General features: G+C 71.2%; 110 protein-coding genes and 4 tRNA genes (2 of these 114 only partly in view). 34 read left to right on the top strand and 80 right to left on the bottom strand.

The annotated features are described in order from the left end of the window. The 15 genes from tuf to ACFYYN_RS24365 form a co-directional block, all read right to left on the bottom strand. On the bottom strand, positions 1-795 hold the 5' portion of the coding sequence (gene tuf / locus ACFYYN_RS24435) for an elongation factor Tu (RefSeq protein ID WP_018558866.1). Its footprint begins 399 nt before the window's first position; only the first 795 of its 1,194 coding nucleotides appear in the window; its start codon is at positions 793-795; its stop codon lies off the left edge, out of view. Positions 796-955: 160 nt separating this feature from the next. Further along, the gene (gene fusA, locus ACFYYN_RS24430) at positions 956-3,085 is read right to left on the bottom strand and encodes an elongation factor G (protein ID WP_499513420.1); all 2,130 of its coding nucleotides are present in this window, start codon (positions 3,083-3,085) and stop codon (positions 956-958) included. 42 nt (positions 3,086-3,127) lie between these two features. Beyond that, positions 3,128-3,598: a 30S ribosomal protein S7 gene (gene rpsG / locus ACFYYN_RS24425; RefSeq protein WP_018558864.1), complete on the bottom strand. Its 471-nt coding sequence runs from the start codon at positions 3,596-3,598 to the stop codon at positions 3,128-3,130. 2 nt (positions 3,599-3,600) lie between these two features. Further along, entirely contained in the window at positions 3,601-3,972 is a 372-nt protein-coding gene (gene rpsL / locus ACFYYN_RS24420; protein ID WP_014144289.1) for a 30S ribosomal protein S12, read from the bottom strand. Between the two features lie 300 nt (positions 3,973-4,272). Beyond that, the gene (locus ACFYYN_RS24415) at positions 4,273-4,704 is read right to left on the bottom strand and encodes a DUF1707 and DUF4190 domain-containing protein (RefSeq protein ID WP_500328153.1); all 432 of its coding nucleotides are present in this window, start codon (positions 4,702-4,704) and stop codon (positions 4,273-4,275) included. A gap of 181 nt (positions 4,705-4,885) precedes the next feature. Then, a complete protein-coding gene (locus tag ACFYYN_RS24410; protein WP_499513418.1) occupies positions 4,886-8,785 on the bottom strand; it encodes a DNA-directed RNA polymerase subunit beta' in 3,900 nt (1,299 codons plus the stop codon). Positions 8,786-8,882: 97 nt separating this feature from the next. Continuing rightward, on the bottom strand, positions 8,883-12,371 hold the full coding sequence (gene rpoB, locus ACFYYN_RS24405) for a DNA-directed RNA polymerase subunit beta (protein WP_500328154.1): 3,489 nt from the start codon (positions 12,369-12,371) through the stop codon (positions 8,883-8,885). Positions 12,372-12,937: 566 nt separating this feature from the next. Then, the gene (gene rplL, locus ACFYYN_RS24400) at positions 12,938-13,321 is read right to left on the bottom strand and encodes a 50S ribosomal protein L7/L12 (protein WP_500328155.1); all 384 of its coding nucleotides are present in this window, start codon (positions 13,319-13,321) and stop codon (positions 12,938-12,940) included. 81 nt (positions 13,322-13,402) lie between these two features. Next, positions 13,403-13,957, bottom strand: coding sequence for a 50S ribosomal protein L10 (rplJ, locus tag ACFYYN_RS24395; protein WP_319135235.1), 555 nt, complete (start codon positions 13,955-13,957; stop codon positions 13,403-13,405). A gap of 271 nt (positions 13,958-14,228) precedes the next feature. Continuing rightward, positions 14,229-15,182, bottom strand: a complete 954-nt coding sequence (locus ACFYYN_RS24390; protein ID WP_500547504.1) for an SCO4651 family lipoprotein — start codon at positions 15,180-15,182, stop codon at positions 14,229-14,231. A gap of 162 nt (positions 15,183-15,344) precedes the next feature. After that, positions 15,345-16,070 carry a 50S ribosomal protein L1 gene (rplA, locus tag ACFYYN_RS24385; protein WP_499513414.1) on the bottom strand — a complete coding sequence of 242 codons (726 nt, stop codon included), beginning with the start codon at positions 16,068-16,070 and terminating at the stop codon, positions 15,345-15,347. Positions 16,071-16,144: 74 nt separating this feature from the next. Continuing rightward, a complete protein-coding gene (rplK, locus tag ACFYYN_RS24380) occupies positions 16,145-16,579 on the bottom strand; it encodes a 50S ribosomal protein L11 (protein ID WP_319135229.1) in 435 nt (144 codons plus the stop codon). Between the two features lie 258 nt (positions 16,580-16,837). Beyond that, entirely contained in the window at positions 16,838-17,662 is an 825-nt protein-coding gene (gene nusG / locus ACFYYN_RS24375; protein ID WP_500547503.1) for a transcription termination/antitermination protein NusG, read from the bottom strand. Positions 17,663-17,731: 69 nt separating this feature from the next. After that, complete coding sequence (gene secE / locus ACFYYN_RS24370; protein WP_499513412.1) at positions 17,732-18,031, bottom strand: preprotein translocase subunit SecE; 300 nt, start codon at positions 18,029-18,031, stop codon at positions 17,732-17,734. A 63-nt stretch (positions 18,032-18,094) separates the two neighbouring features. Further along, positions 18,095-18,167, bottom strand: a tRNA-Trp gene (locus tag ACFYYN_RS24365). Between the two features lie 214 nt (positions 18,168-18,381). Between ACFYYN_RS24365 and ACFYYN_RS24360 the strand changes: the two genes are divergently transcribed. Together ACFYYN_RS24360 and ACFYYN_RS24355 are read left to right on the top strand one after the other, a co-directional pair. Beyond that, entirely contained in the window at positions 18,382-19,599 is a 1,218-nt protein-coding gene (locus ACFYYN_RS24360) for a pyridoxal phosphate-dependent aminotransferase (protein WP_500328159.1), read from the top strand. Between the two features lie 129 nt (positions 19,600-19,728). Continuing rightward, positions 19,729-20,742 carry an adenosine deaminase gene (locus ACFYYN_RS24355; RefSeq protein ID WP_500328161.1) on the top strand — a complete coding sequence of 338 codons (1,014 nt, stop codon included), beginning with the start codon at positions 19,729-19,731 and terminating at the stop codon, positions 20,740-20,742. Here ACFYYN_RS24355 and ACFYYN_RS24350 read toward each other — a convergent pair. Beyond that, the gene (locus ACFYYN_RS24350; protein ID WP_500547502.1) at positions 20,732-21,340 is read right to left on the bottom strand and encodes a TetR/AcrR family transcriptional regulator; all 609 of its coding nucleotides are present in this window, start codon (positions 21,338-21,340) and stop codon (positions 20,732-20,734) included. The genes ACFYYN_RS24355 and ACFYYN_RS24350 overlap by 11 nt on opposite strands. A 48-nt stretch (positions 21,341-21,388) precedes the next feature. Between ACFYYN_RS24350 and ACFYYN_RS24345 the strand changes: the two genes are divergently transcribed. Further along, complete coding sequence (locus ACFYYN_RS24345) at positions 21,389-22,021, top strand: NAD(P)-dependent oxidoreductase (RefSeq protein ID WP_500328163.1); 633 nt, start codon at positions 21,389-21,391, stop codon at positions 22,019-22,021. A 22-nt stretch (positions 22,022-22,043) separates the two neighbouring features. Here the strand turns inward: ACFYYN_RS24345 and ACFYYN_RS24340 are convergent, their stop codons facing one another. After that, complete coding sequence (locus ACFYYN_RS24340) at positions 22,044-23,099, bottom strand: UDP-N-acetylmuramate dehydrogenase (RefSeq protein WP_500356546.1); 1,056 nt, start codon at positions 23,097-23,099, stop codon at positions 22,044-22,046. A 69-nt stretch (positions 23,100-23,168) separates the two neighbouring features. Further along, positions 23,169-24,338, bottom strand: a complete 1,170-nt coding sequence (locus ACFYYN_RS24335) for a thiolase family protein (RefSeq protein WP_500547501.1) — start codon at positions 24,336-24,338, stop codon at positions 23,169-23,171. Between the two features lie 117 nt (positions 24,339-24,455). On the opposite strand from ACFYYN_RS24335, the gene ACFYYN_RS24330 reads away from it, so the two are divergent. Then, positions 24,456-24,938: a winged helix-turn-helix transcriptional regulator gene (locus ACFYYN_RS24330; protein ID WP_500547500.1), complete on the top strand. Its 483-nt coding sequence runs from the start codon at positions 24,456-24,458 to the stop codon at positions 24,936-24,938. A gap of 56 nt (positions 24,939-24,994) precedes the next feature. Here the strand turns inward: ACFYYN_RS24330 and ACFYYN_RS24325 are convergent, their stop codons facing one another. The 7 genes from ACFYYN_RS24325 to ACFYYN_RS24295 form a co-directional block, all read right to left on the bottom strand. Then, positions 24,995-26,437 carry an MFS transporter gene (locus ACFYYN_RS24325; RefSeq protein ID WP_500547499.1) on the bottom strand — a complete coding sequence of 481 codons (1,443 nt, stop codon included), beginning with the start codon at positions 26,435-26,437 and terminating at the stop codon, positions 24,995-24,997. Positions 26,438-26,516: 79 nt separating this feature from the next. Further along, positions 26,517-27,080 (bottom strand): TetR/AcrR family transcriptional regulator, encoded by a 564-nt coding sequence (locus ACFYYN_RS24320; protein WP_500547498.1) that lies wholly within the window; start codon positions 27,078-27,080, stop codon positions 26,517-26,519. 77 nt (positions 27,081-27,157) lie between these two features. Next, on the bottom strand, positions 27,158-27,592 hold the full coding sequence (locus ACFYYN_RS24315) for a MaoC family dehydratase (protein WP_500328170.1): 435 nt from the start codon (positions 27,590-27,592) through the stop codon (positions 27,158-27,160). Between the two features lie 4 nt (positions 27,593-27,596). Further along, positions 27,597-28,049 (bottom strand): FAS1-like dehydratase domain-containing protein, encoded by a 453-nt coding sequence (locus ACFYYN_RS24310; RefSeq protein WP_500328171.1) that lies wholly within the window; start codon positions 28,047-28,049, stop codon positions 27,597-27,599. 100 nt (positions 28,050-28,149) lie between these two features. Further along, the gene (gene rpmG, locus ACFYYN_RS24305) at positions 28,150-28,314 is read right to left on the bottom strand and encodes a 50S ribosomal protein L33 (protein ID WP_004571794.1); all 165 of its coding nucleotides are present in this window, start codon (positions 28,312-28,314) and stop codon (positions 28,150-28,152) included. A gap of 88 nt (positions 28,315-28,402) precedes the next feature. Then, positions 28,403-28,475 (bottom strand) — tRNA-Met (locus tag ACFYYN_RS24300). Between the two features lie 46 nt (positions 28,476-28,521). After that, positions 28,522-28,594: transfer RNA gene (locus ACFYYN_RS24295), tRNA-Thr, on the bottom strand. A gap of 213 nt (positions 28,595-28,807) precedes the next feature. On the opposite strand from ACFYYN_RS24295, the gene ACFYYN_RS24290 reads away from it, so the two are divergent. The 3 genes from ACFYYN_RS24290 (at position 28,808) to ACFYYN_RS24280 (ending at position 31,522) form a co-directional block, all read left to right on the top strand. Beyond that, positions 28,808-30,052 carry an amidohydrolase family protein gene (locus tag ACFYYN_RS24290; RefSeq protein WP_499513400.1) on the top strand — a complete coding sequence of 415 codons (1,245 nt, stop codon included), beginning with the start codon at positions 28,808-28,810 and terminating at the stop codon, positions 30,050-30,052. Between the two features lie 28 nt (positions 30,053-30,080). Continuing rightward, complete coding sequence (locus tag ACFYYN_RS24285) at positions 30,081-30,743, top strand: NAD(P)H-binding protein (RefSeq protein ID WP_500547497.1); 663 nt, start codon at positions 30,081-30,083, stop codon at positions 30,741-30,743. A gap of 311 nt (positions 30,744-31,054) precedes the next feature. Then, positions 31,055-31,522 (top strand): nuclear transport factor 2 family protein, encoded by a 468-nt coding sequence (locus ACFYYN_RS24280; RefSeq protein ID WP_500547496.1) that lies wholly within the window; start codon positions 31,055-31,057, stop codon positions 31,520-31,522. Here the strand turns inward: ACFYYN_RS24280 and ACFYYN_RS24275 are convergent. From ACFYYN_RS24275 to ACFYYN_RS24265, 3 genes are all read right to left on the bottom strand, one after another. Further along, positions 31,492-31,737 carry a DUF8825 domain-containing protein gene (locus ACFYYN_RS24275; RefSeq protein WP_499513397.1) on the bottom strand — a complete coding sequence of 82 codons (246 nt, stop codon included), beginning with the start codon at positions 31,735-31,737 and terminating at the stop codon, positions 31,492-31,494. The two genes, ACFYYN_RS24280 and ACFYYN_RS24275, sit on opposite strands and share 31 nt — an antisense overlap. Positions 31,738-31,894: 157 nt before the next feature. Then, positions 31,895-32,446, bottom strand: coding sequence for a DoxX family protein (locus tag ACFYYN_RS24270; protein WP_500547495.1), 552 nt, complete (start codon positions 32,444-32,446; stop codon positions 31,895-31,897). A 184-nt stretch (positions 32,447-32,630) separates the two neighbouring features. Then, positions 32,631-33,179 (bottom strand): hypothetical protein, encoded by a 549-nt coding sequence (locus tag ACFYYN_RS24265; RefSeq protein ID WP_500547494.1) that lies wholly within the window; start codon positions 33,177-33,179, stop codon positions 32,631-32,633. 263 nt (positions 33,180-33,442) lie between these two features. Between ACFYYN_RS24265 and ACFYYN_RS24260 the strand changes: the two genes are divergently transcribed. From ACFYYN_RS24260 to ACFYYN_RS24240, 5 genes are all read left to right on the top strand, one after another. Further along, complete coding sequence (locus ACFYYN_RS24260; protein WP_500328179.1) at positions 33,443-34,129, top strand: hypothetical protein; 687 nt, start codon at positions 33,443-33,445, stop codon at positions 34,127-34,129. A 30-nt stretch (positions 34,130-34,159) separates the two neighbouring features. Further along, positions 34,160-34,717, top strand: a complete 558-nt coding sequence (locus tag ACFYYN_RS24255) for a SigE family RNA polymerase sigma factor (RefSeq protein ID WP_500547493.1) — start codon at positions 34,160-34,162, stop codon at positions 34,715-34,717. Beyond that, the gene (locus tag ACFYYN_RS24250; protein WP_500547492.1) at positions 34,714-35,502 is read left to right on the top strand and encodes a hypothetical protein; all 789 of its coding nucleotides are present in this window, start codon (positions 34,714-34,716) and stop codon (positions 35,500-35,502) included. Before ACFYYN_RS24255 ends, ACFYYN_RS24250 begins: the two co-directional genes overlap by 4 nt. A 108-nt stretch (positions 35,503-35,610) precedes the next feature. Then, positions 35,611-35,907 carry a hypothetical protein gene (locus ACFYYN_RS24245; RefSeq protein WP_500547491.1) on the top strand — a complete coding sequence of 99 codons (297 nt, stop codon included), beginning with the start codon at positions 35,611-35,613 and terminating at the stop codon, positions 35,905-35,907. 48 nt (positions 35,908-35,955) lie between these two features. After that, entirely contained in the window at positions 35,956-38,004 is a 2,049-nt protein-coding gene (locus tag ACFYYN_RS24240; RefSeq protein WP_500547490.1) for a PA14 domain-containing protein, read from the top strand. Positions 38,005-38,990: 986 nt separating this feature from the next. On the opposite strand, the gene ACFYYN_RS24235 is transcribed toward ACFYYN_RS24240, so the two are convergent. Next, positions 38,991-39,072: transfer RNA gene (locus ACFYYN_RS24235), tRNA-Tyr, on the bottom strand. A gap of 188 nt (positions 39,073-39,260) precedes the next feature. Here ACFYYN_RS24235 and ACFYYN_RS24230 point away from each other — a divergent pair. The 4 genes from ACFYYN_RS24230 to ACFYYN_RS24215 all read left to right on the top strand — a co-directional run bounded on the left by ACFYYN_RS24230 (position 39,261) and on the right by ACFYYN_RS24215 (position 43,175). After that, positions 39,261-39,749: a YajQ family cyclic di-GMP-binding protein gene (locus tag ACFYYN_RS24230; RefSeq protein ID WP_018558836.1), complete on the top strand. Its 489-nt coding sequence runs from the start codon at positions 39,261-39,263 to the stop codon at positions 39,747-39,749. 191 nt (positions 39,750-39,940) lie between these two features. After that, entirely contained in the window at positions 39,941-41,263 is a 1,323-nt protein-coding gene (locus ACFYYN_RS24225) for a radical SAM protein (RefSeq protein WP_499513372.1), read from the top strand. Then, positions 41,264-41,716: a flavodoxin family protein gene (locus tag ACFYYN_RS24220; protein ID WP_499513371.1), complete on the top strand. Its 453-nt coding sequence runs from the start codon at positions 41,264-41,266 to the stop codon at positions 41,714-41,716. It abuts the gene before it with no gap. Positions 41,717-41,792: 76 nt separating this feature from the next. Then, positions 41,793-43,175, top strand: coding sequence for an FAD-binding oxidoreductase (locus ACFYYN_RS24215; RefSeq protein ID WP_500547489.1), 1,383 nt, complete (start codon positions 41,793-41,795; stop codon positions 43,173-43,175). 26 nt (positions 43,176-43,201) lie between these two features. Here the strand turns inward: ACFYYN_RS24215 and ACFYYN_RS24210 are convergent, their stop codons facing one another. The 12 genes from ACFYYN_RS24210 to ACFYYN_RS24155 form a co-directional block, all read right to left on the bottom strand. Then, the gene (locus tag ACFYYN_RS24210; RefSeq protein ID WP_500328192.1) at positions 43,202-43,603 is read right to left on the bottom strand and encodes a YccF domain-containing protein; all 402 of its coding nucleotides are present in this window, start codon (positions 43,601-43,603) and stop codon (positions 43,202-43,204) included. A 117-nt stretch (positions 43,604-43,720) separates the two neighbouring features. Beyond that, the gene (htpX, locus tag ACFYYN_RS24205) at positions 43,721-44,581 is read right to left on the bottom strand and encodes a zinc metalloprotease HtpX (RefSeq protein WP_500328193.1); all 861 of its coding nucleotides are present in this window, start codon (positions 44,579-44,581) and stop codon (positions 43,721-43,723) included. Positions 44,582-44,700: 119 nt separating this feature from the next. Beyond that, positions 44,701-46,209, bottom strand: a complete 1,509-nt coding sequence (locus tag ACFYYN_RS24200; protein WP_500547488.1) for an NADH-quinone oxidoreductase subunit N — start codon at positions 46,207-46,209, stop codon at positions 44,701-44,703. Beyond that, positions 46,209-47,780, bottom strand: coding sequence for a complex I subunit 4 family protein (locus ACFYYN_RS24195; RefSeq protein ID WP_500547487.1), 1,572 nt, complete (start codon positions 47,778-47,780; stop codon positions 46,209-46,211). The genes ACFYYN_RS24200 and ACFYYN_RS24195 overlap by 1 nt, the downstream gene beginning before the upstream one ends. Positions 47,781-47,783: 3 nt before the next feature. Next, the gene (locus ACFYYN_RS24190) at positions 47,784-49,784 is read right to left on the bottom strand and encodes an NADH-quinone oxidoreductase subunit 5 family protein (RefSeq protein ID WP_500547486.1); all 2,001 of its coding nucleotides are present in this window, start codon (positions 49,782-49,784) and stop codon (positions 47,784-47,786) included. Further along, positions 49,781-50,158, bottom strand: coding sequence for an NADH-quinone oxidoreductase subunit NuoK (nuoK, locus tag ACFYYN_RS24185; RefSeq protein WP_500547485.1), 378 nt, complete (start codon positions 50,156-50,158; stop codon positions 49,781-49,783). The genes ACFYYN_RS24190 and nuoK (ACFYYN_RS24185) overlap by 4 nt, the downstream gene beginning before the upstream one ends. After that, positions 50,158-50,715: an NADH-quinone oxidoreductase subunit J family protein gene (locus ACFYYN_RS24180; RefSeq protein WP_500547484.1), complete on the bottom strand. Its 558-nt coding sequence runs from the start codon at positions 50,713-50,715 to the stop codon at positions 50,158-50,160. Before ACFYYN_RS24180 ends, nuoK (ACFYYN_RS24185) begins: the two co-directional genes overlap by 1 nt. Beyond that, positions 50,712-51,284 (bottom strand): NuoI/complex I 23 kDa subunit family protein, encoded by a 573-nt coding sequence (locus tag ACFYYN_RS24175; RefSeq protein WP_500547483.1) that lies wholly within the window; start codon positions 51,282-51,284, stop codon positions 50,712-50,714. The genes ACFYYN_RS24180 and ACFYYN_RS24175 overlap by 4 nt, the downstream gene beginning before the upstream one ends. After that, the gene (gene nuoH / locus ACFYYN_RS24170) at positions 51,284-52,246 is read right to left on the bottom strand and encodes an NADH-quinone oxidoreductase subunit NuoH (protein ID WP_500547482.1); all 963 of its coding nucleotides are present in this window, start codon (positions 52,244-52,246) and stop codon (positions 51,284-51,286) included. Before nuoH (ACFYYN_RS24170) ends, ACFYYN_RS24175 begins: the two co-directional genes overlap by 1 nt. Next, on the bottom strand, positions 52,243-53,364 hold the full coding sequence (locus ACFYYN_RS24165) for an NADH-quinone oxidoreductase subunit C (protein ID WP_500547481.1): 1,122 nt from the start codon (positions 53,362-53,364) through the stop codon (positions 52,243-52,245). Before ACFYYN_RS24165 ends, nuoH (ACFYYN_RS24170) begins: the two co-directional genes overlap by 4 nt. Then, complete coding sequence (locus ACFYYN_RS24160; RefSeq protein ID WP_499513360.1) at positions 53,361-53,978, bottom strand: NADH-quinone oxidoreductase subunit B; 618 nt, start codon at positions 53,976-53,978, stop codon at positions 53,361-53,363. Before ACFYYN_RS24160 ends, ACFYYN_RS24165 begins: the two co-directional genes overlap by 4 nt. After that, a complete protein-coding gene (locus ACFYYN_RS24155) occupies positions 53,969-54,337 on the bottom strand; it encodes an NADH-quinone oxidoreductase subunit A (RefSeq protein WP_326572910.1) in 369 nt (122 codons plus the stop codon). The genes ACFYYN_RS24160 and ACFYYN_RS24155 overlap by 10 nt, the downstream gene beginning before the upstream one ends. A 202-nt stretch (positions 54,338-54,539) precedes the next feature. Between ACFYYN_RS24155 and ACFYYN_RS24150 the strand changes: the two genes are divergently transcribed. Further along, a complete protein-coding gene (locus ACFYYN_RS24150; protein ID WP_500437204.1) occupies positions 54,540-55,703 on the top strand; it encodes a sensor histidine kinase in 1,164 nt (387 codons plus the stop codon). A gap of 57 nt (positions 55,704-55,760) precedes the next feature. Here the strand turns inward: ACFYYN_RS24150 and ACFYYN_RS24145 are convergent, their stop codons facing one another. Further along, positions 55,761-57,260, bottom strand: a complete 1,500-nt coding sequence (locus ACFYYN_RS24145) for an MFS transporter (RefSeq protein WP_500547480.1) — start codon at positions 57,258-57,260, stop codon at positions 55,761-55,763. A gap of 156 nt (positions 57,261-57,416) precedes the next feature. Here ACFYYN_RS24145 and ACFYYN_RS24140 point away from each other — a divergent pair, with 156 nt between their 5' ends. From ACFYYN_RS24140 to ACFYYN_RS24120, 5 genes are all read left to right on the top strand, one after another. Continuing rightward, on the top strand, positions 57,417-58,148 hold the full coding sequence (locus tag ACFYYN_RS24140; protein WP_500329532.1) for a TetR/AcrR family transcriptional regulator: 732 nt from the start codon (positions 57,417-57,419) through the stop codon (positions 58,146-58,148). Between the two features lie 152 nt (positions 58,149-58,300). After that, on the top strand, positions 58,301-59,614 hold the full coding sequence (locus tag ACFYYN_RS24135; protein ID WP_499516914.1) for a sensor histidine kinase: 1,314 nt from the start codon (positions 58,301-58,303) through the stop codon (positions 59,612-59,614). A 250-nt stretch (positions 59,615-59,864) separates the two neighbouring features. Further along, complete coding sequence (locus ACFYYN_RS24130; RefSeq protein WP_500329546.1) at positions 59,865-60,524, top strand: response regulator; 660 nt, start codon at positions 59,865-59,867, stop codon at positions 60,522-60,524. A gap of 258 nt (positions 60,525-60,782) precedes the next feature. Continuing rightward, positions 60,783-62,708 (top strand): 2-oxoacid:acceptor oxidoreductase subunit alpha, encoded by a 1,926-nt coding sequence (locus tag ACFYYN_RS24125; protein ID WP_500547479.1) that lies wholly within the window; start codon positions 60,783-60,785, stop codon positions 62,706-62,708. Next, positions 62,701-63,786: a 2-oxoacid:ferredoxin oxidoreductase subunit beta gene (locus ACFYYN_RS24120; RefSeq protein WP_500329528.1), complete on the top strand. Its 1,086-nt coding sequence runs from the start codon at positions 62,701-62,703 to the stop codon at positions 63,784-63,786. Before ACFYYN_RS24125 ends, ACFYYN_RS24120 begins: the two co-directional genes overlap by 8 nt. A gap of 64 nt (positions 63,787-63,850) precedes the next feature. Here ACFYYN_RS24120 and ACFYYN_RS24115 read toward each other — a convergent pair whose 3' ends face one another. Continuing rightward, positions 63,851-64,246: a winged helix-turn-helix transcriptional regulator gene (locus ACFYYN_RS24115; protein ID WP_499513353.1), complete on the bottom strand. Its 396-nt coding sequence runs from the start codon at positions 64,244-64,246 to the stop codon at positions 63,851-63,853. Between the two features lie 105 nt (positions 64,247-64,351). Here ACFYYN_RS24115 and ACFYYN_RS24110 point away from each other — a divergent pair, with 105 nt between their 5' ends. Both ACFYYN_RS24110 and rarD read left to right on the top strand, forming a co-directional pair. After that, positions 64,352-65,209 carry an SDR family oxidoreductase gene (locus ACFYYN_RS24110; RefSeq protein ID WP_500547478.1) on the top strand — a complete coding sequence of 286 codons (858 nt, stop codon included), beginning with the start codon at positions 64,352-64,354 and terminating at the stop codon, positions 65,207-65,209. A gap of 147 nt (positions 65,210-65,356) precedes the next feature. Beyond that, positions 65,357-66,352, top strand: coding sequence for an EamA family transporter RarD (gene rarD, locus ACFYYN_RS24105; protein WP_500547477.1), 996 nt, complete (start codon positions 65,357-65,359; stop codon positions 66,350-66,352). Positions 66,353-66,433: 81 nt separating this feature from the next. Here rarD and ACFYYN_RS24100 read toward each other — a convergent pair whose 3' ends face one another. Continuing rightward, on the bottom strand, positions 66,434-67,048 hold the full coding sequence (locus tag ACFYYN_RS24100; RefSeq protein ID WP_500547476.1) for a CGNR zinc finger domain-containing protein: 615 nt from the start codon (positions 67,046-67,048) through the stop codon (positions 66,434-66,436). Between the two features lie 65 nt (positions 67,049-67,113). On the opposite strand from ACFYYN_RS24100, the gene ACFYYN_RS24095 reads away from it, so the two are divergent. Next, complete coding sequence (locus ACFYYN_RS24095) at positions 67,114-67,563, top strand: VOC family protein (protein WP_500547475.1); 450 nt, start codon at positions 67,114-67,116, stop codon at positions 67,561-67,563. A 105-nt stretch (positions 67,564-67,668) separates the two neighbouring features. After that, complete coding sequence (locus ACFYYN_RS24090; RefSeq protein ID WP_500547474.1) at positions 67,669-68,226, top strand: flavodoxin family protein; 558 nt, start codon at positions 67,669-67,671, stop codon at positions 68,224-68,226. 10 nt (positions 68,227-68,236) lie between these two features. Here the strand turns inward: ACFYYN_RS24090 and ACFYYN_RS24085 are convergent, their stop codons facing one another. The 18 genes from ACFYYN_RS24085 to ACFYYN_RS24000 form a co-directional block, all read right to left on the bottom strand. Further along, the gene (locus tag ACFYYN_RS24085; RefSeq protein ID WP_500367293.1) at positions 68,237-69,109 is read right to left on the bottom strand and encodes an ABC transporter permease; all 873 of its coding nucleotides are present in this window, start codon (positions 69,107-69,109) and stop codon (positions 68,237-68,239) included. Further along, positions 69,096-70,061 (bottom strand): ABC transporter ATP-binding protein, encoded by a 966-nt coding sequence (locus ACFYYN_RS24080; RefSeq protein WP_499513346.1) that lies wholly within the window; start codon positions 70,059-70,061, stop codon positions 69,096-69,098. The genes ACFYYN_RS24085 and ACFYYN_RS24080 overlap by 14 nt, the downstream gene beginning before the upstream one ends. A gap of 40 nt (positions 70,062-70,101) precedes the next feature. Further along, positions 70,102-71,376: a LolA family protein gene (locus ACFYYN_RS24075; RefSeq protein WP_500547473.1), complete on the bottom strand. Its 1,275-nt coding sequence runs from the start codon at positions 71,374-71,376 to the stop codon at positions 70,102-70,104. Between the two features lie 264 nt (positions 71,377-71,640). Beyond that, positions 71,641-72,627: a polyprenyl synthetase family protein gene (locus tag ACFYYN_RS24070; protein WP_500547523.1), complete on the bottom strand. Its 987-nt coding sequence runs from the start codon at positions 72,625-72,627 to the stop codon at positions 71,641-71,643. Positions 72,628-73,026: 399 nt separating this feature from the next. Next, a complete protein-coding gene (gene nuoN / locus ACFYYN_RS24065; protein ID WP_500547472.1) occupies positions 73,027-74,679 on the bottom strand; it encodes an NADH-quinone oxidoreductase subunit NuoN in 1,653 nt (550 codons plus the stop codon). Then, positions 74,676-76,271, bottom strand: a complete 1,596-nt coding sequence (locus ACFYYN_RS24060; protein ID WP_500547471.1) for an NADH-quinone oxidoreductase subunit M — start codon at positions 76,269-76,271, stop codon at positions 74,676-74,678. Before ACFYYN_RS24060 ends, nuoN begins: the two co-directional genes overlap by 4 nt. Next, the gene (gene nuoL / locus ACFYYN_RS24055) at positions 76,271-78,169 is read right to left on the bottom strand and encodes an NADH-quinone oxidoreductase subunit L (protein WP_500547470.1); all 1,899 of its coding nucleotides are present in this window, start codon (positions 78,167-78,169) and stop codon (positions 76,271-76,273) included. Before nuoL ends, ACFYYN_RS24060 begins: the two co-directional genes overlap by 1 nt. 12 nt (positions 78,170-78,181) lie before the next feature. Beyond that, positions 78,182-78,481, bottom strand: coding sequence for an NADH-quinone/ubiquinone oxidoreductase subunit 4L family protein (gene nuoK, locus ACFYYN_RS24050; protein WP_499513341.1), 300 nt, complete (start codon positions 78,479-78,481; stop codon positions 78,182-78,184). Next, entirely contained in the window at positions 78,478-79,284 is an 807-nt protein-coding gene (locus tag ACFYYN_RS24045; protein WP_500357905.1) for an NADH-quinone oxidoreductase subunit J, read from the bottom strand. Before ACFYYN_RS24045 ends, nuoK (ACFYYN_RS24050) begins: the two co-directional genes overlap by 4 nt. Further along, positions 79,281-79,937 (bottom strand): NADH-quinone oxidoreductase subunit NuoI, encoded by a 657-nt coding sequence (gene nuoI, locus ACFYYN_RS24040; protein WP_500329508.1) that lies wholly within the window; start codon positions 79,935-79,937, stop codon positions 79,281-79,283. Before nuoI ends, ACFYYN_RS24045 begins: the two co-directional genes overlap by 4 nt. Further along, positions 79,930-81,228, bottom strand: a complete 1,299-nt coding sequence (gene nuoH / locus ACFYYN_RS24035) for an NADH-quinone oxidoreductase subunit NuoH (protein WP_500329544.1) — start codon at positions 81,226-81,228, stop codon at positions 79,930-79,932. The genes nuoI and nuoH (ACFYYN_RS24035) overlap by 8 nt, the downstream gene beginning before the upstream one ends. Before the next feature lie 35 nt (positions 81,229-81,263). Continuing rightward, positions 81,264-83,765: an NADH-quinone oxidoreductase subunit G gene (locus ACFYYN_RS24030; RefSeq protein WP_500547469.1), complete on the bottom strand. Its 2,502-nt coding sequence runs from the start codon at positions 83,763-83,765 to the stop codon at positions 81,264-81,266. Beyond that, positions 83,762-85,093, bottom strand: a complete 1,332-nt coding sequence (gene nuoF, locus ACFYYN_RS24025; protein ID WP_500547522.1) for an NADH-quinone oxidoreductase subunit NuoF — start codon at positions 85,091-85,093, stop codon at positions 83,762-83,764. Before nuoF ends, ACFYYN_RS24030 begins: the two co-directional genes overlap by 4 nt. A gap of 2 nt (positions 85,094-85,095) precedes the next feature. Then, positions 85,096-85,923, bottom strand: coding sequence for an NADH-quinone oxidoreductase subunit NuoE (nuoE, locus tag ACFYYN_RS24020; RefSeq protein ID WP_500547521.1), 828 nt, complete (start codon positions 85,921-85,923; stop codon positions 85,096-85,098). Positions 85,924-85,949: 26 nt separating this feature from the next. Further along, complete coding sequence (locus ACFYYN_RS24015) at positions 85,950-87,284, bottom strand: NADH-quinone oxidoreductase subunit D (protein WP_500547468.1); 1,335 nt, start codon at positions 87,282-87,284, stop codon at positions 85,950-85,952. Further along, positions 87,281-88,018 (bottom strand): NADH-quinone oxidoreductase subunit C, encoded by a 738-nt coding sequence (locus tag ACFYYN_RS24010; protein WP_499513336.1) that lies wholly within the window; start codon positions 88,016-88,018, stop codon positions 87,281-87,283. The genes ACFYYN_RS24015 and ACFYYN_RS24010 overlap by 4 nt, the downstream gene beginning before the upstream one ends. Then, complete coding sequence (locus tag ACFYYN_RS24005) at positions 88,015-88,569, bottom strand: NuoB/complex I 20 kDa subunit family protein (RefSeq protein WP_018558792.1); 555 nt, start codon at positions 88,567-88,569, stop codon at positions 88,015-88,017. The genes ACFYYN_RS24010 and ACFYYN_RS24005 overlap by 4 nt, the downstream gene beginning before the upstream one ends. A 15-nt stretch (positions 88,570-88,584) precedes the next feature. Beyond that, complete coding sequence (locus ACFYYN_RS24000) at positions 88,585-88,944, bottom strand: NADH-quinone oxidoreductase subunit A (protein WP_089226370.1); 360 nt, start codon at positions 88,942-88,944, stop codon at positions 88,585-88,587. A 555-nt stretch (positions 88,945-89,499) separates the two neighbouring features. Here ACFYYN_RS24000 and ACFYYN_RS23995 point away from each other — a divergent pair. Next, positions 89,500-90,282 carry a C40 family peptidase gene (locus tag ACFYYN_RS23995; protein WP_500329501.1) on the top strand — a complete coding sequence of 261 codons (783 nt, stop codon included), beginning with the start codon at positions 89,500-89,502 and terminating at the stop codon, positions 90,280-90,282. Positions 90,283-90,600: 318 nt separating this feature from the next. Here the strand turns inward: ACFYYN_RS23995 and ACFYYN_RS23990 are convergent, their stop codons facing one another. The 9 genes from ACFYYN_RS23990 to ACFYYN_RS23950 form a co-directional block, all read right to left on the bottom strand. After that, positions 90,601-90,969: a hypothetical protein gene (locus tag ACFYYN_RS23990; RefSeq protein ID WP_500547467.1), complete on the bottom strand. Its 369-nt coding sequence runs from the start codon at positions 90,967-90,969 to the stop codon at positions 90,601-90,603. 304 nt (positions 90,970-91,273) lie between these two features. Further along, positions 91,274-91,633 (bottom strand): DUF4180 domain-containing protein, encoded by a 360-nt coding sequence (locus ACFYYN_RS23985; RefSeq protein WP_500534021.1) that lies wholly within the window; start codon positions 91,631-91,633, stop codon positions 91,274-91,276. After that, the gene (locus ACFYYN_RS23980; protein WP_500547466.1) at positions 91,626-92,090 is read right to left on the bottom strand and encodes a helix-turn-helix domain-containing protein; all 465 of its coding nucleotides are present in this window, start codon (positions 92,088-92,090) and stop codon (positions 91,626-91,628) included. The genes ACFYYN_RS23985 and ACFYYN_RS23980 overlap by 8 nt, the downstream gene beginning before the upstream one ends. Positions 92,091-92,219: 129 nt before the next feature. Continuing rightward, complete coding sequence (locus ACFYYN_RS23975; protein WP_499513331.1) at positions 92,220-93,509, bottom strand: geranylgeranyl reductase family protein; 1,290 nt, start codon at positions 93,507-93,509, stop codon at positions 92,220-92,222. Positions 93,510-93,643: 134 nt separating this feature from the next. Next, complete coding sequence (locus tag ACFYYN_RS23970; RefSeq protein WP_499513330.1) at positions 93,644-94,333, bottom strand: class I SAM-dependent methyltransferase; 690 nt, start codon at positions 94,331-94,333, stop codon at positions 93,644-93,646. 86 nt (positions 94,334-94,419) lie between these two features. Next, positions 94,420-94,824: an imidazolonepropionase-like domain-containing protein gene (locus tag ACFYYN_RS23965; RefSeq protein WP_500329495.1), complete on the bottom strand. Its 405-nt coding sequence runs from the start codon at positions 94,822-94,824 to the stop codon at positions 94,420-94,422. Positions 94,825-94,832: 8 nt separating this feature from the next. Further along, positions 94,833-96,032: a cyclic dehypoxanthinyl futalosine synthase gene (gene mqnC / locus ACFYYN_RS23960; RefSeq protein WP_500367324.1), complete on the bottom strand. Its 1,200-nt coding sequence runs from the start codon at positions 96,030-96,032 to the stop codon at positions 94,833-94,835. Positions 96,033-96,085: 53 nt separating this feature from the next. Next, entirely contained in the window at positions 96,086-97,762 is a 1,677-nt protein-coding gene (locus ACFYYN_RS23955; protein ID WP_500547465.1) for a serine/threonine-protein kinase, read from the bottom strand. Between the two features lie 143 nt (positions 97,763-97,905). Further along, a complete protein-coding gene (locus ACFYYN_RS23950; protein WP_500547464.1) occupies positions 97,906-98,778 on the bottom strand; it encodes a menaquinone biosynthetic enzyme MqnA/MqnD family protein in 873 nt (290 codons plus the stop codon). A gap of 306 nt (positions 98,779-99,084) precedes the next feature. On the opposite strand from ACFYYN_RS23950, the gene ACFYYN_RS23945 reads away from it, so the two are divergent. Together ACFYYN_RS23945 and ACFYYN_RS23940 are read left to right on the top strand one after the other, a co-directional pair. Continuing rightward, the gene (locus tag ACFYYN_RS23945; RefSeq protein WP_354796699.1) at positions 99,085-99,288 is read left to right on the top strand and encodes a cold-shock protein; all 204 of its coding nucleotides are present in this window, start codon (positions 99,085-99,087) and stop codon (positions 99,286-99,288) included. Positions 99,289-99,819: 531 nt separating this feature from the next. Next, positions 99,820-100,674 carry a MaoC/PaaZ C-terminal domain-containing protein gene (locus ACFYYN_RS23940; protein ID WP_500547463.1) on the top strand — a complete coding sequence of 285 codons (855 nt, stop codon included), beginning with the start codon at positions 99,820-99,822 and terminating at the stop codon, positions 100,672-100,674. A gap of 145 nt (positions 100,675-100,819) precedes the next feature. Here the strand turns inward: ACFYYN_RS23940 and ACFYYN_RS23935 are convergent, their stop codons facing one another. The 5 genes from ACFYYN_RS23935 to ACFYYN_RS23915 form a co-directional block, all read right to left on the bottom strand. Then, positions 100,820-101,119, bottom strand: coding sequence for a DUF4229 domain-containing protein (locus ACFYYN_RS23935; RefSeq protein WP_500547520.1), 300 nt, complete (start codon positions 101,117-101,119; stop codon positions 100,820-100,822). 109 nt (positions 101,120-101,228) lie between these two features. Continuing rightward, positions 101,229-101,747 (bottom strand): GNAT family N-acetyltransferase, encoded by a 519-nt coding sequence (locus ACFYYN_RS23930; protein WP_500547462.1) that lies wholly within the window; start codon positions 101,745-101,747, stop codon positions 101,229-101,231. Positions 101,748-101,907: 160 nt separating this feature from the next. Next, positions 101,908-103,071, bottom strand: a complete 1,164-nt coding sequence (gene mqnE, locus ACFYYN_RS23925) for an aminofutalosine synthase MqnE (RefSeq protein WP_499516908.1) — start codon at positions 103,069-103,071, stop codon at positions 101,908-101,910. Between the two features lie 47 nt (positions 103,072-103,118). Further along, on the bottom strand, positions 103,119-103,574 hold the full coding sequence (locus ACFYYN_RS23920) for an Lrp/AsnC family transcriptional regulator (RefSeq protein ID WP_499513321.1): 456 nt from the start codon (positions 103,572-103,574) through the stop codon (positions 103,119-103,121). A gap of 81 nt (positions 103,575-103,655) precedes the next feature. After that, positions 103,656-104,345 (bottom strand): UbiX family flavin prenyltransferase, encoded by a 690-nt coding sequence (locus tag ACFYYN_RS23915; RefSeq protein WP_499513320.1) that lies wholly within the window; start codon positions 104,343-104,345, stop codon positions 103,656-103,658. A 164-nt stretch (positions 104,346-104,509) separates the two neighbouring features. On the opposite strand from ACFYYN_RS23915, the gene ACFYYN_RS23910 reads away from it, so the two are divergent. Further along, a complete protein-coding gene (locus ACFYYN_RS23910; RefSeq protein WP_500329485.1) occupies positions 104,510-105,148 on the top strand; it encodes a rhomboid family intramembrane serine protease in 639 nt (212 codons plus the stop codon). Positions 105,149-105,190: 42 nt separating this feature from the next. Beyond that, positions 105,191-105,820 carry a DUF4870 domain-containing protein gene (locus ACFYYN_RS23905; RefSeq protein ID WP_500547461.1) on the top strand — a complete coding sequence of 210 codons (630 nt, stop codon included), beginning with the start codon at positions 105,191-105,193 and terminating at the stop codon, positions 105,818-105,820. 30 nt (positions 105,821-105,850) lie between these two features. Here the strand turns inward: ACFYYN_RS23905 and mqnP are convergent, their stop codons facing one another. After that, entirely contained in the window at positions 105,851-106,774 is a 924-nt protein-coding gene (gene mqnP / locus ACFYYN_RS23900) for a menaquinone biosynthesis prenyltransferase MqnP (RefSeq protein ID WP_500329481.1), read from the bottom strand. Next, the gene (locus ACFYYN_RS23895) at positions 106,771-108,222 is read right to left on the bottom strand and encodes a menaquinone biosynthesis decarboxylase (protein ID WP_500547460.1); all 1,452 of its coding nucleotides are present in this window, start codon (positions 108,220-108,222) and stop codon (positions 106,771-106,773) included. The genes mqnP and ACFYYN_RS23895 overlap by 4 nt, the downstream gene beginning before the upstream one ends. A gap of 88 nt (positions 108,223-108,310) precedes the next feature. Here ACFYYN_RS23895 and ACFYYN_RS23890 point away from each other — a divergent pair, with 88 nt between their 5' ends. Genes ACFYYN_RS23890 through ACFYYN_RS23880 form a run of 3 tightly spaced genes read left to right on the top strand, consistent with a single transcriptional unit; the run spans position 108,311 to position 110,139 of the window. Further along, the gene (locus ACFYYN_RS23890; protein WP_500329477.1) at positions 108,311-108,721 is read left to right on the top strand and encodes a PLD nuclease N-terminal domain-containing protein; all 411 of its coding nucleotides are present in this window, start codon (positions 108,311-108,313) and stop codon (positions 108,719-108,721) included. Positions 108,722-108,742: 21 nt separating this feature from the next. Then, entirely contained in the window at positions 108,743-109,189 is a 447-nt protein-coding gene (locus ACFYYN_RS23885) for a nucleoside deaminase (RefSeq protein ID WP_500547459.1), read from the top strand. Beyond that, complete coding sequence (locus tag ACFYYN_RS23880) at positions 109,186-110,139, top strand: isopenicillin N synthase family dioxygenase (protein WP_500547458.1); 954 nt, start codon at positions 109,186-109,188, stop codon at positions 110,137-110,139. Before ACFYYN_RS23885 ends, ACFYYN_RS23880 begins: the two co-directional genes overlap by 4 nt. A gap of 27 nt (positions 110,140-110,166) precedes the next feature. Here the strand turns inward: ACFYYN_RS23880 and ccsB are convergent, their stop codons facing one another. Together ccsB and resB are read right to left on the bottom strand one after the other, a co-directional pair. Next, positions 110,167-111,249 (bottom strand): c-type cytochrome biogenesis protein CcsB, encoded by a 1,083-nt coding sequence (ccsB, locus tag ACFYYN_RS23875; RefSeq protein ID WP_500547457.1) that lies wholly within the window; start codon positions 111,247-111,249, stop codon positions 110,167-110,169. After that, positions 111,246-112,343: the 3' portion of a cytochrome c biogenesis protein ResB gene (gene resB, locus ACFYYN_RS23870; protein ID WP_500547456.1), read on the bottom strand. It continues 675 nt past the right edge of the window; 1,098 of the gene's 1,773 nt are visible here — the last part of the coding sequence; the start codon falls outside the window, past its right edge; its stop codon occupies positions 111,246-111,248. Before resB ends, ccsB begins: the two co-directional genes overlap by 4 nt.

Below are 112,343 nucleotides of genomic sequence, written 5' to 3'. Positions count from 1 at the left end.
GAACATCTCGATGCCGGTGACCGTGGTGGTGGTCTTCTCGGTCTTGATGCCGATGATGTCGACGGTCTCGTTGACCTTGAGGATGCCGCGCTCGATACGACCGGTGACGACGGTGCCACGACCGGTGATCGTGAAGACGTCCTCGATCGGCATCAGGAACGGCTTGTCGACGTCGCGCTCGGGGGTGGGGACGGACTCGTCCACGGCCTTCATCAGGCCGAGGAGCTTCTCGCCCCACTCCTTGTCGCCCTCCAGCGCCTTCAGCGCGGAGACGCGGACGACCGGCAGGTCGTCGCCCGGGAACTCGTACTCGGAGAGCAGCTCACGGACCTCGAGCTCGACGAGCTCCAGGATCTCCTCGTCGTCCACCATGTCGGCCTTGTTCAGGGCGACGACGATGTAGGGAACGCCGACCTGGCGGGCCAGGAGCACGTGCTCCTTGGTCTGCGGCATCGGACCGTCGGTGGCGGCGACCACGAGGATGGCGCCGTCCATCTGCGCGGCACCGGTGATCATGTTCTTGATGTAGTCCGCGTGACCCGGGCAGTCGACGTGCGCGTAGTGACGCGCGTCCGTCTGGTACTCGACGTGCGCGATGGAGATGGTGATACCGCGCTGCCGCTCCTCCGGCGCCTTGTCGATCTGGTCGAACGGCGTGAAGGGGTTCAGGTCCGGGTACGCGTCGTGCAGCACCTTGGTGATCGCAGCGGTAAGAGTGGTCTTACCGTGGTCGATGTGACCGATGGTGCCGATGTTGACGTGCGGCTTAGTCCGCTCGAACTTCGCCTTCGCCACTGGGGTCCTCCTGTGGAGTTGCTGTACGCCTTACTTCATCGGCGCCAGGGTGATCTTTGCTGGGTTACGGGCGGCCGGGGCATCCGACGCGCCCCTTGCGGTTCGCGGCGGAATGCCCCCAAGCCTCCCGGTCAAGCCTAGTGCGGGAACAACTGCTGGGTTACTCGCCCTTGGCCTTCGCGATGATCTCCTCGGCGACGTTCTTGGGAACCTCGGCGTAGGAGTCGAACTGCATCGAGTAGCTCGCGCGACCCGACGTCTTGCTGCGGAGGTCGCCGACGTAGCCGAACATCTCCGACAGCGGTACCAGGCCCTTGACGACCCGGGCACCACTGCGCTCCTCCATGGCCTGGATCTGGCCACGGCGGGAGTTGAGGTCGCCGATGACGTCGCCCATGGACTCCTCGGGCGTGGTGACCTCGACGGCCATCATCGGCTCGAGGAGGACGGGGCTCGCCTTGCGGGCGCCCTCCTTGAAGGCCTGCGAACCGGCGATCTTGAACGCCAGCTCGGAGGAGTCGACCTCGTGGTAGCCACCGTCGAGAAGGGTGACGCGGACGCCGACCATCTCGTAGCCGGCCAGGATGCCGAACTTCATGGCCTCCTGGGCACCGGAGTCCACCGACGGGATGTACTCGCGGGGGATGCGGCCACCGGTGACCTTGTTGACGAACTCGTAGGAGGCGTCTCCGCCCTCCAGCGGCTCCAGCGAGATCTGCACCTTCGCGAACTGGCCGGTACCGCCGGTCTGCTTCTTGTGCGTGTAGTCGATCCGCTCGACCGCCTTGCGGATGGTCTCGCGGTAGGCGACCTGGGGCTTGCCCACGTTCGCCTCGACCTTGAACTCGCGCTTCATGCGGTCGACCAGCACCTCGAGGTGCAGTTCGCCCATGCCGCCGATGATCGTCTGGCCGGTCTCCTCGTCCGAGTGGACCTGGAAGGAGGGGTCCTCCTCCGAGAGGCGCTGGATGGCGACACCCAGCTTCTCCTGGTCGCCCTTGGACTTGGGCTCGATCGCGACCTGGATGACCGGAGCCGGGAAGTCCATGGACTCCAGGATCACCGGGTTCTTGTCGTCGGACAGCGTCTCACCGGTGGTGGTCTGCTTCAGGCCCATGACGGCGACGATGTCGCCGGCGCCCACCGAGTCGATCTCCTCACGCTTGTTCGCGTGCATGCGGTAGATCTTGCCGATGCGCTCCTTCTTGCCCTTGACGGAGTTCAGCACGGAGCTGCCGGACTCCAGGCGGCCCGAGTACACCCGGACGAAGGTGAGCTTGCCGAGGTGCGGGTCGCTCATGATCTTGAACGCGAGGCCGGAGAAGGGCTCGTCGTCCGAGGGCTTGCGCTTGATGATCTGCTCGGCGTCGCCGACGGCGTGGCCCTCGATGGCCTCGACGTCCAGCGGCGACGGCAGGTACCGCACGACCGCGTCGAGCAGGGGCTGGACGCCCTTGTTCTTGAACGCGGTTCCGCAGAACACCGGGGTGACGGTGACGGAGCCCGCGCCGCCCTTGGAGGCGAGGGTGATGCGGCGGATGGCCGCCATCAGCTGCTCCTGGCTGGGCTCGGTGCCCTCCAGGTACAGCTCCATCATCTCTTCGTCGTTCTCGGCGACGGCCTCGAGCAGCTTGCCGCGCCACTCGTCGGCGGCCTCGGTGTGGGTGTCGGGGATGTCGACGACGTCGTACATCTCGCCCTTGGTGGCCTCGGCGGACCACACGAGGGCCTTCATCTGGACGAGGTCGACCACGCCCTTGAAGTCGGCCTCGGCACCGATCGGCAGCTGCATGACCAGCGGAACCGCACCGAGGCGGTCCACGATCATGTCGACGCAGCGGTGGAACTCGGCGCCGGTGCGGTCGAGCTTGTTGACGAAGCAGATGCGCGGCACACCGTAGCGGTCCGCCTGACGCCAGACGGTCTCGGACTGCGGCTCGACACCGGCGACACCGTCGAACACCGTCACGGCACCGTCGAGCACGCGCAGCGAGCGCTCCACCTCGACGGTGAAGTCGACGTGACCCGGGGTGTCGATGATGTTGATGGTGTGGTCGACGTTCTCCAGCGGCCAGTGGCAGGTCGTCGCGGCCGACGTGATCGTGATGCCGCGCTCCTGCTCCTGCTCCATCCAGTCCATGGTGGCAGCGCCGTCGTGGACTTCGCCGATCTTGTACGAGACACCGGTGTAGAACAGGATCCGCTCGGTGGTCGTCGTCTTGCCCGCGTCGATGTGGGCCATGATCCCGATGTTGCGGACCCTGGCCAGGTCAAGTGAAGTGGTAGCCATAAGGCTTCAGTCTTCTCTCGGTTCTCTCGATGGGGGCGCGGACTACCAGCGGTAGTGCGCGAAGGCCTTGTTGGACTCGGCCATCTTGTGGGTGTCCTCGCGACGCTTCACCGCGGCGCCCAGACCGTTGCTGGCGTCCATCAGCTCGTTCATCAGACGCTCGGTCATGGTCTTCTCGCGGCGGGCGCGGGAGTAACCCACCAGCCAGCGCAGCGCCAGGGTGTTGGCGCGGCCGGGGCGGACCTCGATCGGCACCTGGTAGGTCGCGCCACCGACACGGCGGGACTTGACCTCGAGGGAGGGCTTGACGTTCTCCAGGGCGCGCTTGAGCGTGATGACCGGGTCCTGCCCGGTCTTCTCGCGCAGGCCCTCGAGGGCGCCGTACACGATGCGCTCGGCGGTGGAGCGCTTGCCGTGCAGCAGGATCTTGTTGACGAGCGACGTCACCAGAGGAGAACCGTAGACCGGGTCGATGATGACCGGGCGCTTCGGGGCGGGGCCCTTACGAGGCATTCTTACTTCTCCTTCTTGGCGCCGTAGCGGCTGCGGGCCTGCTTGCGGTTCTTGACACCCTGGGTGTCGAGCGAGCCGCGGATGATCTTGTAGCGAACACCCGGCAGGTCCTTCACACGGCCACCACGCACGAGCACGATGGAGTGCTCCTGCAGGTTGTGACCCTCACCCGGGATGTAAGCGGTGACCTCGATGCCGCTGGTCAGTCGCACACGCGCGACCTTGCGCAGGGCAGAGTTCGGCTTCTTCGGGGTGGTCGTGTAGACGCGCGTGCAGACGCCGCGGCGCTGAGGGGAACCCTTCAGTGCGGGCGTCTTGTTCTTCTCGACCTTGTCCTGCCGGCCCTTTCGGACCAGCTGCTGGATCGTAGGCACCGTTTCTCCGGTTTCTGTGTGCCGACTCGATACTTCTAACCTGGGGTTTCAGCGGCTCACGCCGACCCACGCGGTCGGGTGTGTCGCGCACCTCATACGATTTCCGCCGAAGCGAAACTGCATATTTGTCGGTGTATCGGCCTCGGTGTCCCGCACGGACAAGTGCACGCACGAGAACCCGGGCACACCCCAGGCACAAGGTCAGAGCGTACCCAGCGCCCAGCCTTCGGTCAAAACATATGGTCTCGGCCGATGCCGCACCCTCCCGCCGGGCCCCGCGGGGAGCTCGCGAGAACGCACTCAGCCGTGACTGACCGCCACTACCACCATAACGACGATCGCCGTGATCGCGACCGTGAACGCGGTCAGAAGGTACCCCATCACCAGTCCGCACACCGCGAGCGCGTCGCCCCGCTCGCCCGTGCGCCGGATCTCCCGGCGCGCCATGTGCCCCAGCACCACGGCCGGTATCCCGGGGATCACCAGTCCGAACATGCCCACCGCACCGCAGACCAGCGAGGCGACCGCCTTGGCGTTGACCGGCGGCGGCGGCGCGGGGAGCCGGCGTGGGCGCGGGATGTCCGCGGTGAGCCCGTACAGCTCCTGGTACGTCACCGCCTGGTAGGCCAGCCCGACCCGGTCCTCGAACTCCGGCTGGGTCAACCGCCCTTCGGTGAACGCAGCCTTGAGCACGTCCACCGTACGCTCGCGATCATCGTTCGCAGCCCGCATCGCTCCATTATGCCCGGAAAACCACGTTCCCAGGGCGCCCCGTCACACGGTCGGCCGGTCCGTGCCGCCCCTCCCCCGCCCGTACCGCCCTGGAAGGCCCCCACAGGCCCGTCCAGGGCGGCACAAAGCCGCTGGGCGGCCACCCCGAGGGATGGCCGCCCAGCGGCTTCGAGCGGACGACTCAGCCGTTGTACGGGCCGTAGTCGTAGTCCTCCAGCGGGACGGCCTGGCCGGAGCCGGTGCCGAACGGGCTGTAGTCGATGTCGTCGTAGCCGACGGCCGAGTACATCGCGGCCTTGGCCTCCTCGGTCGGCTCGACCCGGATGTTGCGGTAGCGGGACAGACCCGTACCGGCCGGGATGAGCTTACCGATGATGACGTTCTCCTTGAGGCCCAGCAGCGAGTCGGACTTGGCGTGGATCGCCGCGTCGGTGAGGACCCGGGTCGTCTCCTGGAAGGAGGCGGCCGACAGCCAGGACTCGGTGGCCAGCGAGGCCTTGGTGATACCCATCAGCTGCGGACGGCCGGAGGCCGGGTGGCCACCCTCCGCCACGACCCGACGGTTCTCGGTCTCGAAGCGGCCGCGCTCGACCAGCTCGCCCGGCAGCAGCTCCGCGTCGCCGGACTCGATGATCGTCACCCGGCGGAGCATCTGCCGGATGATGATCTCGATGTGCTTGTCGTGGATCGACACACCCTGCGAGTTGTAGACCTTCTGGACTTCCCCGACCAGGTGGACCTGGACGGCCCGCTGACCCAGGATGCGCAGCACGTCGTGCGGGTTGGTGGCACCCACGGTCAGCTTCTCGCCGACCTCGACGTGGTCGCCCTCGCCCACCAGCAGCCGGGCACGCTTGGAGATCGGGTAGGCGATCTCCTCGGCACCGTCGTCCGGGGTGATGACGATCTTCTTGGTCTTCTCGGTCTCCTCGATCCGGATGCGGCCCGCCGCCTCCGAGATCGGGGCGACACCCTTGGGGGTACGCGCCTCGAAGAGCTCGACGACACGCGGCAGACCCTGCGTGATGTCGTCACCGGCCACACCACCGGTGTGGAAGGTACGCATCGTCAGCTGGGTGCCGGGCTCACCGATGGACTGGGCGGCGATGATGCCGACCGCCTCACCGATGTCCACCAGCTTGCCGGTCGCGAGCGAACGGCCGTAGCACATCGCGCAGGTGCCCACCGCGGACTCGCAGGTCAGGACCGAGCGGGTCTTGACCTCCTCGACGCCGTTGTGGATGAGCTGCTCGATGAGCACGTCGCCCAGGTCGGTGCCGGCGGTGGCCAGCACCTTGCCGTCCACCACGACGTCCTCGGCGAGGCAGCGCGCGTACACGCTGGTCTCGACGTCGTCCGTCTTGCGCAGCGAACCGTCCTCGGAGCGCTCGGCGATCGCCAGCTTGAGGCCGCGCTCGGTGCCGCAGTCCTCCTCGCGGATGATGACGTCCTGGGAGACGTCGACCAGACGACGCGTCAGGTAACCGGAGTCGGCGGTACGCAGAGCGGTGTCCGCGAGACCCTTACGGGCACCGTGGGTGGAGATGAAGTACTCCAGCACGGTGAGGCCCTCGCGGAACGACGCCTTGATCGGCCGCGGGATGGTCTCGTTCTTCGCGTTGGACACCAGGCCACGCATACCCGCGATCTGACGCATCTGCATCATGTTTCCGCGGGCACCCGAGTCGACCATCATGAAGATCGGGTTGGTCTTCGGGAAGTTCGCGTTCATCGCCTCGGCGACCTCGTTGGTCGCCTTGGTCCAGATCGCGATGAGCTCCTGCGTGCGCTCGTCCTTGGTGATCAGACCGCGCTCGTACTGCTTCTGGACCTTCTCGTCCTGAGCCTCGTAGCCCGCGATGATGGCCTTCTTGGCCTCGGGCACGACGACGTCGGAGATGGCCACGGTGACACCGGAACGGGTCGCCCAGTGGAAACCGGACGCCTTCAGGTTGTCGAGCGTCGCCGCCACGATGACCTTCGGGTACCGCTCGGCGAGGTCGTTGACGATCTCGGAGAGCTGCTTCTTGCCCACCGGGTAGTCCACGAACGGGTAGTCCTCGGGCAGCAGCTCGTTGAAGAGCGCACGGCCCAGGGTCGTGTTCAGCCGGAAGGAGTCGCCCAGCTGCCAGGGCTCCTCGCCCTCGACGTCCGCCGGCGGGGTCCAGCCACGCGGCGGGACGGTGCCGATCGGGAACCGGATGTCGATCCGCGACTGGAGCGAGAGCTCGCGCGCGTCGAAGGCCATGATCGCCTCGGCGGTCGAGCCGAACGCCCGGCCCTCACCCCGGAGCTCGCGCTCCTCCGCGTCCGTGGTGAGGAAGAACAGACCCAGGACCATGTCCTGCGTCGGCATCGTCACCGGACGGCCGTCGGCGGGCTTGAGGATGTTGTTCGAGGACAGCATCAGGATGCGGGCCTCGGCCTGCGCCTCCGCGGACAGCGGCAGGTGCACGGCCATCTGGTCGCCGTCGAAGTCCGCGTTGAACGCGGTGCAGACGAGCGGGTGGATCTGGATGGCCTTGCCCTCGACCAGCTGCGGCTCGAAGGCCTGGATGCCGAGGCGGTGCAGGGTCGGCGCACGGTTCAGCAGCACCGGGTGCTCGGCGATGACCTCTTCGAGCACGTCGTACACGACCGTGCGGCCGCGCTCGACCATGCGCTTGGCCGACTTGATGTTCTGCGCGTGGTTCAGGTCCACCAGGCGCTTCATCACGAACGGCTTGAAGAGCTCCAGCGCCATGGCCTTGGGCAGACCGCACTGGTGCAGCTTGAGCTGCGGGCCGACGACGATGACCGAACGGGCCGAGTAGTCGACGCGCTTGCCGAGCAGGTTCTGACGGAACCGGCCCTGCTTGCCCTTGAGCATGTCGGACAGCGACTTCAGCGGACGGTTGCCGGGGCCCGTGACCGGGCGACCACGACGGCCGTTGTCGAAGAGCGCGTCGACGGCCTCCTGGAGCATGCGCTTCTCGTTGTTCACGATGATCTCGGGGGCACCGAGGTCGAGGAGGCGCTTGAGGCGGTTGTTGCGGTTGATGACGCGGCGGTACAGGTCGTTCAGGTCGGAGGTCGCGAAGCGGCCACCGTCCAGCTGCACCATCGGACGCAGGTCCGGCGGAATCACCGGGACGCAGTCCAGCACCATGCCCTGGGGCTTGTTGGTGGTCTGCAGGAACGCGGAGACGACCTTGAGGCGCTTGAGCGCACGGGTCTTCTTCTGGCCCTTGCCGGTACGGATGATCTCGCGGAGCTTGGCGGCCTCCTCGTCCAGGTCGAAGGACTCCAGGCGCTTCTGCAGCGCCGCGGCACCCATCGAACCCTGGAAGTAGGTGCCGAAGCGCTCCCGCAGCTCGCGGTAGAGCAGCTCGTCACCCTCCAGGTCCTGGACCTTGAGGTTCTTGAAGCGGGACCACACCTCGTCGAGCCGGTCCAGCTCGCGCTGGGCGCGGTCGCGCAGCTGCTTCATCTCCCGCTCGGCGCCCTCGCGCACCTTGCGGCGCACGTCGGACTTGGCGCCCTCGGCCTCCAGCTCGCCGAGGTCGGCCTCGAGCTTCTTCTGCCGGGACTCGATGTCGGAGTCACGGCGCTGCTCGATCTGCTGACGCTCGACGGAGACCTGGGCCTCCAGCGAGGGCAGGTCGCGGGTACGACGCTCGTCGTCCACCCACGTGATCATGTAGGCGGCGAAGTAGATGACCTTCTCGAGGTCCTTCGGGGCGAGGTCGAGCAGGTAGCCCAGCCGCGACGGAACGCCCTTGAAGTACCAGATGTGGGTCACGGGGGCGGCCAGCTCGATGTGGCCCATCCGCTCACGACGCACCTTGGCGCGAGTGACCTCGACGCCGCAGCGCTCACAGATGATGCCCTTGAAGCGGACACGCTTGTACTTGCCGCAGTAGCACTCCCAGTCCCGGGTGGGGCCGAAGATCTTCTCGCAGAAGAGTCCGTCCTTCTCGGGCTTCAGGGTGCGGTAGTTGATGGTCTCAGGCTTCTTGACCTCGCCATGGGACCACTGTCGGATGTCGTCCGCGGTCGCAAGGCCGATCCGCAGCTCGTCGAAGAAGTTGACGTCGAGCACTTTGTCGTCAATCCCTCTTTCGGGGTCGAAAGTCAAACATGTCTGAACGGTCCGGGGGAGGCGGGGAGCTGCTCACGGCAGCTCCCCGGCCGGCCCGTCAGACCTCTTCGACGCTGCTCGGCTCGCGCCGGGACAGGTCGATACCGAGCTCCTCCGCCGCGCGGAAGACGTCCTCGTCCGTGTCGCGCATCTCGATGGACATGCCGTCCGAGGACAGCACCTCCACGTTGAGGCAGAGCGACTGCATTTCCTTGATGAGCACCTTGAAGGACTCGGGAATGCCCGGCTCGGGGATGTTCTCGCCCTTGACGATCGCCTCGTAGACCTTCACGCGGCCCAGGACGTCGTCGGACTTGATGGTGAGGAGTTCCTGCAGCGCGTAGGCCGCGCCGTACGCCTCAAGGGCCCACACCTCCATCTCACCGAAGCGCTGACCACCGAACTGCGCCTTACCACCCAGCGGCTGCTGGGTGATCATCGAGTACGGACCGGTGGAACGGGCGTGCAGCTTGTCGTCCACCAGGTGGTGCAGCTTGAGGATGTACATGTAGCCGACCGAGATCGGGTCCGGGAACGGCTCGCCGGAGCGGCCGTCGAAGAGCCGGGCCTTGCCGGAGGGCAGCACCAGGCGCTGGCCGTCGCGGTTCGGGATCGTGGCCTCGAAGAGACCGGCGATCTCGTCCTCGCGGGCACCGTCGAACACCGGGGTGGCGACGTTGGTGCCGGCCTCCACCTGGTCGGCGCCGATCGCCGTGAGGCGCTGCGCCCACTCGTCGCCGATGCCGGAGACGTCCCAGCCCTGGGCGGCGAGCCAGCCGAGGTGGATCTCCAGGACCTGTCCCGGGTTCATCCGGGACGGGACACCCAGAGGGTTGAGGATGATGTCGACCGCGGTGCCGTCCTCCAGGAACGGCATGTCCTCGATCGGCAGGATCTTGGAGATGACGCCCTTGTTGCCGTGGCGGCCGGCGAGCTTGTCACCGTCGGTGATCTTGCGCTTCTGTGCCACGTAGACGCGGACCAGCTGGTTCACGCCGGGCGGCAGCTCGTCGCCCTCCTCGCGGTCGAAGACGCGCACGCCGATGACCTTGCCGGTCTCGCCGTGCGGCACCTTCAGCGAGGTGTCACGGACCTCACGGGCCTTCTCGCCGAAGATCGCGCGCAGCAGGCGCTCCTCCGGGGTCAGCTCGGTCTCGCCCTTCGGGGTGACCTTGCCGACCAGGATGTCGCCGGCGACGACCTCGGCACCGATGCGGATGATGCCGCGCTCGTCGAGGTCGGCCAGGACCTCCTCGGAGACGTTCGGGATGTCCCGGGTGATCTCCTCGGGGCCGAGCTTGGTGTCACGGGCGTCGACCTCGTGCTCCTCGATGTGGATCGAGGAGAGGACGTCGTCCTGCACCAGACGCTGGCTGAGGATGATCGCGTCCTCGTAGTTGTGGCCCTCCCACGGCATGAACGCCACCAGGAGGTTCTTGCCCAGCGCCATCTCACCGCGCTCGGTGGACGGGCCGTCGGCGAGCACCTGGCCGGCGATCACGCGGGCGCCCTCGTCCACGACGACCTTCTGGTTGAAGGACGTGCCCTGGTTCGAGCGGGAGAACTTGGCGACCCGGTAGGTGTTGTAGGTGCCGTCGTCGTTGGCGACGGTGACGTAGTCCGCGGAGACCTCCTGGACCACACCGTCCTTGTCGGCCTTGATGACGTCACCGGCGTCGACCGCGCAGCGGTACTCCATGCCGGTGCCGACCAGCGGGGCCTGCGCCTTGAGCAGCGGCACGGCCTGGCGCATCATGTTCGATCCCATGAGCGCGCGGTTGGCGTCGTCGTGCTCGAGGAACGGGATCATGGCGGTCGCGACCGACACCATCTGGCGCGGCGAGACGTCCATGTAGTCCACGTCCTCACCGGGGACGTAGTCGATCTCGCCACCACGGCGGCGCACCAGGACGCGCGACTCCGCGAAGCGGTTGTCGTCGGTCAGCGGGGCGTTCGCCTGGGCGATGACGAAGCGGTCCTCCTCGTCGGCCGTGAGGAAGTTGACCTCGTCGGTGACGACACCGTTCTCGTCGACCTTGCGGTACGGGGTCTCCACGAAACCGAACGCGTTGACCCGGCCGTAGGAGGCCAGCGAGCCGATCAGACCGATGTTCGGGCCTTCGGGGGTCTCGATCGGGCACATGCGTCCGTAGTGGGACGGGTGCACGTCACGGACCTCGAAGCCGGCCCGCTCACGGGACAGACCACCGGGACCCAGCGCGGACAGACGGCGCTTGTGGGTCAGGCCCGACAGCGGGTTCGTCTGGTCCATGAACTGGGACAGCTGGCTGGTGCCGAAGAACTCCTTGATGGAGGCGACGACCGGCCGGATGTTGATCAGGGTCTGCGGCGTGATCGCCTCGACGTCCTGGGTGGTCATCCGCTCGCGGACGACGCGCTCCATACGGGCCAGACCCGTGCGGACCTGGTTCTGGATGAGCTCGCCGACGTTGCGCAGACGACGGTTGCCGAAGTGGTCGATGTCGTCGACCTCGACGACCACGGAGGAACCGTTGTCGCCGGTGGTCTCGGTCTCGCCCGCGTGCAGCTTGACCAGGTACTTGATCGCCGAGATGACGTCCTCGACGGTCAGCACGCCGGCGTCGAGCGGCGCGTCGGCACCCAGCTTCTTGTTGATCTTGTAGCGGCCGACCTTGGCCAGGTCGTAGCGCTTGGGGTTGAAGTAGAGGTTCTCCAGCAGCGTCTGCGCGGCCTCACGGGTCGGCGGCTCGCCCGGACGCAGCTTGCGGTAGATGTCCAGCAGCGCGTCGTCCTGGCCCTGGGTGTGGTCCTTCTCCAGGGTGGCGCGCATGGACTCGTACTCGCCGAACTCCTCGAGGATCTGCTCGGTGGTCCAGCCGAGCGCCTTCAGGAGGACGGTCACGGACTGCTTGCGCTTGCGGTCGATGCGGACACCGACCATATCGCGCTTGTCGATCTCCATCTCCAGCCAGGCACCACGGGAGGGGATGACCTTGGCGGAGTAGATGTCCTTGTCGGACGTCTTGTCGATCTGGCTGTCGAAGTAGACACCCGGCGAGCGCACCAGCTGGGACACCACGACACGCTCGGTGCCGTTGATGACGAAGGTGCCCTTGTTGGTCATGAGCGGGAAGTCGCCCATGAAGACCGTCTGGGACTTGATCTCGCCGGTCTCGTTGTTGGTGAACTCGGCTGTGACGAAGAGCGGGGCCGCGTACGTGAAGTCGCGCTCCTTGCACTCGTCGATCGAGTTCTTCGGAGGCTCGAAACGGTGGTCGCGGAAGGTCAGCGACATCGACCCGGAGAAGTCCTCGATCGGCGAGATCTCCTCGAAGATCTCCTCCAGACCGGACTTGGTGGGGACGTCCTGGCCACTGTCCAGGGCCGCCTCGACGCGAGCCTTCCAGGCGGCGTTGCCGAGGAGCCAGTCAAAGCTCTCGGTCTGCAGCGCGAGGAGGTTCGGGACCTCGAGGGGCTCCTTGATCTTCGCGAAAGAGATGCGCAGCGGGGCGGTGCTTGCGCCGTTGTTCGAATTGGCAGTCGAGGCGTTGCGCGAGGCGGCCAAGAGGGGGTCCTTCCGAGGGCTCGGACTCACTACGCGCGTACCGGCTTCCGCCCCCGGGCGCAGACAAGGAGGCCCTGATCAGGACGGTTCCTCATGTGTGCTCAGGCTTGGGCTTGCCCCTGGTGACGGGCCAGGCGGCAGCTAACAGGCAGCGCAAAGGGTCAGTGTAGCCACTTGGCACACTGATGTCCAGTGCAGAGTTTCGGAGACCGGTACTGCACCAATCTCGTCCTCCGGAGGGGTCGGTAGGAGCCCCTTGTTGTGAGCCGTCATGCCCTCTTTCACGCTTGCCACGCTAGGCATTCCCGCATCGCCTTCGTTCCATGCCTCGGTCCATGGCCGATGTGACGACGCGTCCTGAGAATCGCGCGCTGCGTGCGGTTCGTCAAGGCCTCCGCCCCGCGGAGATCGTCACAGCTCGAGGAAGCCGACGGTCCCGGAACAGTGATGATCACCCTACCCGGGTCGGTCGCCGGACCGGGTGACGCACCACGCAAACGACCGAGGGCGGCCACCCTAAAGGGTGGCCGCCCCGCGGCTGATCAGCCCCTCGGAAGGGGCAGGGATCACTTGACCTCGACGGACGCGCCCGCGGCCTTGAGGGACTCGGCGGCCTTCTCCGCGGCCTCCTTGTTGACCTTCTCGAGGACCGGCTTCGGGGTGCCGTCGACGAGGTCCTTGGCCTCCTTCAGACCCAGGGAGGTCAGCTCGCGCACGACCTTGATGACCTGGATCTTCTTCTCGCCGGCGCCGGTGAGGATGACGTCGAACTCGTCCTTCTCCTCGACGGCCTCGGCGACCGGGGCACCCGGGCCCGCAACGCCGACGGCGACCGGGGCGGCGGCGGTGACGTCGAACTTGTCCTCGAAGGCCTTCACGAACTCGGAGAGCTCGATGAGGGTCATCTCCTCGAACTGCGCGAGCAGGTCGTCCTGGCTGAGCTTCGCCATGATGGCGGTCCTTCCACTAATTCGGCAGGTGCCGGATGTACATGTCGGCGGGCGTACGGGCCCGCTAGAGCACGGGAGTGACTACTCCGCGTCCTCGGCGGGAGCCGGCGTACCGGCACCGCCCTGCTCGACCTTCTCGCGCAGCGCTTCCACGGTGCGGACGAGCTTCGAAGGCAGGGCCTGGAAGACAGCAGCGGCCTGGCCCTGCTTTGCCTTCATGGCACCCGCCAGCTTGGCGAGCAGCACCTCGCGGGACTCGAGGTCCGCGAGCTTCTTGATCTCATCGGCGGACAGCGGCTTGCCGTCAAGCACACCGCCCTTGATGATGAGGTTCGGGTTCTCCTTGGCGAAGTCACGGAGACCCTTCGCCGACTCCACCGGGTCACCGGTGACGAAGGCGACCGCCGTCGGACCCGCGAACAGGTCGTCCAGAGCGGTGATCCCGGCCTCGTTGGCCGCGATCTTGGTCAGCGTGTTCTTCACCACGGCGTACTGGGCGTTCTCACCGAGCGAACGGCGCAGCGTCTTGAGCTGCGCCACGGTGAGACCGCGGTACTCGGTCAGCACGGCGGCGTTGGAGCTGCGGAACTTGTCCGTCAGCTCGGCAACCGAACCGGCCTTGTCGGGCCTCGCCATAGAGCCTCGGCCTCCTTCCGGGTGATTCGGACCGCACGGGAAGGGGCCGGGCAGAACAAACGCCCCGGCGCAGGCGCACGGGGCGTGACTCGACCGGAATCGCGGGGAGCGTTCCCGGGAGTACATCCACTGTCACCTGCGCGGGCCGTCCGCATCAGCGGATCCTTCGGCTGCCGCACCCTCCCGGGCGCGCCAGCAACCAGCGGTCTTTGGCTTCCGTTGAAGAATACGCGAACGGATCCGCGCCAGGCAAATCCGGTGTCGGGGCAGGTCAGCCCGTGAGGCCGGCGCCCCCGGTCAGGCCTGAGGCCTTCATGTCCCCGAGCATCCCGAAGAGGTCGACGGTGTCCTTCGCCGGCGGCGCCTGGACGCTCACCGCGGTGCCGTAGTCGGAGTAGGAGGCGTTCATGCGGAGCGTGCCCTCGGGCGTCCTCACGCCCACGACCATCTTCACCGGGTAGTGGTCCTGGTTGACCCAGATCTCGGTGTCGTAGCCCTTGATGCCCGCCTTCTCGGCGTTGGCGACCAGGGCCTTGCGCTCCTTCTCGGACAGGACGCCGGTGGCCTTGTTGGCCTCCACCATCTCCGCGAAGGTCAGCGTGCCCTTGTAGTGGTCCGCCTGGACGCCGCCGACCTTCTCCGCGCCGACGTGCTTCAGGCTGGGCGACTGGAGCAGCAGGGCGAGCTGCTCGGCCGGGTCCTGGTTCATGTTGTCCAGGCCGCCGGTCATCTGCTTCTGCAGCTCTTCGCTGCCGCTCACCTCGGCCGCTGCCTTCAGGTCCAGCTTCATCCAGCGCTTGCCGTCCATCTCGGCGGCCTGCTTCGCCCCCATGTCCATGTACATGGCCTGGTCCAGCATGATCATGCGGATCCGGGAGGGGGCGTCCGGGTCGGCGGCGGTGAAGGCCGAGCCCTCCATGGTGACGTCCATGACCGCCGGGTCCCACCCCTGCACTCCGGCGATCCGCATCGTGCCGCCGCCCTGCGCGCCGGCCGGCAGGGTGAGCGTCATGCGCACCTTGGCGGACTTCGCCTCCGAGGTCTTCTCGAAGGCGGCCTGGATGGCCTTGGCGATCTCGCCCTGCCCCTGGACCGCCCCGTGGGGCGCTTCGGCCTTCTTGCGCTTCTTGCCGCCCCCGTCGCCGTCGTCGCAGCCCGCGAGCCCGACCACGACGGCCACGGCCGCCAGACCGACTCCCAGACGCTTCGCTGCCGACAAGCTCATGAAATCCCCACCCCATGCCGTCCGTCGTCCCCGGGTCCCCGTGGAACCGCGTGCCACGGTAACGCACGGCGCCGACACGGTCGTGCGAAAAAAACCGGCCCCGCGCCTCCGGAGAGGCGCGGGGCCGGTTCACAACTGCACGGGCCCAGGGGCCCGACCCGGTCAGACGGAGGCCGGGTCCTCCTCGACGAGGAGGTTACGGGTGCGGTTCGGGTCGACCGGGATGCCGGGGCCCACCGAGGTGCTGATGGCGGCCTTCTTGATGTAGCGACCCTTGGCGGCGGACGGCTTCAGACGGAGGATCTCGTCCAGGGCCGCGCCGTAGTTCTCGACCAGCTGCTGCTCACCGAACGAGGTCTTGCCGATGATGAAGTGCAGGTTCGAGTGCTTGTCGACGCGGAACTCGATCTTGCCGCCCTTGATCTCGGTGACGGCCTTGGCCACGTCGGGGGTGACGGTGCCGGTCTTCGGGTTCGGCATCAGACCACGGGGGCCGAGGACGCGGCCGAGGCGGCCGACCTTGCCCATGAGGTCCGGGGTGGCGACGACGGCGTCGAAGTCCAGGCGGCCCTTGGCGACCTCGTCGATGAGCTCGTCGGCGCCGACGATGTCGGCGCCCGCGGCACGCGCGGCCTCGGCACGGTCACCGGTCGCGAAGACCAGGACCCGGGCGGTCTTACCGGTGCCGTGCGGAAGGTTCACGGTGCCACGGACCATCTGGTCGGCCTTGCGCGGGTCGACGCCCAGACGGAAGGCCACCTCGACGGTGCCGTCGTACTTGCTGGTGGAGGTGTCCTTGGCGAGACGGACGGCCTCGAGGGGCGCGTACAGACGCTCCCGGTCGATCTTGGCGTCCGCAGCGCGGAGAGACTTGCTGCGCTTGCTCACTACTGCTCCTGTGTGTCCTGAGGAGTCGTGGTGCGGGCCGAGCAGGCCCTGCCACGGAACTGCTGGTGGTGTGGTCAGCCCTCGACCGTGATGCCCATGGAACGCGCGGTGCCGGCGATGATCTTCTCGGCGGCGTCCAGGTCGTTCGCGTTGAGGTCGGGCAGCTTGGTCGTGGCGATCTCGCGGACCTGGTCACGCGTAAGCTTCGCGACCTTGGTCTTGTGCGGCTCGCCGGAGCCCTTCTCCACACCCGCGGCCTTGAGGATCATGCGGGAAGCCGGCGGGGTCTTGGTGATGAAGGTGAAGGAACGGTCCTCGTAGACCGTGATCTCCACCGGGATCACCCAGCCACGCTGCGACTCGGTGGCCGCGTTGTAGGCCTTGCAGAACTCCATGATGTTGACGCCGTGCTGACCCAGCGCCGGGCCCACCGGCGGGGCCGGGTTGGCCGCGCCGGCGTTGATCTGGAGCTTGATAAGCCCCGTGACCTTCTTCTTCTTGGGAGGCATGTGCTCTCTCCGGGTCCTAGTGAGAGTTTTCCTGCCTGCGAGCAGGCATACCGCACCACGATAGCGGGTATCGTGCCGAGCCCTGAAACCGAGCAGGTCAGAGACGACCCGGCGGCACCCCCGAGGACCCCCGGAACCGCCCGTAGCGGCCGTCCGCGCGCCTCTCACCCACAGCCGCGGGACCCCGTCCCCCGTACGCGGAAGAGCCCCCGCTCCGCGGGTGACCGCGGGCGGGGGCTCTTCCGGTGTTCCGGGCTGCTAGTTCTTCTGGATCTGGTCGAAGCTGAGCTCGACCGGGGTCTCGCGGCCGAAGATCTCGACGAGGCCCTTGACCTTCTTCGAGTCCGGGTTGATCTCGTTGATCGTGGCCTGCAGCGTCGCGAACGGGCCGTCGGTGACCGTGACCGAGTCGCCGACCTCGAAGTCCAGCACCTGGACCTCGACCTTGCGCTTCGGGGCGGCACCGCCCTCGCCGCCCTCGGCGGCAGCGGCCTGCTCCTCGGCCTCCGGGGCGAGCATCTTGGTGACCTCGTCCAGCGTCAGCGGGTACGGGTCGTAGGCGTTGCCGACGAAGCCGGTGACGCCGGGGGTGTTGCGGACGACGCCCCAGGACTCGTTCGTCAGGTCCATGCGCACCAGCACGTAGCCGGGCAGCTTGTTCTGGCGGACGGTGCGGCGGTCGCCGTTCTTGATCTGGACGACCTCTTCCTGGGGCACCTCGGCCTGGTAGATGTAGTCCTCGACGTTCAGCGAGACGGCGCGCTGCTCCAGGTTGGACTTCACGCGGTTCTCGTAGCCGGCGTAGGTGTGGATGACGTACCACTCGCCGGGGAGGGAGCGCAGCTCCTCGCGGAACGAGGCGACCGGGTCCACCGGGGCCTGCTCCTCCGCGGCTTCCACTTCCGTGGCCTCGTCCTCGTCCTCGTCGACGACCTGGACGGCAGCCTGCTCGGCGGGCTCGCCGGCGGCCTCGTCTGCAGCCTCCGCCTGGTCGATGTCGCCGTCGGCGGCCTCGACGATGTCAAGCGCGGTGTCGTCGCCCTCGACGGTCTCGTCGGCGTCGTACAGGTTCGGGTCAGACACGGTCGCTGCTTCTTCCTTCACGATGTGGAACAGGCGGTCGGGCGCCGCGGGCGCCCTCCGCGGGAGGAATCACCCGAAGACGTACGAGACGCCCTTGTTGAATCCCCAGTCAATCACGGTAACGAGCGCGATGATGACCACAACGAAGACAATCACCACGCTGGTGTAGGTGATGAGCTCGCTGCGCGTGGGCCAGACGACCTTGCGGAGCTCCGCGACGATCTGGCGGTAGAAGAGCGCGAGGCGCGCGAGGGGCCCCTTCTTGCCGCGCTTGCCGCCGCGGCGGGGCTTCTTGGAGCCGGCGTCCGTGGATTCACCGTCGGGACGACCGCTTTCAGGCGTCGCGGTGGAGCCCAGGGCTTCCGTCACTCGTCCTCACCTGAATCCGGGTCGTTTGCCGAAACAATCCTCAAAGCGTCTGCCTGCGTGTAGCAGGGCCGGAGGGACTCGAACCCCCAACCGCTGGTTTTGGAGACCAGTGCTCTACCAATTGAGCTACGACCCTTTGAGTGCCCCCCAACGTACCGCATCCGAGCGGCTGCACGATGTGTGCAGCCAAGATCAGCTCGCGGGGGCCATCGACGGATGAGTGTACGTGTTCGCGGGCCGGGCGTCGAATGCGTCGCGCGTCCGGGCGCGGTTCGGCGCGGTTGCGCGCGGTTCCGACCGGAACGTGAACTCGTGTGCTCCGGTACCCCCGGGTCTGCGACGATGCAGGCATGACCGCTGCAACTGAACGACGCGTGTCGGCCCGCATCGGGTCGATCTCCGAGTCCGCGACGCTCGCCGTGGACGCGAAGGCCAAGGCCCTCAAGGCCGCCGGGCGACCGGTCATCGGCTTCGGAGCCGGCGAGCCCGACTTCCCGACGCCCGACTACATCGTCGAGGCGGCCGTGGAGGCGTGCCGCAATCCGAAGTACCACCGCTACACCCCGGCCGGCGGCCTGCCGGAGCTGAAGGCCGCGATCGCCGCCAAGACGCTGCGCGACTCCGGCTACGAGGTCGACCCCTCCCAGATCCTGGTCACCAACGGCGGCAAGCAGGCCATCTACGAGGCCTTCGCCGCGATCCTCGACCCGGGTGACGAGGTCATCGTCCCGGCGCCGTACTGGACGACCTACCCCGAGTCGATCCGGCTGGCCGGCGGTGTCCCGGTCGAGGTGGTCGCCGACGAGACGACCGGCTACCGGGTCTCCGTCGAGCAGCTGGAGGCCGCCCGCACGGAGAAGACCAAGGTCGTGCTCTTCGTGTCGCCCTCCAACCCGACCGGCGCCGTGTACAGCGAGGCCGAGACCGAGGCGATCGGCCGCTGGGCCGTCGAGCACGGCCTGTGGGTGCTGACCGACGAGATCTACGAGCACCTGGTCTACGGGGGCGCCTCCGCGGTCTCGCTGCCCGCGCTCTTCCCCGAGCTGCGCGACAAGTGCGTCGTCGTCAACGGCGTGGCCAAGACCTACGCCATGACCGGCTGGCGCGTGGGGTGGATCATCGGCCCCAAGGACGTCGTCAAGGCCGCCACCAACCTGCAGTCGCACGCCACCTCGAACGTGAGCAACGTCGCGCAGGTCGCCGCTCTGGCCGCCGTCTCCGGTGACCTGGTGGCCGTGGCCGAGATGCGGAAGGCCTTCGACCGCCGCCGCCAGACCATCGTGCGGATGCTCAACGAGATCCCCGGTGTCGTCTGCCCCGAGCCGGAGGGCGCGTTCTACGCCTACCCGTCGGTCAAGGCGCTGCTCGGCAAGGAGATCCGCGGCAAGCGGCCGCAGAGCTCGGTGGAGCTGTCCGAGCTGATCCTGGAGGAGGCCGAGGTCGCCGTGGTCCCGGGCGAGGCCTTCGGCACCCCCGGCTACCTGCGCCTGTCGTACGCGCTCGGTGACGAGGACCTCGTCGAGGGAGTCTCCCGGCTGCAGAAGCTGCTGGGCGAGGCCAAGGCCTGAGCCGACCGCCCCGCGGGCCCCCGGACCGGCCGGTCCGGGGGCCCGCGTGTGTGTGCGGGCAAGCGCTCGTTCGGGGAAAGCGGCCGAAAGAGGTACCGGCACCCCCCGCCGGTGCGGCAGGATCTGTGGATGGCACGCGATGTATCCCTCCTCCCCAAGGCGCACCTCCACCTGCACTTCACCGGCTCGATGCGGCCCGCGACCCTGCTGGAGCTCGCCGACAAGTACGGGGTGCACCTCCCCGAGGCACTGACCTCGGGCGAGCCGCCCAGTCTGCGCGCGACCGACGAGCGCGGGTGGTTCCGCTTCCAGCGCCTGTACGACATCGCGCGTTCCGTGCTCCGCTCCCCCGACGACATCCGCCGTCTGGTGCGCGAGGCCGCCGAGGAGGACGCCCGCGACGGATCGGGGTGGCTGGAGATACAGGTCGACCCCACCTCGTACGCGCCCCGCCTGGGCGGGCTGATCCCGGCCCTGGAGATCATCCTGGACGCCGTGGAGACCGCCTCCCGGGACACGGGCGTGGGCATGGCCGTCCTCGTCGCCGCCAACCGCACCAAGCACCCGCTGGACGCCCGCACGCTGGCCCGGCTCGCGGTGCGCTACACGGACCGCGGGGTGGTCGGCTTCGGTCTCTCCAACGACGAGCGCCGGGGTCTGGCCAGGGACTTCGACCGCGCCTTCGCCATCGCCCGGGAGGGCGGCCTGCTGGCGGCCCCGCACGGCGGCGAGCTGGCGGGCGCGGGCAGCGTCCGCGACTGCCTGGACGACCTGCACGCCAGCCGCATCGGTCACGGCGTACGGGCGGCGGAGGACCCGCGGCTGATGGCGAAGCTCGCCGAGCGCGGCGTGACCTGCGAGGTCTGCCCCGCGTCCAACGTCGCCCTGGGCGTCTACGAGCAGCCCGAGCAGGTGCCGCTGCGCACCCTCTTCGACGCCGGGGTGCCGATGGCGCTGGGCGCCGACGACCCGCTGCTGTTCGGCTCCCGGCTCGCCGCGCAGTACGAACTGGCCCGGGACGCACATGGCTTCACCGACGAGGAGTTGGCCGAACTGGCCCGCCAGTCGGTGCGCGGTTCCGCGGCGCCGGAGGGCGTGCGGACCAAGCTCCTGGCGGGGATCGACGACTGGCTCAGCGGCTGATCCCGGCCAGGACGGTGCGGGCGACGGCGACCGCGAAGTCGTCCAGCGGCTGGTCGTCGACGGGTTCGCCCAGGTAGCAGTTGAGGAAGCCGCGCTGGAAGCAGGCGCCGAGCAGCAGCGCGGCGGCCGCCTCGGGGTCGGCGTCGGCCCGGATGCGCCCGCTGTCACGCTCCGCGCGCAGGTAGCGGGCGAGCTCCCGCAGCGGCACGTGCGGCCCGGAGCCCATGGGGCGCAGTGCATCACGGTGCCGTGCCAGCAGCGCGGGCTCCGCGAAGAGCGAGGCGGCGATCGGCACGCTGGACTCGTAGAAGAGGACCGCGGTGCGCGCGATGTCGGTGAGGCAGCTCTCGACGCTGCGGTCGCCCGGGTCGGCGGTGAGCTCGGCCATGAGCGGCCCGAGCCGTGGCGCCCGCTCCTTGAGCACCTGGACGAACAGTTCCTCCTTGCTGCTGAAGTGCTTGTAGAGCGCGGCCTCCGAGCAGCCGGCCGCCTTCGCGATCTCCTTGGTGGTCGTGCGGGCGAGGCCGATGGTGCGCATCAGGCGCTCGGCGGCGTCCAGGATCCGCGTCCGGGTGGGTGTTGACTCGGGGGTGAGCATGCACTCACCCTAAGGGTGAGTGAGTACTCACCCACCTAGGAGGGAACGATGGACGTCACGGTGTTCGGCGCGACCGGAGGCATCGGCCGGCAGATCGTGCGCCAAGCGCTGGCCGCGGGGCACCACGTCACCGCGGTGGTGCGCGACCCGGCACGGCTGCCCGTGACCGGATCCGGCCTGGAGGTCGTCACGGCGTCGCTGACCGACCCTGAGCCGCTGCGCGCGGCGGTCGCCGGGCGGGACGCGGTGCTCTCCGGTCTCGGGCCGCGCCGGCGCAAGGACGCGGGGATCGCCACCGAGGTCACCCGTCCGGTCCTGCGGGCCATGGAGGCGGAGGGCGTGCGCCGCTTCGTGGCGGTCAGCGCGGCCCCACTGGGCCCGGTGCCGCAGGACGAGACGCTGCTCGGCCGGATCACCGCACCCGTCGTCTCGGGGCTGCTGCGGCCCGTCTACGACGACCTGCGGGCGATGGAGGAGGAGATGCGCCGCAGCGCCACCGACTGGACCGCCGTACGGCCTCCGAAGCTCAGCGACAAGCCGCTGACCGGGGTCTACCGGACCGCGCTCAACGCCAATCTGCGCGGCGGCCTCACCATCGGCCGCGCCGACGTGGCGCACGCGATGCTCGCGGTGGTCGACGACGCGGCGACGCTGAAGCAGGCGGTCGGGGTGGCGTACTAGTACGAGGGCGCCCGGCGGCGGGTCAGAGGCTGACGCCGACCGTCACCGGCTCGTTGACCAGGGTGATCCCGAAGGCCGCGTGGACGCCCTCGACGACCTCGCGGGCCAGCGCGAGCAGGTCGGCGGTCGTGGCCCCGCCCCGGTTGGTGAGGGCGAGGGTGTGCTTGGTGGAGATCCGCGCGGGGCCGGTGCCGTAGCCCTTGGCGAAGCCCGCCTTGTCGATCAGCCAGGCGGCGGAGGTCTTGATGCGGCCGTCGCCGGCGGGGTAGGCGGGGGGCGTGACGTCCGGGCCGAGGCGGTCGTGGACACGGGCCAAAAAGTCCGCGTGACCGGCCTCGGTGAGGACCGGGTTGGTGAAGAAGGAGCCCGCCGACCAGGTGTCGTGGTCCTCCGGGTCCAGCACCATGCCCTTGCCCGAGCGCAGCTTCAGCACCGTCTCGCGGGCGGTGTCCAGGGGCACCCGGTCGCCCGTCCCGACGCCGAGGGCGCGGGCCGTCTCCGCGTACTTCAGCGGGCCGGACATGCCGCCGGCGTCCTCCAGGGCGAAGCGCACGCGCAGCACGACGTGGCGCGCGGGGTCCGCCTTGAAACGGCTGTGCCGGTAGGAGAAGGCGCACGCGGCGTTGTCCAGGACGACCGTCTCGCCGGTGGTGCGGTCGTACGCGACCACCTCGGTGATCGTGCTGGCGACCTCCTGGCCGTACGCGCCCACGTTCTGGATGGGCGTGGCCCCGGCGGAGCCCGGGATCCCGGCCAGGCACTCGACGCCCGCCAGGCCCGCCTCCACGGTGCGGGCGACGGCGTCCGTCCAGACCTCGCCCGCCGCGAGCTCCAACGCGGTGCCGCTGAGCTCGAAGCCGCTGGTGGCGATGCGCAGCGCGGTGCCCGCGAAGCCCTCGTCGCCGATCACCAGGTTGCTGCCGCCGCCGATGACCAGCAGCGGCGTCCCGGCCGCGTCCGCCTCCCGGACGGCCTCGACGACCTCGGCGTCCGTGGTCGCCGTCACCAGGCGGGTGGCGGGGCCACCGAGGCGGAAGGTGGTCAGGGGCGCGAGCGGGGCGTCGTGGAGTACGTGCACGGCATTCAGGTTACGGGGCGGGCGGCCCCGCCAGGGATACCGCCCGCGATACCGCCCGCCCCGTACGGATCAGAGCGCCTCGAGGACCGTCGCGTTGGCGAGGCCGCCCGCCTCGCACATGGTCTGCAGCGCGTAGCGCGCGCCACGGGCCCGCATGGCGTGGACGAGGGTGGTCATCAGCCGGGTGCCGCTGGCGCCGAGCGGGTGGCCCAGCGCGATGGCCCCGCCGTTGACGTTGACCTTGGCCGGGTCGGCGCCGGTCTCCTGCAGCCAGGCGAGGACGACGCTGGCGAAGGCCTCGTTGACCTCGAACAGGTCGACGTCCGCCAGGTCCAGCCCGGCGCGGCGCAGCACCCGCTCGGTGGCCGGGATGACCCCGGTCAGCATCAGCAGGGGGTCGGAGCCGGTGACCGCGAAGCTGTGCAGCCGGGCGAGCGGGCGCAGTCCCAGGCGCTCCGCGGTCTCGCTGCTGGTGATCAGCACGGCGGAGGCCCCGTCGTTGACCGGGCTGCTGTTGCCGGCCGTGACCGACCAGTCGATCTGCGGGAAGCGCTCGGCGTAGCCGGGGTCGGCGAAGGCGGGGCGCAGTCCGGCGAGGATCTCCGGGGTGGTCGCGGGACGGACGGACTCGTCCGTGGTGAGTCCGGCCAGCGGCGCGACCTCGGCGTCGAAGGCGCCGGCCGACCAGGCGGCGGCGGCCTTGCGGTGCGACTCGGCGGCGAAGGCGTCCATCGCCTCCCGGCCCAGCGACCACTTGGCGGCGATCAGCTCCGCGCTGACGCCCTGCGGCACGAGTCCGCCCGGGAAGCGCTCGGCGACGCCGGGGCCGAACGGGTCCGCGCCGGGCGGCACGTTGGACCACATGGGCACCCGGCTCATCGACTCCGCGCCACAGGCCACGACGACGTCGTAGGCGCCGGCGATGACGCCCTGCGCGGCGAAGTGCACGGCCTGCTGGGAGGAGCCGCACTGCCGGTCGACCGTGGTGGCCGGGACGGAGTCGGGGAAGCCCGCCGACAGCCAGGCCCAGCGGGTGGTGTTCATGGCCTGCTCGCCGACCTGGTCGACGGTGCCGCCGATGACGTCGTCGACCAGCGCCGGGTCGATCCCGCTGCGGCCGACGAGTTCCTTGAGGGTGTGGGCGAGCAGTTCCACCGGGTGCGTCCCGGCGAGCGCCCCGCCCGGCTTGCCCTTGCCGATGGGGGTGCGGACGGCTTCGACGATGACGGCGTCGCGCATGACGTTCTCGCCTCCTGAGGGTGCGGTGCTAGTTAGTTTGATTTTCCAACTATCGCGTGAGGACGAGGGTAGGGCGAGAGGGTTTGACATCACAACCTTCCGTGTGAGACTGGCCCGGTGAGCCCGACCACACCTGTGCCCCCACTGCCCGGGCGCCCCTGCTCGGCGGCCGCGGCGTTGTCCGTCGTCGGCGAGAAGTGGGCGCTGCTCGCGGTCCGCGAGATCCTCTACGGCAACCGGCGCTTCGACGCCATCGCCCGCAACACGGGCGCTCCGCGCGACCGCCTCACCGCGCGGCTGCGCGCATTGGAGGAGGCCGGCGTCGTCGAGCGGCGCGCCTACAGCGAGCGGCCGCCGCGGTACGAGTACCACCTGACGGAGGCGGGGCGTGACCTCGCGCCGGTCATCCGGTCCCTGGTGACGTGGGGCGACAAGTGGGCGGCGGACGAGCCGCCGGTCGTGCTCCGGCACCGGGACGACCATCCGGTGGACCCTGTCGAGTACTGCCGCGCGTGCGGCGAGGAGGTCCACGACCGCGACCTGGCGCTCGACATCCGCAGCGAGGGATGGACGCCCGCGGGGCGGACGGGGTCCGGGTAGCCCGGAGCGCGCGTCACCACCGGGCCGGCCGGTGGTGACGCGCGCCGGACGGGGCGTCAGGGCGTCGCGTCGACCAGCGACTTGGGCGGGGCGGGAACCGGCTCGGGGGCCTTCGTGGCGCGTCGGCCCGGGATGAGGAGGGCCGCGAGCGCTCCGACCGCGACGGCGGCCGCGCCCACCCAGAGGGCGGGGGTGAGGCCGTCGACGAACCGCGCCGCCGACTCGTAGCCGCCCTGGGCGGAGAAGACCGCGGCGAGGGTCGCGACGCCGAGGGCCCCGCCGACCTCGCGGAGGGCGTTGTTGGCGCCCGAGGCGATGCCCTGCTCCTCCGGCCGGACGCTGCCCATGACGATGTTGGCGCTCGGGGCGAAGTACATCGCCATCCCGATGCCGCTCACGATCAGCGCCGGCACCTGCGCCACGTACGACACCCCCGGCTCGATCACCACGGCGAACCAGCCGAGACCCACCGCCTGCAGGGCGAGTCCGGCGGCGACGACCGGGCGGCCGCCGATGCGGTCGGAGAGGAAGCCCGCGATGGGCGCGACGATCATCGGCATGCCCGTCCAGGGCAGCATGCGCAGCCCCGCCTCGGTCGGGGAGTAGCCCGCGACGCCCTGGAGGAACTGGCTGAGCAGGAAGATCGAGCCGAACATGCCGAGGAACATCAGCAGGCTGGCCGTGTTGACGGCGGCGAAGGCGCGGCTGCGGAAGAGCCGCATCGGCAGGATCGGGTTGCGGGCGCGGATGCCGTGCCGGACGAACAGGGCCATCAGCACACCGCCGCCGACGAGTCCGCCGAGGACCGGGCCGCTGGTCCAGCCGTCGGCGTTGCCGCGGACGAGGGCGTAGACGATGCCGAACAGACCCGCGCTGGCGAGCACCGTGCCGGTCACGTCGAGCCGGGGGTCGGGGCCGCGGCTCTCGGCGAGCCGCAGCCGGGCGAGGGGCAGGAGGAGCACGCCGATCGGGACGTTCAGCCAGAAGATCCACTGCCAGGAGATGTGTTCGGTGAGCGAGCCGCCGATGAGCGGTCCGGCGGCGACCGCGAGACCGTTCACCGCGCCCCAGATGCCGAACACCATGCCGCGCCGCTCGGGCGGCACGGTGGCCGAGAGCAGGGTGAGGGTCAGCGGCATGAGGATCGCGGCGCCGACGCCCTGGACGGCGCGGGCGGCGATGAGTTCGCCCATGCCGGGGGCGAGGGCCGCGGCGGCGGAGGCCGCGGAGAAGACGCCGAGGCCCACCAGGAACATGCGCCGACGGCCGAAACGGTCGCCCAGGGCGGCGCCGAACATCAGGAGGACGGCGAAGGTGAGCGTGTAGGCGCTCACCGTCCACTCCAGGTCCTCCAGGGCGCCGCCCAGGTCCGCGCGGATGGAGGGCAGCGCCGTGGTGACGACCAGGTTGTCGAGCGCCGCCATGAACCCGGCGACGCTGGTGATGACGAGTGCCCAGACGACGCTGCCGCGCCGGCCCTCCGTCGGTTGCTGTGCCATGAACTCCCCCAGCTGATTAGTAATCGATCAATAACTTTCATGGACATGGGTGGGCCCCACGGCAGGCCGACGCGACCCGTCAGCCCTTCCCCGGGAAGCGGTCGGCGTAGAGGTCCTCGATCCCCGCCCAGCCGCGCTCGTGCTGTGGGACACCGAGCGCCACCAGTACGTTCACGAGCATCCCCGTGCCGAAGAACTCCGCCGTTTCGCGGTCGCCCACCCCGGTACGTGCCCTGACGAAGTCCCACAGGCCCAGCCAGCCGCGCCGGCAGGCCTCGCGGATCTCCTCGTCGTCGACGGCGGCCACGTACATCTGCAACTGCATCCGCAGGACGTCGCCGTCCCCGATGAGCTCCTGGTACGAGCCGCACATCGCCTCGAAGGCCTCCTCCCCCTCCAGCCCCTCGGCAGCCTTCTCGAAGTGCGCCTCGATCGTCTCGACGCACCGCGCCGCGACGGCCATGAACAACGCCTTCTTGTTGGGGAAGAGCCGGAAGAGGTACGGCTGCGACACACCCATGCGCTTGGCGATGACGCCGGTGGAGGTGCCGTTGTAGCCACCCGTGCCGAACTCCGTCATCGCTGCGTGGATCGCCGCCTCGCGGCGCTCCTCCGCGCTCATCCGCATGCCGTCACCTGCCATGCCAAGTAAGTTATCAGTCAATAACAAGCGTGGGCAAGAGGAAGGCGGCGGGACGCCCCGCCGCCTTCTCCTCACGGCTACGCCAGCCGGACCACCGCGCGCGACATGCCCAGCACCTTCTGCCCGGCGCTGAGGGCCGTCACGTCCACCCGGACCGTGCGCTCGTCGTCGTCCAGCTTGGCCGCGACCTTGGCACTGACCTCGATCAGCGCGCCCGTGCCGTCGTTCGGCACCACGACCGGCTTGGTGAAGCGGACCCCGTACTCCACGACCGCGCCCGGGTCGCCCGCCCAGTCCGTCACCACGCGGATCGCCGATGCCATGGTGAACATGCCGTGCGCGATGACGTCCGGCAGGCCGACCTCCGTGGCGAACCTCTCGTTCCAGTGGATCGGGTTGAAGTCACCGGAGGCGCCCGCGTACTGCACGAGCGTGGCGCGGTTCACGGGGAAGGACCGCGCCGGCAGCTCGGTGCCGACCTCGACCTCGTCGTAGGAGATCTTCGCCGTCATCGGTTCACTCACCCTCCGGCGCGCGCGCCACCAGTTTCATGAGCGCCGTCACCACGTGCTCGCCGCTCTCGTCGTGGACCTCGCCGCGGACGTCGATGACGTCGTTGCCCGCGAGCGACTTGATGGCCTCGATGGTGACCGTCACCGACAGGCGGTCACCGGCCCGCACGGGGCGGGTGTAGCTGAACCTCTGGTCGCCGTGCACCACCCGGCCGTAGTCCAGTCCCAGCTCCGGGTCGAGGACGACCTGCCCCGAGGCCTTGTACGTGATCACGAACGGGAAGGTCGGCGGCGCGATCACGTCCGGGTGGCCCAGGGCCTTGGCCGCGTCGGGGTCGGTGTACACCGGGTTCGGGTCGCCGACGGCCTCGGCGAACTCGCGGATCTTCTCCCGGCCCACCTCGTAGGGAGCGGTGGGCGGATACGTCCGCCCCACGAAGGACTGGTCCAGCGCCATCGGCACCTCCTGGAGCTGTGGTCTGCACGTCGGCGGGTCCGCCAACGCCGAGAGGCCGCCCCCGGTGACAGGGGCGGCCTCTTCGGTCTTACGGCCTGGGTCAGCGCGTCTCGCGGTGCGCGGTGTGCGCGTTGCAGCGCGGGCAGTGCTTCTTCATCTCAAGACGGTCCGGGTCGTTGCGCCGGTTCTTCTTGGTGATGTAGTTCCGCTCCTTGCACTCCACGCAGGCCAGCGTGATCTTCGGGCGGACGTCGGTGGCGGCCACGTGAGTGCTCCTTGACGAACGGCAATAAGGTTTGAACACGGAAAGAGTAGCCGATTGAAGGACCGATCCCACAATCGGCTACGCGGGGTAGCGGCGACCGGACTTGAACCGGTGACACAGCGATTATGAGCCGCTTGCTCTACCGACTGAGCTACGCCGCTTCGATGAAAAGATCACCCGCCGGGTGGCGGGTCATCCGATCACCAGAGCCCCAATACGGAATCGAACCGTAGACCTTCTCCTTACCATGGAGACGCTCTGCCGACTGAGCTATTGGGGCGAGCGAGGAAGACATTACACGGTCCGCCGCCGAAGGTGAAATCCGTATCTTGCGGGCAGTCGCCGGACCACCTCCCACCTCCGCCGCCCCAGTCGCTCGGCCCCATACGTCACTTGACGTCACCAGTACGACTATTCGCTCTTCCCGGACGGACCGGGCACCGCGCCCTAGGCTCGGAACCGCGTGATCTTGCCTCCGGCCCCGAGGAGCGCGATGACCGACAGCCAGCCGCAGCAGCCCACCGACCCGCCGCTGGGCGAAACCGCCCCAGCCCCCGCCCTCCTGCTCTGCGGTGCCCGCCTCGCCGACGGCCGCACCGTCGACGTGCGCCTGGCCGGAGCGCGCATCGAGGCCGTCGGCACCGCCGGCAGCCTCCACGAGGGCACCCGTGTCGACCTCGGCGGTTACCTCCTGCTGCCCGCCCCCGCCGAACCCCACGCCCACCTCGACACCGCCCTGACCGCCGGCTCCGCCGGACCGCCCTCGTACGACGCCGAGGACGTGCAGCGGCGGGTCACCGAGGGCGCCCTCCACCAGCTCGGCCACGGCGCGACCGCGGTCCGCACGCACATCCGCATCGGCGACGTACAGGGGCTGCGCGCCCTGGAGGCGGCGCTGCAGGCCCGGCGCGCCCTGCGCGGCCTGGTCGACGTGCGGACCGTGGCGGTGCCCCGGGTGCTCACCGGGCCCGCCGGCGCGGACGGCCTCGCCGTGCTCCGCGACGCCCTCAAGATGGGCGCCGACGTGGTGGGCGGCTGCCCCGACCTCGACCCCGACCCGGGGGGGTACGCGGAGGCGGTGCTCGCCGTGGCCGCCGAGTTCGGCCTCCCGGTCGACCTGCACACCGACGCCGCCGACCCGGCCCGGCTCTCCCGGCTCGCCGCGATGGCGGGAGGACTGCGCCCCGGCGTCGCCCTCGGCCCCTGCGGCGGCCTGGCCCGGCTCCCGTACGACACGACCGTCCGCCTGGCGGGGCAGCTCGCCGCCGCCGGGGTCTCGCTGACCGCCCTCCCGCAGGGCGGCTGCGGCGCCCTGGAATCGCTGCGCCGCGGCGGCACCGCGCCGGTGCGGACCCTGCGGGCGGCCGGCGTCCGGATCGCCGCGGGCAGCGGCGCGCTGCGCGACCTGACCAACCCCGTCGGCCGCGGCGACCCCCTGGAGGCCGCCTTCCTGCTCGCCTCCCACGGCGAGTGCGCCCCGGGGGAGGCGTACGAGGCGGTGAGCCGGGACGCCCGCGCCGTCATGGGGCTGCCCGAGGTGCGGGTGGAGGCGGGCTTCCCCGCCGAGCTGCTCGCGGTAAGGGCCGACCGGCTGGAGAGCGCGCTCTCGCTCGCGTACAGCCGGATCGTCATCCACCGGGGGCGGGTCGTCTCCCGGACCAGCGCGGTACGCGAGTACACCGACACCCTGGCGCTCGACCTGCCGCGTCAGTCGAGGAGCCGACGTGACCCGGCATGAACGGCGCGCCGGGCGTAGCGTCGGTGGCATGCGCACTGTGATCGCTGGTGGACATGGACAGATCGCGCTGCGGCTGGAGCGGCTGCTCGCCGCGCGCGAGGACGAGGTGGCGGGCATCATCCGCACGCCGGAACAGGCCGATGACCTGCGCGAGGCCGGCGCCGAGCCGATCGTGCTCGACCTGGAGTCGGCATCGGTGGACGAGGTGGCCCAGGCACTGGCCGGGGCCGGCGCGGTCGTCTTCGCGGCGGGCGCGGGGCCGGGCAGCGGCGCCGCCCGCAAGGAGACCGTCGACCGGGACGCCGCCGTGCTGCTGGCAGATGCCGCGGAACGCGCGGGCGTACGCCGTTACCTGATGGTCTCCGCCATGGGGGCCGACGCCGGGTCCCGCTCCGGCACCGACGAGGTCTTCACCGCCTACCTGCGCGCCAAGGGTGCCGCCGACGCCGAGGTGCGCCGGCGCGCCGCCCTGGACTGGACGATCGTCCGCCCCGGCCATCTAACCGACGACCCGGGCACGGGGCGGGTCCGGCTCGCCGCTTCCACCGGGCGCGGTTCGGTGACCCGTGACGACGTCGCGGCAGTGCTGGCGGAGTTGCTCGACACGCCCTCGACGGCGGGGCTCACCCTGGAACTGATCGAGGGTCACACCCCGGTGTCGGTCGCCGTGAAGGACGTCGCCGGGAACTGAACCGCACCCCGGGCAGCCCGGTGGGCCTTGGCGCCGGGCTCCGGGCTCCGGGTGCATCCGCCGGATGCCGATGCGCCGTTGGCCGAGGGGCCTGGTGAAGTCCACGTACGGGAAGGCCTCGTCGAAGGCGATCTCCCGGGTGGCCTTGAGGTCACAGCAGTACACCGACCCGCGCATTCCACGGGGCGCGGGATGCGGGCGCGGGCGGACGGGTAGAGGGGGGACGGCCGAGATGCGATCAGTCCGGCTCTGGGCTGCACTTGATCGTATCGGGACGACCAGCGCCATCCCCCTGACGTCACGGAGAGACCATGCCGATGAAGCCCCCGGCACCCCCGTTCACCCGCGAGACCGCGATCGAGAAGGTCCGCCTCGCGGAGGACGCCTGGAACAGCCGCGACCCCGAGAAGGTGTCCCTCGCCTACACACCCGACAGCCGGTGGCGCAACCGCGGCGAGTTCGTCAACGGCCGGGAGGAGATCGTCGCGTTCCTCTCCCGCAAGTGGACCAGGGAGCAGGAGTACCGGCTCATCAAGGAGCTCTGGGCCTTCGACGGCAACCGCATCGCGGTCCGCTTCGCCTACGAGTGCCACGACGACTCCGGCAACTGGTACCGCTCGTACGGCAACGAGAACTGGGAGTTCGACGACGAGGGCCTGATGCGCGTACGGCTGGCCAGCATCAACGACACCCCGATCGCCGAGTCGGAGCGCGCGTACCACTGGCCGCTCGGACGACGGCCCGACGATCATCCCGGTCTGTCCGACCTCGGGTTCTGAGCGGCCCGCGCCTGCCGCCGCAGCTCCACGCGGGCCGCGGGCAACCGGCCGGGGCCGGTGCGCCAGTACGGGTGCCAGAACAGCCGGCAGGAGAGCCAGAGCAGGCGTCGTCGCAGGACCGCCGCATGGGCGGGCTCCGCGGCGAGTTGCGCGTAGGTGCGGTGCCATTCGCGCTGCGCCTGCACCAGGTCGGGCGGGAACACGGTGTTGGCCATGCACAGGATTCAATCATGTGTTCGATTTCCTGCGCACGCCTCACGCGTCACTCGTAGGGGTGAGCTTGCCGCGGCGCCCGCGCCGGACGTCAGGTGACCCCGGGGCTGTCTTGCGCCCCGGGGTCACCGGCAGGTGCCCCCGGTACGGGGGCCCGGCCTACAGGTTCAGGACGACCAGCGCCCCCACGCCGCCCAGGGCCAGCGCGACGGCGGCATCGGCCCAGCCGCCCCTCCCCCAGCGGAAGTACCGGTCCAGCGCGAGCCGCCCGGGGCCGATGGCGGCGATCCCGAGGGCGACGACGGTGATGGCCAGGTTGTACTCGATGCCGCCCTGCTCGTCCCACAGCCCGCGGGCACCGGTCACCGTGACCATGGCGTTGATCATCACGCCGATGAGCGCCGCCGCGGCGAGCGGGGTGAACAGCCCCAGCGCCAGGCCCACGCCGCCCAGGAACTCCGATGCCCCGCCGATGGCGGCGAAGACCTTCCCCGGCGAGTAGCCCATCATCTCGAAACCCTTGCCGGTGCTGGTGAGCCCCTGGCCGCCGAACCATCCGAAGAGCTTCTGGAGCCCGTGCCCCGCCATCAGGACACCGAAGGTGAGCCGGATCAGCAGCAGGCCGCAGTCACCGGCGCTCACCCGCGGCGGCGCCTGTACGGCGTCCTCGGCCTGCGGCTGGACGCGCAATCGTTCGGCTATGTGATGCATGGGGAAACCTCTTGTCAGTGCAGTCACTGCGGATCACACAGGCATCCCTCCTCCCTCAGGAGGTACGCGACAGCTGTGTGCCACGTTCAACCACTTTCCCCTCTTTCGTACATCTCATCCCGAAATACCGGAAGTGCCGGGTGGTACCGATGCTCACCGGTGGCCGGCGGTGGCCTCGCGTCGTTCAGAGCCGCAGGCGCGGCGCCTCGTCGTCCGGGGTGTCCGGACTCGCGAAGTGGAAGGGGACCGAGAGGACGGAGGCCAGGGCCCGGCCCGCCCGGTCGGCGGCGACCGCCGAGGGGTGGCGCCGGCCCGGGTCCCTCTCCTCGCCCAGGTACCGCACCGCGGTGCCCCGGTAGATCGTGGCCAGGTGGTGCTCACCCGCGGGATCGGCGGTGAGCGCCAGCAGCTCCACGAACCAGTCGTGCACGGTGTCGCCGTCCCACACCGCCTCGATCGCGGCGACGCGGCCGGGGGAGCCGGCGGCGCGGGCGTGCAGGGATTCCGTGTCGAGGGGGCTGTCGGGGGTGCGCGCGATCCGGTCGCCGTGGTGGTCGTAGCGTTCGCCCACCACGATCTGGGCCTCGTGGAGCCCGAGGCCACGGGCCCGGCCCGCCTCGAAGACGACGCGTACCGCGCGGATCAGGCTGTCCTGCAGGACGTACCCGTCCACCTGTTCCCGGACTCCGGCCGGCAGCGTCTCCCACCATTCGGACGCGGTCGTGCCTGCCATTCCCGGCTCCCCTCTCCCCTGCGGCCCGCGTGGCGGGACCGGCCGGATGCCACCGTACGGCGCGACCTCAACCAGCCGCGTCCCGGAGGAAGTTGCACGGCCGTGCAACCCTCCGCGCGCATTCGGGAGTACCTACGAATGGACGTCCAAGCGGCGGCCACCGCATCCGGTGGCCACCGCAGGCCGGCGCGCGGGCCTACGCGCCGGCCGTCAAGGACCGCCCGGCGCGGTGCCGGGTGGCGGCTTCGAAGGAGAAATGCTCCGTGGCTCTCAGTTTTGCCAGGAAGGCAGGCGTGGCGGCCGCCACGGCGGTCGCGATCGGCGCGATGTCGCTCGGCGCCTCCGCCATGGCGGCGCCGTCGGCCCCGTCCGCCCCGGCCACGCACCGCGCCGGCGCACCCGCCGCCGTGGCCGCCAAGGCGGTCGCCGCACCCGGGAAGCAGGCGCCCAAGGTCGTCACGCAGCTGATCGGCGAGGGCCGGGTGGACGGCAAGCGCTGGTCGGTGGCCCTGGAGTTCCACCGGACGCTGCCGGAGGGCTACGACCTTCCCACGTCCCCCGACGGCACCACCGCCCCCGGCACGGCGCTGCTGTGCCAGCGCATGTACATCGACGGCGTCCGCATCGACCACCAGGGCGGCCCCTGGTCCGACTGCCAGCCCGTCACCGGCGCCCACGACCCCGCCGGCAGCGGCGGCATGGGCCTGTGGGGCTTCCAGGACAAGGGCACCACCGGCTCCCGCCTCATGGTCTCCAACCCCGAGGCCGCCGTCGCGTACGGCGTCGTCGTCCTCACCGACGGCACCCGTCTGAAGGCTCCCACGGTCACCGTCCCCGGCACCGACTACCGTGCCTGGGCCGTCGCCATACCCGACGGCAGGACGATCGCCGCCGTCGACCAGTACGACAGCCACCGCCACCGCCTCAGCCACGACACCTACTGGCGCTGATCCCAGGAAGAAGGACGGGCACCTCCTGCCGTGCAGCCACGTGACCACCGAGCCGAGGGCAGCGAACCGGACGCGGAGTTCACCCGCTTCGTCGCCGCCCGCTGGCGCGCCTTGACGCACACCGCGTACCTGCTCACCGGGGACTTCCACGAAGCGGAGGACCTGGTGCAGTCGACGCTGGCCAAGGTGTACCCGCACTGGGGGCGGTTGCGGCCCGAGCACGCGGAGCACTACGTGCGGCGGGCGCTGGTCAACACCAACCGCAGCCGGCACCGCCGCCGCAGGATCGCCCACCTCCTCCTCCCATCGCTGCCCGACACCCGCCCCGCCCCCGAGGACGGGGCGGGTGTCGGGGGCGTGGACGGGTACGACGCCCTGGCCCGCCTGCTCGCCGGACTGCCGGAGCGGCAGCGGGCGGTCGTCGTGCTGCGCTACTGCGAGGACCTGTCAGCGGAGGAAGTGGCGGACGTCCTCGGGTGCTCGGTCGGCACCGTGAAGAGCCAGGCCTCCCGGGCCCTGGACAAACTGCGCAACCGGGCGACCCTCGCCCGTCTTCACCCGTCCAGCCGCCCCGCAGAGGCACGATGACTCCCGACCACGACCGCCGCCCCTCCCAAGAGGACTGGCTGCGCGACGCCTTCGCCCGGTCGCGCGACGCCTACCCCGCCTCCCAGGCCCCCGTCGACCGGATCCTCGCCACCGCGCGGGCGCACAGGAAGCGCCACCGCGCGGCGGTCGCCGTCGGCGCCGTGGCCGGTGCCGTCTGCGTCCTCGCCGTCGCCGTGGCGGTCTCGATCCAGGGGGCCCGCCCCTCCGCCGGCCCCGCGGACCGTTCCTCCCCGGCGGCGAGCCCGACCGCCACCGCGTCGCCCGGCCCCGTCACCGTCCGGGTGGCCGGCGGCACAACCGGCGGCGCCCCCTGGTCGGTCACGCTGGAGTTCCACCGGACGCTGCCGGAGGGCTACCGCCTCCCCACGCTCCCCGACGGCACCACCGCCCCCGGCACGGCGCTGCTGTGCCAGCGCATGTACATCGGCGGCATCCGCATCGACCACCAGGGCGGCCCCTGGACCGACTGCCAGCCCGTCACCGGCGCCCACGACCCCGCCGGCAGCGGCGGCACGGGCCTGTGGGGCCTGCACGACAAGGGCACCACCGGCTCCCGCCTCATGGTCTCCAACCCCGAAGCCGCCATCGCGTACGGCATCGTCAACCTCACCGACGGCACCCACCTCAAGGCCACCACCGTCACCGTCCCCGGCACCGACTACCGCGCCTGGGCCGTCGCCATACCCGACGGCAGGACCATCACCACCGTCGACCAGTACGACAGCCACCACCACCGCCTCAGCCACGACACCGACTGGCGCTGACCCCGGGAGGAGGGGACCCGTCGCACGGCCGGTGTCACATACCGCCCCGCCGCCCTGTCGTCATGGTCGAAGAGCACACCGACCACGGAAGGTGGGGGGTTCCTCATCATGGGCGTCGAGCGGTCGCAGCAGGCCGAAGGCCACGTCCGTACCGGCCACCCGGCCCGGTACCCGGCGCGACGGCGCACGAAGCTCGGCGTCGCAGCCGTCGTCGTGCTGGTCGTCGTCGCCCACCTGGGCCTGGGCGGGCTGCTGCTGACGTCCGGCCCCTGGAAGCACTGGGCCGTCGGCGCCCTCGTGGCCGTCGTCCTGGCCAAGACCGTCTTCCTGCTCCTACGCCGCGGCAGAAACCGTGGACACCGAGGTCAGGGGCGTACAACCAAGCGCGTTCCTCATCGGTCCTGATCGTCGGCGGCGCCGCCATGCCGCCAAGGACCGGAAGCGAAGGAACGCATGAACCGACCCAGAAGCGCCACGGTCGCCACGGCCGCCACCGTCGTGCTCGCCACAGCGGGCGGCCTGCTCACCGCGGCCACGCCCGCTTCCGCCGCCGTGACCTGCACCTCGCCGGTCTTCAAGCGGACGTTCTACGCGAACACCACGTTCTCCGGGACACCCAGGCACACGGACTGCGACTCGGTGATCGACCAGAACTGGGGCACCGGCGCGCCCTACAAGGGCCTGCCCGTCAACAACTTCGGCGTCCGCTGGTCCACCACGCGCGACTTCGGTTCGGGTGGGCCGTTCACGTTCACCGCTTCCTCCCGCGACGGCATCCGCGTCTACCTCGACGGCGTCCGCAAGGTCGACCTGTGGAAGAACGTGTCGTCCACGGTGCGCAAGACCGCCAACGTCACCGTCCCCTCCGGCAAGCACACCCTGCGCGTCGACTTCGTCAACTGGACGGGCTCGGCCAACGTCACGTTCGGCTACGCACCCCGCACATCGGCGACGGTCGACAAGGTCAAGCCCCTCGTCCCGGCCGGGACCACCGTCGCCTACAGCGCGACCACCGCGTCCACGAAGGTCGGCTGGGCCAAGAACAAGGAGATGGACCTCGCCGGGTACCGGGTCTACCGCCGGCTGAAGGGCGCCTCCTACCCCTCGAAGCCGATCGCCACGACGACCTCCACCTCCTACACCGACACGACCGTCCCGAAGGACGGCAACGTCTACTACTACGAGGTCCGCGCCTACGACAGGGCCGGGAACACCTCGTCGGGCACCGCCGACCTCGGCATCACGACCGTCGACAGCGCCGCCCCCGCCGCCCCGAAGGGCGTCGAGGAGAACTGGGCCATGGGCTACCCCAGCACGATCACCCTGTACTGGGACAGCAACTCCGAGCCCGACCTGGCCGGCTACCGCGTCTACCGCTCGACGTCCCTGCCGGTCGCCCTCACCCCGGAGAACCGGGTGGCCGGCGACGCCTTGTCGCACGGCGGCTACACGGGGCCGCTGCCGCAGACCGGCGACATCCACTACTACGTGGTCACCGCCGTCGACACGCACGGCAACGAGTCGGCGGCCTCCCACGCGGCGATGTACTACACCCGCGACCTGACGGGTCCGGTCGACACCGCACTCAACGCGCGCGGCCGGGAGGACGAGGCAGGCGTCACGCTGACCTGGGACCCCTCCGACCGGACCAGCGACGACTTCGCGGGTTACACGATCATCCGGTACGCCCAGCCGCGCGGTACCGGGGGCCCGCGGGAGGTCGTCGGCACGGGGGTCGAGGGCACCACGTTCACCGACGCGGCGCCACCGCCCGGCGCCACCTACTACTACGGGGTGGTCGCGGTCGACCACGCGGGCAACGGGGGCACCCCGTCCCAGGAGGTCGTCGTCACCGTCTCCGGGAACACAACGGCTCCCGCCCCGGTCACCGGCCTGACCGCCGACCCCAAGGAGAACGGCGTCACCCTCACCTGGGACGCCGACACCGCACCGGGCCTCGACCACTACCGCGTGCTGCGCGGCACGTTCGCCGACGGGCGGTGGACGTACGCCCCGCTGATCGACCCCTGGACCCTGCGGCCGCGGGAGATCAAGGCGACGACCTTCCACGACCGGGCGGCGGCCGACGGCCAACGGATCGGCTACGCGGTCGTCTCCGTCGACCAGTACGGCAACCAGCTCACCCCCGACACCGGCGCGACCGTCACCGAGGTCACCGAACTCGACCTCCGCCCCACCGCCCCACCGGCGACCGGCGCCCCGATCCACCTGAACAGCACCGAGACCGGCTCCCTCCACTGGTTCCTCACCGACGGAAAGAACGCCAACGGCAGCCCGGTGACGGCCTTCACCGTGAGCCGATGGAACCGCGAGAGCGGGACCTTCGACGCGCTCGCCACGGAGCCCAAGGGCAACTCGACCGACTGGTACTGGTCCGACCGCACCCAGCCCGCCGCCACCACGGTCTACTACCGCGTCACGGTCCTCTACGCGGACGGCACGGAATCGGGCGCGTCCGAGATCGCCGCCCTGAGCTACTGACCCGGCCCGCGCCGGCGGCGACAGCCGGGAAGGGGACCGGAAGTGAGTTTCCGGTCCCCTTCCACCGAGTCGTCGTCCGCCGGTGCGGGAGCCCGCGCTGCGATCGGCGCATGGGGAACGTCACGAGGTGCACGAGCGGCTCCCCGCGCTGGCCGAAGCCCACCCCGGCCGTCGGCGATTCGGTGCGGCACGTCACCGCCACCAGCTCGACCCGCCGGTCACGGATTCCCGAACGGCTCGCTTCGAGCAGGAGCACGGGATGAGCCTTCCTCCCTCCTACCGTGCCTTCATCACGGCAGTGGGAACCGGGGGCGGGGGGCCTTGTCGCGGGCTGTTCCGGCGCCAGCAGACCGATCTCGGCGAACGGTGGGCAGACCTGCTGGCCACGCCGCCTCCTCTCCGACCAGGGGCTCAACCCCGGACCGGACTTCCACGACGGGTACATGCAGTGGCTGATGAACCCCGGCGGCACAGTGGACTCTTGAGCTCCGCGGTATGGCTTGATGTCGAAGAGCGGGATGGTCGGTGGCGGCGGGGCGAGTACGGCGCGAAGGCTGTTGAGCGTCGGACGCCATTGCCTGCCGTCCCGTGGGTTGACCCAGTTCGACGCCAATCCGGATTCGTCGCTGACGATGCGGGCGAGGGCTTCGTCCGCCAGGTTCCGGAGGTCGGAGCGGAAGGTCGGCATGGGTGAAGGGGCCGGTAGCCCAGGTACCCATGATGATCTCCTCGCACGGCCACGCCGGGAGCCTCGCACCGGCCACTGACAATGCGGCCACGACGGCGAAGCCAAGGTGCGGCCAGCCGTCCCACGCATGCCCCACAGCCGCAGGTCGGGCACCGGATTCCCGTCCACACCCCGTCCACAACCGCTGGTGGAGAGCGTCCGAGAACGGGACGGAGCGAGACAGCGGCCAACGCCCGCCGGAGCAAACAAAACAGCCCCTGCTCCGCGTTTCCGCAGCTCAGGGGCTGTGTTTCCACTGTGGCGGCGCCAGGATTCGAACCTGGGTAGGCTAAGCCGACGGATTTACAGTCCGCTCCCATTGGCCACTCGGGCACACCGCCTGGGAAGTGTCTCCGCGGGCCGCTTGTGTGCGGTCCCCGTGGCGACGTCGTAAACAATACCCGATGCGCGGGGGTGCTTCGCCACCCTATTGATCAGCGCTTCGGGCGGGTCCGGTGGCTAGGCTTGCGGGGGCGGCCCGGAGGCGGGTCGCGGACCTGACGGATCAGAGCCAAGGAGCCAACAGAAGATGGCCGACTCCAGTTTCGACATCGTCTCGAAGGTCGAGCGGCAGGAGGTCGACAACGCCCTCAACCAGGCCGCCAAGGAGATCTCGCAGCGCTACGACTTCAAGAACGTCGGCGCGTCGATCTCGTGGTCCGGGGACAAGATCCTGATGCAGGCCAACTCCGAGGAGCGGGTCAAGGCCATCCTGGACGTCTTCGAGACCAAGCTGGTCAAGCGGGGGATCTCACTGAAGTCGCTGGACGCGGGCGAGCCCCAGCTGTCCGGCAAGGAGTACAAGATCTTCGCGACCATCGAGGAAGGCATCTCGCAGGAGAACGCCAAGAAGGTCGCCAAGATCATCCGCGATGAGGGGCCCAAGGGCATCAAGGCGCAGGTCCAGGGCGAGGAGCTGCGCGTGACGTCCAAGAGCCGGGACGACCTGCAGGCCGTCATCGCGCTGCTGAAGGGCAAGGACCTCGACTTCGCGCTGCAGTTCGTGAACTACCGCTGAGCGAGGTCTTGCCGAGGCCCCGGCCGCGAGGAGGCGGCCGGGGCCTTCGCCACGCGCACGACGGGGCGCATTCGGAGGGTGCCGCCCGGGAAGCCGCCGTAGGTGCGTAGTGTCTTCCTGTTAGGTCTCCCCAGGACCGCCCCGCCCGTCGACGGCGGACCCGGGGCAGTGTCTCGAGGATGGAGCCGGGCATGCAAAGCCGCACCGCTTTGGTCGAGGACCTGATGAGCCGCTTCCCGCACGTCCCCCGCGAGGCGGTCATCAAGGAGGACCTCCTGCGCGGCGGGATCGCGTTCGACGAGTCCGCGCTCAGCGGCAACGAGGACGGCGACGTCAAGCCGAAGTCGTACTTCATCTTCTCCTTCGACCACCGCACCCTCCCCGAGCTGGGCGCCGCCGCGCTGAAGCGGCCGCCGGAGGAGATCGTGCTCACCGGCGGGCCGTACGACCTGCGCCGCACGGTGGTGTCGGTACGGGTGAACCCGGCCTCGCCGTACCGCGTGCGGGCGGGCGGGCGCGGTGTGCTCGGCCTCTACCTCGACGGGGTGCGCATCGCGGACGTCGGCCTGCCGCCGATGCCGGCGTACTACCGGCACACGCTGGAGAACGGCAAGTCGGTAATGGAGGTCGCGCCGACGATCCAGTGGGGCTACCTGATCTACCTGACGGTCTTCCGCGTGTGCCAGTACTTCGGCGCCAAGGAGGAGTGCCAGTACTGCGACATCAACCACAACTGGCGCCAGCACAAGGCGGCCGGACGCCCCTACACGGGTGTGAAGCCGGTCGAGGAGGTGCTGGAGGCACTGGAGATCATCGACAAGTACGACGAGACGAAGTCCTCCACCGCCTACACCCTCACCGGCGGGGCGATCACCTCCAAGGTCGCCGGGCGGGACGAGGCGGACTTCTACGGCCACTACGCGAAGGCCATCGAGGAGCGCTTCCCCGGCCGCTGGATCGGCAAGGTCGTCGCGCAGGCGCTGCCCAAGGAGGACGTGCAGCGCTTCAAGGACTACGGCGTGCAGATCTACCACCCCAACTACGAGGTGTGGGACCGCCGTCTGTTCGAGCTGTACTGCCCGGGCAAGGAGCGTTACGTCGGCCGGGACGAGTGGCACCGCCGCATCCTGGACTCCGCGGAGATCTTCGGCCCGCGCAACGTGATCCCCAACTTCGTCGCGGGCGTGGAGATGGCCGAGCCGTTCGGCTTCGGCAGCGTCGGGGAGGCGATCGACTCCACGGCGGAGGGCCTGCGCTTCTTCATGTCGCGGGGCATCACGCCGCGCTTCACCACCTGGTGCCCGGAGCCGACGACCCCGCTGGGCAAGGCGAACCCGGAGGGCGCGCCGCTGGAGTACCACATCCGCCTGCTGGACGTGTACCGCGCGACGCTGGAGGAGTACGGGCTGAGCTCGCCGCCCGGGTACGGCCCGGCCGGCCCCGGCAACGCGGTGTTCTCGGTGAGCTCGTTCATGGACAGCCTGCCGGCGTCCGCGCCGGTCGGAGTGAGCTGAGTGCCGACCCTGCTGATCGTGCATCACACGCCGTCGCCGAACCTGCAGGCGATGTTCGAGGCGGTGGTCGCCGGCGCGACCACCGACGAGATCGAGGGCGTGGACGTCGTGCGGCGGGCCGCCCTCGCGGCGACCGCCTCCGACGTGCTCGCGGCGGACGGCTACCTGCTGGGCACGACGGCGAACCTCGGCTACATGTCGGGGGCGCTCAAGCACTTCTTCGACCAGGTCTACTACCCGTGCCTGGACGGCACGCGGGGCCGCCCGTTCGGCTACTACGTGCACGGCGGCAACGACGTGACGGGGACGGTGCGGGGGATCCGGTCGATCACCACGGGCCTGGGCTGGGAGCAGGCGGCGGCCGAGGTGACGGTCACCGGGGAGCCGTCCAAGGCCGATCTGCAGGCCTGCTGGGAGCTGGGCGCGACCCTGGCCGCCGGGTTGGCGGACTGACCGCGCGGGCCCGGCGCCGACGTGCCGGGCCCATGCCCCCGTCCTACCGTTGAGGTGGAGAGAGGGGGCAGCACCGATGGCACCCCGGGTCCTGGACGACGCGACCCTGGACGCCCTGCGCTCCGGCTTCGCGGGCGAGGTCGTCGCACCGGGCGACCCGTCCTACGACGAGAGCCGCACGCTCTTCAACGCGATGATCGACCGCAGGCCGTCCGTGATCGCCCTGTGCGAGACGGTGGAGGACGTCGCCGCGGCGATCCGCTTCGGACGTGAGCGCGGGCTGGAGGTCGCCGTCCGCGGCGGCGGGCACGGTGTCGCCGGGAATGCCCTGACGGACGGCGGCGTCGTCGTCGACCTGCGGCGCATGCACGCGGTCGTCGTCGACCCGGGGGCGCGCACGGCACGGGTCGGCGGGGGCGCCACGATGAGCCACCTGGACCGGGCGACGCAGCCGCACGACCTGGTCACCACCGGGGGCCGGGTGTCCACCACGGGCGTGGCCGGCTTCACCCTCGGGGGCGGATCGGGGTGGCTGGAGCGCGCGTTCGGGCTGGCCTGCGACAACCTGGTGGAAGTCGAGCTGATGACGGCGGACGGCACCATGGTGCGGGCCGCCGAGGACGAGAACCCGGAGTTGTTCTGGGCGTTGCACGGGGGCGGCGGCAACTTCGGCGTCGCCACCTCTCTGACGTTGCGGCTGCACCCGCTGCCCGCGGTCACCGTGGCCCTGCTGCTGTGGCCGCCGGACGCCGGCCCCGAGGTGCTGCGCGCCTACCGCACCCTGCTGGCGTCGGCGCCGGACGAGATGGGCGGGGGCCTGCTCTTCCTCACCGGGCCTGCGGAGGAGTTCGTCCCGGAGCACCTGGTGGGCGCGCTCACCTGCGCCGTCCTGGTGACGTACGCGGGCGCTGGGGACGCGGCGCGCGAGGTGCTGGAGCCGCTGCTCGCGCTCGGCCCGCAGGGCCGGCTGGTGACGGAGCTGCCGTACGCGGACCTCCAGTCCATGTTCGACGACCCACCGGGCTACCGGAACTACTGGTCGGCGGAGTACCTGGACGACTTCCCCGACGAGGCCGTGGACCGCTTCTGCGCCCGGGCCCGGGACATGGTGGTCCCCTCCCCCTCCCAGCACGTGCTGTTCCCCCTGGGCGGCGCCGTGGCGCGTCCTCCGGCCGACTACCCGCTGCCCTGGCGCCGGGCGCCGTGGGTCGTGCACCCGTTCGGCCTGTGGGCGGACCCGGCGGACGACGAGCGGGCCCGGCGGTGGGCGCACGGCATCCGCGCCGACGTGCGGCAGTGGTCCTCCGGTGCGGTCTACCTCAACTTCATCGGCGACGAGGGCGAGGGCCGCGTGATCGCCGGGTTCGGCGCGCACAACCTGGGGCGGCTGGCCCGGGTGAAGAGGGAGTACGACCCGCAGAACGTCTTCCGGCTCAACCACAACATCGAGCCGGACTGACCCGGGCCGCCGGGACCGAGGGCGGCTCAGCGGGTGGCGTACGGGGCGTCGACGGGGACGATCTCGCGGCCGAGCGGCACCAGGGAGATCGGCACCATCTTGAAGTTCGCGATGCCGAACGGGATGCCGATGATCGTCAGGCAGAAGCCGATGCCCGCGAGCACGTGGCCGATGGCGAGCCAGATCCCCGCGAGGATCAGCCAGATGATGTTCCCGAGCAGCGACCCGACGCCCGCGTCACGGCGTTCCACCGTGGTGCGGCCGAAGGGCCACAGCACGTAGTTGGCGATCCTCAGGGACGCGATCCCCCAGGGGATGGTGATGATGAAGATGAACATCAGCAGGCCCAGCAGGGCGTAGCCGATGGCCATCCACAGGCCCCAGATGATCAGCCACACGACGTTCAGGACGATGTTGACCGCCTTCATTGCCCAAGCCTCCCATGCGTCCGGGGGCCCCGCCCGTCAGGAGGACGGGAGCCGCCGCTCCGTCAGCCGTCCCCCACAGGGCCCGTACGCGCGGGCGGGCCGGGCCGCACGTGGGCGTCAGCGGCGGTGGCCGGCCATCTCCTCCAGGCGGGCGATGCGCTCGCCCATCGGGGGGTGGGTCGAGAAGAGCTTGGACACGTCGCCGGGGCGGAACGGGTTGGCGATCATGAGGTGGCTGGTGGTCTCCAGCCGGGGCTCGGGCGGCAGGGGGGCGCGCTTGGTGCCCGTCTCCAGCTTGCGCAACGCCGAGGCGAGGGCGAGCGGGTCGCCGGTGAGGCGGGCACCGGAGGCGTCTGCCTCGTACTCGCGGGAGCGGCTGACGGCGAGCTGGATGAGGGAGGCGGCGACCGGGCCGAGGATCATCATCAGGAGCAGGCCGAACAGGCCCGGGCCCTCGTCGTCGTCGGAGCGGCCGATGGGGATCAGCCAGGCGAAGTTGACGAGGAACATCACCACGGAGGCCAGCGCACCGGCGACGGACGAGATGAGGATGTCGCGGTTGTAGACGTGGCTCAGCTCGTGGCCGATGACGCCGCGCAGCTCGCGCTCGTCGAGGAGGCGCAGGATGCCTTCGGTGCAGCACACGGCGGCGTTGCGCGGGTTGCGGCCGGTGGCGAAGGCGTTGGGGGCCTCGGTCGGGGAGATGTAGAGCCGCGGCATGGGCTGCCGGGCGGAGGTGGAGAGTTCGCGCACCATGCGGTACAGCGCCGGCGCCTCGAACTCGCTGACCGGGCGGGCGCGCATGGAGCGCAGTGCGATCTTGTCGCTGTTCCAGTAGGCGTAGGCGTTGGTCCCGAGGGCTACGACGAGTGCGACGATCAGTCCCGTACGGCCGAAGAAGCTGCCGATGACCAGGATGAGAGCCGACATTCCGCCCAGGAGCGCGGCGGTCTTCAGGCCGTTGTGCCGGCGGTGCACGGTACACCCTCCAAGGTGTGCATCGGGAGGACCTTCTCTCCTCGTCCAAGGAGAACCTCCCGTAGGGGCCAACGCCACCGGAGGGGCGTTAGTTCCCTTGTGCACCTTCTTCGGGGTGCTCAGAGCAGGGTGTCGGAGGCGAAGCGGAGGATGAGCTGGGGTGCGCCGGACAGGACGATCCCGACGACGGCGGTGAGCGCGATGGCGGCGCCGAGCGCGCGCGGGGTGCCGGCCGGGCGGGCGGTGGCGGCCGGTTCCGTCCCGGGCTTCGCGAAGAGCAGGACCGTCCACCGAAGGTAGTAGACGAGTGCGATGACGACGTTGACGGCCATGACGGCGGCCAGCCAGCCGAGGTCCGCGTCGACGGCCGAGGAGAAGACGGCGACCTTGGCGAACAGGCCGATGACGCCGGGCGGCAGGCCGGCCAGGCAGAGCAGGAAGAAGGCCATGGCCAGGGCGGCGAGCGGGTGGCTGCTGTGGAGGCCGCGGTAGTCGGTGAGGCGGTTCTGCGGCGCGGTGCGGGCGACGAGCGCGGCCACGCCGAAGGCGCCGAGGTTCACCGCGCCGTACATCAGCGCGTACGCGAGGGTGGTGCCGACCTGACGGTCGGGGTCGGTGTACGCCGCGGCGGCGATCGGGACCAGCAGGTAGCCCGCCTGGCCGATGGACGACCAGGCCAGCAGGCGGACCGCGCTGCGCGGGCGGTCGGGGCGCTGCACCAGGGCGGCGACGTTGCCGACGGTCATGGTGAGGGCGGCCAGGACGGCGACGGCGGGGCCCCAGACGTGCGCGTACGGCCGGAAGGCGACGACGGTCACGAGGATGAGGCCGGCGAACCCGGCGGCCTTGCCGACGACCGACAGGTAGCCGGCGACCGGGAGCGGGGCGCCGGTGTAGGTGTCGGGCACCCAGAAGTGGAAGGGCGCGACGGCGAGCTTGAAGGCGAAGCCGACGACGGTGAGGGCGGCGCCGGCGGCGGCGAGGGTGTCCAGGCGGGGGTCGACGCCCTGCAGTCCCTTGGCCATGGCCTCCAGGTGGAGGGTTCCGGTGGCGGCGTAGACGAAGCTGACGCCCAGCAGGGTGACGGCGGTCGCGGCGACCGAGGACAGGAAGAACTTCAGGGCCGCCTCGCTCGACAGCCGGTCGCCGCGGCGCAGGCCGACCAGGGCGAACGACGGGAGGGTGGTCACCTCCAGGGCGATCACGAGGGTCGCCAGGTCGCGGGAGGCGGGCAGCAGCGCGGCCCCGGAGGCCGAGGAGAGCAGCAGGAACCAGAACTCGCCGGCCGGCAGCTCGTCGAGGGTGTGCACCGACAGCAGGGCCGCGACGAGCGCTCCGGCCAGGACCAGCAGCTGTACCACGAGGGTGAAGTGGTCGGCGACGTAGGAGCAGTCGGCGGGGCTGCCGACGAGGCAGAAGGTGGTGCGGTCGCCGTCCAGCAGCGGCAGCAGGCTCAGCCCGGCCAGCACGAGGCCGGCGAGGCTGATCCCCACCAGCGGCCGCTTGCGGCCGTCGGGCAGGAAGAGGTCGGCGACCAGTACGACGAGCGCGGCCGCCGCCACGATGGCGGGCGGGGCGATCGCGGCCCAGTCGACCGACTGGACGACGGAGGTGGCGAGGGTGCTCATCAGCTGCCTCCGAGCAGGGTGCGCACGGCCGGGTCGGTGAGGCCGAGCAGGGCGGCGGGCCAGAAGCCCGCGAGGACGGTCAGGACGACCAGCGGGGTCCAGGCCGCGAACTCGTAGCCCCGGACGTCGGCGAGGGCCGGCGCGGCGTGGACGGTGTCGCGTTCGCCCATGCAGACGCGGCGCACGACGAGGAGGAGGTACGCGGCGGTGAGCAGGGTGCCGAAGGCCGCGACCGCGGTGAAGACGAGGTAGGCGCCGCGGTCCAGGCCCGGGGCGGGCTTGAAGGAGCCGAACATCGCGAGCATCTCGCCCCAGAAGCCTGCCAGGCCCGGCAGGCCGAGGGAGGCGACGGCGGCGAAGGCCAGCAGGCCGCCCATGCGGGGGGCCTTGCCGTACAGCGCGGCGCCGGTCTGCCCCGCGAGGCCGTCGAGGTCGGTGGTGCCGTAGCGGTCCTTGAGGGCGCCGACCAGGAAGAAGAGCAGGCCGGTGATGAGTCCGTGGGCGATGTTGGCGAAGAGCGCGCCGTTGACGCCGGTGGTGGTCAGGCTGGCGATGCCGAGCAGCACGAAGCCCATGTGCCCGACGGAGCTGTACGCGATGAGGCGCTTGAGGTCGCCTCCGGCGCCGCGGCGGGCCAGGGCCAGGCAGGCCAGCGACCCGTAGACGATGCCGACGACCCCGAAGGCGGCCAGGTAGGGCGCGAAGGTCTGCATGCCCTCGGGGGCGATGGGCAGCAGGATCCGCACGAAGCCGTACGTGCCCATCTTGAGCAGGACGCCGGCCAGGAGCACCGAGCCGACCGTGGGGGCGGCGGTGTGGGCGTCGGGGAGCCAGCTGTGCAGCGGCCACATCGGGGTCTTGACGGCGAGGCCGAGGCCGATGGCGAGGACGGCGACCAGTTGCGTGGAGTGACTGAGAGCTGCTCCGGGGCCACTGTCAGTGGCGAGTGCCACCATGTCGAATGTGCCCGCCTTCAGCCCGATGAGGAGCAGGCCGAGCAGCATGATCACGGAGCCGAGCAGTGTGTAGAGGATGAAGCGCAGGGCGGACTTCTCCCGGTTCTCGCCGCCCCAGCGGGCGATGAGGAAGTACATCGGGATGAGGACCGTCTCGAAGGCGAGGAAGAAGAGCAGCAGGTCGAGCACGGCGAAGGTGGCGAGCGTGCCCGTCTCCAGGAGGAGCAGGAGCGCCACGAAGGCCTTCGGGGACGGGCCCGCGGGCATCTTGAAGTAGCTGTAGAGCGCGCAGAGGAAGGTCAGCAGCGCGCTCAGGACGAGGAGGGGGAGGCTGATGCCGTCGATGCCGAGGTGGATGCGGATGCCGAGGGCCGGGATCCAGCTGATGTCGGTGCTCGCCTGCATCGTCGCGGGGTGGTCGTGGTCGAAGCCCACGGCGAGGACGATGCTCAGGGCGAGGACGAGACCGGTGACGGTGACGCCGTGGCGCAGCACGGCCTGGTCGGGGTCCTTCCCCCGCAGACCGGGCGGGGGCGGCAGCAGGGCCGCCGCGGCGCCGAGCAGCGGCAGGACGACGGCGGCCGCGAGGACGTACTGGAGGACGGTGTCGTTCACGGCTCACGCTCCGACGGCGACGAGGACGGCGAGGATCACGGAGCCGGCCAGCAGCACGCTGATGTAGGTCTGCACGTTGCCCGTCTGGGTGCGGCGCACGAGCGCGCCGAGCAGCCGGGGCAGTCCGCCCGCGCCGCGGACGTACGTCTCGACGACCTCGCGGTCGAGGAAGCGGACGAGGCCGGAGGCGGCGAGCACGGGACGGACGAAGAGCGCCGCGTACAGGGCGTCGAGGCGGAAGCCGTGCGAGGCGGGCTCGAAGAGCGGGCCGAGCAGCAGACGTCCGGGGTCGCCGGGGTCCCGGGCGGCGGCGACGTCACCGTAGACCTGTTCGTGGGTCTGCGAGGCGGCGGCCTCGGTGAGCGCCGGCTCCTCGTCGGCCGCCGCGGGGACCAGGGCCCCCATGGGCGCGCCGCGGCGGGTCGCGGTGGCCTGCCAGGCGCCGTAGGTCGCCAGGATGCCGACGACGGCGAGGCCGACGCCGAGGATCGAGGTGACCAGGGTCGGGGCGAGCTCGTTGCCGTCGAGCCAGGCGGGGAGGTCGAAGAACTTCGGCACGAGGGAGACGGCACCGAAGGCGAGGGTGGGGATCGCCAGCACCCACAGCACGGCGGTCATGACGGCCGGTTCCTTGCCGTGGGCCTGGGGGGCCGCGGCGCCCTGGCCGCGGAAGGCCAGGAGGAACAGGCGCGTGGCGTAGCCCGCGGTGAGCACGGCGGTGACCAGCGCGGCGACGAGGACGAGCCAGCCGACGGCCGACGGGACGCCCTCGGCGTGGCCGGAGGCGGCGTGCTCGGCCGCCCGCAGCACCGACTCCTTGGAGAAGAAGCCGGAGAAGGGCGGGATCGCGGCCAGGGCGGCGAGCGCGATGCCCATGGTCCACATGGCGTCGGGGACGCGCTTGCCGAGGTCGCCCATGCGGGACATCGCGGCCAGCGAGTTGGTGCCGGCGGCGTGGATGACGACGCCGGCGGCGAGGAAGAGGAGGGCCTTGAAGGCACCGTGCGAGACCAGGTGGAACACGGCGGCGCTGCGGTCGCCGACGGCGAGGGCGGCAGCCATGTAGCCGAGCTGACCGATCGTCGAGTAGGCGAGCACGCGTTTGATGTCGTCCTGGGCGAGCGCGGCCAGACCGGAGCCGATCATGGTGACGGCGGCCAGCACGCCGAGCACCGCGAGGGTGACGGTGGAGGCCTCGAAGACCGGCAGCAGCCGGGCGACGAGGTAGATGCCGGCCGCGACCATCGTGGCGGCGTGGATCAGCGCGGACACCGGGGTGGGGCCGGCCATCGCGTCGGGCAGCCAGGTGTGCAGCGGGAACTGCGCCGACTTGCCGGCGACACCGGCGAGCAGCAGCAGGCCGACGAGGGTCGGGTGCGCGATCCCGCCGTGGGTGGCCGCGGTGAGGATGCCGTTGATCCGGAACGTCCCGGCGTCGGCGGCGAGCGCGAAGACGCCGATCAGGAAGGGGACGTCGCCGAGCTTGGTGACCAGGAAGGCCTTGAGCGAGGCGGCCCGGGCGACCTCGGTCTCCCAGTAGTGGCCGACCAGGAAGTACGAGCAGATGCCCATGACCTCCCAGCCGACCAGCAGCACCATCAGGTCGCCGGTGTAGACGACCAGGAACATGGCTGCGGTGAAGAGGGAGACCAGGGCCGAGTAGGAGGCGTAGCGCGGGTCGTGGCGCAGGTAGGCCGTGGAGTACAGCTGCACGCAGGTGGCGACCAGGCCGACGAGGACGGCGATGAGGACCGCGAAGCCGTCGAGGTGCAGGGCGAGGTCGATCGGTACCGAGCCGGTCGGCGTGAGCCGGGTCGCGGCGTCGGTGGCCGGGCCGCTGCCCTGCCGTACGGCGACGACCACCGCCAGCACGAATGCGGTCGCGGTGGGCAGCACGGCCAGCGGCCGGACGAAGCCGGGGGCGGTGCGGCCGAGCAGCAGACCGCCGACGGCGCCGAGGAAGGGGAGGAGGGGGACGAGGACGGCGAGGGTCGTCAGGGTCACGCTGCGGCCTCGGCCTTCTCTTCGGGTGCGGAGCGCCCGTCCCCTTCGCCCTGCGGGTCGTGCGGGTCGTGCTCGGCGAGGTCGGTGAGGCGGTCGACGTCCGAGCTGCCCCGGTTGCGGTACACCAGCAGGACGATGGCGAGGCCGATGCCGATCTCGGCGGCGGCGATGACGATGACGAACAGCGTCAGCGCCTGCCCGGCGTGGAGGGTGTCGCGGAGCCAGACGTCGAAGGCGACCAGGTTGAGGTTGACCGCGTTCAGCATCAGCTCGACCGACATCAGGACGAGGATCGCGTTGCGCCGGGCGAGGACGCCGTACAGGCCGACGGAGAACAGGAGGACGGCGAGGACGGCGGGATAGGCGAGATGCATCAGCGCTCCCCCGGCTGCTGACGGGACTGCTTGCGGGACAGGACGATCGCACCGACGAGCGCGGCGAGCAGGAGCACCGACAGCGCCTCGAACGGCAGCACCCAGTGACGGAAGAGGATCTGGCCGGTGACCTTGGTGGAGCCCTGCGCGGCGCCGTCCACGTCGATCCAGGTGGCCCGGAAGGCGTCCACCACGACCCACACCAGCGTGCCCGCTGCGGCGACGGCCACGGCCAGCGCCGCGATCCGGTTGCCCGAATCGGCGTCCGGGGAGCGGCCGATGGGCGCCTTGGTGAGCATCAGCCCGAACAGGACGAGCACCACGACCGACCCGACGTAGATCAGCACCTGCACCCAGGCGATGAACTCGGCGGTGAGCAGCAGGTATTCGACGGCGACGCCGCCGAGCGCGACGACCAGCCAGAGCGCGGCGTGCACCAGCTGCTTGGTGGTGACGCTGACGACGGCGGCGGCGAGGGTCGCGACGCCGACGAGGAGGAAGACGATCTCGACCCCGGTCGGGGACAGGAAACCGGGGTGGGCCGCGGAGAGGTTCACGCGTCTCCCCCCGGCTGCCCGGCCTCGGGCCCGGCCTCGGCGGCGGCGACCGCGGCGGCGGCCTTCTCCGCGGCCTTGCGGGCGGCACCGAGCTCCTTGGGCTCCTCGGCGGCCGGGTCGAGCGGCGGCGGGGCCGGCACCGTCCACATCCACTCGCGCAGCTTGTCGCGCTCGTGGGTGAGGTCGAGGATGTCGGTCTCCGCGTACTCGAACTCCGGCGACCAGAACAGGGCGTCGAAGGGGCACACCTCGATGCAGATGCCGCAGTACATGCAGAGCGAGAAGTCGATGGCGAAGCGGTCCAGCACGTTGCGGCTGCGCTCGCGGCCGCCGGGGGTGACGGCGGGCACCGTCTCCTTGTGGGAGTCGATGTAGATGCACCAGTCGGGGCACTCACGGGCGCACAGCATGCAGACCGTGCAGTTCTCCTCGAACAGCGCGATCACGCCGCGGCTGCGGGGCGGCAGCTCGGGCTGCACGTCGGGGTACTGCGCGGTGTGCGAGCGCCGGGTCATCGTGCGCAAGGTGACGGCGAGGCCCTTGGCCAGGCCGGAACCGGGGATGCCCATCAGGAGATCACCACCTTCACCACGCCGGTGAGCGCGATCTGGGCCAGGGCGAGCGGGATGAGGACGGTCCAGGCGAACCTCTGCAGCTGGTCCTCGCGCAGGCGCGGGTACGTGACCCGGAGCCAGATGACGACGAAGGCCAGGGCCGCGGTCTTGAGCAGCGTCCACAGCCAGCCGAGGCTGCCGGACCAGGGGCCGTGCCAGCCGCCGAGGAACAGGACGGTGGTCAGGCCGCACAGCACGACGATGCCGGCGTACTCGGCGAGCAGGAACAGGGCGAAGCGCATGCCCGTGTACTCGGTGTAGGCACCGAAGATGATCTCGGAGTCCGCGACGGGCATGTCGAAGGGCGGCCGCTGGAGTTCGGCGAGGCCGGCGGTGAAGAACACGAAGGCGCCGATCAGCTGCCACGGCGTCCACCACCAGGCGTACGCGTCGACGATGCCGGGCAGCGAAAGCGTCCCGGCCGCCATGGCGACGGACGCGGCGGCGAGCAGCATCGGCAGCTCGTACGACATCAGCTGCGCGGCGGTGCGCAGACCGCCGAGGAGGGAGAACTTGTTGGCGGAGGCCCAGCCGGCCATGAGGGAGCCGAGCACGCCGACGCCCATGACGGCGAGCACGAAGAACAGGCCCGCGTCGATGTCCTGGCCGACGAGTCCGCCGGGGCCGACCGGGATCGCGACGATGACCAGGAGGTAGGGCAGCAGCGCGACGGCGGGCGCGAGTTGGAAGATCTTCCGGTCCGCGTCGGCCGGGACCACGTCCTCCTTCTGCGCGAACTTCACGCCGTCGGCGACGAGCTGGGCCCAGCCGTGGAAGCCGCCGGCGTACATGGGTCCGAGGCGGCCCTGCATGTGGGCCATGACCTTGTGCTCGGTCTGGCCGACGACGAGGGGCAGGACGAGGAAGGCGACGAGCACGGCGAGCAGCCGGAGGATCACTTCGAGGGCGTCGCTCACGGTGTGCTGCCTCCTTCTGCGTCGTCGTTGCCGGGGGTGTCCGGGGTGTCCGGGGTGTCCGGGCTGGTGCCGGGGGTGTCGGCGTCCGCGGTGGGCCGAGCGGGTCCGCCGTCCCGGCCCTCGTCCGGTGCGGTCGCGGGTTTCGCCGGTTCCGGCTGCGCTTCCGCTGCCGGGGCGGGTTTGGCGTCGGGCTGTGCTTCCGCTGCCGGGGCGGCGGCCGGTTCGGGGTCGCGGGGGACGTCCCAGGGCGCGTCCGGGGTGCGCTTGCGGGGCGTCGCGGGCTCCGCAGGAACCGCGGGGGTCCCGGGAGCCGCCGGGGTCCCGGCGGTGCCGGCCTGGCTGACGGAGCCGTCGCCCGCCGAGCGGGTGCGGCGCGGGGTGGCGGCAGGGGCCGCGGCAGGGGTCTGGCTCGCGGAGCCCTCGGTGACGCTGCGGGTGCGCCGGGCGGGACGCTCCGCGGCGCCCGCCGCACCGGCGGCTCCGGCGGCACCGGCCGCGCGCGGGGTACGGGCGGGCCTCGCCGGGGCGGGCGGCAACTGCCCCTTCAGCGGGCCCCACTCGTTGGGGTCGGGCACGCCCGGCGGCAGCATCTGGCGGCGCTTGGGCCCGCCGTGCTCGGATTCGCCCGGCTCCTTCGCGCCCGGCCACGCCTTGGCGACGCGCGCCGCCAGCACGAAGTCCTTGCGCAGCGGATGCCCCTCGAAGCCCTCGGGCAGCAGCAGCGGCACCAGGTGCGGGTGGCCGGTGAAGTCGACGCCGAACATCTCGTGCGTCTCGCGCTCGTGCCAGGCGGCGCCCGCGTAGACGCCGACGGCGGTCGGCAGGGCCGGGGCCTCGTGCGGGACGGTCGTACGGATCATCAGGCGCCGCACGGAGCCGACCGCGGGGGCCACCACGTGGGCGCAGACCCGGAACCCGGTGCCGCCTTCGTCGACGGCGCTGAGCCAGTCGAAGAAGGTGCAGCCGAGGGTGTCCCGGGCGGCCCGCAGGGCGTCGGTCCAGGAGGCGGCGGGGACGTCGACGGTCAGCAGGCCGTACGCCTCCTCCGCCGTGGCCTCGGCGCCGAAGACCTCGGCGACGGCGTCCGGCTCGGGGAGCCGGTCGAAGGGCGTGGTCACTTCGCGGCCTCCCCGGGCGGCGGCGGGGCCTGGACCAGGCCGCTGCGCAGCGCGGCGGTGGACGCGGGCGGGGTGCCCCCGTCGCCGTAGCGCTCGCCGAGCGACTCGCGGGCGATCTTCTCCTGGAGCTTGAGGATGCCCTGGAGTAGCGCCTCGGGCCGCGGCGGGCAGCCGGGCACGTAGACGTCGACGGGGATGATCTGGTCGACGCCCTTGGTCACGGAGTACGAGTCCCAGTAGGGGCCGCCGCAGTTGGAGCAGGCGCCGAAGGAGATGACGTACTTCGGCTCGGGCATCTGCTCGTACAGGCGCTTCACGGCCGGGGCCATCTTGTCGGTGACGGTGCCCGAGACGATCATGAGGTCGGCCTGGCGCGGGCCGGGCGCGAAGGGGATCACGCCGAGCCGGATGAAGTCGTGCCGGGCCATGGACGCGGCGATGAACTCGATGGCGCAGCAGGCGAGCCCGAAGTTGAAGACCCACAGGCTGTAGCGGCGGCCCCAGTTCAGGACCACCTTCATCGGCTCGGGTGCCAGCCGCGCGAGCGTACCGAGGCGGCGCGGCTCCGGCAGGTACTCGGGAGTGCTCACATCGGTCACATCGGTCACGTCCATTCCAGGACGCCCTTCTTCCAGGCGTAGAGCAGACCGACGGCGAGGAAGCCGAGGAAGACGAACATCTCGACCAGCGTGGTGCCGCCGTACCCCTCGGCGGCGAACACCGTCGCCCAGGGGAAGAGGAAGATCGCGTCGACCGCGAAGACGACGTACAGGAAGGAGTAGACGTAGTAGCGGATCTGGGTGTGCGCCCAGCCCTCTCCGACGGGGTCGACGCCGCACTCGTACGTGAGCATCTTCTCCTGCGTCGGCACGACGGGCCGCAGCAGGCGACCGGCCCCGAAGGCCACGGTCACGAAGAGCACCCCGAGCACCGCGACCAGTCCGACGACCGAGTAGCCGTGGAAGTAGTCCACGTCCGTCCGCCCCTCGTTTCTCGTCGTAAGCGCGTTGTCCAGCGATCCCGGTGGATCTTTAGACGATCTGTACGAACGGAGTCTAGGCCCTGCCTCCCGGAGCGGAACCACCCGTCCTGACCGGTGGTACGGATAACCCCACCTTGTCCTGGCAGGCGCACCCCATGGCGGTGGCCGCCCGGTCCCCGGCAGGCTTGGCGTCATGACCATCAACTCCCAGCGCGGGGAAGCCGCCCCGCTGCCGCCGGCGCGCTTCGCCTTCGACGCCGTGACGTGGAAGGAGATCGCGTATCTCCTGGCGAACCTGCCCGTGGACCTCGTGGGCTTCGTCTACGTCGCCGTCGTGCTCTACCTCGGCGTCGGGCTGTCGGTGACCGTGGTCGGCCTGCCGCTGCTGGCGCTGGGACTGGCCGGGTGCCGGCTGCTGGGGCGGCTGGAGCGGATACGGGCGCGCGGCATGCTCGGGGTGGCCGTGGACGAGCCCCGGTCGCTGCGTCCCGGGCGGATGGGGTTCTTCCCCTGGCTGTGGACCTCGCTGAAGGACCCGGTGGGGTGGCGGCACGCCCTGTACTTCTTCATCCGGCTGCCGTGGGGGATCGCGACCTTCACCGTCGCCTTGACCTCGCTCTTCGTGGCGTGGCCCGTGCTGCCGTTCATCGCCCGGGGACTGGCCAACGCGGACCGCGCGATGGTCCGCGGCCTGCTGTCGCCCTCCGACGAGCTGGAGCGGCGGATCGCCGAGCTGGAGTCGGACCGCGGCACGGTGGTGGACACCGCCGCAGCCGACCTGCGCCGCATCGAGCGCGACCTGCACGACGGGGCCCAGGCCCGGCTCGTGGCGCTCGCCATGGACCTGGGCCTGGCCAAGGAGAAGCTGCAGGAGGACCCGGAGGCCGCGGCGAGGATGGTCGGCGACGCCCACGGAGAGGTGAAGCTGGCCCTCCAGGAGCTGCGCGACCTGGCCCGCGGCATCCACCCGGCCGTCCTCACCGACCGCGGCCTGGACGCCGCCCTGTCCTCGGTGGCCGCCCGGTGCACGGTGCCGGTGCAGGTCCAGGTGGACCTGGCGGGCCGGCCGGCGCCGGCGATCGAGGGCATCGCGTACTTCACCGTCTCCGAGCTGCTGCAGAACATCAGCAAGCACAGCGGGGCGCGCCGGGCCGTCGTCGAGCTGTGGCGCTCGGACGGCCGGCTGATGATCCAGGTCCGCGACGACGGGCGGGGCGGGGCGAGCGCGTCGGACGGCGGCGGGCTGGGCGGTCTGGCCGAACGGCTGGACGCGGTGGACGGCCTGCTGGTGATCGACTCCCCGGCCGGCGGCCCGACGACGGTGACGGCCGAGCTGCCCTGGCGCGACCGGGGCTGAGCCGCGTGCGGGAAGGCCGGTGCCCTCCAGTGAGGGCACCGGCCTTCCGTGCCTGCGTCAGGCGGCGAGTTCCGCCTCCTGCGCCGGGGTGGTGGAGGGCTCGGGCCTGCTGTCGCGCATGACCAGGGCTGCCAGCAGGGCGGCGGCGAGGACGCCGATCGCGCTGATGGTGAAGGTGGCCGACATCGAGGCGGTGAACGCCTCCCGGGCCGCGCGGACCATCCCGCTGTCGCCCTGGGCGACGGCCAGCGCGCCGGCGATGGAGTGCCTCGCCTCCTCGGGGGTGCCGGCGGGCATCTGGCGGGCGAAGCCGCTCGCCAGCAGCGAGCCGAGGATCGCGATGCCGAGCGCGGTACCGGCCTGCTGGATGGTGTCGTTCAGGGCGGAGCCGACCCCCGCCTTCTCCGCGGGGATGGTGGCCATGAGGGCGCCGACGGCGGCCGGCATCGCCAGGCCCGCGCCGAGGCCGAGCAGGCCGAGGGCGGCCGCCGGGACGGCGAAGCCCGTGCCGGCCGAGACGGTGGTCAGCAGCGCGAAGGAGGAGGCCATGACGAGCATGCCGCCGAGGATCAGCAGGCGGTTGCCGATCCGCGCGGCGAACGTGGTGCCCAGGACGTTGCCGGCCAGCGCGGCGACGGCCAGCGGCACGAAGGCGACACCCGCCTTGACCGGCGAGTAGCCCAGCACGAACTGCAGGTACTGGGTGAACACCAGCAGCAGGCCGCCGTTGCCGATCTGGACCAGGGTCAGCGAGAGCGAGCCGCCGCTGAAGTTGCGGTGCCGGAACAGGACCAGGGGGACCATCGGCGCGGAGGTGACGTTCTCCCAGACCACGAAGGCGCCGAGGGCGAGGACGGCGACGGCCAGGGTGATCCCGGAGCGGCCGCCGAAGGCGCCGTGTTGCGGGAGCTCGATGATCCACCAGACCAGGGCGGTCATGCCGGCCGCGGACAGCACCGCGCCGAGCGGGTCGGGCTTGCTCCACGGGCCCTTGGACTCCGGCATGAGGGTGAGGCCGGCGGCGACGGCGAGCGCGACGACCGGGACGTTGATCAGGAAGATCGCGTGCCAGGAGAAGTGGTCGATCAGCACGCCGCCGAGCACCGGGCTGCCGACCAGGCCGAGCATCGACACCGAGCTCCACGCCGCCATGGCCCTGCCGCGCTCCTCCTCGTCGAAGACGGTGATGAGGATCGACAGCGTCGAGGGCATGATCAGCGCGCCGCCGACGCCCATCGCGACCCGTACGGCGATGACCTCTCCGGGGCTGGTGCAGAAGGTGGCCGCCAGGGAGGCCGCCCCGAAGAGCAGCAGCCCGACGAGCATCACCTTCCGGCGCCCGAACCGGTCCCCGAGGCTTCCCGAGGCCAGCAGCAGCCCGGCGAAGACCAGGATGTAGGAGTCGAGGATCCACTGCGTGTCCTGGGCGCTCGCGCCGATGTCCCCGGTCATCGCGGGCACCGCCACGGTCAGCGCCATGCTGTCGACCACCAGCACCAGCGAGCTGAGGCACAGCACGATCAGGATCCACCAGCGGCGGGGGTTGCGGGTCTCCATGGGGCGTCCTTTCGGGCATCGGCTCGTGCGTACACCGTTCCTTCGGTGCGAACACTGTACGCACGGCGGAACGGTGTGCGCAACACTCGCTCCTGTACGCTGAATGCGAACGCCGTACGCAGCAATCCGCCCGCACCCCGGTCCCCAAGGAGCGCCATGGCCGCCAGGACGAAGCCGAGCCCGATCCCGTCCGTGTGGGCCCGGCAGCAGCGCGAGGCCGACCAGCCCGCGCTCAGCCGCGGCGCGATCGTCCGCGAGGCGATCGCCATGCTGGACGCCGAGGGCGTCGAGGCCCTCAGCATGCGCAAGCTGGGGGCCCGGCTGAACGCCGGCGCGACCTCCCTCTACCGGCACGTCGCGACCAAGGACGAGCTGATGGAACTGGCCGTCGACGAGGTGGCCGCCGAGATCGCCGTCCCCGCCGCCGGCGGGGCGGACTGGCGCGCCGCGGTCACCGAGGCCGCCGGGTCCTTCCGCGCGACGGCGCTGCGCCACCCGTGGCTGTCCTCGGTCCTGGGCCAGGCGGGCCTCGCCTACCTCGGCCCCAACCTCATGTCGTACTCCGAGCGGCTGGCCGCCCTGTTCGCCGCCGCCGGCTTCCCCGAGCCGAGCCGGGCGATCGACACCCTCCTGAGCTACGTGATCGGCATGAGCACCACGGAGGCCGCCTGGCTCACCACGGTCGCCCGCTCCGGCGAGACCGAGGCCGGCTTCATCGCCCGTCTCATGCCCGCCGCCCAGGCCGCCGCGGCCCCCCACGACCACCTGTCCGGCTCCTATGCCGACCCCACGGCCGCCCTCGAGGACCCGGTCGCGCTGCGCGAGGCCAAGTTCGCCTACGGCCTGGACGTCGTCCTCGACGGGCTGGCGCTGCGGCTCCCCCGCTGACACCGCCCGGGTCCCGGCCGCCGCACCGCGGGGGTGGGGTTTTCCCCAGGTCCAAGACGCCGATCCGCACCATGGGCGCGAGGGCCCCGCAGGACGAGGCTGGAGGCATCACCAGCGGACGCAGAGGTACGACGAAGAGGACGGACGTGACCATGGCATACGGTTTCCCGGAGCCGCGCGAGCACCGGCTGCCCGCGGCGCTGCGCGCGCCGATCGAGGCCCGCACCTGGCGCGAGTTCCTGTATCTCCTGCTGAACCTGCCGATGGGCATCATCGGCTTCGTCTTCACGGTGACGATGCTGTCGCTGGGCGCGGGCCTGCTGGTCACCTTCCTCGGACTGCCCGTCCTCGCCGTGATGCTGGCCGGGTGCCGGGGGCTCGGCGTCGTGGAGCGCGAGCGGGCCCGCCAGTGCCTGCGCATCGACGTGGCCGCGCCGGAACCGCTGCGCCGGCGGCCGGGCCAGGGCTTCATGTCGTGGCTCGGCGGCCAGCTGACCAGCGGCGCCTCCTGGCGGCACATCCTGTACTTCTTCGTGCACTTCCCGTGGGGCGTGTTCACCTTCTCCGTGGCCATCTCCTTCTTCACCTACGGCTGGGGGCTCCTCACGTACCCGCTGTGGCAGTGGGTGTTCCCGGCCTACACCGACCAGCCCGGGCTCCAGCTGTACGGGGACGGCAACGGCAACGGCTGGTGGCTGGACTCGCCGTTCGAGGTGGCCATGACCTCCGTGCTGGGGCTGCTCCTGGTCCTGGCCACCCCCTGGCTGATCCGGGGCATGGCGTACGTCGACCGGGGCCTGGTCGCCGGGCTGCTTGGGCCCTCGCGGCTGGCCAGCCGCGTCACGGAACTGGAGTCGGACCGCGGCACGGTGGTGGACACCGCCGCCGCCGACCTGCGCCGCATCGAGCGCGACCTGCACGACGGGGCCCAGGCCCGGCTCGTGGCGCTCGCCATGGACCTGGGCCTGGCCAAGGAGAAGCTGCAGGAGGACCCGAAGGCGGCGGCCACCATGGTCGAGGAGGCGCACGGCGAGGTGAAGCTGGCCCTCCAGGAGCTGCGCGACCTGGCCCGCGGCATCCACCCGGCCGTCCTCACCGACCGCGGCCTGGACGCCGCCCTGTCCTCCCTCGCGGCGCGCTGCACCGTGCCGGTGCAGGTGAGCGTGGACCTGCCGGGGCGGCCGGTGCCGGCGATCGAGGGCATCGCGTACTTCACCGTCTCCGAGCTGCTGCAGAACATCAGCAAGCACAGCGGCGCCTCGCGCGCCACGGTCGACCTGTGGCGCTCCGGGGACCGGCTGATGATCCACGTCGTCGACAACGGGCGCGGCGGCGCCTCCACGGCGCGCGGCTCCGGCCTGGCCGGGCTCGCCGAGCGGCTGGGGGCGGTGGACGGCGTCCTCGCGGTGGACTCCCCCGCCGGCGGCCCGACCACCGTCGCGGCCGAGCTGCCCTGGCGGACCTGACCCCGCGGGGCACCGCCGGGCAGCTCGGCCGCAGGAGCCGGAAGCGCCGGGAGAACCGCAAGAACCGCAAGGACCAGTAGGACCGGGAAGACCGGAAGAACCGAGAGGACGCTGACCGCGCCCCCCTCCGTCCCTCCCCGCACTCCGCCCCCGGCGGCAAGGCCGTGTGCCCGCCGCCGGAAGCTGGAATGCTGGGGAGGGACAGCACGTCGACGTCGACACGGGGGAGCCGGTAGCGGTGGAGGACAGGGTGCGGGTGGTCATCGCCGAGGATTCGGTGCTGCTGAGGGAGGGACTGACCCGCCTGCTGACCGACCGCGGGCACGAGGTCGTCGCCGGGGTCGGTGACGGTGAGGCCCTGCTGAAGGTGATCGGCGAGCTCGCCGCCGAGGGCGCGGTGCCCGACGTGGTCGTGGCCGACGTGCGGATGCCGCCGACCCACACCGACGAGGGCGTGCGCGCCGCAGTGCGGCTGCGCCGCGACCACCCGCGGCTGGGCGTGCTCGTGCTGTCGCAGTACGTGGAGGAGCGGTACGCCACCGAGCTGCTGGCCGCCAGTTCCCGCGGGGTCGGGTATCTGCTCAAGGACCGGGTAGCCGATGTCCGGGAGTTCGTCGACGCGGTCGTACGGGTGGCCGGCGGCGGTACCGCCCTGGACCCGGAGGTGGTCGCGCAGCTGCTGGGACGCAGCCGCAAGCAGGACGTACTGGCCGGCCTCACCCCGCGGGAGCGCGAGGTGCTGGGGCTGATGGCGGAGGGACGGACGAACTCCGCGATCGCCAAGCAGCTGGTGGTGAGCGACGGCGCGGTGGAGAAGCACGTCAGCAACATCTTCCTCAAACTGGGGCTGGCCCCCAGCGAGGGCGACCACCGGCGTGTCCTGGCCGTGCTCACGTACCTCAATTCCTGATCCTCTGACGTATCGTCAGAGGATCCCGCGGAGGCGTAGAACCGGAGCGGCGCCGGAAGGCGTCCCATATGGAGGAAGCAGGCAGCACGGGCTCCGGGGGGCGGTGACCGTGACCCATCAGGGCACAAAGGGAGCCCAGCGCGGCGTTCACGATGCGGGAAGACCCGGGAAGGCGACCCTTACCCACGTACGATGGCGCGTGGGACACAAGGTCACGGCCCCGGTCGTGAGCCGCCGCCTCGAAGGAGGTCCGATTCAGTGACCAGCCAGGTCAGCAGCCCGACAACCCCCGATCGTCCCGTTCTGGGAGAGCAGCGGAAACCGGCCAAGGAGACCAGGAAGCTCGATCGGGTGGTGATCCGTTTCGCCGGGGACTCCGGCGACGGCATGCAGCTCACGGGAGATCGGTTCACCTCGGAAACGGCGTCGTTCGGCAACGATCTGTCCACCCTGCCGAACTTCCCGGCCGAGATCCGGGCTCCGGCAGGCACCCTGCCGGGCGTGTCGAGCTTCCAGCTGCACTTCGCCGACCACGACATCCTCACCCCGGGTGACGCCCCGAACGTCCTGGTCGCGATGAACCCGGCGGCACTGAAGGCGAACATCGGGGACCTGCCGCGCGGCGCGGAGGTCATCGTCAACACGGACGAGTTCACCACCCGCGCGATGGCCAAGGTCGGCTACGCGGCCTCGCCGCTGGAGGACGGCTCGCTGTCGGCCTACGCGGTGCACCCGGTGCCGCTGACCACCCTGACGGTCGAGGCGCTCAAGGACTTCCCGCTGACCCGCAAGGAGGCCGAGCGCAGCAAGAACATGTTCGCGCTCGGGCTGCTGTCGTGGATGTACCACCGGCCCACCGAGGGCACCGAGGACTTCCTGCGCAAGAAGTTCGCGAAGAAGCCCGAGCTGGCCGAGGCGAACGTCGCGGCCTTCCGCGCGGGCTGGAACTTCGGCGAGACGACCGAGGACTTCGCGGTCAGCTACGAGGTGGCCCCGGCCGAGGCGGCCTTCCCCGCGGGCACCTACCGCAACATCTCGGGGAACCTGGCGCTGTCGTACGGCCTGGTCACCGCGAGCCGCCAGGCGGACCTGCCGCTCTTCCTGGGCTCGTACCCGATCACCCCGGCCTCGGACATCCTGCACGAGCTGAGCAAGCACAAGAACTTCGGCGTGCGCACCTTCCAGGCCGAGGACGAGATCGCCGGCATCGGCGCCGCTCTTGGCGCGGCCTTCGGCGGCTCGCTGGCCGTCACGACCACCTCCGGCCCGGGTGTCGCGCTGAAGTCGGAGACCATCGGCCTCGCGGTCTCGCTCGAGCTGCCGCTGCTGGTCGTCGACATCCAGCGCGGCGGGCCCTCGACGGGCCTGCCGACCAAGACCGAGCAGGCCGACCTGCTGCAGGCGATGTACGGGCGCAACGGCGAGGCGCCGGTCCCGATCGTGGCGCCGAGCACCCCCGGCGACTGCTTCGGCGTGGCGCTGGAGGCGGCCCGCATCGCGCTGACCTACCGCACCCCGGTCCTCCTGCTCTCCGACGGCTACCTGGCCAACGGCTCCGAGCCGTGGCGGGTCCCCGAGCTGGACGAGCTGCCCGACCTGCGGGTGCAGTTCGCGACGACGCCCAACCACGTGGCGGAGGACGGCACCGAGGAGTTCTGGCCGTACCTGCGCGACCCCGAGACCCTGGCGCGCCCCTGGGCGGTGCCGGGCACCCCCGGTCTGGAGCACCGGATCGGCGGCATCGAGAAGCAGGACGGCACGGGGCACATCTCGTACGACCCGGCCAACCACGACCTGATGGTGCGCACCCGGCAGGCCAAGATCGACGGCATCGAGGTGCCCGACGTCGTCGTCGACGACCCGGACGGCCAGGCGCGGACGCTGGTGATCGGCTGGGGCTCGACGTACGGGCCGATCACGGCGGCCGTACGGCGCATCAGGGGCGCAGGGGGCGCGGTCGCGCAGGCCCATCTGCGCCATCTGAACCCCTTCCCGAGGAATCTCGGGGAGGTCCTCGGGCGTTACCAGAAGGTAGTGGTCCCGGAGATGAACCTCGGCCAGCTCGCCCACCTGCTGCGGGCGAAGTACCTGGTCGACGCCCGCTCGCACACCCAGGTCACCGGCCTGCCCTTCAAGGCCGAGCAACTCGCTGCCGCCATCCAGGAGGAGAGCGCAGATGTCTGAGGCGCCTGCCGTCGAACACCGCACGCCGGGGCTGCCGGCGCTGTCCCTGGTCCCCAAGGCCGAAGCCAAACAGTCCATGAAGGACTTCAAGTCGGACCAGGAAGTGCGCTGGTGCCCCGGCTGCGGTGACTACGCGATCCTCGCCGCCGTGCAGGGCTTCATGCCCGAACTGGGCCTGGCCCGGGAGAACATCGTCTTCGTCTCCGGGATCGGCTGCTCCTCCCGCTTCCCGTACTACATGAACACCTACGGGATGCACTCCATCCACGGCCGTGCCCCGGCCATCGCGACCGGGCTCGCCGCCTCGCGGCGCGACCTGTCGGTGTGGGTCGTCACGGGTGACGGCGACGCGCTGTCCATCGGCGGCAACCACCTGATCCACGCGCTGCGGCGCAACGTGAACCTCAAGATCCTGCTCTTCAACAACCGGATCTACGGCCTGACGAAGGGGCAGTACAGCCCGACCTCCGAACTCGGCAAGATCACCAAGTCGACGCCGATGGGCTCGCTGGACGCGCCCTTCAACCCGGTCTCGCTGGCGCTCGGCGCGGAGGCCTCCTTCGTGGCGCGCACCGTCGACTCCGACCGCAAGCACCTGACGGGCGTGCTGCGGGCGGCCGCCGCGCACCCGGGCACGGCCTTCGTGGAGATCTACCAGAACTGCAACATCTTCAACGACAACGCCTTCGAGGTGCTGAAGGACCGGGCCTCCGCCGAGAACGCGGTGATCCGGCTGGAGCACGGGGAGCAGATCCGCTTCGGCGCGGACAACGCCAAGGGGGTCGTACGCGACCGGGCCACCGGCGACCTGAAGGTCGTCGACGTCGACGCCTCCAACGAGGACGAGGTCCTGGTGCACGACGCGCACGCCGCGTCGCCCACGACGGCCTTCGCCCTGTCCAGGCTCGCCGACCCCGACACGCTGCACCACACGCCGATCGGCGTGTTCCGCAGCGCCGAACGGCCGGTCTACGACGTGCTGATGTCCGAGCAGCTGGAGCAGGCCGTCGAGCAGCACGGCAAGGGCGACATCGCCGCACTGCTGGCCGGCAACGACACGTGGACGGTCGTGGGCTGACCCACCGCGTCCTTCACGCCGACCGCACCCACCGCAGCGGCCATACGGGGCCCGGGCCTGACGATCAGGTCCGGGCCTCGTCGTACGCCCGGCGGGCCGCCATCACCTGCTCCGTGCGGCCCTCGGTCCAGCGGGCCAGGGCCCAGACCTGGTCCGCTGCCTCCTTGCCGAGCGGGGTGAGGGAGTACTCCACGCGCGGCGGGATGACGGGGTGCGCCTCGCGGTGCACGAAGCCGTCGCGCTCCAGGGTCTGCAGGGTCTGGGCGAGCATCTTCTCGCTGACCCCGCCGACCGTGCGGCGCAGCTCGCTGAAGCGCAGGGTGCCGTCGGTCAGTGCGGCGAGCACCAGCACGCCCCAGCGGCTGGTGACGTGTTCGAGGATCACCCGCGAGGGGCAGTTGCGCGCGTTCACGTCCGGGGGCGCCTGCAGCACGGCGGTGAGCTCTTCCCTTACGTCCATACCACTAGCTTACTTTGAAGTGGGTACTTTCTGGAAGTTAGTACTGGCCCTAGGGTTAGTCCCGTCATCACGCACAAGGACATCAGGGACTGGAGTGAACCCGTCATGAGCATCGTCGTCACCGGAGCCACCGGACAGCTGGGCCGGCTGGTCGTGGAGCGGCTGCTGGCCGACCTCCCGGCCGAGCAGGTCGTGGCCGTCGTACGGGACGCGGACAAGGCCGCGGACCTCGCCGCCCGGGGCGTGGAGCTCCGGGTGGCCGACTACGACGCGCCCGCGACCCTCAAGGACGCCTTCCGGGCGGGCGACGTGGTGCTGCTGATCTCGGGCAGCGAGGTCGGGCAGCGCGTCGCGCAGCACACCGCCGTGATCGAGGCCGCCAAGGAGGCGGGGGTCGCCCGGCTCGCGTACACCAGCGTCCTCGGCGGGCCGGCCGCCGACTTCCGGCTCGCCGCCGAGCACCAGGCCACCGAGCAGGCCCTGCTGGACTCCGGGCTGACCTACACGCTGCTGCGCAACGGCTGGTACACCGAGAACTACACCGCGCAGATCGCCGTCCAGCTGGAGCACGGCGTCGCGGGCAGCGCGGGCGAGGGCCGCATCGGCTCCGCCACCCGCGAGGACTACGCGGCGGCCGCGGCCGCCGTGCTGACCGGCGAGGGGCACGAGGACGCGGTGTACGAGCTCAGCGGGGACGAGGCCTGGACGCTGGCCGAGTACGCCGCCGAGCTGGCCCGGCAGTCCGGCCGCCCGGTCGCCTACGCCGACCTGCCCGCCGACGCCTTCCTGGCGGTCCTGACCGGCGCCGGGCTGCCAGAGGCGGTGGCCGGGATCTACGTCGACGTGGACGTCGCCGGCGTCTCCCGCGGCCTCCTCCAGGGCGGCAGCGGCGACCTCGCCCGGCTGATCGGACGTCCCACCACCCCGCTCGCGGACACGATCGCGGCGGCGCTCAAGGGCTGACCCCGGCCGCCCGCCCGGACGGCGGGGCCCCCGCGGCGGATCCCCTCCGGCCGCGGGGGCCCCGCCCCGTGTCCGTCCGGTCCCGGTGCGTTCCCGGTCCGCGGCGAGGGTGTCATGACCGTCATGCGATACGCAGATGACGGGAGAATGCCCCGCACGCTACCTTCGAGCGGTCGGCCAGCGCCCCGGGAGGAACGAGTGAACGAGCAGCGTGCCGGTCTGCTGTACGGATTCGCCGCCTACGGGCTCTGGGGGCTCTTCCCCCTCTACTGGCCGCTCCTCGAACCGTCCGGCGCGGGCGAGATCCTCGCCCACCGCATGGTCTGGTCGCTGGTCGTCGTCTCCCTCGTGCTGCTGGTGATGCGCCGCTGGGCGTGGGTCCCCGAACTCCTGCGCCAGCCGCGGCGCCTGGCGCTGCTGGCCGTGGCGGCGGCCGTCATATCCGTGAACTGGGGCCTGTACATCTGGGGCGTCAACAGCGGCCACGTCGTCGAGACCTCGCTGGGCTACTTCATCAACCCGCTCGTCACCATCGGCCTCGGCGTCCTCGTCCTGCACGAGCGACTGCGCCCCGCGCAGTGGGCCGCCGTGGGCGTCGGCGCCGCCGCCGTCCTGGTGCTGACCCTGGGCTACGGGCGGCTGCCCTGGATCGCACTGACCCTGGCCTGCTCCTTCGCCACCTACGGCTTCATCAAGAAGAAGGTCGGCATGGGCGGCCTGGAGTCGCTGGCGGCCGAGACGGCCCTCCAGTTCCTGCCGGCGCTCGGCTACCTGGCCTTCCTCGGCACCCGCGGCGACACCACCTTCGCCTCACACGGGGCCGGCCACGCCGCCCTGCTCGCCGCGTGCGGCGTCGTCACCGCCGTGCCGCTGATCTGCTTCGGCGCGGCGGCCATCCGCATCCCGCTGAGCATGCTGGGCATGCTGCAGTACCTCGCGCCGGTCTTCCAGTTCGGGCTCGGACTGCTCTGGTTCCACGAGGAGATGCCGGCCGAGCGCTGGGCCGGCTTCGCCCTCGTCTGGCTCGCCCTGGCCCTGCTGACCTGGGACGCGCTGCGGACCGCACGGCGCGGCCGGATCGCGGTGCGCGACGCCGCGGTGGTGCCCGACGAGGCGGCGCCGCGCGGGGCCGTCACCGGCTGAGCGGCGGCGTCCACACGCACGCGCACACGGACGCACGGGCACACGGGCGCACGGGCACACGCACGGGCACACGCACGGGCACTAGCCTTCCGGCGCCTCGTACGCCTCCCTGCGGGAGCGGTGGGCACGGACCTTGTGGCGGTTGCCGCAGTGCTCCATGGCGCACCAGCGACGCCGGCCGGGGCGCGAGGTGTCCACGAAGACCAGTCGGCAGTCGTGGGCGGAGCATTCGCGGACGCGGTCGGCGTGGGGGCCGGAGAAGAGCTCCACCGCGTCCCGTGCGACGGCCGCCAGCACCTGGGTGCCGGTGACCGGGGTACGCCATGAGCGGCCCCCGTCGGCGGCGAGACGCAGGGCGGGGGGACGCCAGGCGGCGGCCTCGTTCAGGACGACGAGGTCCGGGGCGGGGAGGGGTTCCCCGTGGACGCGGGCGACGGCTATGTGCCAGAGCGCGTCGCGCAGGTAGCGGGCCGCGGCGACGTCCTCCGGGGAGACGGCGAGGCCGCCCGGGTCGGGGCGCAGCCGGCACGCCACCGCCCAGCGGACCAGGTCGGCGGGCTCGTGGAGGACCTCGTGGCGCGCGTAGGCGCCGGGGCCGCCCGTCGGCAGCAACTCGAGGGCGAGCGCGCCCGGATCGAAGCGGTAGGCGACTCCTTCGGATGAATGGAGGACCAGACCGATTGCGGGCTCCGTCATGTAACCAATATAACTGGTTACAGGCCGGCCGAAGGCCGGAGGAGACGCGAACGAGGGGGCACGGCATGGCAGTTCACTGGAAGCTCGTGGTCGACGCGGCGGATCCGCACCGGCAGGCCGCCTTCTGGGCGGAGGCCCTGGAGTACACGCTCGAGGACCACAGCGTGCTGATCGAGAAGCTGCTGGGGTTCGGCGCCGTGACGCAGGACGTCCTGACGGAGGCGGCCGGCCGCAAGGCCTGGCGGGACCTGGCCGCCGTGCGCCACCCCGACGACCCCTACGACGACGAGAAGGGCTCGGGCCTCGGGCGGCGCATCCTCTTCCAGCGGGTGCCCGAGGCCAAGACGGTGAAGAACCGGCTGCACATCGACCTCCACCCGGGCACCGGACGGCTGGAGGCGGAAGTGGCCCGGCTGGAAGGGCTCGGCGCGACGGTGCTGCGGCGGATAGCGGAGCCCTCCGGCACCTGGGTCACCATGGCCGACCCGGAGGGGAACGAGTTCGACGTCGAGTAGCCCGCCGGCCCTCCGGGCCTCCGGCACTCGCCTTGACGGCGGGGGCGGCGCGGTGACAACATCTCCATGCGTACGCAACTAATGCATACGCAAGGAGATGACGGGGTGTCGGACTCAGAGCGGTCCTTCCTGTTCCTGGTGGGAAGCAGCCGCGCCGACGGCAACACCGAGGCGTTGGCGCGGCACGCCGCCGAGCAGCTGCCGCCCGTGGTGGACCGGCGCTGGCTGCGGCTGAAGGACCTGCCGCTGCCGCTCTTCGAGGACCTCCGGCACGACGGCGACGGCCGCTATCCCGCACCGTCGGGGCACGCCGCGACGCTCCTGGAGGCCACCTTGGCGGCCACCGACATCGTGGTGGTCTCCCCCCTGTACTGGTACAGCGTCTCGACCAGCACCAAGCTCTACCTGGACCACTGGTCGGGCTGGATGCGGGTGCCGGGGCTGGACTTCCTGGAGCGGATGCGCGGCAAGACCCTGTGGTCGGTGACCGTGCACGGAGGCCAGGACCCGGCAACGGCCGCCCCGCTGGTGGGGACGCTGCGCCACACGGCCGACTACGCCGGGATGCGCTGGGGCGGGGCGCTACTGGGCTACGGCACCCGGCCGGGCGACGTGCTGAGAGACACGGCGGCCCTGGGCCGGGCCAAGGCCTTCTTCAGCTGACCGGCGACGGTCAGGCCGTGATGTCGCGGGTGGTGAAGCGGGCCCAGGCCGCGGAGCCGAACACGGCCACGTAGAGCGCCTGGAGCTGGAAGTTGCTGCGCATCTCGTCCCAGTAGACGGGGTCGCGGACCAGGTCGGCGAAGCTCAGCCAGTAGTGGGGGAAGAGGTAGGGCTGCACGGCGTGCAGTTGGGGGATGGTGTCGACGATCTGCACGGTGATCAGCAGGCCCACGGTGGTGGCCATGGCGGCGATGCCGCTGTCGGTGAGCGTGGAGATGAACAGGCCCAGCGCGGCGATGCCGGTGAGCGAGGCGGCCACGACCAGGGCGACCAGCAGGGCGCGCAACAGCCCCTCGGAGAAGGGGACCGTCGTGCCCGACAGCAGGGTGACGTCGCCGAGCGGGAAGAGCAAGGCGCCGGTCACCAGTGCCGAGACGGCCACGACGAGGGTGCCGATCAGGCAGAAGGCCAGGACGGAGGCGTATTTGGAGACCAGCAGACGGGTGCGCCCGGCCGGGGCCACCAGCAGATAGCGCAGGGTTCCCGCGTTGGCCTCGCCGGCGACGGCGTCACCGGCCACGACACCGATCGCCATGGGGAGGAAGAAGGGCAGCGTCGCGGCGAGCGAGGCGAAGACCAGGAAGAGACCGTTGTTGGTGATCAGCGCGACGAAGGCCGGGCCGTCACCGCCCCCGCCGCCGGCCGAGCCGCCGTCACCGGTCTCGATCCGCACCGCGATCCCGATGAGCACCGGGACCCCGGCCAGGACGGCCAGCAGCGCCAGGGTGCGCCAGCGGCGCAGCACGGTCACCAGTTCGCTGCGGAACAGCCCGAGCGAGCGGATCGGCCACACCGACCTGGTCAGGGTGTCAGCCTGCGACATCGAATCCCTCTCCGGTCAGCGCGACGAACGCGTCCTCCAGTGACGCCCGTTCGACGCCGAAGCCGCGGACGCGGACCCCGGCGGCGACCAGTGCGGCGTTGAGGTCGGCCAGTTCGGGAAGTGCCGCGGGGTCCTGCGGCAGTTCCCCGGTGACCCGGTCGCCGTCGGCGGCCAGGCCGGTGACCCCCTGCTCCTTCAGCACCCGCACCGCCTCGGCGGGATCGGGGGTGGTGACCACCAGGCGTCCGGCGGAGGAGAGCGCCTCCACCGGGCCCTGGGTGATCAGCCGGCCGCGGGACATCACGGCGGCGTGGGTGCAGACCTGTTCGATCTCGTCGAGGAGGTGGGAGGAGAGGAAGACCGTGGTGCCGTCCGCCGCCAGCTCGCGGACGAGCGAGCGGATCTCCCGCATGCCCTGCGGGTCCAGGCCGTTGGTGGGCTCGTCCAGCACCAGCAGGTCGCGGGGCCGCAGCAGGGCGGCGGCCAGGCCGAGCCGCTGCTTCATGCCGAGGGAGTAGGCGCGCGCCTTCTTGCCCGCGGCGGCGGCCAGGCCGACCCTCTCCAGGGCCGCGTCGACCCGGTCCCCGCGGGTGCGGGGACCGGCGGTCGGATCGGCCGCGTCGAAGCGCAGCAGGTTGTCCCGGCCGGAGAGGAAGCCGTACAGGGCGGGGCCCTCGATCAGCGCGCCCACGCGCGGCAGGACGCTGCGCACCGCGCGCGGCATGGGCTCGCCAAGGACCCGCGCCGTGCCGGAGGTCGGGGCGATGAGCCCCATGAGCATGCGGATCGTCGTCGTCTTCCCGGAGCCGTTGGGCCCCAGGAAGCCGAAGACGCTGCCCCGGGGGACGGCCAGGTCGAGGCCGTCGACGGCGAGCTGTCCGCCGCGGTACCTCTTGGTGAGTCCGCTCGTGGAGATCGCGTGCTCACCGGTCTCGGCGGACGGCTCCCCCATCGGCGCTCCTTCGCTCTGTGCCGGTGCCTCGCTCCGTGCCCTACTCGGCGGCCGCGTCGGCGGCCTTGATCAGGGCGCCCTGGGTCACGGTGCCCACGTAGACCTTGCCGCTGTCGGTGATCAGGGCGTTCACCAGGCGGGTGCCGACCACGGTGCCGGTGCCGAACTCGCCCTTGACCTCCTTGCCGAAGGTGCCGAGCAGCCCCTGTCCGCCGAGGCCGGGGGCCTTGGCCCCGCCCTCGGACGGGCCGGCGTTCAGCGCCTCCTGAGGCAGCTTCAGCTCGGCGATCGAGTCCCAGCCCTTGCCGAGGACACCGAGGCCCTCCAGGCCGTCCAGGCCCTCCAGGCCGCCGAGGTCACCGAACTCCTCGTGCGCCCCGCGGGCGTCCTGCCCGGCCTTCCCGTCCGCCTTCTCGCCGGCCTTCTCCGTCGTCACCTTCGCGCCCTTCGGCGGGGTGAAGTCGAAGACCGAGGCGGCGGGCCGGGAGAAGTCGACCTTGGTGAAGGCGACGTCGACGATGGCCTTGCCGCCGCCCCTCGGGGCGAGGGTGAACTTCAGCGGCACACCGGTGCCGGCATCCACGCCGATCCTGATCGACCCGACCGTGGAGTCGGTGGCCTTGGGCCTGACCACCAGCTGGTAGGCGTCCCGCCCGGCGATGCGCGCGGTGCCGTCCACCGTGACGGTGGAGCTGTCGTCCGCCGCGTCGAGGATCTTCTTCGCGGCTTCCTGCGGGGTGGCCGGCCAGCCCTCGGGCAGTTCGCGGTCGCCCTTGGCCTCGTCCTCACCCTGCGCCTCCCGCGGGAGACCGGTGAGGTGGTAGGCCTGGTTGCTGCCGCTGTCGTAGGCCCAGACCTCGTCACCGTTGTGGATGAGGCTGTACTCCGCGGCGTTCCGGACGATCGACACCTTCTGCTTCTGCGGGCCGTCGGCCGCGACGCGCAGGGTGTGGGAGCCGGCCAGCAGCTGGGTCAGCTGCTCCTTCGGGTCGGCCGAGGAATCCCCGCGGCCGCCACCGCCACCGCCGAACGGCCCACCGGCGCCCGTGGCGCCGGTCAGCAGGGCCGGCAGGCCGAAGTCCGTGCTGATGCGGACCGAGCCGGAGATCGTCTGGGTGTCCGAGGCCGCGACCTTCGCGATCAGCTCCTCGGCCGTGATCCCGGGCAGATCCGGGCTGCCCGCGTTCGCGAGCGCCGGTACGAGCCCGATGGTCGCCGCGGCGACTCCCGCCGCCGCCACCGGGACCGCGTAACGTATCGCCTTGGTCCGGCGCCGGGGCTCCCGGTCGTCGTCCATGGGCTGGATGGGTGCCATTACGTCCCTACCTCCGTCGTCAACGGCGGGTTCCCGTCATCGTCGCACTCGTCCACCTCGGGCCATTGTCACCCGATCCGCCGTGTGGTGGTGCCTCTTATCCCATCAATCCGGCCGCTCGGGCGCATCGCCCGCCGGGATCAACTCGGCGTACACCTCTGGGATGACGATCCCTGACAACGGTTCAGGGCGGAAGGCACCCCGCGCCCCCGGTGAAAGCGCGGGCGCCGGGAGGACGGCCGTCCGGGTCACCTCCGGGCCGACCTAGCCCGCGCGGTGCACCACGGCCTCGCAGAGCCCCTCCAGGGCCTGCTTGGCGGCACAGTCGGGGAGCGGCGCCAGCAGCACCCGCGCCTCGTCCGCGTAGCGCACGGTGTCGCGCCGGGCCTGCTCCAGCGCCGGATGGGCGCGCATCAGCTCCAGCGCCTCGGCGTGCCGCCGGTCGTCCGTCAGATCGCCGTCCAGCAGTTCGCACAGCCGCAGGTCGTCCGCCGAGGCGAAACCGTTGGCCTTGGCCACGGCCGAACGCAGGTGCAGCACCGGCAGGGTCGGCACGCCCTCACGCAGGTCCGTGCCCGGGGTCTTGCCGGACTCGTGCGAGTCGCTGGCGATGTCCAGCACGTCGTCGGCGAGCTGGAAGGCCGTGCCGACGCGCTCCCCGTACTGGGTGAGGATGTCGACGACGCTCTCGTCCGCGCCGGACATCATGGCGCCGAAGCGGCACGAGACGGCGATCAGCGAACTCGTCTTGCCGGCGATCACTTCCAGGTAGTGGTCGATCGGGTCGCGTCCGTCGCGCGGGCCGACGGTCTCCAGGATCTGTCCGGTGACCAGCCGCTCGAAGGCCTCGGCCTGGATGCGTACGGCCTCCGGCCCGAGGTCGGCCAGTATGTGCGAGGCCTTGGAGAACAGGAAGTCGCCGGTCAGCACGGCGACCGAGTTGTCCCAGCGGGCGTTGGCGCTCGGCACGCCGCGGCGCACCGCGGCCTCGTCCATGACGTCGTCGTGGTACAGCGTCGCCAGGTGCGTCAGTTCCACCACCACGGCCGACGGCACGATGCCGGGCGCGTGCGGGTCGCCGAACTGGGCGGCCAGCAGCGACAGCAGCGGACGGAACCGCTTCCCGCCCGCGTGCACGAGGTGGCGGGCCGCCTCCGTGATGAACGGCACATCGCTCTTGGTGGCCTCCATGAGGCCTGCCTCGACGGCGGACAGCCCGGCCCGGACGGCGGACTCGAGGTCCTCGTCCATTACGCTCAGCCCGAAGGGCCCGACGACGGTCGTCACCTGGGATTCTCCTGTCGCTGAGATCACTTCTGCGGCTTGCGGCGTGGCGCTGCACTACACCTGGCAGAGTAACCGGTCGCCTCTCGATCACTGCGAGGGCATGGCCCCCGCGGGCCACTACGCCCGGTTTTGCCCGCGTGTACGGCCGGTCCTTTCCGGTGCCGCGCCTGGCCGCGGGGCCTCACCGCCACCCCGCACACCCCTGGACGGCACCCGGACGGCACCCGGAGCGGGCTCCGCGAGGAGTCTGCGCCGCTGTTCCGCCTTCCCCGCGAGCCGCCCGACATGCCGAACGGCGCGGCCCCCGCCAAGTGCGGGGAGCCGCGCCGTGGATGGCCGCACGGGCCGGGCCGTGCGGTGGGGTCAGCGGACGAAGACGCCCGCCTGGTTCGCGAGGTCCAGGAAGTACTGGGGCGCGACACCCAGCACGAGGGTGACCGCCACGCCCAGTGCGATGGCCGTGGACGTCAGCGGCGAGGGCACGGCGACCGTGGGGCCGTCGGCCTTGGGCTCGCTGAAGAACATGAGCACGATGACCCGGATGTAGAAGAACGCCGCGATGGCGGACGAGATCACACCCACGATCACCAGCGGCACCGCCCCGCCCTGCGCGGCGGCGCTGAAGACCGCGAACTTCCCGGCGAAGCCGGACGTCAGCGGGATGCCGGCGAAGGCGAGCAGGAAGACCGCGAAGACCGCGGCCACCAGTGGCGAACGCCGTCCCAGGCCCGCCCAGCGCGACAGGTGCGTGGCCTCCCCGCCGGCGTCGCGCACCAGCGTGACGACGGCGAAGGCGCCCAGCGTCACGAAGGAGTACGCCGCCAGGTAGAAGAGCACCGAGGAGATGCCCTCCGGCGTGGCCGCGATGACACCGGCCAGGATGAAGCCGGCGTGCGCGATCGAGGAGTAGGCGAGCAGGCGCTTCACGTCGGTCTGGGTGACCGCGACGATCGCGCCGACCAGCATCGTGAGGATCGCGACGCCCCACAGCACCGGCCGCCAGTCCCAGCGCAGCTCCGGCAGGACGACGTAGAGCAGTCGCAGCAGCGCGCCGAAGGCGGCGACCTTGGTGGCCGCGGCCATGAAGCCGGTGACCGGGGTCGGAGCACCCTCGTAGACGTCCGGCGTCCACATGTGGAACGGCACGGCGCCCACCTTGAACAGCAGGCCCATGCCGACCAGCGCGGCGCCGATCAGCAGCAGCGCGTCGTTGCCCGCGGAGTCGGCCAGCGCCGGGTTGAGCTTGGCGGTGCCGTCCACGACCGACGCGATGCCGGAGTAGGAGACGGTGCCCGCGTAGCCGTACAGCAGGGCGATGCCGAACAGCAGGAAGGCGGAGGAGAAGGCGCCCAGCAGGAAGTACTTGACCGCCGCCTCCTGCGACATCGCGCGCCGCCGCCGGGCGAGGGCACAGAGCAGATAGAGCGGGAGGGAGAAGACCTCCAGGGCCACGAAGAGCGTCAGCAGGTCGTTGGCCGCCGGGAAGATCAGCATGCCGCCGACGGCGAACACCAGCAGCGGGAAGACCTCGGTGGTGGTGAAACCGGCCTTGACGGCGTTCTTCTCCTGGTCGCTGCCCGGCACCGCGGAGCCCTGCGCGGCGAAGGAGTCGACGTGCCGGCCGTGCGCCTTGGGGTCGAGCCGGCGCTCGGCGAAGGTGAACACCCCGACCAGGCCCACCAGCAGGATCGTGCCCTGCAGGAAGAGGGCCGGGCCGTCGACGGCGACCGCGCCCATGGCGGCGATGTGGGCCTTCGTCGTGGCGTAGCCGCCCGCCGCGAGCGCCACGACCGCGGCGAAGGCGGCGGCCATGCCGACGACCGCGAGGCCGACCTGCCCGGTGTAGCGCAGGCGCCGCGGCAGGAACGCCTCGATGAGGATGCCGAGGACGGCCACACCGAAGACGATCAGGACCGGAGCCAGCTGGGCGTACTCGATCTTCGGCGCGTTGATCTTGTCGGCGGCGAGCGGTGCCGCCGTTGTCCACAGGCTGTGGACAGCAACTGTGCTGCTCACTTGGATGCCTCCAGCGCCGGCTTGGGGTCGGTCTTGTGCACGTCGGAGAGCGTCTGCTGCACCGCCGGGTTGACGACGTCGGTCAGCGGCTTCGGGTACACGCCGAGCACGATCAGCAGCGCGATCAGCGGCGCCACGACGGCGAGTTCCCGGACCTTCAGGTCGGGCATCCCCTGCACCTCGGCCTTCACCGGGCCGGTCATCGTCCGCTGGTACAGGACGAGGACGTACAGCGCGGCGAGGACGATGCCGGTGGTGGCGACGATCCCGACGGCCGGGTAGCGGCTGAACGTCCCGACGAGGACGAGGAACTCGCTGACGAAGGGCGCGAGCCCCGGCAGCGACAGGGTGGCCAGACCGCCGATCAGGAAGGTGCCGGCCAGCACCGGGGCCACCTTCTGCACCCCGCCGTAGGACGCGATGAGACGGGAGCCACGACGGGAGATCAGGAAGCCCGCGACCAGCATCAGCGCGGCGGTGGAGATGCCGTGGTTGACCATGTACAGCGTCGCCCCGCCCTGGCCCTGGGAGGTCATCGCGAAGATGCCCAGGATGATGAAGCCGAAGTGGGAGATCGACGCGTACGCGACCAGCCGCTTGATGTCGCGCTGGCCGACGGCGACCAGGGCGCCGTAGACGATGCTGATCAGCGCCAGCACCAGGATCACCGGCGTCGCCCACTTGCTGGCCTCGGGGAAGAGCTGGAGGCAGAAGCGGAGCATCGCGAAGGTGCCGACCTTGTCGACGACCGCGGTGATGAGCACCGCGACCGGCGCCGTGGCCTCGCCCATGGCGTTGGGCAGCCAGGTGTGCAGCGGGAACAGCGGGGCCTTGACCGCGAACGCGAAGAAGAAGCCGAGGAACAGGGCGCGTTCCGCGGTGGTGGACATGTCGAGCTTGCCGGCCGCCCGGGCCTGCAGGATCTCCTGGAGGGAGAAGGTGCCCTGGCCGAGCTGGTCGGCGGTGACGGCGTAGAGCCCGATGACCGCGGCCAGCATGATGAGCCCGCCGGCCAGGTTGTAGAGCAGGAACTTCACCGCCGCGTAGGAGCGCTGACGGGCCGCCTCCTCCTCGCCGTGCTCGTGGGCACGGTCCCCGAAGCCGCCGATGAGGAAGTACATCGGGATGAGCATGGCCTCGAAGAAGATGTAGAAGAGGAAGACGTCCGTGGCCTCGAAGGAGATGATCACCATCGCCTCGACCAGCAGGATCAGCGCGAAGAAGCCCTGGGTGGGCCGCCAGCGGCGGTTGGGGTTCTTCTCCTCCAGCGGGTCGGCGTCGTGCCAGCCCGCGGCGATGACGAACGGGACGAGCAGCGCGGTCAGCCCGATGAGCGCGACGGCGATGCCGTCCACGCCGAGTTCGTAGCGGACCCCGAAGTCGGCGATCCACGCGTGGGACTCGCCGAGCTGGTACCGGGGCCCGCCCGGGTCGAAGCGGACGAACACGATCGCGGCCAGCACGAGCGTCGCCAGTGAGACGGCCAGCGCCAGCCACTTGGCGGCCTCGCGCCGCGCCGCCGGCACGGCGGCGGTGGCGATCGCGCCGAGCGCCGGCAGGCCGGCGGTCAGGGTGAGCAGGGGGAAGGACATCAGGCAACACCCCTCATCAGCAGCGTCGCGGCGACCAGCACCGCGGTGCCCGCCAGCATCGACACGGCGTAGCTGCGCACATAACCGTTCTGGAGGCGGCGCATCCGGCCGGAGAGGCCGCCGACGGCGGCCGCGGTGCCGTTGACGACGCCGTCCACACCCTTGTGGTCCACGTAGACCAGACCGCGGGTGAGGTACTCACCGGGCAGCACCAGGGCGACGTGGTTGAAGTCGTCCTGGAGCAGGTCGCGCCGGGCGGCGCGGGTGAGCCAGCTGCCGCGCGGGGCGACGGACGGCACCGGGCGGCGTCCGTACACGGCCCAGGCCAGGGCGACGCCGAGCACCATCACCACCATCGTGGCACCGGTGACGGCGGCCGCGCCGATCGGCGGGTGACCCTCCTCGTGACCGGTGACCGGCTCCAGCCACTTCACGAAGGCCTCGTTCCAGCTGAACAGGAAGCCCGCGAAGACCGAGCCGAAGGCCAGGACGACCATGGGGATCGTCATCGACTTCGGCGACTCGTGCGGGTGCGGCTCGTGGCCGTCCGCGTCGGGCTGCCAGCGCTTCTCGCCGAAGAAGGTCATCAGCATCACGCGGGTCATGTAGAACGCGGTGATCGCCGCGCCCAGCAGGGCCGCGCCGCCGAGGATCCAGCCCTCGGTGCCGCCCTTGGCGAAGGCGGCCTCGATGATCTTGTCCTTGGAGAAGAAGCCGGACAGTCCCGGGAAGCCGATGATCGCCAGGTAGCCGAGGCCGAAGGTGACGAAGGTGACCGGCATGTACTTCCGCAGAGCCCCGTACCTCCGCATGTCCACCTCGTCGTTCATGCCGTGCATGACCGATCCGGCGCCGAGGAAGAGCCCGGCCTTGAAGAAGCCGTGGGTGACCAGGTGCATGATCGCGAAGACGTAGCCGATCGGGCCGAGGCCGGCGGCCATCACCATGTAGCCGATCTGCGACATCGTCGAGCCGGCCAGCGCCTTCTTGATGTCGTCCTTGGCGCAACCGACGATCGCACCGAAGAGCAGCGTGACCGCGCCGACCGTCACCACGGCCACCTGCGCGGTGGGCGCGGCGTTGAAGATCACGCCGGAGCGGGTGATCAGGTAGACGCCGGCGGTCACCATCGTCGCCGCGTGGATCAGGGCCGAGACCGGGGTCGGGCCCTCCATCGCGTCGCCGAGCCAGGACTGCAGCGGGACCTGGGCCGACTTGCCGCAGGCGGCGAGCAGCAGCATCAGGCCGATGCCGGTCAGGACGCCCTCGCCCGCCTTGTCCACCTGGCCGAAGAGCGGCTCGAAGGTGAAGGTGCCGAAGGTGGTGAACAGCAGCATGATCGCGATCGACAGGCCGACGTCACCGACGCGGTTGACGATGAAGGCCTTCTTGGCCGCGGTCGCCGCGCTGGGCTTGTGCTGCCAGAAGCCGATCAGCAGGTACGAGGCCAGGCCCACGCCCTCCCAGCCGACGTACAGCAGCAGGTAGTTGTCGGCGAGGACCAGCAGGAGCATCGCCGCGAGGAAGAGGTTGAGGTAGCCGAAGAAGCGGCGGCGCCGCTCGTCGTGCTCCATGTAGCCGATCGAGTAGATGTGGATGAGCGTGCCCACACCGGTGATCAGCAGGGCGAAGGTCATCGACAGCTGGTCGAGCTGGAAGGCCACGTCCGCGTGGAAGCCGCCGACGGAGATCCAGGTGAAGGCGGTCGAGTGCAGCGCGCGGTCCTCGCCGCCGCGGCCCAGCATGTCGAAGAAGAGCACCGCCGCGCCGACGAAGGACGCCCCCGCGAGCGTGGTGCCGATCCAGTGGCCCGTGCGGTCCAGCCTCCGTCCGCCGGTGAGCAGCACGCCGGCGCCCAGCAGCGGCAGGAGGACGAGCCATCCGATCAAGTAGTCCACTTTCGCTACCCCTTAGAGCTTCATCAGGCTGGCGTCGTCGACCGAGGCCGAGTGGCGGGAGCGGAAGATCGTCACGATGATCGCCAGGCCCACGACCACCTCGGCGGCGGCGACGACCATCGTGAAGAAGGCGATGATCTGGCCGTCGAGGTTGCCGTGCATGCGGGAGAAGGTGACGAACGCCAGGTTGGCGGCGTTCAGCATCAGCTCGACGCACATGAAGACGACGATCGCGTTGCGCCGGATCAGCACCCCGGCCGCGCCGATGGTGAACAGCAGCGCCGACAGGTACAGGTAGTTGACCGGATTCACTTCGACGCCTCCTCGGAGCGCTGTTCCAGCTCGGCGACCCTGTCGACCGCCTCCGCGGACACGTCCCGGTACTGGCCGCGGCCGCGCAGCGTCGGGCTGACGCTGAGCTCCGAGACCGTGCCGTCCGGCAGCAGGCCGGGGACGTCGACCGCGTTGTTGCGGGCGTAGACGCCGGGCGCGGGGAGCGGGGTGATCTGCTTGCCCTCGCGCACGCGCCGCTCGGCGAGTTCGCGCTGGGTGGCGCGGGCCTCGGTGCGCTCGCGGTGGGTGAGGACCATCGCGCCGATCGCGGCGGTGATGAGCAGCGCGCCGGTGATCTCGAAGGCCCACACGTACTTGGTGAAGATCAGCGAGGCGAGTCCCTCGACGTTGCCGCCGGCGTTGGCCTGGCCGAGCCCCTGGAAGTTCTTGATCGAGGCGTTGGCGATGCCGGCGATCAGCAGCACGCCGAAGCCGATGCCGGCTCCGGCGGCCAGCCAGCGCTGCCCCTTCAGCGTCTCCTTGAGCGAGTCGGCGGCGGTGATGCCGACCAGCATGACGACGAAGAGGAAGAGCATCATGATCGCGCCGGTGTAGACGACGATCTGGACGACGCCGAGGAAGTACGCGCCCTGGGCCAGGTAGAAGACCGCCAGGACGATCATCGTCCCGGCCAGCGACAGTGCGCTGTGCACGGCCTTCTTCATCAGCACGGTCGAGAGCGCGCCGAGCACCGCGACGGTGCCGAGCACCCAGAACTGGACCGCCTCCCCGGTGGAGGTGGTGTACGCGGCCAGCGTCGTCAGCGTGGTCACGTCGTTCATGCCTCGCCTCCCGTCCCGGCCGGAGCGGCGCCGCCCGTCGCGGGGACCTGGGTGCCCGCCGTGCCGTCGCCGTCCCGCTCGCCCTCCACCGTCTCGTCCGGCTTCTCGCCCTTGGAGACCGCGACCTGACGCTCGGTCCCGGGGGCCGCGTGCGTCACCGCGCCGCGGTAGTAGTCGCCCTCGTCCATGCCGGGGAAGATCGCGTGGGGGCTGTCGACCATGCCCTCCTCCAGGCCCGCGAGCAGCTGCTCCTTGGTGAAGATCAGCGACTCGCGGCTGCTGTCCGCGAGCTCGTACTCGTTGGTCATGGTCAGCGCGCGCGTCGGGCAGGCCTCGATGCACAGCCCGCACAGGATGCAGCGGGCGTAGTTGATCTGGTAGACGCGGCCGTAGCGCTCACCCGGCGAGTAGCGCTCCTCGTCGGTGTTGTCGGCGCCCTCGACGTAGATCGCGTCCGCCGGGCAGGCCCAGGCGCACAACTCGCAGCCCACGCACTTCTCCAGCCCGTCCGGGTGACGGTTGAGCTGGTGGCGGCCGTGGAACCGCGGCGCGGTCGGCTTCTTCTCCTCGGGGTACTGCTCGGTCAGCCGCTTCTTGAACATGGCCTTGAAGGTCACGCCGAAGCCCGCGACCGGGCCCAGGAACTCAGGCATCGTCGGCCTCCTTGCCTACGAGTTGACGCTCCGCGCGGGACGGCCGCCGCGGGACGGGCGGCAGCTCCTGGCCGGGCAGCGGCGGCACGGGGTACCCGCCCGCCATGGGATCGAACGGCTCCTGCGGCCCGGCCTGTTCGGCCGCCTCCTTCGCCTTCTCGCCGCGGTCGCGGAAGACGTCGAAGACCAGCGAGACCAGGAGCAGCAGGACGATTCCTCCGCCGACGTAGAGCACGATCGACTGGAAGTCGTAGTTCTCGTTGCGCAGCGCCCGGACGGTGGCGACCAGCATCAGCCACACCATCGAGACCGGGATCAGGACCTTCCAGCCCAGCTTCATCAGCTGGTCGTAGCGGACGCGGGGCAGCGTGCCGCGCAGCCAGATGAAGAAGAAGAGCAGCAGCTGCACCTTCACCACGAACCACAGCAGCGGCCACCAGCCGTGGTTGGCGCCCTCCCAGAAGGTGCTGATGGGCCACGGGGCCCGCCAGCCCCCCAGGAAGAGGGTGGTCGCCACCGCCGAGACGGTCACCATGTTCACGTACTCGGCGAGCATGAAGAGCGCGAACTTGATCGACGAGTACTCGGTGTTGAAGCCGCCGACCAGGTCGCCCTCGGACTCGGGCATGTCGAAGGGGGCACGGTTGGTCTCGCCGACCATCGTGCCGATGTAGATGATGAAGGAGACCGGCAGCAGCAGGACGTACCAGCGGTCCTCCTGCTGGGCGACGATCTGCGACGTCGACATCGAGCCGGAGTAGAGGAAGACCGACGCGAAGGCGACGCCCATCGCGATCTCGTACGAGATCATCTGCGCGCAGGAGCGCAAACCCCCGAGCAGCGGGTACGTCGAGCCGGACGACCAGCCGGCCAGCACGATGCCGTAGATGCCGACGGAGGCGGTGGCCAGGATGTAGAGGACGCCGATCGGCAGGTCGGTGAGCTGCATCGGCGTACGGTGACCGAAGATCGAGATCTCGTTGCCGGCCGGGCCGAAGGGGATCACCGCGACCGCCATGAAGGCCGGGATGGCCGCCACGATCGGGGCCAGCACGTAGACGACCTTGTCGGCCTTCTTGACGACGAGGTCTTCCTTGAGCATCAGCTTGATGCCGTCGGCGAGCGACTGGAGCATGCCCCAGGGACCGTGCCGGTTGGGGCCGATGCGCAGCTGCATCCACGCGACGACCTTGCGCTCCCACACGATGGAGAAGAGCACGGTCACCATCAGGAACGCGAAGCAGAAGACCGCCTTGATCGCGATCAGCCACCACGGGTCCCGCCCGAACATGGACAGGTCCTCGGCGGCGAGGGTCGTCAGTCCCGTCACGGGGTCACCTCCGGTGCGGCAGCGGCGTCCACGGCGGCCGGGGCGATCCGGACGACCTGGCCCGGCAGGGCGCCGGTGTCCGAGACGACTCCCCCGCCGGCCGAGTTGAGGGGCACCCACACGACCCGGTCGGCCATCGCCGTCACCTGCAGCGGCAGCCGGACCGAGCCCAGCGGGCCGGTCACCTCCATCAGCTCGCCCTCGGCGACGCCGATCTCCTGAGCGGTCGTCGCCGAGAGGCGGGCGACCGCCGGGTGGCGGGTGCCGGCGAGGGCCTCGTCACCCTGTTGCAGCAGGCCCCGGTCGAGCAGCAGCCGGTGGCCCGCGAGGACCGCCTCGCCGCTGCCGGGCTTCGGCAGCGGCCGGCCGGTCTCCTGCGGCGCCTCGGCGCGCGGGCCCTCGTACGGGGCGAGCCGGGACAGCTCGGCGCGGGCCGAGCGGACGTCGGCGAGGCCCAGGGAGACGTCCATCGCGTCGGCCAGCATGGTCAGCACCCGGGCGTCCGGGTACTGGTGGCGCTGGACCTGCTGGGCCGGCTTGATCGCGGCCTCGAAGAGCCGTACCCGGCCTTCCCAGTTGAGGAAGGTTCCGGCCTTCTCGGCGACCGCGGCGACCGGCAGGACGACGTCGGCGCGGTCGGTGACCTCGCCGGGTCGCTGCTCCAGGCTGACCACGAAGCCCGCCGCGTCCAGGGCCGCGCGGGCCCGGGCCGGGTCGGGCAGGTCGGCCGGCTCGACGCCGCCGACCAGCAGTGCACCGAGCTCGCCGCTCGCCGCCGCCTCCAGGATCCGGCCGGTGTCGCGGCCGTGGCGGGACGGGAGCGTGGTCACGCCCCAGACCCCGGCGACCTCGTCGCGGGCCCGCGGGTCGGTGACCGGACGGCCGCCGGGCAGCAGCCCGGGCAGGGCACCCGCCTCGACGGCACCGCGCTCGCCCGCGCGGCGCGGGATCCACGCCAGCCGCGCGCCGGACGCCTGGGCGAACCGCACGACCGCGGTCAGCGCGCCGGGGACGGCCGCCAGCCGCTCGCCGACCAGGACGACCGCGCCCTCGGCGCGCAGCGCCTCGTGGGCGGTCAGCCCGTTGCCGTCCAGGCCGACGCCACTGGCCAGGGCGTCCAGCCACTCGGTCTCGGTACCGGGCGCGGCGGGCAGCAGGGTGCCGCCCGCCTTCTCCAGGCCGCGCGTGGCGAACGGCGCCAGCGCGAAGGTGCGCTGCTTGTGCTTGCGCCAGGCCTTGCGCAGCCGCAGGAAGACGCCGGGCGCCTCCTCCTCGGCCTCCAGTCCGGCCAGCAGGACGGCGGGGGCCTTCTCCAGCAGGGTGTAGGTGACGCCGTCGCCGGACAGGTCCCGGCCGCGGCCAGCCACGACGGCCGCCAGGAAGTCGGCCTCCTCCGCGGAGTGGGCGCGGGCCCGGAAGTCGACGTCGTTGGTGTCGAGGGCGACGCGGGCGAACTTGGCGTAGGCGTACGCGTCTTCGACGGTAAGGCGGCCACCGGTCAGCACGCCGGTGCGGCCGCGGGCCGCCGCGAGTCCGCGGGCCGCGGCCTCCAGGGCCTCGGGCCAGCTCGCGGGCTCCAGTTCACCGCTGTCGGCGTTGCGGACCAGCGGGGTGGCGAGCCGCTCGGGGCGCTGCGCGTAGCGGAACCCGAAGCGGCCCTTGTCGCAGATCCACTCCTCGTTGACCTCGGGGTCGTCCTGCGCGAGCCGGCGCATGACCTTGCCGCGCCGGTGGTCGGTGCGGGTGGCGCAGCCGCCCGCGCAGTGCTCGCACACGCTCGGCGAGGAGACCAGGTCGAAGGGCCGGGACCGGAAGCGGTAGGCCGCCGAGGTCAGGGCGCCGACCGGGCAGATCTGGATGGTGTTGCCGGAGAAGTACGACTGGAAGGGGTCGCCCTCACCGATGCCGACCTGCTGCAGCGCGCCGCGCTCCACCAGCTCGATCATCGGGTCGCCGGCGATCTGCTGCGAGAAGCGGGTGCAGCGCGCGCACAGCACGCAGCGCTCGCGGTCCAGCAGCACCTGGGTGGAGATCGGGACCGGCTTCTCGTAGGTCCGCTTGCGGCCCTCGAAGCGGGTGTCGACCTGCCCGGCGGACATCGCCTGGTTCTGCAGAGGGCACTCGCCGCCCTTGTCGCAGACGGGGCAGTCCAGCGGGTGGTTGATGAGCAGCAGCTCCATCACCCCGCGCTGGGCCTTGTCCGCGACGTCGGAGGTGAGCTGGGTCCTGACGACCATCCCGTCGGTGCAGGTGATGGTGCAGGACGCCATCGGCTTGCGCTGGCCCTCGACCTCGACGATGCACTGGCGGCAGGCGCCCGCGGGGTCGAGGAGGGGGTGGTCGCAGAAGCGCGGGATCTCGATGCCGATCAGTTCGGCGGCACGGATCACCAGGGTGCCCTTCGGCACGGAGATCTCGACGCCGTCGATGCTGACGGACACCAGGTCCTCGGGCGGCACCGCCGCCTCACCGGAGGCGGCGTTGGTCGTGACGGTCACGCGTTCACCTCCAGGTGAGACTTGTCGGCCCAGACCGTGGACTTGGACGGGTCGAAGGGGCAGCCGCGGCCCTCCAGGTGCTCCACGTACTCGTCGCGGAAGTACTGGAGGGAGGAGAAGATCGGGCTGGCCGCTCCGTCGCCGAGGGCGCAGAAGGACTTGCCGTTGATGTTGTCGGCGATGTCGGCGAGCTTGTCGAGGTCCGCCAACGTGCCGGCCCCGCTTTCGATGTCCCGCAGCAGTTGGACGAGCCAGTAGGTGCCCTCGCGGCAGGGGGTGCACTTGCCGCAGGACTCGTGGGCGTAGAACTCGGTCCAGCGTGTGACGGCCCGCACCACGCAGGTCGTCTCGTCGAAGCACTGCAGCGCCTTGGTGCCGAGCATGGAGCCCGCGGCGCCGACGCCCTCGTAGTCCAGCGGGACGTCGAGGTGCTCGTCGGTGAACATCGGCGTCGAGGAGCCGCCCGGGGTCCAGAACTTCAGCCGGTGGCCGGGCCGCATGCCGCCGCTGAGGTTCAGCAGCTGGCGCAGCGTGACGCCCAGCGGGGCCTCGTACTGGCCGGGGTTGGCGACGTGGCCGCTGAGCGAGTACAGCGTGAAGCCCGGGGACTTCTCGCTGCCCATCGAGCGGAACCAGTCCTTGCCCTTGAGCAGGATCGACGGCACCGAGGCGATGGACTCCACGTTGTTGACCACCGTCGGGCAGGCGTACAGGCCCTCGACCGCCGGGAAGGGCGGGCGCAGCCGGGGCTGGCCGCGGCGTCCCTCCAGGGAGTCCAGCAGCGCGGTCTCCTCACCGCAGATGTACGCGCCGGCGCCGGCGTGAACGGTCAGCTCCAGGTCGAAGCCGCTGCCGAGGATGTTCTTGCCGAGCAGTCCGGCCTCGTACGCCTCGGCCACCGCGTGGTGCAGCCGCCGCAGCACGGGGACGACCTCGCCGCGCAGGTAGATGAAGGCGTGGTGGGAGCGGATCGCGTGGCAGGCGATCACCATGCCCTCGATGAGCGAGTGCGGATTGGCGAAGAGCAGCGGGATGTCCTTGCAGGTGCCGGGCTCCGACTCGTCCGCGTTGACGACGAGGTAGTGCGGCTTGCCGTCGCCTTGCGGGATGAACTGCCACTTCATCCCGGTGGGGAAGCCCGCGCCGCCGCGGCCGCGCAGGCCGGACTCCTTGACGAGGGCGATCACGTCGTCCGGGGGCAGGGCCAGCGCCTTGCGCAGGCCCTCGTAGCCCTCGTGGCGGCGGTACGTGTCGAGGGTCCAGGACTGCGGATCGTCCCAGAAGGCCGAGAGAACGGGTGCCAGCACCTTCTCCGCCGAGTCGACCATGGTCACCGGTCCTCCTCACCTTCCGTCGGGCGCTCCTGCGTGACCGGTCCCGCCGGGTGCTCCGGGTCGGAGACCGCGGAGTCCAACGGAGCGTCGTGGGAGCTGGGGTGGGCCGGGGGCGTCTCGTCCTGCGGCGGGGCGGAGGTCTGCCGGGGCACGCCGGCCCCGGAGCCCGGCAGCGACTCGCCGCGGGCGAGCCGCAGGCCCGCCAGCGAGGCGGGGCCGGCGCCGCCGCTCGCCTCGACGGCGCCGGGGCGCTCGTCGGGGAACCCGGCGAGGATCCGAGACGTCTCCTTGTACGTGCACAGCGGAGCGCCGCGGGTGGGTTCGACGGTGCGGCCGGCGCGGAGGTCGTCGACGAGCCGCTTGGCCGACGCGGGGTCCTGGTTGTCGAAGAACTCCCAGTTGACCATCACCACGGGGGCGAAGTCGCACGCCGCGTTGCACTCGATGTGCTCCAGCGTGATCTTGCCGTCGTCGGTGGTCTCGCCGTTCCCGACGCCGAGGTGCTGCTTGAGCTCGTCGAAGATCGCGTCGCCGCCCATGACCGCGCAAAGGGTGTTGGTGCAGACCCCGACCTGGTACTCGCCGGAGGGCCCCCGCCGGTACATCGAGTAGAAGGTGGCCACCGCGGTGACCTCGGCCGTGGTCAGCCCCAGCTGTTCGGCGCAGAAGCGCACCCCGGTGCGGGAGACGTAGCCCTCCTCCGCCTGCACCAGGTGCAGCAGCGGCAGCAGGGCGCTGCGGCTGCCGGGGTAGCGCGCGATGACCTTCGCCGCGTCCGCGTCCAGTTGTTGCCGTACGTCGGCCGGGTAGTCCGGCGCGGGCATCGCGGGGATGCCGAGTGATACCTCAGTCACCGGTCGACGCCTCCCATCACGGGGTCGATGGACGCCACCGCGACGATGACGTCGGCGACCTGGCCGCCCTCGCACATCGCCGCCATGGTCTGCAGGTTGGTGAAGGACGGGTCGCGGAAGTGGACGCGGAAGGGGCGGGTGCCCCCGTCGCTGACCACGTGGACGCCGAGTTCGCCCTTGGACGACTCGACGGCGACGTACGCCTGGCCGGCCGGGACCCGGAAGCCCTCGGTCACCAGCTTGAAGTGGTGGATCAGGGCCTCCATGGAGGTGCCCATGATCTTCTTGATGTGGTCGAGCGAGTTGCCGAGCCCGTCCGGGCCGAGCGCGAGCTGCGCGGGCCAGGCGATCTTCTTGTCGGCGACCATGACCGGGCCGGGCTGCAGCCGGTCCAGGCACTGCTCGACGATCTTCAGCGACTCCCGCATCTCGTCCAGGCGGATGAGGAAGCGGCCGTAGGAGTCGCAGGTGTCGACGGTCGGCACGTCGAACTCGTAGTTCTCGTACCCGCAGTACGGCTGCGACTTGCGCAGGTCGTGCGGCAGGCCCGCGGAGCGCAGGATCGGGCCGGTGGCGCCGAGCGCCATGCAGCCGGCCAGGTCCAGGTAGCCCACGTCCTGCATACGGGCCTTGAAGATCGGGTTGCCGGTGGCGAGCTTGTCGTACTCGGGAAGGTTCTTGCGGAACTTCTTCACGAACTCGCGGATCTGGTCCACGGCGCCGGGGGGCAGGTCCTGGGCGAGGCCGCCGGGGCGGATGTACGCGTGGTTCATCCGCAGGCCGGTGATCAGCTCGAAGACGTCCAGGATCATCTCGCGGTCGCGGAACCCGTAGATCATGATCGTGGTGGCGCCGAGCTCCATGCCGCCGGTGGCGATGGCCACCAGGTGCGAGGAGATGCGGTTGAGCTCCATCAGCATCACGCGGATGACCGAGGCGCGGTCCGGGACCGCGTCGGTGATGCCGAGCAGCTTCTCCACCGCCAGGCAGTACGCCGTCTCGTTGAAGAACGGCGTGAGGTAGTCCATGCGCGTCACGAACGTGGACCCCTGGGTCCAGGTCCGGAACTCCATGTTCTTCTCGATGCCGGTGTGGAGGTAGCCGATGCCGCAGCGGGCCTCGGTGACCGTCTCGCCGTCGATCTCGAGGATCAGCCGGAGCACGCCGTGGGTCGACGGGTGCTGCGGGCCCATGTTGACGACGATGCGCTCGTCGTCGGCCTTGCCGACGGTCTCGGACAGCTCGTCCCAGTCGCCGCCGGTGACCGTGAAGACCCGGCCCTCGGTGGTCTCCCGCTCCGATGCCTGCCGGGGTGCGTGGTGAGTGCTCACGAGTACGACCTCCGCTGGTCCGGAGCAGGGATCTGGGCGCCCTTGTACTCGACGGGGATGCCGCCGAGGGGGTAGTCCTTGCGCTGCGGGTGGCCCTGCCAGTCGTCCGGCATCATGATCCGCATCAGCGCGGGGTGGCCGTCGAAGACGATCCCGAAGAAGTCGTAGGTCTCGCGCTCGTGCCAGTCGTTGGTCGGGTAGACCTCGACGAGCGACGGGACGTGCCGGTCCGCGTCGGAGACGCTCACCTCCACCCGGATCAGCCGGTTGTGGGTGATCGAGCGCAGGTGGTACACGGCGTGCAGCTCGCGGCCCTTGTCCTCGGGGAAGTGGACGCCGCTCACGCCGGTGCAGAGCTCGAAGCGCAGCGCGGGGTCGTCGCGCAGGGTCCTGGCCACCAGCGGGAGGTGCTCGCGCGCGACGTGGAAGGTGATCTCGCCGCGGTCCACGACGACCTTCTCGATCGCGTTGTCCGGGACGAGCCCCTGCTCCTCGAGGGCGCCCTCGAGCTCGTCGGCGACGTCGTCGAACCAGCCGCCGTACGGCCGGCTCGCCGCCCCGGGCAGTCGCACGGTGCGCACCAGGCCGCCGTACCCGGAGGTGTCGCCGCCGTTGCGGGCACCGAACATGCCGCGCTGGACGCGGATCGCCTCCCCGTGGTCGCCGCGCTGGCCGGGCAGCCCGGCCGCGTTGACGTCCTTGTCCGGGTTCGGGGTGTCCGGGGAATCCGTCATCGGAGGAGCCCCTTCATCTCAATCGTCGGCAGCGCCTTCAGCGCCGCTTCCTCCGCCTCGCGCGCGGCCTCTTCGCGGTTCACGCCGAGCTTGCTGTGCTGGATCTTCTGGTGGAGCTTGAGAATCGCGTCCATCAGCATTTCGGGACGGGGCGGACATCCGGGGAGATAAATGTCAACAGGCACCACATGGTCAACACCCTGCACAATGGCGTAGTTGTTGAACATCCCGCCGCTCGATGCGCAGACCCCCATCGAGATCACCCACTTGGGATTCGGCATCTGGTCGTAGACCTGGCGCAGGACGGGGGCCATCTTCTGGCTCACCCGGCCGGCCACGATCATCAGGTCCGCCTGGCGCGGGGACCCGCGGAAGACCTCCATGCCGAAACGGGCCAGGTCGTACCGCCCGGCCCCGGTCGTCATCATCTCGATGGCGCAGCACGCGAGGCCGAACGTGGCCGGGAAGACCGAGGCCTTCCGGACCCAGCCGGCCGCCGCCTCGACGGAGGTGAGCAGGAAGCCGCTCGGCAACTTCTCTTCAATACCCATGGCTATTCTCCGCCCCTAGTCCCATTCCAGGCCGCCGCGACGCCAGACGTAGGCGTAGGCGACGAAGACGGTGAGCACGAAGAGGAGCATCTCGACGAGCCCGAAGACCCCGAGGGCGTCGAACGTGACGGCCCAGGGGTAAAGGAAGACGATCTCGATGTCGAAGACGATGAAGAGCATCGCCGTCAGGTAGTACTTGATCGGGAACCGGCCGCCCCCGGCTGGCTGCGGAGTCGGCTCGATGCCGCACTCATACGCCTCCAACTTGGCCCGGTTGTACCGTTTCGGGCCGATGATGGAGGCCATGACCACGGAGAAGATCGCGAAGCCGGCCCCGAGGCCGCCCAGCACGAGGATGGGCGCGTAGGCATTCACGTCCCCGCTCCTTCCAGTCGACGATGACTGATGACGGACCGTGCCCGGACGTGCGCCCCGCGCCACCTAGATCGTCTCCATGTGAGGCAGTTCACAAGCCCAGACTGCCCGCATCCTATGCCTCCTGGTCTGTGATCTGCGACACGGGGTTCACTCTGACCTTTGTGATCTCCGACACCAGTCGAACGATCATGAACGGGGATGAGCGGTGATCTTCTCACTCAGTAATCCCAAACGATCACCAGAAGTCACATTTTCCTGCGTTTCCGCTGGTAAACAGGGGTGCCGCACTATCAGGCGCCGACGATCGAAGGCAAATTGGAGCTGGACCGGGGGACGTGATAGCGCCCTGCCACTCCTGCGGGTGAGCCGCGAAACACCCCGCTGACGGCGGCCGGAGGCACGTGAACGCGCGCACGAGGATATGGACTTGAATGTCCAGAACATCCTGAATAAGGAAGATCGAAAAAGGGACAATACCACTGCTCGACAGCCAACTGTGGCGCATCACACTTTTGTTGAACGGAACCGACCGGGCCTGATACCCAAGTCTTCATGTCCCTTCAGACCTCGCATATACGCCGCCGGCGACGCGCCGCGCAGAGCCCCAACTGGGTGCGCCGCGCAGGAGTCGCCGGCGGCGTCATCGGAACGCTCGCCCTGACCGGAATGTCGTCTTCGGCGAACGCCGAGCCCTCGGCCGCCGACCCGGCGACCACGGGGAGCATCCCCGTCATCCCCGCCCTCTCCACCACCGCCACCGCCGCGGAGGCCGCTGACGCCATCGACGAGACCGTCGTCGAGCAGCAGCTGGACGCCGCCCGTGCGGAGGCCCGCACCGAGGCCATGAAGGCCGCCCAGAAGAAGAAGGCCGCCGCCGACGCGCGCGACCGCGCCGCGGCCAAGGCCGCCAAGGCGCGCGAGACCGCGACCGCGTCGCGCTCCGCGGGACGCACCGCGCTGGCCTCCTCCTCCAGCGCGACGGGCAGCGTCGCCTCCGTCATAGGCTTCCTGAAGGCCCAGGTCGGCAAGCCGTACGTCTACGGCGCCACGGGCCCCAGCGCGTACGACTGCTCCGGTCTCACCCAGGCCGCCTTCCGCACCATCGGCGTCGATCTCCCGCGCACCTCGCAGGCGCAGTCGACCTTCGGCACCCAGATCTCCGTGAGCGCGGTCCAGCCGGGCGACCTCGTCTTCTGGGGCGGAGTCGGCTCCGCCTACCACGTGGCCGTCTACATCGGCGGCGGGCAGTACCTGGACGCGGCGAACCCGAGCAAGGGCGTCGTCATCCAGCAGATGTCCAACTACATGCCGACGTCCGCCGTACGCGTGCTCTGATCACGCGCCCCGTCCCCACGGAGGCCGCCGGCCCGCACCGGGCCGGCGGCCTCCTCCGTTCCGCCCCCGTGCGGTCCTCCGCGCCCCGGACAGGACCCACGCACCTGTGCGCCGGGCCACCCGGCGCCCTCCTCCCCCGCCGCCGCGAGGGGGAGCCGCCGCAGCGCGCCCGGCGGCAGGCGGCCGCAAACGAAAGTCCGGCCCCGCCGCAAGGAGACGTACCGCACACGGGGCCGGACGACCGGGGAGCCCCGGACGGGGCTCACGGGCCGGAGCCCGGCTCCGCCGTGGCGGCGGACCGGGCTCCGGACGCCGGGTTCATCGACGGTGGCAGTCACGGCCCCCGCTGTGCCAGACCCTGGCCCATTGGCCCGGCGTGCGGACCCACTTGACGCGGCCGTGGCTGGACACCCGCACCAGGCGTCCGGGACGGTACTCCAGCTTCCAGGAACCCTGCCCGATCGAGCACTGCCCCTGCCGGTCGCCCCGCCGGTCGTCGTCGCGCCGGCCGTCGCCCCGCCGGTCGTCGCCCCGCCGGTCGTCGCCCCGCCGGTCGTCGCCCTGGCGGTCGCCCGGGCGGTGGTCCGTGGGGGCCGCCGAGGCCGGGCCGGCGGCGAGCACGCCCCCTCCGGCGAGCAGGACCGATGCGGCCGCGGCGGCCAGGACCTGGTGTATGCGCGTGCTCATGACTGCACCCTTCTCTTGATCACGGATCCCCGAGCAGTGATCAAAAGTATGAGCACAACGCCTCAAATCCCGCATTTCGGGCGCGAGCTGACTCCGGGGCAGACCCATCTGACATCGATGTCAACGACATCGATGTCAAAGGATCGGCGACCTGCCCGGCCCACGCCCCTTCCCGCCGGCCGGCGTCAACCGGGCCCGGCGACAGCGGAGTTCGCCAGTCCCGCCCGGCGGGCCGCGGCGCCGGCCGGGACGACGGGCGTCCTGACGCGGGGAGTTCGCCCCCATGGGCGGGCCCGGTGCCCGGTCAGCCGAGGCGGGCGTCGAGCGCTTCGAGGTCGTCGACGAACCAGGTGCGGTCACCGCGGTTGCACTCGCGGACCAGGTCGCGAAAGGCCGTACTGGCCGCGGTGTACGCGGAGACGTCACCCACGACGGCGAGCCGGATGCGGTAGTTGACGAACTTCTGCAGGATCTCCCCCGCCAGCCCGGTGCGCAGGGCGAAGAACCGCTCGTCGAACCGGCCGACGGGCACGGCCACCACCTCCGCCCGGGAGAAGGCGGATCCGATCACGTCGAGCGCGTCCTGGACGCCGGAGATCCTCGCGCCCTCCTCGCCGCAGACGAGGACGGGCACGCCCCCTCGCTCGGTCACCACGTCAGCCACGGCCCGCCTCCGGGTCCTCGGTGTGCTCCTCCGGGAACATGGCGTTCTCCCCTCCCAGGACGCCGTCGACGGTGCGCAGGACGTCCGCCGTCGCCGCGGCGCCGCCGAGCACCACGACCTTCAGCCGCGAGCGCTCGTCGTCGTACGCCGTCCGGACCCGGGCCAACTCGTGGGGTTCCCGCGCCATCTGGGCGCCGGCCACGAGCAGGGTGCTCAGACGGTCCGCTGCGGCCGCCCCGATGCCGTCGACCTCGACGATGGCCGAGACCTCCACCCGGTGCCGGGCGGCGGCGGCCGGTGCACCGGTGAGGGCGTCCAGGTCGGCCCGGGCGACGCGGTACTGCTTGCCGATGCGCACGGCCTTCAGCCGGCCGTCGCGGATGTAGCCGCGGACCGTGCGCACGTGCAGGCCGAGCCGGTCCGCGACCTGCTCGACGGACAGCCACTCCCTCTCCATAAGTACGCATCCTACCCTGTGAAGGGAACGATAGGGATGTTTACCTATCCCCTCTCACGGTGTGACGGCAGCAAAAAGCCGCGCCGGCCCGTGCAGCACGGGCCGGCGCGGCGAGCGGATGCCGGGGCGTCAGGAGCGCGGCGCCACCTTCGACAGCCCGTTGATCACACGGTCCATCGCGTCGCCGCCCGACGGGTCGGTGAGGTTCGCCAGCAGCTTCAGCGTGAAGCGCATCAGCATCGGGTGCGTCAGGCCGCGCTGGGTCGCCAGCTTCATGACCTTCGGGTTGCCGATCAGCTTCACGAAGGCCCGGCCGAGCGTGTAGTAGCCGCCGTAGGTGTCCTTGAGGATCCGCGGGTACGACTGGAGCGCCAGCTCCCGCTGGGCCGCGGTGCCGCGCGCGTGCGCCTGGACGATGACGTCGGCGGCGATCTGGCCGGACTCCATCGCGTAGGCGATGCCCTCGCCGTTGAACGGGTTGACCAGGCCGCCCGCGTCGCCGACCAGCAGCAGGCCCTTGGTGTAGTGCGGCTGGCGGTTGAAGGCCATCGGGAGCGCCGCGCCGCGGATCGGCCCGGTCATGTTCTCCTCGGTGTAGCCCCACTCCTCGGGCATCGAGGCGCACCAGGCCTTCAGCACCTCGCGCCAGTCCAGCTCCTTGAAGGAGGCGGAGGTGTTGAGGACGCCCAGGCCCACGTTGGAGGTGCCGTCGCCCATGCCGAAGATCCAACCGTAGCCGGGCAGCAGCCGCGGGTCGCCCGGGACGCGCCGGTCCCACAGCTCCAGCCAGGACTCCAGGTAGTCGTCGTCGTGCCGCGGCGAGGTGAAGTACGTGCGGACGGCCACGCCCATCGGGCGGTCCTCACGGCGGTGCAGGCCCATCTGGAGGGAGAGCCGGGTGGAGTTGCCGTCCGCGGCGACCACCAGCGGCGCGTGGAAGGTGACCGGGGTCTTCTCCTCGCCCAGCTTGGCCTCGACGCCCGTGATGCGGCCGGTGCGCTCGTCCCGGATCGGGGCGCCCACGTTGCAGCGCTCGTACAGCCGGGCGCCGGCCTTCTGCGCCTGGCCGGCGAGGAGTTCGTCGAAGTCCTCGCGCTTGCGCACGAGCCCGTAGTCGGGGAACGAGGCCAGGTCGGGCCAGTCCAGCTGCAGCCGGACCCCGCCGCCGATGATGCGCAGGCCCTTGTTGCGCAGCCAGCCGGCCTCCTCGGAGATGTCGATGCCCATCGCGACCAGTTGCTTGGTCGCCCGGGGCGTCAGGCCGTCGCCGCACACCTTCTCGCGCGGGAAGGCGGTCTTCTCCAGCAGCAGGACGTCGAGTCCCGCCTTCGCCAGGTAGTAGGCCGTCGTCGAACCGGCGGGCCCGGCACCCACGACGATCACATCGGCGCTGCGTTCCGAAGCGGCGGTCTCGGTCACGGTGCTCCTCGCTGCTCTGGGCTGATGCGGCCTGTCTGCGACCAGCCGGCGGCGGCCGGACCGGACCGGTGCAGTCTATGTGGCCGCTTTCGCGCGCGGGCCGGGCGCCCCCGGCTTGGGGGCCGCGCGGCCTCTCAACGCACCGCGCGGTGCAGTGCCACGATGCCGCCCGACAGGTTGCGCCACGCGACCTTCGACCAGCCGGCCTTCTGCAGTCGCGCGGCGAGGCCGGGCTGGTCGGGCCAGGCCCTGATGGACTCGGCGAGGTAGACGTACGCGTCGGGGTTGCTGCTGACCGCACGGGCGACCGGCGGCAGCGCCCGCATCAGGTACTCGGTGTAGACCGTGCGGAACGGCGCCCAGGTGGGGTGGCTGAACTCGCAGATGACGACACGGCCGCCGGGGCGGGTGACCCGCAGCATCTCGCGCAGCGCGGCGTCGGTGTCGTGGACGTTGCGCAGCGCGAAGGAGATGGTGACGGCGTCGAAGACCCCGTCGGCGAACGGCAGCCTGGTCGCGTCGCCCGCGGTGAGCGGGAGGAAGGGGTGGCGGCGCTTGCCCTCCCGCAGCATGCCCAGGGAGAAGTCGCAGGGCACCACGTGGGCGCCCGCCTCGGCGAAGGGCAGGGAGGAGGTGCCCGTGCCGGCGCCCAGGTCCAGCACGCGCTCGCCGGGACGGACGGCGAGGGCCTGTGCGACGACCTTGCGCCAGCGGCGGTCCTGGCCGAGCGACAGCACGTCGTTGGTCAGGTCGTAGTTGGCCGCGACGTCGTCGAACATCGCGGCGACTTCGTGCGGCTGCTTGTCCAGGGAGGCTCGGGTCACGCCCCCCATTGTTCACCCGGCGGCCCCGGGTCCCGCGCAGGGGCCCTGGCTACCGCCACGGGAGGCCGGGCGGGCAGGCGGGCCGGTCAGGCCCTGCGGTGCAGGAGCCGGCCGCCGACGACGGTGGCGAGGCAGGCGCCCCGCCCGTCGAAGACGGCGAAGTCCGCCCGGACGCCCGGTTCCAGGGGCGGGGCCTGGCGGGCCGGCAGCAGCCCGCTGCGGTCCAGGGCGGAGCGCAGCGCGGGGTCGGCCGGGGCGGTGGCGACGGCGGTGACCCCGCGCAGCAGCAGTGCGTGCACGCGTTCGCGCGGGGTGGGCGCCTGCGGGAGCCCGCCCTCGTGGGTCAGGCCCGGACGCAGCGCTCCCGGCCAGCTCCGGACACGGGCGCCCGGGTGGGCCGCCCGTAGCGCGTCGAGCGGGCCGACGGCGGCGACGAGGCCGCCGTCCACCAGCAGGGCCGTGCCGTCGGTCCCGGAATGGATCGTCAGCATCGGCGGCGTCAGGAGGTGCTGAGCAGCTTCAGCTCCGGGTGCGCCGTGCCGCCCTCGATGGCGGTCGACGACAGGTGGGAGACGACGTGGTCGTCGACCGGGTCGTTCGCGGGGTCGTCGTGGACGACGAGGTGCTCGTAGGTGGTGGCGCGCTGGGCGGGGACCCGGCCGGCGGCGCGGATCAGGTGGATCAGCTCCATGCGGTTGGAGCGGTGCTTGGCGCCGGCCGAGGAGACCACGTTCTCCTCCAGCATCACGGAGCCGAGGTCGTCGGCTCCGTAGTGCAGCGACAGCTGGCCGACCTCCTTGCCGGTGGTGAGCCAGGAACCCTGGATGTGGGCGACGTTGTCCAGGAAGATCCGCGCGATGGCGATCATCCGCAGGTACTCGAAGAGCGTGGCCTGGGTCCGGCCCTTCAAGTGGTTGTTCTCCGGCTGGTAGGTGTACGGGATGAAGGCGCGGAAGCCGCCCGTACGGTCCTGGACGTCACGGATCATGCGCAGGTGCTCGATGCGCTCGGCGTTGGTCTCGCCGGTGCCCATGAGCATCGTGGAGGTCGACTCGACGCCGAGGTTGTGCGCGGCCTCCATGATCTCCAGCCAGCGCTCGCCGCTCTCCTTCAGCGGGGCGATCGCCTTGCGCGGCCGGGCCGGCAGCAGTTCGGCGCCGGCGCCCGCGAAGGAGTCCAGGCCCGCGGCGTGGATGCGGGTGATGGCCTCCTCCACCGGCACCTTGGAGATGCGGGCCATGTGCTCGACCTCGGAGGCGCCGAGGGAGTGGATGACCAGCTGCGGGAAGGCCTGCTTGATGGCGCTGAAGTGCTTCTCGTAGTACTCGACGCCGTAGTCGGGGTGGTGGCCGCCCTGGAACATGATCTGGGTGCCGCCGAGTTCGACGGTCTCCGCGCAGCGGCGCAGGATGTCGTCGAGGTCGCGCGTCCAGCCCTTGGCGGTGTCCTTGGGCGCGGCGTAGAAGGCGCAGAACTTGCACGCCGTCACGCAGACGTTGGTGTAGTTGATGTTGCGCTCGATGATGTACGTCGCGATGTGCTCGGTGCCGGCGTAGCGGCGGCGGCGTACGGCGTCGGCGGCGGCGCCGAGGGCGTGCAGGGGCGCGGAGCGGTAGAGGTCGAGCGCCTCCTCGGGCGTGATGCGGCCGCCGTCGGCCGCACGGTCGAGGACGGACTGCAGGTCGGCGTTCTCGCTCACCGGGGCATCCCTTCCGAGGGTCGTGACGGACTCGCCCAGCCTACGCCAGGGGATCAGCCGCCCTGCTTCCTGAGGTCCCCTTCCGGCTGACCGGCCAGGGAGTCGCCCGAGCGGTAGTGCAGCGAGCCGTCCGCGTTGAGCGTGAAGCGCTCGTCCGCCGAGCCGTCCGAGCAGACCCCGGGATGCGGGTTGGTGCCGCCGCTGGTGTCGAGCACGACGCTCTTGCGCGTGGCCTCGGCGAGCTTCCAGTCGCCGCTGCAGTCGTAGGACTGGCCGAGCAGGTCCAGCACGCTCTTGTCGCGCCCGACGACCGCGCCGACCTTGCCCTCGCGGAGGGTGATCTCCATCGTCCCCGGCACGCCGTGGGCGGTGACGGTGTCGCCCTTCCACGTGCCGACGAAGGCCTTGGGGAGTGCGTCCAGCCGCGGTTCCGAGGCCGGCGGCGAGGACGGGAACGTGGCCGAGGACGTGGCCGGGGACGCCGTCGGGGACCCGGAGCCCGCGCTCCGCGAGGGGGTGCGCTCACCGCCCTTGGCCTGGCCGGCGTCGTCGCCGAGCCCCGGCAGCACGAGTGCCAGGGTCACGGCGGCCGCGGCCAGCAGGATCGCCGTCGCGGCCAGCGCGGCGGCGCGGCCGCGCCGCCGGCCCGGGACGGGGGCGGGCGGGGGCGTGGCGGCGAACGGCGGCGCGTCCTGGGGCTCGGTCAGCGAGGGCGGCGGCCCGAACGACCCGTACGAGGGGTGCGAACCGTACGAGCCGTAACCGCCGACCGGCCCCCCGGCGGTCGCGGCGGGGGCGCCGCCGACCGGGCCGTTCGTACCCGGGGGCGGGGTCGGTTCGAGGTCGAGCAGCTCGACGGCCTGCCTCCCCAGGCGCTCCGTCAGCGGGGACGGCAGCCAGCCGGCCCGCACCAGTGAGGCGGCGTCGCCGCCGGCCGTCAGCAGTTCGGCGAGCCGGCGGGGCGTCGGGCGCACCGAGGGGTCCTTGGCGAGGCAGGACTCCGCGATCCGGCGCAACTCATCGGGCACGCCGTCGAGTTCGGGCTCCTCGTGGGCGACCTTGTAGAGCAGGACGGCCGCGCTGTCCCCGGTGAAGGGACCGCGGCCGGTCGCGGCGAAGGCCAGCACCGCGCCGAGGGCGAAGATGTCGGCTGCGGGGCCGGTGGGTCTGCCGGTGACCTGCTCGGGGGCCATGTAGCCGGGCGAGCCGACGACGACCCCCTTGCTGGTCAGCGCGGCCGTGGCGTCCATGGCGCGGGCGATGCCGAAGTCGATCAGCACGGGACCGTCGAGCGAGAGCAGCACGTTGGACGGTTTGATGTCGCGGTGCACCAGCCCCCGTTCGTGCACGGCCTCCAGCGCCTCGGCGAGTCCGGCGCCCAGCGCCCGTACGCCCTGCGGCGCCAGCGGCCCGAAGGTGGCGACCGCCTCGGACAGGGCGGGACCGGCGACGTAGCGGGTGGCCACCCACGGCACCGGCGAGTCGGTGTCGGCGTCGAGCACCGGCGCGCTCCACGCACCGCCGACCCGGCGCGCCGCGTCGACCTCGCGCTGGAACCGGGTGCGGAACTCCAGGTCGTCCGCGAGCTCCGAGCGCACCACCTTCACGGCCACCGTCCGGCCGCCGGGGCTGCGCCCCAGGTAGACCCGGCCCATCCCGCCGGCCCCCAGCCGGCCGAGGAGGCGGTACGGGCCGATCGCCGGGGGGTCGTTCGCTTGCAGGGGCTGCATCTGCGCGCCTCTCGCCGGTGCGGAAGGTCAGTGGAGTTGTACCCGTGGCAGTCGTGGTCACCCCAGCCGGGGCCGTCGCCGATCGTAGTGCGCCCGCGGGCCCCGGGCCCGGGCCGGCGGCGGGCTGCCGCCGGCCGCGCGGATCAGCCCCCGGCGCCCAGCAGTTCGACGCGCGCCTGCGCCGGGAAGCCCACCCGGCGGGCGAACTCGGCGATGCCGGTGAGCTGCTCGGGGCCGAGCGAGAAGTCCAGGGTGGTGAAGTAGCGCTGGAGGGTGCCGGCGTCGAAGGCCTCCCAGCGGGCGGCCTGTTCGGCGACCTTCTCCACCTCCTCCATGCTCAGGTCGCGGGAGGCCAGGAAGGCCTGGTGCACCTCGTGCACCACGGCGGGGAGCGCCTCCAGGTAGTCGCGGCGGGCGGCCCAGACGGCGAAGACGAAGGGCAGCCCGGTCCACTCCTTCCACATCAGCCCGAGGTCGTGGACCTCCAGGCCGAGCCGCGGCGCGTCGTGCAGCGAGGCGCGCAGCGCCGCGTCCCCGATCAGGACGGCCGCCTCGGCCTCCTGCATCATCAGCGAGAGGTCGGGCGGGCACGTGTAGTACTCGGGTTCGACCCCGTACTGCTCGGCGAGCAGCAGCTGGGCCAGGCGGACCGAGGTGCGGCTGGTGGAGCCGAGGGCGACCCGGGAGCCGTCCAGCGCGCCCAGCGGCACCTGGCTCACGATCACGCAGGACATCACCGGCCCGTCGCAGCCGACGGCGATGTCCGGGAGCGCGATCAGCTCGTCGGCGTTCCGGAGGTACTCCATGAGGGTGATCGGGCCGACGTCCAGGTCCCCGGAGACGAGCTGGGCGCTGAGCTTCTCGGGCGTGTCCTTGGTCAGCTCCAGGTCGAGCAGGGCACCCGTTCGGGCGAGCCCCCAGTAAAGGGGCACGCAGTTCAGGAACTGGATGTGCCCGACGCGGGGCCGGGCCCGGCGCACACCACCGGCGGAGGGATGAGGCGCAGATTTGTCCACATCAGGAGGCTAGACCCCCGCCCCCGGGATCTTGCGGCGGGTACCGTCCTCCCGCGCCGGGCCATCGGATTCCGGCAGCGCGTCCACGCCGCGTTCGCGCGTCCCGCGGCACGGCTGAAAACCGATCTTGTCGCTCTTCCCCGCCGCAGATGCTCCGTGCTACTGTCGTCGCAAGTTGCAGTTTGGTTTCCCTTGCAGTACAGAGCCTGCGGAGCATGTGACCGCGGGCTTTTGTAGTTTTCAGACTTCTTGCAGTGCGCAGGGCAGGTTCTGGAGCAGGGCAACCCTTTGGCCCAAGGAGGGCTTATGGCTACCGGAACCGTCAAGTGGTTCAACGCCGAGAAGGGCTTCGGCTTCATCGCCCAGGACGGCGGCGGCCCCGATGTCTTCGTCCACTACTCGGCGATCAACGCCTCCGGCTTCCGTTCGCTGGAGGAGAACCAGGCGGTGACCTTCGACGTCACGCAGGGTCCGAAGGGCCCGCAGGCCGAGAACGTCTCCCCCGCCTGATCGCGGACTGACACGTAGTACCCAACGAGCAGTACCCAAGGAGCCCCGCACCGTCGTGCGGGGCTCCTGCCTTTGCGGGGTCCCGGTCGGGACGCGGCGTAAAGCACCTCGATCCCCTGTGCGAATTCGGCGACGACGACCGCACGGCGCGGTTCCATGGACGCGGTGGGACCGTCCGACCGCTCCGTGAATTCGGCGCGGAGCACGGCGTAACGGCGCAGGAACCCGGCGCGGTGAACGGTGGAATGCGTATCGTCCACGGCCGGCTGGAGGCCGGCCGGCAGTTCGACGTCGGAGACCAGGGCGCCCGGACGGGCTCCGGCCCTGCGGCGCATCCGCTTCCGGTGCCCCAGTCGGGGCCGTCACGGCTGTTACTTCCGGTAACCTTACGTGCAGGTAGATCCACCTCCGCGTCAGGGGAAGGCAGACGGCCGATCACCGGTCGCGGGCCCGGGCACCGGTCGTCCGCCGGGCGCCTGACCCGCCGTCCGTCCGCCCCCGACCGCCCACCGACCCGCGCGGGAACCCACGATGCCCCTGCTCCTCACCCTCGCCCGAGGCGTACTGACCGGCCTCGGCAAGCACCCGGCCGCCGACGCGCCGCTGCCCGCCGGTCACGTGACCGCGCCGGGCGTCCGGGTGGACCCCCGGCGGCTCGCCGCGTACGCCGAGGTGTGCGGCTTCCCCCCTGCGGAACGGCTCCCGCTGACCTACCCGCACGTCCTCGGCTTCCCGCTCGCCGCCCGGCTGATGGCCCGGCGGAGCTTCCCGCTGCCGTTGCTCGGCCTCGTGCACACGTGGATCGAGATCGTCCAGCGGCGCCCGCTGCTGCCCGGCGACCGCCCCGACATCACCGTGCACGCCGAGGAGTTGCGCGCCCACCGGCGGGGCGTGGAGGTCGTGCTCGTCACCGAGGCGTCCGTCGGCGGGGAGGTCGTCTGGCGCGACCGCAGCGGCTACCTCGCACGGACCCGCGCGGGCGGTACGGGAGGCGGGGCCCCGGGCGGCGGCGGCACCGCGGCCGCCGAGGGGGCGGAACTGCCGGCCGTGGCGCAGTGGCACCTCCCTGCCGGCATCGGGCGCCGGCACGCCGCCGTGTCGGGCGACTGGAACCCGATCCACGTCCATCCGCTGACCGCGCGGCCGCTCGGCTTCCCCCGCGCCATCGCCCACGGGATGTGGACGGTCGCGCGCTGCGCCGCCGAGGCCGTGCCCGAGGACGCCGAAACGGTCACCCTGCGGGCCGAGTTCAAGGCCCCCGTCCTGCTGCCCGCCACCGTCACCTACGCGGCTTCGGCCCCGGACCCCTCCCGTCCGGGCAAGGGAAGGACCTTCGCCGTCCGCTCCGGGGACCGGATCCATCTCACCGGGACCGTCGGACCCTAGGGTCCGGGCGCGGGTGAGCGGGGCGGCGGCTTCGCGCGGGGCGTCCACCTCGGCCGCGAAGGGCTCGCCGGTGGTGCGCGCCTGACGGTAGGGGACGGCCCAGCCGTCGGGGTGGCCGGCGGTGTGCGTCCCGGCCCCGGGTGTGTCAGCCGCGCTGCGCCGCCGCGCGTGAGGCGTCGTCCGCCTCGTCCTCCTGGGAGGCGCTGGCGGCGAGGTTGGCCTTCGTGCGCTCCACGCGCGCGGCGACCTGCACGGAGGCCTCCTCGCGCACCCCGCGCAGCACGACGAAGCTGAGCGGCGCGCTGATCACCAGCGCGAGCAGCATCACCCACAGCAGGTTGGAGTCGCCGAGCCCGGCGGGCAGCACGTGGACGTAGACCAGGCCCCAGATGGCCAGGAAGCAGGCCGCGAACAGGCCGAGACGCATCAGGGAGTAGCGCAGCATGGGGCTCGGCTTCCAGCTCACGGTCGTAGCCACTTCCTTCGTTTCCCTCGTTCCGGCCTGCGGGAGGTACCGGACGTACCCGTATCAGTGAAGCACGGGCCCGGAAGGGTCAGGTCAGCGGGAGCCACATGGTGATGTCGTCACGGTCGTCACCTGCGGCGACACGTATCGCCGCGGGGACACGCCCGACCTCCTTGTAGCCGGCCGAGGCGTAGAAGCGCTCCAGACCCATGCCGCCGCGGCAGGTGAGCTTCAGCCCCTCCAGTCCGAGGTCGCGGGCGGACCGCTCCGCCGCCTGCAGCAACTCCGCGCCGTTCCCGCGGCCCTGCAGGGACGGGTCGACCATCACGGTGTACAGCCAGGCCCAGTGCCTCATCAGGCGGTGGGTGTTGAAGGTGAGGAAGGTCGAGGCGGCCAGCCGGTCGCCGTCGAAACCGGCGACCATGCGCGCCCTGCCCCCGGACAGTGCCGCGTAGTGCCGTTCCGCCTCGAGGGCCACGTCGGCCCGGGACACGGGTGCGACGAAGCCGACGGCGCCGCCCGCGTTGGAGACGTCGGTCCACAGGGAGACGAGCTGTTCCCGCAGTTCGGGGGTGAGCTCGGGGTCGAGGGTGAAGCGCAGTGCCATGGCGCACACCCTAGGCATCGAGGCTGACACCGATCGACGGGCGTCCGGCCGCCGGACGACATCGGGGTGAAGCGGAGCCCTCGAAGCCCCCGCGTGCGTTCCGGGGGCCGGGGAATGGGGGGGGGGGCGGGCGCCGGCGCGCGACGGCGCACGCCCAGGCTCACAGGCGCATCGGCTGCGGCGACTCGCGGCGCGCCGCGTCGGGACCCGGGTACTCACGGATGATCTCGTAGCGGGTGTTGCGCTCCACCGGACGGAAGCCGGCGTCCTGGATGAGCTCCAGCAGGTCGTCGCGGGTGAGCTTGTTGGGCGTCCCGTAGTTGTCGGCGTCGTGCGTGATCTTGTACTCGACGACCGAGCCGTCCATGTCGTCCGCGCCGTGCTGCAGCGCGAGCTGGGCGGTCTGCACGCCGTGCATGACCCAGAACACCTTCACGTGCGGCACGTTGTCGAAGAGCAGCCGGGAGACCGCGAAGGTCTTCAGCGCCTCGGCGCCGCTGGCCATCGTGGTGCGCGCCTGGAGGGTGTTGCGGACCTTGCCGTCCTTCAGGTCCACGAAGTCGTGCTGGTAGCGCAGCGGGATGAAGACCTGGAAGCCGCCGGTCTCGTCCTGCAGCTCGCGCAGCCGCAGAACGTGGTCCACCCGGTGCCGGGGCTCCTCGATGTGCCCGTACAGCATGGTGCACGGGGTCTTGAGGCCCTTCTCGTGCGCCAGCCGGTGGATGCGCGACCAGTCCTCCCAGTGGGTGCGGTGGTCGACGATGTGCTGCCGCACCTCCCAGTCGAAGATCTCGGCGCCGCCGCCGGTCAGCGACTCCAGGCCCGCCTCGATGAGCTCGTCCAGGATCTCGCTCGCGCTCATCCCGGAGATCGTCTCGAAGTGGTGGATCTCGGTGGCGGTGAAGGCCTTCAGGGAGACGTCCGGCAGCGCCTCCTTGAGCGCCTTCAGCGAGCGCGGGTAGTAGCGCCACGGCAGCGTCGGGTGGAGGCCGTTGACGATGTGGAGCTCGGTGAGGTTCTCGCCCTCCATCTCCTTCGCCAGCCGGACGGCCTCCTCGATGCGCATCGTGTAGGCGTCCTTCTCCCCCGGCTTGCGCTGGAAGGAGCAGTACGCGCAGGAGGCGGTGCAGACGTTGGTCATGTTGAGGTGACGGTTGACGTTGAAGTGGACGACGTCACCGTTCTTCCGCGTCCGCACGTGGTGGGCGAGGCCGCCCAGCCAGGCCAGATCGTCGGACTCGTAGAGGGCGATGCCGTCCTCGCGGGTCAGCCGCTCACCCGCGTAGACCTTCTCCTCCAGCTCGCGCTTGAGCCCCGCGTCCATCGCCCGCCTCGCCTTCACCATCCGTAGTCGACCGTCCGACCTTACGCCTAGATGCTCTCGGGGAGTTCCCCGACCCGGTTCTCCCACTTCGTGGAGAGCACGATGGTGGTGCGCGTCCGGGCGACGCCCTTGGTGCCGGACAGCCGGCGGATGGTGTGCTCCAGGCCGTCCACGTCGGGGACGCGCACCTTGAGCATGTACGAGTCGTCGCCGGCGATGAACCAGCAGTCCTCGATCTCGTCCAGGTCGCGCAGCCGGGTCGCCACGTCCTCGTGGTCGGCGGCGTCACTGAGCTGCAGGCCCACCAGCGCGGTGACCCCGAGGCCCAGTGCCGCGGGGCGGATCGTGGCGCGGTAGCCGGTGATGACACCGGCCTGCTCCAGCCGGTTGATCCGGTCGGTGACGCTCGGTCCGGACAGGCCCACCAGCCGGCCCAGCTCGGCGTACGAGGCCCGGCCGTTCTCACGGAGGGCCTGGATGAGCTGCCTGTCCACCGCGTCCATCAGACTGGACCCCTTCATTCGTGCCGCGACTGCGCTGTCAGGACAAGAATCTAAGGCATGAACGGGGATGTGCCCTGCGCATCAATCCGCGGCAGCCCCGTCGACCCCGGCCCCGGCGGCCCCCAGCTCGCCCTCCCAGCGGCGGTACAGCTTGTGCGGCACCCGCACGGCGTCCAGCGCGCGGCCGGCGACGAAGTCGACCAGGTCCTGGATGTCCCTGGCCCCGGCGTAGAAGGCGGGGGAGGCCGGCAGCACCACGGCGCCCGCCTCGTCCAGGGCGACCAGGTGCCTCAGCGTCTGCCCGCCCAGCGGCGTCTCCCGTACCGCGACCACCAGGGGCCGGCGCTCCTTCAGGGTGACGCTCGCCACCCGCTGCAGCAGGTCCTTGGAGAGCCCGAGGGCGACGCCCGCCACGCAGGCCGTGCTCGCCGGCACGATCAGCATCCCCTTGACCGGGTACGAACCCGAGCTCGGCCCGGCCGCGAGGTCCCCGGCGGACCAGTACCGCACCCGGCTCAGATCGGTCTCGAACCGGTCCGGGGTGCCGTCCGCGCCGCGGGCCAGCCAGCGGGCCAGGTCCTCGCGCCAGTGGGCGTCCCGGAAAGGCGCCCCGGTCTCGTCCAGGACGGTGAGCCGGGCGGCCCGGCTGACCACCAGGTCCACCGCCTCGCCGGCGTGGAGCAGCGCCCGCAGCACCGCCGCGGCGTACGGCGTCCCGGAAGCCCCGGAGACCCCGACCACCCACGGTGTCCCGCGCTCGCTGTCGTCCATGCCGCGAGCCTATCCGGCCACCTGTGGCACGGCCTCGGCCGGTCCGGCCGGGCGGGCGGAACGGACGAGTGGGCGCGGGAACCGCCACGGATGCCGTCGTCGTTGTCTACCGTGAGGGGAGCCTGGCCGGCCAGGCGGACGGTGGACCACCACGAGGGGGGCCTGTGGCGTACGAACCCATCGCCGGCCGTGACGCCGGTGACGCCCGGCGGCGCGTCCGGGGCGACGTCGCTCCGGGAGAGCGGGCGAAGACGGCCGCGGCGATCATGTTCATCTGGGTGGGGCTGCTCTGGCTGATCGAGTGCGTGGACGTGATGACCCATCACGCGCTCGACACCTTCGGGATCGTGCCGCGGCAGATCGGCGAACTGCGCGACATCATCCCCGCCGCGTTCATCCACTTCGGCTTCGACCACGTCGCCGCCAACAGCCTGCCGCTGCTGGTGCTGGGCTTTCTCGCGGCGTTGCGCGGCACGACCCGCCTGCTGAGCGTGGTGTTCGTCATCGTCATGGCGAGCGGCGGCGGGGTCTGGCTGGTGGCGCCGCCGCACACCAACACCGCCGGCGCCTCCGGCGTCGTCTTCGGCCTGTTCGGGTACCTGCTGGTGCGCGGCTTCGTCGACCGGCGCCTCATCGACATCGCGGTCGGGCTGGTCGTCGCGGTGGCGTACGGCTCGATCCTGTGGGGTGTCCTGCCGACCGCGCAGGGGGTCTCCTGGCAGGGCCACCTGTTCGGCCTCCTCGGCGGCGTCGTGGGCGCCTTCCTCTTCCGGGACCGCCCCGCCGACGGGCTGATCAGATGAGGCCGTAGGATCCGGGGACCAAACGACGGGGGGCGGTTCTCCATGACCGATTTCAGCAAGCACGACGACGTACCGCCGCGGGACACCGTGCCGCCCGTGCCACCGCAGCCGGGTCCGGCGCAGGGGCCCCACGCCATGCCGTCGCCGCCCCCGCCGTACCCGCCGCCCGCACCGCCGCAGCCCCCGTACGGCTACGGCTACGGCCACGCCCAGGGGCCGCTGCCGTTCCCGCCCCCGCCGCTGCGGCCGCCCACCACGCCGGCCATGTGGGCCCACCTGGGCGCGCTGCTCACCGTGGTGGCGGGCAGCAGCATGTGCTGCCTGGGCTGGGCGCTGGCCTGGGTGACCCCGCTGGTCATCCGCTCCAACGAGCGGAACAAGCACGACCCCTTCATCCGGCACCACGCCGCGCAGGGGATCAACTACGGCATCACCGCGGCCATCGCGGGCCTCCTGGGCATCGTCGGCTACGCCGGCGGCATCGCCTCCGTGGCCGCGTATGACCACGGCGGACCGGTCTGGCTGCCCTTCGTGGGCTTCGGCCTGATGGCCCTGGCCGCGCTGCACCTCCTGACCGGGGTGATCTTCTGCATCATCGGCAGCACCAAGGCCAACGGCGGCCAGTGGTGGAGCTACCCGAAGTTCGTCGCCCTGCCGTTCGTGCGCCGCTGACCGGGCGCGGCCGCGCCCGGCGCGGGGGCGTCAGACGCCCAGGCCGCGCACCGCGAGGTCGAGCAGGGCGCACAGGAACAGCGCCATCCCGATGAAGCCGTTGACCGTGAAGAACGCCCGGTTGAGCCTGCTGAGGTCGCCGGGCTTCACGATGCTGTGCTCGTAGACGAAGGCACCGCCCACGATCAGCATGCCGACCCACCAGAAGGCCCCGGCGCCGACCGCCAGTCCGTACCAGACGAGCAGCACGGTCGTCACCACGTGGCTCACCCGCGCCCCGTACAGCGCGCCGTCGACGCCGAAGCGGGCCGGCACCGAGCGCACCCCGTGGGCGCGGTCGGCGGCGACGTCCTGGCAGGCGAAGATCAGGTCGAAGCCGCCGATCCACACGCCCACCGCGAGGCCGAGGATCACGGCGTCCCACGACCAGGAGCCGGTGACCGCGAGCCAGGCGCCGATGGGGCCCATGGCCTGGGCGAGGCCGAGGATGGCGTGCGGGTAGTCCGTGAACCGCTTGCCGTACGGGTAGACCACCATCGGGACCACCGCGATCGGCGCCAGCGCCAGGCACAGCGGGTTGAGCAGCGCGGCGGCGCCCAGGAAGAACACCACGGCGATCAGCGCGCCGGTCCACGCCGAGCGCACGGACACGGCTCCGGTGACCAGTTCGCGTCCCGCGGTGCGCGGATTGCGGGCGTCGATCTCGCGGTCGATGATCCGGTTGCACGCCATCGCGAACGTGCGCAGGCCCACCATGGCGACGGTGATCAGGAAGAGCTGCCACCAGTGGACGGACCGGTCCTGCGCGAACATCGCGCTGAGCGCGGCGATGTAGGCGAAGGGCAGGGCGAAGACCGAGTGCTCGATCATCACCAGCCGCAGGAACGCCCGGACCTTGCCGTCCGGGCGCGGGGAGGGTCCGAAGAGATCCGGGGTCGCGGATTCGGCGCTCACAGGCCGTACTCCTTCCAGCGGCGGTCGACCTTCGCGGCGGTCTCCGGGTCGGAGAGCACCATCTCGGGCCAGCCGCCGTCGCGGGTGTAGCCCTCCTCGGGCAGCTTCCGGGTCGCGTCGATGCCTGCCTTGCCACCCCAGAACTGCTGGTAGGAGGAGTGGTCGAGGTGGTCCACGGGACCTTCGACCACCGACAGGTCGCGGGCGTAGTCGGTGTTGCCCAGTGCCCGCCAGGCGACCTCGTGCAGGTCGTGCACGTCGCAGTCGGCGTCGACCACGACGATCAGCTTGGTCAGCGACATCATGTGCGCGCCCCAGATGGCGTGCATGACCTTCTGGGCGTGCTTCGGGTACTTCTTGTCGATCGAGACGATCGCGCAGTTGTGGAAGCCGCCCGCCTCCGGCAGGTGGTAGTCCACGATGTCCGGCACGATCACCTTCAGCAGCGGGAGGAAGAACCGCTCGGTGGCCCGGCCCAGCGGGCCGTCCTCGGTCGGCGGCCGGCCCACCACGATGGACTGCAGCAGCGGCCGGCGGCGCATCGTCACGCAGTCGATGGTCAGCGCCGGGAAGGGCTCCTGCGGGGTGTAGAAGCCCGTGTGGTCGCCGAACGGCCCCTCGGGCAGCATCTTCCCGGGCTCCAGCCAGCCCTCCAGGACCACCTCCGCCTGGGCGGGCACCTGCAGCGGCACCGTCTTGCAGTCGACCATCTCGATGCGCCTGCCCCCGATGAAGCCGGCGAGGAGGTACTCGTCGATGTCGCCGGGCAGCGGCGCGGTGGAGGCGTACGTCACGGCGGGCGGACAGCCGAACGCGATGGCCACCGGGAGCCGTTCGCCGCGCCGCTGGGCCACCTGGTAGTGGTTGCGGCTGTCCTTGTGGATCTGCCAGTGCATCCCGATGGTGCGGCGGTCGTGCCGCTGCAGCCGGTACAGGCCCAGGTTGCGGACGCCGGTCCCGGGGTCCTTGGTGTGCGTCAGGCCGAGGTTGAAGAAGGAGCCGCCGTCCTCGGGCCAGGTGAACAGGGCCGGCAGCGCGTCCAGGTCGACGTCGTCGCCGGTGAGGACGACCTCCTGGACGGGGGCGTCCTTCACCTTCTTCGGCGGTACGTGCGTCATCCCGGCGAGCTTGCCGAAGGCCTCGCGCACGCCGACGAAACCGTGCGGCAGCTCCGGCTTGAGCAGCCCGCCGATGCGGTCGCCGATGTCGGCGTAGGACGTCAGGCCGAGCGCCTTCAGCAGCCGGCGGTCGGTGCCGTACACGTTCATCGCCAGGGGCATCGAGGAGCCCTTGACGTTCTCGAACAGCAGCGCCGGGCCGCCCGCCTTGTTGACGCGGTCGACGATCTCACCGACCTCCAGGTACGGGTCGACCTCTGCCTTGACGCGCTTGAGGTCCCCCTCCCTCTCCAGGGCCCTCAGCAGCGAGCGAAGATCGTCGTAAGCCATGCGGTCCAGTATCCGGCACGCACTACCCTGGACCCGTCACCGGGGCCCTGCCGCGCCCCGCCGTCGCTGCCTGGGGGGCACTCCCGCGATGATCCGGTACATCCCGTTCCTGCTGGTGCTGGCGTTGTGGATCTACGCCTTCATCGACTGCCTCAACACGCCCGAGGAGCAGGTCCGCGGCCTCCCCAAGGTCGTGTGGGTCATCGTCATCCTGCTCTTCGGCGAGGTGCTGATCGGGCCGATCGCCTGGCTGGTCGCAGGCAAGCACCGCACCGGGCCGGCGGGCGGCAGCACGCCCGCGGAGTGGCACCGCAACCACCGCACGCAGTGGGTCGCCCCGGACGACAACCCGGAGTTCCTGCACTCGCTGCGCGAGGAGAACAAGAAGGACGAGCAGCTGCTGAAGAGCTGGGAGGCCGACCTGCGCCGCCGCGAGGAGGAGCTGCGGCAGCGCGAGAACGGCCCCGCCGACGGCCAGGACAACCAGCCCCGCGGCTGATCCTGCGGGACACTGGGCGTCATGGACGACGCGCAGGCGATGCTGGCGACCGCCGTCGCCGAGGCCCGGGCGGGCCTCGCGGAGGGCGGGATCCCCATCGGGGCGGCCCTGTACGCTCCGGACGGCCGCACGGTGCTGGGCCGCGGCCGCAACCGCCGTGTGCAGGACGGAGATCCGTCGATGCACGGCGAGACGGCGGCCTTCCGGGCGGCCGGACGGCAGCGCACCTACCGCGGGACGACGATGGTGACCACCCTGTCGCCGTGCTGGTACTGCAGCGGCCTGGTCCGGCAGTTCGGGATCTCCCGGGTCGTCATCGGCGAGGCCCGCACCTTCCTCGGCGGCCACGACTGGCTGGCCGAGCACGGCGTGGAGATCGTCCTGCTGGACGACCCGGAGTGCGTGGCCCTGATGACGGAGTTCGTCGCGGCGCGCCCCGAGCTGTGGAACGAGGACATCGGCGCATGATCCCCACCATCGACCTCGGGCCCTGGCTCACCGGCGACGCCGCCACCCGCGCGCGCGTCGCCGCCACCGTCGACGAGGCGCTGTGCTCGGCCGGCTTCCTGCTGGTCACCGGGCACGGCGTCGAGCCGGGACTGCGCGCGGCGATCCGGGAGGCCGCCCGCGGCTTCTTCCGGCTGCCGGCCGCCGTCAAGGAGCCGTACGCGGTGCGGGTGGGCGGCCGGGGCTGGCTGGGCCCCGGCGCGGAGGCCAACGGCTACGCGGAGGGCACGGCCACCCCGCCGGACCTGAAGGAGTCCTGGTCGTTCGCCGCCGAGGAGCCGACCGGTGACCCGGCGGTGGACGCCGAGTGGTTCCTGCCGAACCTCTGGCCGGCCGAGGCGCCGCGGCTGCGACCGCTGGTGGACGCGTACGTGAGGCACATGCGCGGTCTCTCCGACCACCTGCTGGAGCTGCTGGCCGCCGCCCTTGGCGGGCCCGGGGACCTCTTCACCCGGCACACCCGCCACCCCACCTGGGGTTTCAACATCAACTGGTACCCGGGCACCGAGGTGGTCGGAGCGCCCGAGCCGGGCCAGTTCAGGATCGGCCCGCACACCGACTTCGGCACGGTCACCGTGCTCGACCGCCAGCGGGGCAAGGGCGGCCTCCAGGTGCACACCGACGAGGACGGCTGGCAGGACGCCCCCTGGGAGCCGGACTCCTTCACCGTCAACATCGGCGACCTGATGGCCCGCTGGACCGGCGACCGCTGGCGTTCCGGGCGGCACCGCGTGCTGCCCCCGCCGGCCGACGCCCCGGCGGAGGAGCTGATGTCGCTGGTGTGGTTCTACGAGTGCGACCCCGGCACCCGCGTGACGCCCCTGCCCGCGCCCGTCGGCAGGCACGCGTACGAGCCCGTGGACTCGCACGCGTACCTGCGGGCGAAGCTGGACGCCATCGGCCTGGGCTGAACCCCGGCCGGGGCCGGACGCCGGGGCTCAGACGCCGGCGTAGGAGTGCTTGCCGGTGATGAAGATGTTCACGCCGTAGTAGTTGAACAGGAAGCAGGCGAAGGCGAGCAGCGCCAGGTAGGCGGCCTTGCGGCCCTTCCAGCCGGCGGTGGCGCGGGCGTGCAGGTAGGCCGCGTAGACCACCCAGGTGATGAAGGACCAGGTCTCCTTGGGGTCCCAGCCCCAGTAGCGGCCCCAGGCCGCCTCGGCCCAGATCGCGCCGGCGATGATCGTGAACGTCCACAGCGGGAAGACCATGGCGTTCACGCGGTACGCGAACTTGTCCAGGCTCGCGGCCGACGGCAGGCGGTACATGATGTTCGCCCAGGTGCTCTCGGAGGTGCCCGAGGCCGCGAGGCCGGTCTCGTAGCGGTCGCGGAAGAGGTAGAGCACGTTCGCCACCGCGCCCAGGTAGAGCACCGCGCCGGAGATGATGGCGCAGGAGACGTGGATCCACAGCCAGTAGGAGTGCAGCGCCGGGACCAGCTGGTCGCTGTCGGTGTAGAGGACCGAGACGGCGAGGCCGAGGTCGAGCAGGACCGTGGTGGTCAGGAAGAGCCCGATCCAGCGGACCTTCTTGCCCAGCAGGAGCAGCACCAGGTAGGCGGTGACCGCCGTGGCGCCGAAGGTGGTGGAGAACTCGTACATGTTGCCCCAGGGGGCGCGCTGCACCGAGAAGGCGCGCGCCGCCACGGCGGCCACGTGCAGCGCCCAGGCCAGCACGGTCAGAGACACCGCGATGCGGCCGTAGAGGTCGCCCTGCTCGGTGTCGCCGGCCGCGCCGGGGCCGTCGGCGAAGCCGCGGTCACTGGCGGAGGCCCGGGTGACGACCTCGGGGCGCGCCAGGGTGGCGGTGCCGCCGCCCTGCTTCACGGTCACGGTGACCGCGGGCGCGGACCCGGCGGCGCCGGGGGCGAGCGCGGCGGAGGTCTTGGCGACCTTGCTGCGGCTGCCGAAGACCCACTCCGCGATGTAGGCGAGGAAGGCCAGCGTGTAGACCGCCATCGCCGAGTAGATCAGGTAGTTGCTGAGGTGGGCGACGTTCTCGTTGACCGCGGCAGCGATGGTCACGCGCGCGCTCCTTCGTCATCGGGCAGAGGTTCTTCTGAGGGTTCGGGGTCCGCTTCGGGCAGCGGCGGGGCCGTGGCCGTGAGGTCGGCGGCGAGCTCACCGAGCTCGTCGGCGATCCGCGCCGACTCGCTGCGGCCGAGCCCGGCCAGCTCGACGACGGTGGCACCGTCCGCGCCGCGCACCGCCCGCACCCAGACCCGGCGGCGCTGGATGAACAGCGATCCGGCCAGGCCGAGGATGGCGGCGACGGCGCTCACCAGCGCCCAGCCGTTGCCGACCTGGTGGGAGACCTGGAAGGTGGCCCAGGTCTTGACGCCGTCGAAGGTGAGCGAGCCGTCGCCGTCGGGCAGCGCGAGCGTCTCCCCCGGCTTCATCGCCTTGCTCACGATCTGGCCGTCGGCGTCCTTGAACTGCTTCATCTTGTCGGTGTCGAGCTGGTACACGTTCTGCGGCAGGCCGGCGTCCACGCCCAGGTCGCCGTGGTAGGCGGTGAGGATCAGCGCCGGGTAGTCCAGGGCCGGGAAGGACGAGTGCGGGCCCTGCTGCGCGTTCAGCGCGAAGGTCGGGGTGAACAGACCCTGGAAGCCGTACTGGGTCTTCTTGTCGGCGTGGTCGCGGACGTCCATCGCCTTGATCACGCCGACCGAGGTCTGGTTGCCGTCCTGCGGCAGGAACGGCACCGGGCCCTGGAAGACGACGTTGCCCTGACCGTCCTTGACGGTGACGACGGGCGCGTAGCCGTGGCCGATCAGGTAGACCTTGGAGCTGCCCACCTCCAGCGGCTTGTTGACCTCGATCGCGGACTTCGTCTGCTTGCCGCCCGGGCTCGTCCAGTAGCGGATGTTGGCGCGGAAGGTGCGCGGCGTGCCCTTCTGCGGGCCGCTGCGCGCGTACGAGGCGTTGAAGCCGTCCAGCTTGAAGCCGAAGGTGTCCAGGTCGTCGGCGTCGTAGAAGGTGCCCGGCTTGAAGTCGTCGTACTGGGTGAGCGTGTTGTTGAAGCCGTCGCCCTCGACGATCAGTTTGCCGCCCTCGGCCTTGAACAGCCCGCCCACCGCGAAGGAGATCAGCAGCCCGAACAGGGCGATGTGGAACAT

It is taken from the genome of Streptomyces sp. NPDC001902 (assembly GCF_042891295.1).
In the GTDB taxonomy this organism is placed as follows: Bacteria; Actinomycetota; Actinomycetes; order Streptomycetales; family Streptomycetaceae; genus Actinacidiphila.
The sequence above is the reverse complement of the archived record's forward strand: the minus strand, read 5'-3'. Positions and strand labels throughout refer to the sequence as shown.

Coding starts and splice junctions, on each gene's coding strand:
- fusA (WP_499513420.1), bottom strand. CDS start 3,085: ATGGCTACCACTTCACTTGACCTGGCCAGGGTCCGCAACATCGGGATC.
- rpsG (WP_018558864.1), bottom strand. CDS start 3,598: ATGCCTCGTAAGGGCCCCGCCCCGAAGCGCCCGGTCATCATCGACCCG.
- ACFYYN_RS24415 (WP_500328153.1), bottom strand. CDS start 4,704: ATGCGGGCTGCGAACGATGATCGCGAGCGTACGGTGGACGTGCTCAAG.
- rplL (WP_500328155.1), bottom strand. CDS start 13,321: ATGGCGAAGCTCAGCCAGGACGACCTGCTCGCGCAGTTCGAGGAGATG.
- rplJ (WP_319135235.1), bottom strand. CDS start 13,957: ATGGCGAGGCCCGACAAGGCCGGTTCGGTTGCCGAGCTGACGGACAAG.
- ACFYYN_RS24390 (WP_500547504.1), bottom strand. CDS start 15,182: ATGAGCTTGTCGGCAGCGAAGCGTCTGGGAGTCGGTCTGGCGGCCGTG.
- rplK (WP_319135229.1), bottom strand. CDS start 16,579: ATGCCTCCCAAGAAGAAGAAGGTCACGGGGCTTATCAAGCTCCAGATC.
- ACFYYN_RS24360 (WP_500328159.1), top strand. CDS start 18,382: ATGACCGCTGCAACTGAACGACGCGTGTCGGCCCGCATCGGGTCGATC.
- ACFYYN_RS24355 (WP_500328161.1), top strand. CDS start 19,729: ATGGCACGCGATGTATCCCTCCTCCCCAAGGCGCACCTCCACCTGCAC.
- ACFYYN_RS24350 (WP_500547502.1), bottom strand. CDS start 21,340: ATGCTCACCCCCGAGTCAACACCCACCCGGACGCGGATCCTGGACGCC.
- ACFYYN_RS24345 (WP_500328163.1), top strand. CDS start 21,389: ATGGACGTCACGGTGTTCGGCGCGACCGGAGGCATCGGCCGGCAGATC.
- ACFYYN_RS24335 (WP_500547501.1), bottom strand. CDS start 24,338: ATGCGCGACGCCGTCATCGTCGAAGCCGTCCGCACCCCCATCGGCAAG.
- ACFYYN_RS24325 (WP_500547499.1), bottom strand. CDS start 26,437: ATGGCACAGCAACCGACGGAGGGCCGGCGCGGCAGCGTCGTCTGGGCA.
- ACFYYN_RS24320 (WP_500547498.1), bottom strand. CDS start 27,080: ATGGCAGGTGACGGCATGCGGATGAGCGCGGAGGAGCGCCGCGAGGCG.
- ACFYYN_RS24315 (WP_500328170.1), bottom strand. CDS start 27,592: ATGACGGCGAAGATCTCCTACGACGAGGTCGAGGTCGGCACCGAGCTG.
- ACFYYN_RS24310 (WP_500328171.1), bottom strand. CDS start 28,049: ATGGCGCTGGACCAGTCCTTCGTGGGGCGGACGTATCCGCCCACCGCT.
- ACFYYN_RS24290 (WP_499513400.1), top strand. CDS start 28,808: ATGACCGACAGCCAGCCGCAGCAGCCCACCGACCCGCCGCTGGGCGAA.
- ACFYYN_RS24285 (WP_500547497.1), top strand. CDS start 30,081: ATGCGCACTGTGATCGCTGGTGGACATGGACAGATCGCGCTGCGGCTG.
- ACFYYN_RS24280 (WP_500547496.1), top strand. CDS start 31,055: ATGCCGATGAAGCCCCCGGCACCCCCGTTCACCCGCGAGACCGCGATC.
- ACFYYN_RS24275 (WP_499513397.1), bottom strand. CDS start 31,737: ATGGCCAACACCGTGTTCCCGCCCGACCTGGTGCAGGCGCAGCGCGAA.
- ACFYYN_RS24270 (WP_500547495.1), bottom strand. CDS start 32,446: ATGCATCACATAGCCGAACGATTGCGCGTCCAGCCGCAGGCCGAGGAC.
- ACFYYN_RS24265 (WP_500547494.1), bottom strand. CDS start 33,179: ATGGCAGGCACGACCGCGTCCGAATGGTGGGAGACGCTGCCGGCCGGA.
- ACFYYN_RS24250 (WP_500547492.1), top strand. CDS start 34,714: ATGACTCCCGACCACGACCGCCGCCCCTCCCAAGAGGACTGGCTGCGC.
- ACFYYN_RS24245 (WP_500547491.1), top strand. CDS start 35,611: ATGGGCGTCGAGCGGTCGCAGCAGGCCGAAGGCCACGTCCGTACCGGC.
- ACFYYN_RS24240 (WP_500547490.1), top strand. CDS start 35,956: ATGAACCGACCCAGAAGCGCCACGGTCGCCACGGCCGCCACCGTCGTG.
- ACFYYN_RS24230 (WP_018558836.1), top strand. CDS start 39,261: ATGGCCGACTCCAGTTTCGACATCGTCTCGAAGGTCGAGCGGCAGGAG.
- ACFYYN_RS24225 (WP_499513372.1), top strand. CDS start 39,941: ATGCAAAGCCGCACCGCTTTGGTCGAGGACCTGATGAGCCGCTTCCCG.
- ACFYYN_RS24215 (WP_500547489.1), top strand. CDS start 41,793: ATGGCACCCCGGGTCCTGGACGACGCGACCCTGGACGCCCTGCGCTCC.
- ACFYYN_RS24210 (WP_500328192.1), bottom strand. CDS start 43,603: ATGAAGGCGGTCAACATCGTCCTGAACGTCGTGTGGCTGATCATCTGG.
- ACFYYN_RS24200 (WP_500547488.1), bottom strand. CDS start 46,209: ATGAGCACCCTCGCCACCTCCGTCGTCCAGTCGGTCGACTGGGCCGCG.
- nuoK (WP_500547485.1), bottom strand. CDS start 50,158: ATGCATCTCGCCTATCCCGCCGTCCTCGCCGTCCTCCTGTTCTCCGTC.
- ACFYYN_RS24175 (WP_500547483.1), bottom strand. CDS start 51,284: ATGGGCATCCCCGGTTCCGGCCTGGCCAAGGGCCTCGCCGTCACCTTG.
- ACFYYN_RS24160 (WP_499513360.1), bottom strand. CDS start 53,978: ATGGACGTGACCGATGTGACCGATGTGAGCACTCCCGAGTACCTGCCG.
- ACFYYN_RS24150 (WP_500437204.1), top strand. CDS start 54,540: ATGACCATCAACTCCCAGCGCGGGGAAGCCGCCCCGCTGCCGCCGGCG.
- ACFYYN_RS24145 (WP_500547480.1), bottom strand. CDS start 57,260: ATGGAGACCCGCAACCCCCGCCGCTGGTGGATCCTGATCGTGCTGTGC.
- ACFYYN_RS24140 (WP_500329532.1), top strand. CDS start 57,417: ATGGCCGCCAGGACGAAGCCGAGCCCGATCCCGTCCGTGTGGGCCCGG.
- ACFYYN_RS24135 (WP_499516914.1), top strand. CDS start 58,301: ATGGCATACGGTTTCCCGGAGCCGCGCGAGCACCGGCTGCCCGCGGCG.
- ACFYYN_RS24120 (WP_500329528.1), top strand. CDS start 62,701: ATGTCTGAGGCGCCTGCCGTCGAACACCGCACGCCGGGGCTGCCGGCG.
- ACFYYN_RS24115 (WP_499513353.1), bottom strand. CDS start 64,246: ATGGACGTAAGGGAAGAGCTCACCGCCGTGCTGCAGGCGCCCCCGGAC.
- ACFYYN_RS24110 (WP_500547478.1), top strand. CDS start 64,352: ATGAGCATCGTCGTCACCGGAGCCACCGGACAGCTGGGCCGGCTGGTC.
- rarD (WP_500547477.1), top strand. CDS start 65,357: ATGCCCCGCACGCTACCTTCGAGCGGTCGGCCAGCGCCCCGGGAGGAA.
- ACFYYN_RS24100 (WP_500547476.1), bottom strand. CDS start 67,048: ATGACGGAGCCCGCAATCGGTCTGGTCCTCCATTCATCCGAAGGAGTC.
- ACFYYN_RS24095 (WP_500547475.1), top strand. CDS start 67,114: ATGGCAGTTCACTGGAAGCTCGTGGTCGACGCGGCGGATCCGCACCGG.
- ACFYYN_RS24085 (WP_500367293.1), bottom strand. CDS start 69,109: ATGTCGCAGGCTGACACCCTGACCAGGTCGGTGTGGCCGATCCGCTCG.
- ACFYYN_RS24080 (WP_499513346.1), bottom strand. CDS start 70,061: ATGGGGGAGCCGTCCGCCGAGACCGGTGAGCACGCGATCTCCACGAGC.
- ACFYYN_RS24075 (WP_500547473.1), bottom strand. CDS start 71,376: ATGGCACCCATCCAGCCCATGGACGACGACCGGGAGCCCCGGCGCCGG.
- ACFYYN_RS24070 (WP_500547523.1), bottom strand. CDS start 72,627: ATGGACGAGGACCTCGAGTCCGCCGTCCGGGCCGGGCTGTCCGCCGTC.
- ACFYYN_RS24060 (WP_500547471.1), bottom strand. CDS start 76,271: ATGTCCTTCCCCCTGCTCACCCTGACCGCCGGCCTGCCGGCGCTCGGC.
- ACFYYN_RS24045 (WP_500357905.1), bottom strand. CDS start 79,284: ATGAACGACGTGACCACGCTGACGACGCTGGCCGCGTACACCACCTCC.
- nuoI (WP_500329508.1), bottom strand. CDS start 79,937: ATGCCTGAGTTCCTGGGCCCGGTCGCGGGCTTCGGCGTGACCTTCAAG.
- nuoH (WP_500329544.1), bottom strand. CDS start 81,228: ATGTTCGGGCGGGACCCGTGGTGGCTGATCGCGATCAAGGCGGTCTTC.
- nuoF (WP_500547522.1), bottom strand. CDS start 85,093: ATGGTCGACTCGGCGGAGAAGGTGCTGGCACCCGTTCTCTCGGCCTTC.
- nuoE (WP_500547521.1), bottom strand. CDS start 85,923: ATGCCCGCGCCGGACTACCCGGCCGACGTACGGCAACAACTGGACGCG.
- ACFYYN_RS24010 (WP_499513336.1), bottom strand. CDS start 88,018: ATGACGGATTCCCCGGACACCCCGAACCCGGACAAGGACGTCAACGCG.
- ACFYYN_RS24005 (WP_018558792.1), bottom strand. CDS start 88,569: ATGGGTATTGAAGAGAAGTTGCCGAGCGGCTTCCTGCTCACCTCCGTC.
- ACFYYN_RS23995 (WP_500329501.1), top strand. CDS start 89,500: ATGTCCCTTCAGACCTCGCATATACGCCGCCGGCGACGCGCCGCGCAG.
- ACFYYN_RS23990 (WP_500547467.1), bottom strand. CDS start 90,969: ATGAGCACGCGCATACACCAGGTCCTGGCCGCCGCGGCCGCATCGGTC.
- ACFYYN_RS23980 (WP_500547466.1), bottom strand. CDS start 92,090: ATGGAGAGGGAGTGGCTGTCCGTCGAGCAGGTCGCGGACCGGCTCGGC.
- ACFYYN_RS23965 (WP_500329495.1), bottom strand. CDS start 94,824: ATGCTGACGATCCATTCCGGGACCGACGGCACGGCCCTGCTGGTGGAC.
- ACFYYN_RS23955 (WP_500547465.1), bottom strand. CDS start 97,762: ATGCAGCCCCTGCAAGCGAACGACCCCCCGGCGATCGGCCCGTACCGC.
- ACFYYN_RS23945 (WP_354796699.1), top strand. CDS start 99,085: ATGGCTACCGGAACCGTCAAGTGGTTCAACGCCGAGAAGGGCTTCGGC.
- ACFYYN_RS23940 (WP_500547463.1), top strand. CDS start 99,820: ATGCCCCTGCTCCTCACCCTCGCCCGAGGCGTACTGACCGGCCTCGGC.
- ACFYYN_RS23935 (WP_500547520.1), bottom strand. CDS start 101,119: ATGCTGCGCTACTCCCTGATGCGTCTCGGCCTGTTCGCGGCCTGCTTC.
- ACFYYN_RS23930 (WP_500547462.1), bottom strand. CDS start 101,747: ATGGCACTGCGCTTCACCCTCGACCCCGAGCTCACCCCCGAACTGCGG.
- mqnE (WP_499516908.1), bottom strand. CDS start 103,071: ATGGACGCGGGGCTCAAGCGCGAGCTGGAGGAGAAGGTCTACGCGGGT.
- ACFYYN_RS23920 (WP_499513321.1), bottom strand. CDS start 103,574: ATGGACGCGGTGGACAGGCAGCTCATCCAGGCCCTCCGTGAGAACGGC.
- ACFYYN_RS23915 (WP_499513320.1), bottom strand. CDS start 104,345: ATGGACGACAGCGAGCGCGGGACACCGTGGGTGGTCGGGGTCTCCGGG.
- ACFYYN_RS23905 (WP_500547461.1), top strand. CDS start 105,191: ATGACCGATTTCAGCAAGCACGACGACGTACCGCCGCGGGACACCGTG.
- ACFYYN_RS23895 (WP_500547460.1), bottom strand. CDS start 108,222: ATGGCTTACGACGATCTTCGCTCGCTGCTGAGGGCCCTGGAGAGGGAG.
- ACFYYN_RS23890 (WP_500329477.1), top strand. CDS start 108,311: ATGATCCGGTACATCCCGTTCCTGCTGGTGCTGGCGTTGTGGATCTAC.
- ACFYYN_RS23885 (WP_500547459.1), top strand. CDS start 108,743: ATGGACGACGCGCAGGCGATGCTGGCGACCGCCGTCGCCGAGGCCCGG.
- ACFYYN_RS23880 (WP_500547458.1), top strand. CDS start 109,186: ATGATCCCCACCATCGACCTCGGGCCCTGGCTCACCGGCGACGCCGCC.